The organism is Marivivens aquimaris (assembly GCF_015220045.1).
Classification (GTDB): Bacteria; Pseudomonadota; Alphaproteobacteria; order Rhodobacterales; family Rhodobacteraceae; genus Marivivens; species Marivivens aquimaris.
Genome location: NZ_JADBGB010000001.1, coordinates 1406276 through 1518564 on the forward strand (window position 1 = coordinate 1406276; position 112289 = coordinate 1518564).

Genomic DNA, 112289 nt, shown 5'->3' on the forward strand with positions numbered 1-112289 from the left:
ATTCTGTGCCGGACCTCATGGCACTCGTCGGCTGCGATGACATCAACGAGGCGGCATGGCCCGCTTACGACCTCACAACACTCAGGCAGGACCCACACGCGCTCACCCGCGCCTGCCTTGACGCGCTGGCGGAACGGATCGCCGCGCCTGAAACAACCGGACGCCTGATCCGGATCGGCGTGACGCCGGTCCGTCGCGGCTCCACCCGGAGAACATGATGAACGACCAAGACCTGACCGCCCGGATCGAGCTGGGCGGCGCTATTGTGCGTGACGCCGCTGTTATGGCGCTGGACTACTTCAACCGCCGCGACACGCTGACCATCGATACCAAAAAGAACGCGCAGGACCTCGTGAGCGAGGCCGACCGCAATGTCGAAACCCTGATCCGCGATGGTCTGGCCGAAGCCTTCCCTGATGACGGAATGCTGGGCGAGGAGCACGGGCTGCAAGCGGGCACGAGCAGCTGGCGCTGGATCATCGATCCCATCGACGGCACCGCGCCCTATCTGCACGGGCTGCGCAGTTGGTCGATTTCGGTGGCCGTCGTCTACGGCGATGACATCATGGCGGGTTGGATAGCGGAGCCTTGCGCGGGCCGCACGTATCACGCTGCCAAGGGGCGCGGTGCATGGCAAGATGACCGCAAACTCACCGCATCCACGGCCACCAGCATGACCGAAGGGCTGACTGCCATCGGCTCGGGCGACGCGGACAAGATCAGCCGCCTCGTGCATGGTATTTTGTCGTCGGGCGGCAATTTCCAGCGCAACGGCTCTGCTGCGCTGAGCCTCGCGCACACGGCGGCGGGCCATTACCTCGGCTTCGTGGAACCCGTCCTGTCCCCTTGGGATTGCGCGGCAGGTCTGCTGATGGTGGCGGAGGCGGGCGGCTATCACATCCCCCACCCGCTCGACCGTCCTGCGCCTGTGCTGGCCTGCGCAGCGGGCGTGGCGGATGCGCTCAAGGAGGTGATCGCGGCGGCGGAATAGTCAGGCCACCTGAGGAACGATCGGGAGCGCGAAACGTTGGTTCGTGCATTCCCCGCGGCTCGCGCCGCGCATACCCGTTTTTCCTCAGGAGTTTCCTATGGCCGACCGTAAACCGACCACTGGCAATGGTGGCGAGCTGCATCAATACGCAGCCAAAGGCACCGACACGCTGACCACCAACCACGGCGTTCCGATTTCCGACAACCAGAACAGCCTCAAAGCCGGTTCGCTCGGCCCGACCCTGCTCGAAGATTTCGTGCTCCGCGAAAAGATTTTCCACTTCGACCACGAACGTATTCCCGAACGCATCGTCCACGCCCGCGGCTCGGCCGCCCACGGCTATTTCGAGTGCACCGACCCGATCCCCGAACTGTCCAAAGCATCGCTCTTTGCCGAAAAGGGCAAGAAAACCGAACTTTTCGCACGTTTTTCGACCGTGGCAGGCGGCGCGGGCAGCGTTGACACCCCGCGCGATGTGCGCGGTTTTGCGGTGAAGTTCTACACCGACGAAGGTAACTGGGACCTCGTCGGCAACGACATCCCCGTGTTCTTCATTCAGGACGCGATCAAGTTCCCCGACCTCATCCACTCGGTCAAAATGGAGGCCGACCGCGGCTATCCGCAGGCCGCATCGGCGCACGACACCTTCTGGGATTTCGTTAGCCTGATGCCCGAAAGCCTGCACACTGTGATGTGGGCGATGTCCGACCGCGGCATCCCGCGTTCGCTGCGTATGATGGAAGGCTTCGGCGTTCACACGTTCCGCCTCGTCAATGCCGAGGGCAAATCGACCTTCGTCAAATTCCACTGGAAACCGAAGCTGGGCGTGCAGTCCTACGTGTGGGACGAAAGCCTCGCCGCGCAGGCTGCCGACAACGACATGCACCGCCGCGATCTGTTCGAAGCGATCATGAACGGCGACTATCCCGAATGGGATCTTGGCGTGCAGGTCATCTCTGACGAACTGGCCGAGGAACTGCCCTACTCCGTGCTCGACGCGACCAAGCTGGTGCCCGAGGAAATCGCCCCCGTCCGTATCGTCGGCCGCATGGTGCTGGACCGCAACCCCGACAACTATTTCGCCGAAACCGAGCAGTCGGCCTTCCTGCCGTCGAACGTGGTGCCGGGGATCGACTTTACCAACGACCCGCTGCTTCAGGGGCGCCTGTTCTCGTATCTCGACACGCAGAAGTCGCGTCTGGGCACGACGAACTTCCACCAGATCCCGATCAACGCGCCGCGCTGCCCGTTCCACAACATGCAGCGTGACGGCCTGATGCAGACCCACGTTCCCAAGGGCCGCGCCAACTACGAGCCGAACAGCCTCGATGAAGCGGGTGAGGACGCTGGCCCCCGCGCGACCGGCACCGAATACCACACCTATGAGGACAACGCGGAACTGGGCAACGACGCCTCGCAAAAGCTGCGCGTGCGGGACGAAAGCTTCGGCGATCACTACAGCCAGCCGCGCATGTTCTGGAACTCGCAGACCGACAACGAACGCGCCCACATCGCGACCGCGATTACCTTCGAGCTGTCCAAGGTCGAACTGCCGCACATCCGCGAACGTGTTCTGACCCACCTGCAACTGGTGTCCGAAGAACTGGCAAAGCGCGTGGCAGATGGCCTCGGCATGAAGCTCCCCAAAGCCGCCAAGCCGTTCAAGAAGCCCGTAGACCTCGATCCCTCGCCCGCGCTGTCGATCCAGAAGAACTGGAACGCCACGCTGGAGGGCCGCAAGGTCGGTATCCTGATCGCGGAAGGCTCGGACAAGGCCGAGGTCGAGAAGACCGTGAAAGCGGTCAAAGACGCAGGCGGCACCCCGATGATCGTCGCGCCGCAGGTCGCCAACGTCCCGCTGAAGGGCGGCAAGATGGACGCTGACGGTCAACTCGCCGGCACACCGTCGGTGATCTTCGACGCGATTGCGGTGATCCTGACCGAGGACAGCGCGAAGAAGCTGACCATGGACAGCGCCGCCGTAACCTACGTCATGCAGGCGTTTGCCCACCTCAAGGCCATCGGCCACACCGAAGGCGCGCAGCCGCTCTTGGACGCTGCCAACGTCGAAAAGGACGACGGCATCACGGGTCTCGATGGCTTCATAGAGGCCGCGAAGCTGCGTTATTGGGACCGCGAACCGAAGGTCCGCACCCTCGCATAATCGATCAGGGCCGCTCCGTTATCGGGGCGGCCTTACACCATGCTGAGCGCCAGCCCGCAGACTGCGCAGATCAGCAGCACCCTCCCGATCCCCCATTTCAGACCCAGCACCATGACGCCCGCGAGGACGCACAGTGCCGCCGCGTCCCATTGGATGCTGGATAGGTCAGGCACGGGCATTCCGGTGGATGTCACGCGGAAATTGGACCAGATGACATGGATCGCGAACCAGATCGCGATATTCATGATGACGCCGACGACGGCAGCGGTGACGGCCTTCAACGCGCCTTGGAGACGGCGGTTCGTGCGGAGCCGCTCCATGAACGGCGCGCCGAAGAATATCCAGACAAAACAGGGCGCGAATGTCACCCACGTGGTCAGCAGTGCGCCGATGATCGCGACCGATAGGCCCTCGCCGTACCCCGCCAGAAAGCCCACGAATTGCAGCACCATGATGAGCGGTCCGGGGGTGGTTTCCGCCAGCCCTAGCCCATCAACCATCTGCGACGCGGTCAGCCAGCCGTAGACTCCGACGCCGTCCTGCGCGACCCACGCGAGCGCCGCGTAGGCTCCGCCGAAGGTCAGCGTGGCGAGGGTGGAGAAGAACACCGCGATCTCTGACAGCACACTTTCGGGGGCTAGCAGCAGAACCGCCATCACCGGCAAGAGCCACGCCGCCAAAGCCGCCCAGCCCGCGCGGAACGCGGCGCTTTTGCGCTCTGCGGTGACGGCGACGTTGGCCAGCAGAGAGGTGTCGGCGTCAACCTCCGCCTCGGGCGCTCCGCCCCTCACCGTGATCCACCCGACCAGCGCCGCCGCCAAGATGATCAGCGGAAACGGCAGCCCGAAAACGAAAATCCCGACAAATGACGCCGCCGCCAGCCCGCGCATCAGCCACGTCTTCAGCGCACGCCCCGCAAGCCGGATGACCGCCTGCACAACGATCGCCAGCACCGCCGCCTTCAGTCCGAAGAACACCGCACTGACCCACGCGACATCGCCATAAAGGACGTAGACCACACTCAGTGCGAGGATCGACAGCATCCCCGGCAGAATGAACAGCAGCCCCGCGATCAGCCCGCCGCGCACCCCGTGCATCAGCCAGCCAACGTAGGTGACAAGCTGTTGCGCCTCCGGTCCCGGTAGCAACATGCAGAAGTTCAGCGCGTGCAGAAACCGCTGCTCCCCGAGCCAGCGCTTTTCCTCGACGAGAATGCGGTGCATAACCGCCATCTGGCCCGCCGGACCGCCAAAGCTGAGTGCTGCGATCTTGGCCCAGACGCGGGTAGCTTCGCCTAAGGTGGGGAATTTGTCGGACATGTACGGCCTTCGGAAAATCGGTTGTCGCACAATGGCCTAGCTCTGTGACCGTTTGAAGTCGTTTCAGTCCGAAAGTTTGCGCACGACGACCTTGCCCGTGGGGGGCACGTCGATCTCGAAATGGTCGGCTTGCGTCACGTTCTGCACATGCGTCGGGCGGTAGCACACCCAGTTGTCATGCCCCTTGCGCCGCGCGCTGTTGTAGCGGATGCCTGACGCCTGCTCGCCGAAACGGACTTCGTGGCCGAGCGCCTGCCCCTTGGCGTACGTCGCCTCGGACGGGTCGGAATAGCTCGGATCGCCACTGACATCGACATAATCGCCCGCCAGATCGGCGGTGTACTGGCGGTACTCCGAGGTCAGCCGCGCGACCCCGCTCACCGCGATTTCCTTGCGCATCCCGTTGGCGACCTCCAGCACGGCAGTCATCAATTCGGTCGAGCAATACCACGCCCCAAGGTCCGTTCCCGAAAACCGCATCCCCGTGCGCGAGCCGTGCATGAACGCAGCCATGACGACGCTGGCGTTGGGGCGGCCATAGACCCATTCGCTCTGGTCGAGCATGAACAATCGGTGCGCGGTCAGGCGGTCGTTGGTCCAGCCCTCAAGCTCCATCACCGTTTCCAGATCGTCCGCTGCAGCCACCCGTTCGAACGCCGACACAGGCGGAAATCGGGACGGGACAAGGCGCGAGGTGCCATCGGGCGCCGCGACCAGCGGAAAGCCGTGAGCCTCCATCAGACAAAGACCACGTCGTCTTCGCCCACGGGTTCGAAATCATCCGCGCCGTGGCCCATATCGCCGCCGCGCCATGCGTCGAGGTAGCGGCGCACGGTCAGGATGCCGTCCTGCCCGCCGTCGATCACGAAACTTAGCGGCGAAGCACCGTTGAACACCGTGCCCTGATGCGGGTTTTGCAGCCAGACGTGGCCCTGCGCGGGGTCGGAGAACAGGATCGCGAGCGATTTGTAGATGCCGAGCACGCCCGACAGCCGCAGCAACGTATCAAGCGGCAGCGACAGCGCAGCGCCCTCGCCCGCTTTCTTCATCCAGAGGTGATAGGTGGACCGCCCCGGCTCTCCGAGGATCGCGATACGGTCGCGCTCGCTCAGGCTCCATTCGTCCGCGATGTTCTTGAACGTGCGCAAAGACGGCCCGCTCACACGAGCGCGGTCGTCTTTCTGGATCGTCTGGAACGCATAAAGCGGACCCGAATGCGGGAATTGGACAAGCTGCATGGCGGCCTCCGTTGTTCAGGATTGAATATAATGTCCAATATTGGACAAATCAACCCTGACGGAGGCCGCCGTGCCGTTTTATATGGCGCCCAGACCAGCCATCACCTTGTCCGGCGTGGCGGGGAAGCTGCGCACGCGCACACCGCAGGCATTATAGATCGCGTTCAACACCGCAGCGCCAGCGCCGGAAATGCCCAGCTCGCCCACGCCCTTCGCCTGAATGGGGTTCGCGTAGTCGTCGCGTTCCTCCAGCAGAATGGTGTCGATCTGCTCGGGCACATCGGCGTGCGAAGCGACGTGATAGTTCGCCAGATCGCGGGTGATGATGTGACCCGTGCGCGGGTCGTGCGCGGCCTCTTCGGTCAGCGCCGCGCCGATGCCCCAGATCATCCCGCCGACAAGCTGCGACTTCGCGGTTTTCTCGTTCAGGATGCGGCCCGCTCCGAACACACCGAGCATACGGCGCACGCGGACCTCGCCGCTTACCTCGTTGACGGCGACCTCGGCGAAGTGAGCACCGAAGCCCGAGGACAGGTGATCCTCCGACGTCTGGCCCTTTTCGATCTCGCCCACGGCAGAGAGCGGCGCGTCAAGCAGGTCTGTCAGCGCGGTGGTCTTGCCACCCGCCGTGACTTGACCGTCCTTGAGGGTGAAATCATTCGCACCGCACTTCGCCGCGATCTCCTCGCGGATGGACTGGCACGCGAGGAACACGGCGGAACCCGTTGAACTTGCACCGAAAGAGCCGCCGGAGCCGGACGCTTCGGGATAGTCCGTATCGGCCAGTCGCACTTCGACGTTCTCGATCGGCAGGCCCAATGCCTCCGCCGTGATCTGCGCGAAAATCGTGTAGGAGCCGGTGCCGATGTCCGTCATGTCGGTCTCCACCACAGCCTTGTCTCCATCAAGCGTCACGCGGGCTTTGGCGGGCAGCAGCATGTTCTTGCGGGCCGCCGAGGCGACGCCCATGCCGATCAACCACTCGCCTTCGCGGCGGGCACCGTTGGCCTTGCGGTCCTTCCAGCCGAACTCCTGCGCGCCGCGTTTCAGCGCCTCGGTGAGCGAATGCGCGGTGAACGGCACGCCGCTATCAGGGTCGCGCTCGGGCACGTTTTGCAGGCGCAGTTTGACAGGACACATTCCCAGCCGCTCGGCCAGTTCATCCATCGCGACCTCAAGGCCGAGCATTCCGACCGCCTCGCCCGGCGCGCGGACAGAGCCCGACGGCGTGCGGTGATTGCGCGACACCGTTTGCTTCATCTTGCGGTTCGGCGCGGCGTAGAGGAACTGGCTCGCCTGCGACGTCGGCTCGGTAAAGCCCTCGCCTTTGAGGTTCGAGACCAGATCGTCGTGGCCGATGCTGGTGATCGTCCCATCGGAACGCGCACCGAGGCGCACGCGCTGTTCAGTCTCTGTCCGGCGCAGAACGGCGTCGAACACGGTCTGGCGGGGCATGATGACGCGCACGGGGCGGCCCAGTTCACGCGCGGCAATCGCGGCAGACACCGCATCCGCACCGATCCCCAGTTTAGAGCCGAACCCGCCGCCCACGTAAGGCGCAAGGATCCGGACGTTTTCGGGGTCGATCCCCACCGCGTCCGCGATTTCATTGCGGTTGAATTTCAGCATTTGCAGGCTGCTTTGCAGCAGCAACTTGCCGTCATTCCACTGTGCGACCGAGCCGTGCAGCTCCATCGCGGCAGAGACCTGCGCTTCGGTGGTGTAGATCTCGTCCACGGTCACATCCGCGCGGCCCATATCGGCTTCCAGATCGCCCGCGTCGGGACCGCCTTGATCCTCCTGAGGGGCGGCTTTCGGATCGACCAGCGCGCCCTCTTCGTCGTAGCTGACCTTGATCGCCAGCGCGGCGTCGCGGGCCGCTTCGAAGGTTTCGGCGACGACCAGACCGATGGGCTGGCTGTGATAGTGGACCTCGCAATCGGGCTGCACGGGGGCCTCATTGGCCATACCCTGCGCGTTGTTGCGGATGAATTTCGGGCCATGGAACAGACCAAGATAACCGTCGATCTGTTTGGCGACGCTTTCGTCAAAGCCCGTCACCTTGCCCTTGGTGATCCCCGCCCGCAGCAGAACGCCGTGCGCCATTCCGTCGGGGTGGTTATCGCCCGCATAAGTCGCGCTGCCGCTGACTTTCTTCGGGCCTTCGGTGCGGGAAATGCCCTTGCCGAGGATGCCCTGACGGGTCTCGTCCAGAACGCGCGGCTGCGGGGCGTCCATTTTCAGATGCTTGTTCATGCGATTTCTCCCACGCGGTCGGAGCCGACGGATGCTTCGCGCAGGCCCGTGACTTCGGACATGACGGCGATCAGCGCGCGGCGGGTCATTGTGGTTTTAAAAGCGTTGCCTTCGTCGGTGATCGCGGCAGTGAGCAGCAGGTCAGCCGCATCACCAAAGAGCTCCGCGCTGGGTTCTTTGCCATTGAGGAAGGCGTTCACGTCGAGGTCCGCCCAGGGCCGCGAGCCGATGCCGCCGAACGCGACGGATGCGTTCTGGATCAGCCCGTGTTCGACGGTGGCAACCGCCGCGACCGACACCAGTGCAAAGGCATAGGACGCGCGGTCGCGGATTTTGCGGTAGCTCTGCACGCCGACGACCGGCTTGGGCAGGATGACGGCGGTGATAATCTCGCCGTCCTTGAGGGTCGTTTCGATATCCGGACGGTCCCCCGGCAGTTGGTAGAAATCGTCCATCGCGAGGTGATAGATGTCGCCATTCTTGCGGCGGATCTCAATCATCGCGTTCAGCGCCCGCAGTGCCACAGCCATGTCCGATGGGTGCGCCGCGCGGCAGTCTTCGGACGTGCCGAGGATCGCCAGCATCCGCGACACGCCGCCTTTAGCCGAGCATCCCGCGCCCGGCTCGCGTTTGTTGCAGGCCATCTCGGGGTCATAGAAATAGGGACAGCGCGTGCGTTGCAGGAGGTTACCGCCCGTCGTTGCCTTGTTGCGGATCTGGCCCGACGCGCCTGCCAGCAGAGCGCGCGACAGCACCGGATAGCCCGTGCGAATGCGCGGATCGGCGGCCAGATCGGCGTTCTTCACCAGCGTTCCGATGCGCAGGCCCTCGCCCTCGGGTTCGATCTTGTCGAGGCCCGGAATGCGGGTGATGTCGACCACCTTGTCAGGGGCCATCACCTGAAGTTTCATCAAATCGAGAAGGTTGGTACCCCCCGCGATAATCTCGGACTTTTCATCGAGCGCACCGGCGGCGGAAATCAAATCGTTTGCGCGGACATAATCGAACGGCTTCATTCCGCGGCCTCCTTCTCGGCGACACTGCTGATTGCCTTGCGGATGAAGGGGTACGCCGAACAGCGGCAGAGGTTGCCGCTCATGCGCTCAGCGATTTCCGCGTCCGACAGGTCTGCTCCGCCGTTCAGGTCGGCGCTGACGTGGGAGGGCATCCCCTCGGCGGCCTCGTTCAGCATACCCGTCGCGGACATGATCTGACCGGGGGTGCAGTATCCGCACTGGAAGCCGTCGCACTCAACGAACGCGGCCTGAAGGTCGTTCAGATTGTCCTCCGCGCCCAGCCCTTCGATCGTGGTGATCTCGTCCCCGTCATGCATCGCAGCGAGCGTCAGGCAGGAGTTGATGCGGCGACCGTTGACCAGCACCGTGCAGGCGCCGCACTGGCCGTGATCGCAGCCTTTTTTGGTGCCTGTAAGGCGTAGATCATCGCGTAGCGCGTCGAGCAGAGACGTGCGGGGATCGAGGTCCAGAGACCGTTCCTCGCCGTTGACCGTCATTCGAATATCCATGGGAAACCTTCCGAGAGAGCTGGCGTTCATCGGCGCGCAAAATGAGCGCAGTCCGACATGCGTTCGGAAGAAAACCCGATCAATTCACGATTGTTCCCGAAGGATTATCCAAACCAGTCGACAGAGGTCCGCAGATCGGCGGAAAGCTGTCGCTCCGCCTCCGCCTGCCGCGCGGGGTCGGGGATGCGGAGCAGGTAGGACGGGTGGAGCGTAATCAGCACGTTCGTGCCGTCCGCCGCGCGTTCGATTTTGCCCCGCCGCGCCAGCAGCCCGTCGCCCGATCCCGTCAGCGCATAGGCGGCGGTCGCCCCCATCGCGACGATCAGGTCGGGCTTCACCTCCTGCCGTTCGAAATCGAGCCACCATTTGCAGTGGTCGATTTCCGAATTGTTGGGGCGGGAGTGGATTCGCCGCTTGCCGCGCGGCTGGAATTTGAAATGCTTCACCGCGTTGGTCACATAGGCATCCTTGCGGTCCAGCCCCGCGACCTGCGCACAGGCATCGAACTTCTGCCCCGCCGGCCCAACGAAGGGACGGCCCGCCAGATCCTCCTGATCGCCCGGTTGTTCGCCGACGATCATCAGCCGCGCACCCCGCCGCCCCTCGCCCGCGACGCCTTGGGTCGCATGGCAGCCGATGGGGCAGCGGCGGCAGGCGTCGAGCGCGGGCTTCAGCGTCTCCAGCGTCAGATCGCCCATGCCTTCGGGTTTGCGAAGGGTCTCGGTGATCTTGGCCGCGCGCTGCGGCGGGATGGTCGGCATCGCCTCCTGCATGGCGATGGCGCGGGCGGGCGCGGTGCGGATCAGTTCGGGAATCAGCCGCGCTTCGGGCAGGTTTTTCCAGTATTTCTTCGGCATCTCCGAAGTCATCGCGCTGACCATCAGGCGCGCGGGATTGAAGATGTTGGCGAAATACGCGCGCCAGAGGTCTTCGGTCGCGTCCTCGGGTGGCGGGGTCAGATCGCGGGTTTCCTCCAGCGACAGGTCGCCCTTTTCGAACCGCGCAGTGATGGTCGGCGTCTTGATGATCCAGTCCATATCGCCAAAGCGTTTGGCAAAGAACGGGACCGCTTTTTCCACGATGGGATGTTCCGGTTCAAACCACGCGGCAAAGGCGCGGCGGTTGGCACCTTCGGGCGTCACCTCGCGGAACCGGACGAAGGCGTGCATCTTGTGGACGTCGCGGCGCACGGCCTTTTCCTGATGCAGCACTTTGTTGAGCATCGCGTCAGAGCGGTCGCCCCAGCGCACCTCTCCCTTCGCCAGCCGCAGGATCAGCGCGTAGCCCCGCGCGAACCGCTCGGGGTCAGCGTGGTAGAGCGCCGTTTCAAGACAGGAAATCGCGTCCTTGTGCAGTCGCAGTTCAATCGGCTGGCCGACGGGGGCGGCGCCGGTCGAGCCGAACAGATCGCCTCCGCCTTCGCCCACGCGCCACAGAACATCCTCCGCCCTGACGCCTTGCAGCGCGAGCATCCGCGCCTCCTTGCGCCACGCGGCGACGGTGCCGATCCGTGGAAGCGACACCGTCCGCATCAGAAGAGGCTCAGCTGCTCGGGCGCAGGCGCGAATTTGGCCCGCAGGTTGTCCGCATCCAGCATTCGCGGCGTCCACCCCGGCAGCGTGATGAACGGCTGCGCATGTTTGAGAACACACCCGATAGCGAGGAGGTCTTCGTACCGCAGCGTGCGATGTTTGCGCGCCGCGACGATCCGCTGGACCGAGCGTGTTCCGAAGCCAGGCACGCGGAGCAACATCTCCTTCGTGGCGCGGTTCACATCAACAGGAAACTGTTCGCGGTGGCCCAGCGCCCACGCGAGTTTGGGATCGACCTCAAGGTCAAGCATCCCCGTTTTCGGCGCGATCTCCTTGGCGTCGAACCCGTAGAACCGCATCAGCCAATCCGCCTGATAGAGCCGGTGTTCACGCTGCAATGGCGGGCGGATCAGGGGCAGCATTTTGGACGCGTCTGGGATGGGCGAGAACGCCGAGTAATAGACCCGCCGCAGCCCGTAGCCCGAATAGAGCGTCGAGGCGTTCGTCAGGATCGACGCGTCATTGGCCCCGTCCGCGCCGACGATCATCTGGGTGGATTGTCCCGCAGGCGCAAAGCGTTTGGCCTTGCGGCCACGGAACGTCTTTTCCTTGGCCGCCTCGCCTTGGGTTTTCACGAAGGCCATCGCCTGCTTGATCTCGGAGGCGGACTTTTCGGGCGCGTAGTCGCTGAGCCCCTTCTCCGTCGGAAGCTCCACGTTGATCGACAGACGGTCCGCCCAGCGCCCTGCCTCGTCAATGAGTTCCGGCGAGGCGTCGGGGATGGTCTTAAGGTGGATGTATCCGCGAAAGTTCTCCTGCTCGCGCAGTGTCCGCGCGATCCGCACCATGTCGGCCATCGTGTCGTCGGGCGATTTAATGATGCCAGAGGACAGGAACAGCCCTTCGATATAGTTCCGGCGGTAGAACTCGATGGTCAGGTGGACGACTTCCTCGACCGTGAAGCGCGCCCGTTCCACCCGAGACGATACGCGGTTCACGCAGTAAGCGCAGTCGTAGATGCAGAAGTTCGTCATCAGGATCTTCAGCAGCGAGATACACCGCCCATCAGGCGCATAGGCGTGACAGATGCCCGCGCCGCCGGATGATCCGAGGCCCTTGCCGTCTTTCGAATTGCGTTTCTGCCCGCCCGATGATGCGCAGGACGCGTCGTATTTCGCCGCATCCGCGAGAATCTCGAGCTTTTCCAACAGTGATTTTCTTGCCATGTGTTCACTATATGTTCTCGCCGCATAACGCGCAAGATTTCCGCCATCCCAAGAGCGTGATGAAAACTTCACGGAACCGATGGCGCGGGCATCCGTTGGTCTACGAGTTTTTCCAGAACCAGAGCATTGCCATGACATCCCCGCTGAACGCCCCCCACCATTCCGCCACCGAGCAGGATGAGGATACCCCCTACGATCATGGCCCCGCTGGCGGGTGGGGGTCGCTCAAAGGCGTGTCGCGGATTTTCGCGGAGGAAAAGAGCTCCCCTGTCGCGGTGAAGGTACTTGCCGGTCTCAACAAGCCCAAGGGCGTCATGTGTTCCTCTTGCGCGTGGGCCAAGCCCAAGGACGCCGGCCCAGTGGAATTCTGCGAGAACGGCGCGAAGGCGACGCTTTGGGAGCTGGACAGTCACCGCGCGGGGCCGAAATTCTTTGCCGCCCACACGGTGAGCGATCTGCGGGACTGGCATGATCACGATCTGGAGAAAGCTGGGCGTCTTACTCATCCCCTCCGCTATGACGCGGGCTCCGACCGTTATGTGCCCGTGTCGTGGGATACCGCGTTCGAGGAGATCGGCGCGTCGCTAAATGCTCTGGACGACCCTTCGTCCGCCGTCTTCTATGCCTCGGGTCATGCGGGGCTTGAGGCGTCGTATCTCTATGCACTTTATGCCCGCGCTATGGGCCACCAGAACCTGCCGCAGTCGTCCAACATGTGTCACGAGACAACCTCGGTGAACCTCAAGAACGTCATCGGCACCCCTGTCGGCACCTGCACGCTTGAGGATTTCGACCACTGCGATGCGATCTTCTTCTTCGGGCAAAACACCGGCACCAATAGCCCCCGTTTCCTCCATGTGCTGAAGAAAGCCGTCAAGCGCGGCTGCAAGGTCGTCACCTTCAACCCCTTGCGCGAACGCGGTCTGATCGAGTTCACCGATCCCCAGAACCCCGTGCAGATGACCGTGGGCAAGCCGACGCAGATCTCCGACAAATATTACCAAGTCCGTCCGGGTGGCGACATTGCGGTGCTCACAGGTCTCATCAAATGCGTGCTGGATGCAGAAGCCGCCGATCCGGGCAAGGTGATCGACTATGACTTCGTGCGCGAACATACCCGCGGGTACGACGACACCATCGCTGCGGTCCAAAGCTATACGTGGGAGCAGATCGAACAGCAGTCCGGCCTCACCCGCGCGATGATCCAAGAGGCCGCCGATATCTACATCAGCGCCGAGAACGTCATCGGCATCTACGGCATGGGCCTGACGCAGCACGTCAACGGCTGGCTGAACCTCGGCATGTATGTGAACTTGCTGCTGATGCGCGGCAATATCGGCCGTCTGGGCGCTGGTATCTCTCCTGTGCGCGGTCACTCCAATGTGCAGGGGCAGCGCACTGTGGGCATCGGCGAGAAATCCGCCCATATGCCCGCCGACAAACTCAAGGCGCTGTTTGGCATCGACGCCCCCACCGAGAATGGCATGAATGCCGTCCACGCGTGCGAGGGCATCATCGAGGGCAAGGTCAAAGCGATGGTCTCCCTCGGCGGGAACCTTCTGCGCGCCCTGCCCGACCGTGAACGGATGGAGGCTTTGTGGCCCAAGCTGGACGTCACCGTCCACATCGCGACGAAGCCGAACCGTTCCCACCTCTTCCCCGGCAAGGTCAGCTATATCCTCCCCTGTCTGGGCCGCACCGATAAGGACATCCAGAACGGCGTCCCGCAGGCCATTTCGATGGAGGACACGTTCTCCCACATCTACGGCTCCATCGGTCAGGCAGAGCCGCCGAGCGATCAGCTTCTGTCTGAAACCGCGATTGTCGCCCGCATGGCCAAGGCGACCCTTCCCGCCAATCCGCATCTGCGCTGGGACGACTGGACCGCGAACTACGATCTGATCCGTGATCTGATCTCCAAGACGTTCCCTGATGATTTCGCCAACTTCAACGACCGCCTGCATGAACCGGGCGGGTTCTATCGCGGCAACCCCGCGCGCGACCGTCAGTGGAAGACCGAAAGCGGCAAGGCCGAGTTCACCGCGCCGACGACCCTCTCCGCTCTGGGACAGGAGCCCGACGGCGACAAAGTGATGACGCTTGTCACCCTCCGCTCCAACGACCAGTTCAACACCACGATCTACGGTTTCTCGGACCGCCTGCGTGGTCTCAAGGGCACCCGCATGGTCGTGCTCATCAACCGCGACGAGATGGAGCGCCTTGGGCTGGAGGAAGGCCAGAGCGTCACGCTGCGCTGCGCGGTGGAGGACGGCAACTATCGCGCGGTCAGCGGCCTCAAGGTGACAGGCTACGATCTGCCTGCCGGATGCGTGGCGGGGTATTACCCCGAACTCAATCCGCTCGTCCCCCTCGGCTATCACGAAAAGAACTCTCAGACCCCCGCCTACAAGGGCACCCCTGTCGAGATCGTCAGCTGAACCGCCTAGCGCCTACCGCAGCACGTTTGCGGTAGGCGCTTTTCGTCCCGCACGCGCATTGCGCGAATGTTGGACGGATTTCCCACTTGTACCCGTTCCCCCTCGCCCCATAACTAGTGACAAAGCCGCGCCTCGAATGCGCCGCGGAGGAGACTGGAGATCATCATGAAAACCCATAACAGCACGCCGCGCGCAGAGCGGCTGGTCGATGAACTGACGCTGGAAGAACAGATCAGCCTGATGTCGGGCGAGGATTTCTGGAACGTCGGAGCCATCGAACGCCTCGGCATCGGCGCCCTCCGCGTGACCGACGGCCCGAACGGCGCACGCGGTGGCGGCAGCCTCAACGGCGGCACCCACTCCGCGGCCTTCCCCGTAGGCATCGCCATCGGCGCAACATGGAACCCCGAACTGGTCGAAAAGATCGGCGCCGCCATTGCGCTGGAAACGCGCGAGAAAGGCGCATCCGTCCTCCTCGGGCCGACGATCAACATCCAACGCGGTCCGCTCAACGGTCGTAACTTCGAATGCTATTCCGAGGACCCGATCCTCACCGGCTACCTTGCCGCAGCCTACGTGACCGGCCTTCAGGCACAGGGCGTTGCCGCGACGCTCAAGCACTTCATCGCCAACGAAAGCGAAATCCGCCGCACGGTGAACTCCTCTGACGTGGACGAACGCACCCTGCGCGAGCTGTACCTCGTCCCGTTCGAGATGGCGATCAAGCAAGCGAACGCGTGGGCGGTGATGACCTCCTACAACCGCATCAACGGCACCTACGCCGCCGACAACAAGTGGCTGATCTCCGAAGTGCTGCGCAATGACTGGGGCTTTGACGGCCTCGTCATGTCCGACTGGTTCGGTCTGCGCTCCACCAAGGAGGGCGCGATTGCGGGCCTCGACCTCGAAATGCCCGGCCCTGCGCTGGTGCGCGGCAACAAGCTGCTCGAACTCGTCCAGAGCGGCGATGTCCCAGCCGACATGATCCGCGCCGCCGCGCTCAACGTGCTGCGTCTGCTGGAGCGTACCGGCGATCTGGACAATATGGACGAGCGGACCGAGATCGAGAACGAGCGCGACGAAACCCGTTCGCTGATCCGCGAGGCCGGCGTGCAGTCCGCCGTTCTGCTGAAGAACCTCGATGCCCTGCCGCTCGAAGGCGAGATGAAGATTGCCGTCGTCGGCCCCAACGCCAAAACCGCCCGCGTCATGGGTGGCGGCTCCGCGCAGCTCAACGCCTATCGCCGCGTCTCTCCGTGGGACGGTCTGGTCGATGCACTGGGCGAGGATACCCTCACTTTCGCCCAAGGCTGCCGCAACGACCGTTTCGAGCCGATCATCGAAGGCACCTTCACCCGCGCGTGGTTCACCAACGACGCGCTCGACGGCGAGCCGTTCAAGACCGAGGAGATCGCCGCCCTCGAACACTTCGGCAGCGCCCCCGTCGAAGGCGTCGATCCGCACAACCATTCCTCGCGCACCACCGGCACGTGGACCGCGCCGCGTGACGGCACCTTCCGCTTCGGCTTCCACTGCACCGGTAAGGGCCGCCTGTTCCTGAACGACAAGCTCATGGCCGAGGCATGGGATAGCTGGGAACGTGGCCGCACCCTGTTTGAGGAAGGCTGCGATCCCGTCACCGCCGACATCACCGTCAAAGAAGGCGAAACCGTCGACATCCGCTTCGAATTCGCGACCAAGCCGAACTTCGATCTGTTCTTCCATGCCCACCAAGTCGGCGTCGGCCGCGTGCTGGGCATGGATGACATCGAAGAAGCCGTCGAAGTCGCCGCTGCCGCCGATGTCGCCATCGTCTGCGTGGGCCGCACCGCAGAGTGGGACACCGAAGGCTGGGATCTGCCTGACATGACCCTCCCCGGTATTCAGAACGATCTCGTCTCTGCCGTCGCCGCCAAGGCGCATAAAACCATCGTCCTGCTGCAAACCGGTGGCCCTGTGGAAATGCCGTGGCTCGATCAGGTCGATGCGGTTCTGGAATGCTGGTACCCTGGTCAGGAAGCAGGCTACGCCATTGCCGACGTGATCCTCGGCAAGCGCAGCCCCAGTGGCAAACTGCCCCAGACCTTCCCCGTCAAACTGGACGATGCGCCCACCTTTAGCGGCACCCCGCAGCGCACCTATCCGGGCGAGGACGGCCACGTCGAATACGCGGAAAAGCTGGAGATCGGCTACCGCCACCACAGCGGCGACGGCCCCGCGCCGCTCTTCCCGTTCGGGTTCGGCCTCAGCTACACGACCTTCAGCCTCGGCGCGCCCGAAGCCGCGCTTGACGACACAGGCGCTGGCTCCGTCACACTGCCCGTCACCAACACGGGCGAGCGCAAGGGCTCCGAAGTCGTGCAGCTCTACATCGCGCCGCAAACCGCTTCGGTGGACCGCCCCGCGATGGAGCTCAAAGGCTTTGCCAAGCTCGCCCTCGCGGGCGGTATGACCGACATGGCCAAGATCACGCTCTCCCCGCGCGACTTCGCCTACTTCGACGCAGGCAGCCAATCGTGGAAAGTCGACGCTGGCGAATACACGCTGCGTATCGGCACCTCGGCCGCTGAAATCGCCCACGAGGTCACGGTGTCGGTCACAGCCCAGACCCTGCCGGTCTGACATCTGGCAGCACCGCCCGATCCATGCTACGGCAGCCTTCCAGAGCGGAGGGCTGCCCCTCCGGCCCGATCAGAGCGGAGAGTGCGATGACAAGCGAAGCCAAAGCCTGTTGCGGCGCCAAGCGCGCCTCCGTCATCGACCCCGCCGATCCCTACACCGCCGCCGCTCTCGCCGTCCCAAAGGCCAGCGCGGAAACGCAGGCCAAGCTCCGCGCAAACCTCAAGAAAATCCCCGGCGTCATTTTCGAAATGGGCGCGCGCAAATCCACCTATCCCGACGATCTGGACGCCCCGCGCCGCAAGGTGAACGTGGATGCCTTCCTGATGTCGCCGACGTCGGTCACCAACGCCGAATACGCGCTCTTTGTCGAACAAACGGGCTACCGGACCGTGGCCGAGGTTGAAGGGTGGAGCTTCGTCTTTCACCTCCTCCTCGCCGAGCCAGACAAGTTCCAGAACCACCCCGTCGGCCTCGACTGGTGGCGCCGCGTCGATGGTGCTTACTGGGCCGCACCCGAAGGCCCCGGAACCACGTGGCACGACCGCGCCGATCACCCTGCCACCCACCTCGCATGGTACGACGCGCTCGCCTACGCGACTTGGGCCGGACTGCGCCTCCCGTTTGAAGCAGAATGGGAACGCGCCGCCCGCGGCGGCCTCAAGAACATGAAATTCCCGTGGGGCAACCAACTAGTGCCCTCCAGCGGCTACGCCATGAACACGTGGCAGGGCGACTTCCCCCATACCAACACGGCAGAAGACGGCTACATCGGCACCTGCCCCGTGACCGAATACCAGCCCAACGGCTTTGGGATGTACAACATGACCGGCAATGTCTGGGAATGGGTGCAGGACTACTACGGCCCCCGCGCCGCCCCCGCCAAATTTCCCGAACGCAACCCGACAGGCCCCAGCGAAGGCCACCCCCGCATCCAGCGCGGCGGCTCCTTCCTCTGCCACGTCAGCTATTGCGACCGCTACCACGTCCACTCGCGCACACGGAACGACCCCGACAGCTCGACCTCGAACTGCGGTTTCAGGGTCGCCGCCGACCTCTAGGCCCGCGCGCCCTCACCTTTGTGCCTCAAATATCCCGGGGTGAATTGGCCGCAGGCCAAGAGGGGCAGCGCCCCTCCACACCTTACCGGCTGTACTTGATGAACGGCGTCAGCTGCCCGATCCGGTCATAAAGCTTGCGGGCGTTCTCGTTGAAATGCTGCGTCATCCAGTAGACCGTCGGCGTGCCATTGGCGTCCGCCGCCGCATAAACCGCCTCGATCAGCGCACGTCCCGCACCTGTACCGCGCACATCTGCGCTGACGTAGAGGTCTTGCAAGTAGCAGACATCCTCCACCTTCCAGTTATGGGCGTGATAGATGTAGTGCACGAGGCCGATCACCTCTCCATCCTGCTCTGCCACCAGAGCATTCTGCTGCGTGCGCGCGGGGTCAATGAGGCGCTGGAAGGTGGTCGCAAAAACCTCTTCGGTCACACCGCTTTCATAGAATACCAGATACTCGCTCCAGAGCTTGCGCCAGACAGATTCGTCTTCCGCGCGGAGCGGACGGATCACCAAGGACATCGCAATTTTCCCCAACTTACAATTTGATCAAAAGACGCTCTCACAAAAGCGCCGCGCAGAAAACCGGTCAATTGTATCGGTACGCAAATACCTCACTCAACCGGCCCGATGCCCGTTGAAATCCGGCCCCGAAAGGTCATCTTAGAACAAAAGGGCAGTGATATTGACACAAGCACAAATTCTACAAGAATTCATTACACTCTGGGTTGTGATCGACCCTATCGGCACCCTGCCGGTGTTCCTCGCCGTGACCGTGGGCCTCAGTGCTGCCGCGCGGCGCGAGGTGGCCTTGAAGGCCATCGCGACCGCATTTGGCGTACTCTTGTTCTTTATCCTCGTCGGCCAGATCGTGCTGGAGGCTCTGGGCCTCTCGCTCGGCGCGTTCCAGATCGCGGGCGGGCTCGTGCTGCTGCTGTTCTCGCTGCAAATGATCTTTGGTGAGGCAAAACCCGAGGCCGAGATCAACTCCATCACTTCCAACAGCCAGCGGGCGATCTTCCCCGTAGCGATTCCTTCCATCGCCTCACCCGGTGCGATGCTGGCCGTCGTCATCCTCACGGATAACGATCAGGTCGCTGTCGCCCATCAGGTGATGACCGCAGGCATTATGGCCGTGGTGCTGGGTTTCGCGCTCGTGATGATGCTGCTCGCCAACCCGATCTACAAAGTCATCGGGCTCGCAGGGGCGAGCATCATCAGCCGCGTGATGGGCATGATCCTCGCCGCCGTAGCGGTCGATGCGATGCTTTCGGGGCTGGATCGCCTCGGCGTGATCGGCGCGAACCTCTAGCGCAGGCGCGCCTCCAGCGCGTCCTTCACCGCAGCAGGCACAAAGCCCGACACGTCCCCGCCCAGACGGCAGATTTCCTTGACCAGCTTGGACGCAATCGCCTGATTTTTCGCGTCCGCCATGAGGAAAACGGTCTCTACGCTAGCGTCCAAAGCGCGGTTCATTCCGACCATCTGGAATTCGTATTCGAAGTCCGCAACGGCCCGCAGTCCACGCACAATGACCGTCGCCCCCACATCGCGGGCGCAGTCGATCAGCAGGTTTTCGAACGGATGCGCAACAATCTCGGTGCCGGTCGATGCCGCGATATCGGCGACCTCGGCGCGGATCATGTCCACGCGCTCTTCGAGATTGAACAAGGGGCCCTTGTCCCCATTGATCGCAACACCGATCACCAGACGGTCCACGAGCGTGCAAGCCCTGCGAATGATATCGATGTGTCCGTTCGTAATCGGGTCGAACGTTCCGGGGTATAGTCCGATGCGCATAGGGCCCTCCCTGCCAGCATTGCCCGCACGCAACAATATTGCGCACGGGAATGCAAGGGGTGTTAGTGACCCATCACCATACCTTCGAGCGCATCACGCTCCATCGCGATCTCTGCCAGACGGGCTTTGACTACGTCACCGATGGAAATGAGGCCGACGAGTTTGCCGTCCGCCATGACGGGCATGTGGCGGAAACGCTTGTCGGTCATGATCTGGAGCACTTCGTCAGCGGACTTGTCGCCAGTCGCCGTGATCGGATTCGCGGTCATGATCTCGCTGATCGGGCTTTCCAGCACGGACGGGCCGCGCTTGCCGATTTCACGGACGATATCGCGTTCGGATAGAATGCCGTCAGCGGTTTCGCCGCTGCTCGAGACGATGATTGTGCCGATACGGTTCTGGGACATCAGCTCGGCAGCCTTGGACACGGCCTCGTCCGCCGCGAGCCAGATGATGCCTGCTTTGTCTTTGGAATTCAGGATACTATTAACCAGCATGATGGTCCTCCTTCCACTTGCCTTCATCTAATCGTCGCGCTCTAGAAACGCTTCTGTCAAGCGGCGAGCGCTTCCAAACGTGCAACTTCCAACTTAAGTCCCGTTAAAAGTGCCTTTGCGAAGCGGTTCAGGCGGTCTGATGTGCGGTCCGATGAATGTCTGACCAGATAGAAACTGCGCTTGAGCGACACTTCATCCATGAGAATGCGTCTAAGCTCGGGCGCAAAAGGCAGCGCGAAATCATGGACAAAGCCGACGCCGCCGTGGCGTAGCATCTGCATCTGCACCGCCACGGAATTAGACGCCAGCTGCACCCCGTCCCCGCCCAGATCGCCCAGATAGTCGAGTTCCTTGTCGAAGATCATATCGGGGATGTAGCCGACCACAGGCAGCCCCTTCAGCCCGTCCATCCCGTCCGGCGCGTCCATGTCCGAGCGCATCGCGAGGTGCAGGCGGTAGTCCGTCACCCGCTGCACAGTGAGACGCCCCGCATCGGGCGGTGACACGGTAATCGCCATATCCGCCTCACGCTTGGACAGGTTCACTACGCGGGGCAGCGCAAGCACCTGCACCTCCAGCCCCGGATTGTCGCGCTGGATATCGGCGCAGACCTTGGGCAGCAGGAAGTTCGCGCAGCCATCGGGCGCACCGATACGGATCTGGCCCGAAAGCCCCTGATCGGCCTCCTGCCCTTCGTCCATCGCCAGCGACAACGCGGCCTCTGCCTGCACAGCATGATCCCGCATCCGAGCGCCAGCATCGGTCAGCGCGTAGCCCTGCGGTGATTTGACGAAAAGCGGTGAACCGACCGCCTCCTCCAGCCGCGCGATCCGCCGCGACACCGTGGCGGGGTCCATTTTCACCAGTGGCCCAGCGGCAGAAAGGCTCTCTGCCCGCGCAACCGCGAGGAAGACCCGCATGTCATCCCAGTTCATCGCCACCCCTTGCAAAAATGCAAAACCGTTTTGATGAACATTCTATTCCACCGAACAAAACGCAAGACTAATGTGCGGCCAAATCAGGTTTCAACGTCTGGGAGGATTACCATGACCGAACTTACCCACTGGATTAACGGCCAGCACGTCAAAGGCACTTCGGGCCGCTTTCAGGACGTCTACAACCCCGCCACCGGCGAAGTCATCGGCCAAGTGCCGCTCGCGTCGCTGGACGAACTGAACCAGGCTATCGCTGACGCCGAGAAGGCGCAGGAAGGCTGGGCCAAGACCAACCCGCAGCGCCGCGCCCGCGTCATGATGAAGTTCGGTGACCTCATCAACGAGCACATGGACGAACTGGCCGAGCTGGTGTCCAAAGAACACGGCAAGACCCTCCCCGATGGTCGCGGCGACGTTCAGCGCGGCCTCGAAGTCGTCGAAGTCTGCATGGGCGCCCCGGCGCTGATGAAGGGCGAGTTCATGGGCGACGCCGGTCCGGGCATCGACCTCTACTCCATGCGTCAGCCGCTCGGCGTTGTTGCCGGTATCACCCCGTTCAACTTCCCTGCGATGATCCCGCTGTGGAAAATGGCACCGGCACTCGTTTCGGGTAACGCCATGATCCTCAAGCCGTCCGAGCGTTGCCCGTCGACCTCGCTGCGCCTTGCCGAACTGCTGAAAGAAGCCGGTCTTCCGGACGGCGTTCTTCAGGTTGTGAACGGTGACAAGGAAGTCGTTGACGGCATCCTCGACAACGAAACCATCCAAGGCGTCGGCTTTGTCGGCTCGACCCCGATCGCCCAGTACATCTACGGCCGCGCCGCGACCAACGGTAAGCGCGCACAATGCTTCGGCGGTGCGAAGAACCACATGATCATCATGCCGGACGCTGACCTCGACAAAGCCGCCGACGCGCTGGTCGGTGCTGGCTTCGGCGCTGCTGGCGAACGCTGCATGGCGATCTCGGTGGCTGTTCCGGTCGGCAAGGAAACCGCTGATCGTCTGATCGAAAAGCTCGTCCCCCGCGTCGAAGCTCTGAAGGTCGGCCCGTACACCGGCGGCGACGATGTGGACTACGGTCCGGTCATCACCCCGCAGGCCAAGCAGCGCATCAACGGCCTCGTCACCTCGGGCGTCGAGCAAGGCGCTGACCTCGTGATCGACGGCCGCGAATTCTCGCTGCAAGGTTACGAGAACGGCTTCTTCGTCGGTCCGTCGCTCTTCGACAACGTCACCGAAGACATGGACATCTACAAAGAAGAGATCTTCGGCCCCGTCCTCTCGACCGTCCGCAAGGACACCTACGAGGAAGCGCTCGATCTCATCATGAAGAACCAGTACGGCAACGGCACCGCGATCTACACCGCCGACGGCGACACCGCTCGCGACTTCGCGGCCAAGGTCAACGTCGGCATGGTCGGCATCAACTTCCCGATCCCCGTTCCGCTGTCCTACTTCACTTTCGGCGGCTGGAAGAAGTCGGCCTTCGGTGACCTCAACCAGTACGGCCCCGACGCGCTGCGCTTCTACACGAAGACCAAGACCGTCACCGCACGTTGGTTCTCGGGCATCAAGGAAGGCGCTGCGCTCAACTTCAAAGCGCTCGACTAAGACCTTCGGAATACACGCGAAAGGCCGTCCCTCGGGGCGGCCTTTTTCGTTGGGTAAGAAGGATGAAATGTTAGCGAAATCATTTATTTAACCCCTTGCACTTCATCCCCGCAGCCACTCTACTAACCCTAGTGTTCATATGCGTTTGGGAGGAGGCAGCATGGACTTCGCATTGTCGGAGGAGCAGTCCGCGATTTTCGATATGGCCCACGCCTTCGGGCAGGAACATATCGCGCCGTTCGCGCAGGAATGGGAAGCCGCTGGCACCATCCCGCGTGAGCTCTGGACCACCATTGCCGAGCTGGGTTTCGGCGGCATCTACGTATCCGAAGAGTCCGGCGGCACGGGGCTTTCGCGCCTCGACGCGACGCTGGTTTTCGAAGCCCTGTCAATGGCTTGCCCGTCTGTCGCGGCCTTCCTGTCGATCCACAACATGTGCGCCCGCATGATCGACGCCTACGGGTCTGACGACCTCAAAGAGCGTTATCTCGACAAAGCCATCAGCATGGAGACCGTATTCTCCTACTGCCTCACCGAACCCGGTAGCGGATCGGACGCAGCAGCGCTGAAAACCCGCGCGGAGAACTTGAACGACGAGTGGCAACTGACTGGCAACAAAGCGTTTATCTCGGGCGGTGGCTATTCCGACGCCTACATCGTCATGGCCCGCACGGGCGATTTCGGCGCCAAGGGAATCTCGGCTATCGTGCTGGATGACGGCACCGAGGGGCTTTCCTTCGGCGGGCTTGAGGCCAAGATGGGCTGGAAGGCCCAACCCACCCGCCAAGTGCAGATGGACGCCGCCAAAGCCCCGCTCGGCAACCTCCTCGGCGAGGAAGGCAAAGGCTTCAAATACGCGATGGCGGGGCTGGATGGCGGGCGCCTGAACATCTCCGCCTGCTCGCTCGGCGGCGCTCAGGCCGCGCTGGATGCGACGGTGCAATACATGAGCGAACGCAAGGCGTTCGGCCAATCGCTCGACCAGTTCCAAGCGCTGCAATTCAAGCTCGCGGATATGGAGATCGAAATGCAGGCCGCCCGCACCTTCCTGCGTCAGGCCGCGTGGAAACTCGACCAAGGCGCACATGACGCGACCAAGTTCTGCGCCATGGCCAAAGCCTTCGTGACCGAGGTCTCCAGCCGCGTGGCGGACGAATGCCTGCAACTTCACGGCGGCTACGGCTACCTCGCCGACTACGGCATCGAAAAGATCGTCCGCGATCTGCGCGTGCACCGCATCCTCGAAGGAACCAACGAAATCATGCGCCTCATCACGGCGCGGAGCATGGTGGCGAAATGAGCGACGACGTCAAAACCCGCATTACCGGCCACGTCGGCCGCATCACCCTGACCCGCCCTAAAGCGCTGAACGCGCTGTCCCATCCGATGTGCCTGGAGATCGAAGCCGCGCTCGACGCGTGGCGCGACGATGACGCGGTAAAGATGGTGGTCATCGACGCCGAGGGCGAGCGTGCGTTCTGCGCGGGCGGTGATATCGCCTCGATCTACCACGATGGCATCAAGGGCATTTACGACCCCGCGCAAAAGTTCTGGCGCGACGAATACCGCATGAACGCCAAGCTGTTCGAGTTCCCCAAACCCGTCGCCGCCTTCATGCACGGCTTCGTCATGGGCGGCGGTGTCGGGGTCGGCTGCCACGGCTCGCACCGCGTTGTCGGCGATACCACGCAGATGTCCATGCCCGAATGCGGCATCGGCCTCATCCCCGACGTGGGTGGCACGCTACTGCTCGCGCAGGCTCCCGGACGGTTGGGCGAATTCCTCGGCCTCACGGGCGAGCGGATGGGTGCGGCGGACGCGATCTACGCGGGTTTTGCCGACTACTACATCCCCGAGGCCGACTGGCCCGCCGTCATTGCGGAACTGGAAAACACCGGCGATTGGGAGGCGATCGATCGCGCTGCCAAGCCCACTGGCGAGGCGCGCCTCAAGGGCTGGCAGGCCGATATCGACAGCGTTTTCGGCGGTGAGCGCATCGGCGACGTGTTCCGCGCGATCCCTAGCGATCCGCCCGAAGCCATCGCCCACGCGCAGAAGGCGCTCAACAGAAACTCTCCGCTTTCAATGGCTTGCACGCTGGAGCTCATTCACCGCGTGCGGATGCGCCCGACGATCCATAACGCGCTGGAGCAGGAATACCGCTTCACTTCGCGCGCGGCAGAGCACGGCGATTTCGTCGAAGGCGTCCGCGCTGCGATCATCGACAAAGACCGCAATCCGACGTGGAAACACGCCAGCTGGGAAGAGCTCCCCAGCGGCGAGGTCACACAGATGCTGCTGCCCGTGACGGGCGAAAACGTGCAATTCTAAAAGGGGAACCACAATGAAGATCGCATTTATCGGACTTGGCAATATGGGCGCCCCGATGGCGCGCAACCTGATGGACGCCGGCCACGAGGTCATCGGCTGCGACCCCGTCGCCACCCCCGACGGCATCACCATGGCCGCCACGAACGCCGAAGCCGTGGGCGGCGCGGATGCCGTGATCACCATGCTGCCGAACGGCAAGATCCTGTCGGCCGTGGCCGCTGAAATCCACCCCGCCATGCGCAAGGGCGCGGTGCATATCGACTGCTCCACCGTCGACGTGACCAGCGCGCGCGACGTGGCCTCCGCTGCCGAGGCGGCAGGTCTGGGCGCACTGGATGCGCCCGTGTCGGGCGGCATCGGCGGCGCCGCTGGCGGCACGCTCACTTTCATGGTCGGCGGCTCGGATGCGGCGTTCGAAACCGCCAAGCCGCTCTTCGACATCATGGGCCAGAAGGCGGTCCACTGCGGCCCTGCGGGCAACGGTCAGGCGGCGAAGATCTGTAACAACATGATCCTCGGCGTCACCATGATCGCAACCTGCGAAGCCTTCGCGCTCGCCGACAAGCTCGGCCTTGACCGTCAGGCGATGTTCGACGTGGTCAGCACCTCGTCGGGCTATTCGTGGACGATGAACGCCTACTGCCCCGCCCCCGGCGTTGGTCCGCAATCGCCCGCAGACAACGGCTACAAACCCGGCTTTGCGTCGGAGCTGATGCTCAAAGACCTCGGCCTGTCGCAGATGGCCGCCGAGGCCGTGGATGCGGACACCCCGATGGGCCAGCTTGCGAACCAGCTCTACAAGTCCTTCGTCGAGGACGAGGACGGCAAAGGCACCGACTTCAGCGCCATGCTGCCCCGCTTTGAAAAACGCGGGCGCGTTTGATCTGGATCACTACACTGACATGCATGGCGAGCTATCATATTCATAAACTTGGATAGGAGTTCGCCATGTTTTCCACAAACGAAGGTAAGACCGACCGCATGATCCGCGTGGTCGTAGGTCTCATACTCATCGGCCTGTTCTTTGCGGGCACCGTCGGCGCGTTCGGCTGGGTGTTGCTGATCGTCGGCATCGTGCTGCTCGTCACGGGCGCAACGGGTACCTGCCCCGCCTATAGCCTGCTGGGGATCAACACCTGCAAGGTGAAGTGATCACGCGCGGCCTGACGCCGATGTGAAAAATTAGTGGGACCGATTTCCCACGTTGCGCGTTGTCTCCCCAACCAAAGGAGGCACACAAATGCTGAAATCTGTTCTGACAATCGCTACTGTAGCGACTCTCGCAGCCGGTGGTGCGTTTGCCGGCAATGGTAACGGCAACGGCAATGGCAACGGTAACGGCCACGGAAACAATGGTAACCACGGCGCAAACGCCAGTGGCATTCACTGCCCGCCCGGCCTTGCGAACCGCGACCCCGCTTGCGTCCCCCCGGGTCAAGCCAAGAAGGGCGTGACCACCGAGGAGTGGACCGGCTACGAAGTTGGCGACCACATCGACCGTGATGACTTCACGTGGATCGACGTTGAAAACTACGATCTGCCCGAACTGGAACCGGGCGAGCGTTATGCCATCGTCGGTGATCAAGTGATCATTATTGACCCGACCACTTACACTGTCGTCGCGCTGCTTGATGTTCTCGCGAACCTTGAAGCCGCCAATTAACCAGTGACCCTGTTATGAAGAAGGCGCCCCTCGGGGCGCCTTTTTTCATTTGTGACCGATGGGGCCGAGGTGGGTTTGGTTGAACCCGCTCGGCTCTTTCAGTCCGTATCCGAACATCCGGTCGAACCCCGCATGGCCGAGGATCAACAGCCCCCAGACCAGCAGGCTTGGCGCGACCCACACACCGCTGATCGCGATGACCACCAAGATAACGCCGAAGGCATAGAGGTGGACGATGTTATAAAGCGCCGCGCCGACCTTCGGCCCCGCCAGATAGCCGATGAACGACAGGTCCGGCGAGAAGAACACCAGCAGCATCACCCACCACGGCGGCAGGCTTCCCAGCGTCCAGACGGAAAATAGCGCGAGCATCGAGGCGGCGAAAACCATGCCGCCTTCGATGCGTTGCCAGAGGATCGTGTTCACTCCGCAGCCTCGACCTTGTTGACCAACATGGGTCCAAGGTAGCGGCCAGTGTGCGATGCCTCAACGGTTGCGACGTGTTCGGGCGTTCCGGTTGCCACGACTTGACCGCCGCCATCGCCGCCCTCGGGCCCGATGTCGATAATCCAGTCGGCGGTCTTGATGACGTCGAGGTTATGCTCGATCACCACCACCGTGTTCCCCTGCTCCACCAGTTCGTGCAGCACTTCGAGGAGCTTTCGCACGTCTTCGAAGTGCAGACCCGTGGTCGGCTCGTCGAGGATATAGAGCGTCCGCCCCGTCGAGCGTTTCGACAGTTCCTTCGACAGCTTCACGCGCTGCGCCTCACCGCCCGAAAGCGTCGTCGCCTGCTGGCCAACCTTGATGTAGCCAAGGCCCACCCGCATCAGCGCGTCCATCTTCTCGCGGATCGACGGCACAGCCTTGAAGAACTCCTGCGCCTCTTCCACGGTCATATCCAGCACGTCGGCGATGGACTTGCCCTTGAAGCGGATTTCCAGTGTCTCGCGGTTGTAGCGCTTGCCCTTACAGGTTTCGCACTCGACATAGACGTCGGGAAGGAAGTGCATCTCGATCTTGATGACGCCGTCACCCTGACACGCCTCGCAGCGACCGCCCTTGACGTTGAAGCTGAAACGACCCGGCTTGTAGCCGCGCGCTTGCGCTTCGGGCAGGCCCGCGAACCATTCGCGGATCGGGGTGAACGCACCGGTGTAGGTCGCGGGGTTGGACCGCGGGGTCCGCCCGATAGGACGCTGGTCGATGTCGATGACCTTGTCGAGGTGCTCGAAGCCCTTGATGGTTTCACAATGCGCAGGGGTTTCGCGCGCACCGTTCAGCTTCATCGCGGCGTTCTTGTAGAGCGTTTCGATGGTCAGCGTGGACTTACCGCCGCCCGACACCCCCGCCACGCAGACGAATTTGCCCAGCGGGAAATCGACGGTCACGTCCTTGAGGTTGTTGCCGTCCGCTTTGACCACGGTCAGCTTCTTGCCGTTTCCTTCGCGGCGGATGGCAGGCACCTCGATGCGGCGCTTGCCCGACAGGTACTGACCCGTGATCGAGTCCTTGTGCTTGGCGATCTGCTGCGGCGTGCCGTGAGCAATCACCTGGCCGCCGTGGACACCCGCACCCGGACCGATGTCGAAGACATAGTCGGCTTCGCGGATCGCATCCTCGTCGTGTTCGACGACAATCACTGTATTGCCCTGATCGCGCAGGTTCTTGAGCGTGGTCAGCAGGCGGTCGTTATCGCGCTGGTGCAGACCGATCGACGGCTCGTCGAGCACGTAAAGAACGCCCGTCAGACCCGAACCGATCTGCGAGGCGAGACGGATACGCTGGCTCTCACCGCCCGACAGCGTGCCCGCGTTGCGGCTCATGGTCAGGTAGTCGAGGCCGACGTTATTGAGGAAGCTGAGGCGCTCGCTGATCTCTTTGACGATGGCGCGGGCGATCTCTTTCTTCTGGGTGGTGAGCGAGTCCATCACGCTGTTGATCCACGCGAGGGCTTCCTTGATCGACTTTTCGACCACTTGGCCCACGTGCAGACCAGCGATTTTCACAGCCAGCGCCTCTTCGCGCAGACGGTAGCCGCCACACGCGCCGCACGGACGGTTGTTCTGGTACTGCTCGAACTCTTCGCGGATCCAGTTGGAGTCAGTCTCGCGGTAGCGGCGCTCCATGTTCGGGATCACGCCTTCAAAGGCACGCTTCACCTGATAGATACGCCCGCCTTCGTCATAGCGGAACTGGATTTCCTCTTTGCCGGAGCCGTAGAGGAACACCTGCTGCACCTTCTCGGGAATGTCTTTCCACGGCGAGGATTTCTTGAAGCCGTAGTGTTTTGCCATCGCGTCGATGGTTTGCAGGAAATACGGGCTCTTGCCCTTCCGCCACGGCGCAATCGCACCGTCAGCCACCTTCAGCGTGACGTCAGGCACCACGAGGCGTTCATCGAAGAACAGCTCTTTACCGAGGCCGTCACAGGTCGGACAGGCACCGAAAGGCGCATTGAACGAAAACAGGCGCGGCTCGATCTCGGGGATCGTAAAGCCCGACACCGGACAGGCGAACCGCTCGGAGAACGTGAAACGCTCCGGTTCGCCCTCTTTCGGTGCGGTTTCCAGAATGGCGATGCCGTCAGCGAGGTCGAGCGCGGTGCGGAAGCTGTCCGCAAGGCGGGTCTCGATCCCTTCGCGCACGACGATACGGTCGACGACGACGTCGATGTCGTGGCGGAATTTCTTGTCGAGGGTCGGCGGCTCGTCCAGTTCATAGAAGGTGCCGTCGACCTTCACACGCTGGAAGCCCTGCTTGCGCAGTTCCAGCATTTCCTTGCGGTATTCGCCTTTGCGGTCACGCACGATCGGCGCAAGAAGGTAGCCGCGGGTGCCCTCCTCCATCGCGGCGACGCGGTCGACCATGTCCTGCACCTGCTGCGCCTCGATGGGCAGGCCCGTGGCGGGGCTGTAGGGTGTGCCCACGCGGGCGAACAGCAGACGCAGGTAGTCGTAAATCTCGGTCACGGTACCGACGGTCGAGCGCGGGTTCTTCGACGTGGTTTTCTGTTCGATGGAGATCGCAGGAGACAGGCCGCTGATGTGGTCCACATCCGGCTTTTCCATCATATCGAGGAACTGACGCGCATAGGCCGAGAGCGACTCCACATAGCGGCGCTGCCCTTCGGCGTAGATCGTATCGAACGCGAGCGAGGATTTGCCCGAACCGGACAGACCGGTGATTACCACCAGTTCGTCACGCGGGATATCGACGTCGATGTTCTTGAGGTTATGCTCACGGGCGCCACGCACCTCGATGTGCTTGAGTTCTGGCATTCTGCCCCCTTACGGAATTCTGCGCTGCAATAGATAGGCGCTGTTGGACGACTCTCCAACTCCCAATTGCGAACATTCATAGAACATTTGCCATTTGCGGTAAAATCCATATTACATATTTACATTATGTTTTTTGCATGTATATATCAGAGCAACCCAAGCTCGCCAGACAGGTGTCTTAAATGTTCCAAATGCTCCGTTCCGCAGTCACCCCCGCCGCCCCGGCAAACCGCATCACCGTTCAGGACGCGATCGCAAAATCGAAGACCGACGAGGTCGTTGTCATCGACGTGCGCGACATCAGCGAAATCAAAGCCTCCGGCATGGCCGAGGGCGCCGTACACGTCCCGCTCGCGACACTGCAGATGAAGGCCAACCCGTCGAGCCCCGAGTGTCTTGACGTGTTCAAATCGGGCAAGCCGGTCGCTGTCTACTGCGCCGCCGGTGGCCGCGCCGGTATGGCCGTGCAGGCACTTCAGGGCTTCGGCTATGACGCCCACAACATCGGTGGCTTTGTCCACTGGGCCGAGGCCGGCGGTCCGGTCCGCCACTAAGAGATACCCGCGCCACTCACGCGACCTGTTTTTAACAAGTGAAAAGCCCCGCCGATGGCGGGGCTTTGTTTGTTTGAGGCTATGGGGCGCTGCCCCCGTCCCTGCGGGACGTCCCCGAGGTATTTTTATCAGAATGAAGCGGCGGGCCCCTTAGAAGTGGAGCGCGCGACCATAGGCGTCGAGCACCGACTCGTGCATCATTTCCGACAGCGTCGGGTGCGGGAAGACGGTGTTCATCAGGTCTTCTTCGGTGGTTTCCAACGTGCGGCCCACGACGTAGCCCTGGATCAGTTCGGTGACTTCCGCGCCCACCATGTGTGCACCCAGGAGTTCGCCGGTTTTCGCGTCGAACACGGTTTTCACCAGACCTTCGGGCTCGCCCAGAGCGATCGCTTTGCCGTTGCCGATGAACGGGAAGCGGCCGACCTTGATGTCGTAGCCAGCGGCTTTGGCTTTTTCTTCGGTGAGGCCGACGGACGCAACCTGCGGGTGGCAGTAGGTGCAGCCCGCGATGGTGTTCGGCTTGATCGGGTGGGCGTGCTGGCCTGCGATCAGTTCGGCGACCATGACGCCTTCGTGCGAGGCTTTGTGCGCCAGCCACGGTGCGCCCGCGATATCGCCGATGGCATAGAGGCCATCAACGCCGGTGCGGCAGTATTCATCGGTGACAACGTGGGTGCGGTCGATCTTCACGCCAGCGTCTTCGAGGCCGAGGCCCTCGACGTTGCCGACGATACCGACAGCAGAGATCACGGTGTCGAACTCGTGCTTCTCGATTTTGCCGTTCACTTCGATATGGGCGACGACGCCCTTACCGGGGGTGCGGTCCAGCTGCTTGACGCCGGCCTTTTCCATGATGGTCAGGCCCTGCTTCACGAACTGCTTTTTCGCGAAGGCGGCGATTTCGGCGTCTTCCACCGGCAGAATGCGGTCCATGACTTCGACCACGGTCGTGTCGGCGCCGAGGGTGCTGTAGAAGCTGGCGAATTCGATGCCGATGGCGCCCGAACCGATGACGAGCAGTTTCTTGGGCATACGCACCGGCTGGAGCGCGTGCTTGTAGGTCCAGACCAGATCACCGTCAGCCTCGAGACCCGGCAGTTCGCGGGCACGGGCGCCGGTGGCGACGACGATGTTCTTGGCGGTGAGTTCTTCGGTGCCGTCCTTGGTGGTGACGGTGACTTTGCCTTTGCCCGAAAGCTTGGCCTCGCCCATGATCGAGGTGATCTTGTTCTTCTTGAACAGGTGGCCGATGCCGCCCGACAGCTGCTTGGCCACGCCGCGCGAGCGTTTGACCACAGCGTCGAGGTCGTAGCCGATGTTCTCTGCCTTGAGGCCGAATTCCTTGGCGCGGTGCATCAGGTGGAACACTTCCGACGAACGCAGCAGCGCCTTGGTCGGGATGCAGCCCCAGTTCAGACAAATACCGCCGAGGTGTTCACGCTCCACACAGGCGACCTTGAGGCCGAGCTGTGCGCCGCGGATCGCGGCAACATAACCGCCCGGTCCGGCACCGATGACGATCATGTCGAAATTCTTGGCAGCCATTGGAATCTCCTCCGAAATCAAATTAGTTTGACGTTAAACTATTTCCGGAGAGCAATCCACCCGCGCAAATTCATGGCTGCCTCCCACTCGGTGCAGGGCAGTTTTTCTTGGCGGTCGCACCCTCCGGTTCAGGCGCTCAGTTCTTTGACGACCGTGGCATATCCACCCGCATCGAGAAAAGCCTGTTCCTCGGGCGTGGTTTCGCGGCCCAAGGCATCGTTGCGATACGGGAAGCGGCCGAAGTCGCGGATGATCTTGCGGTGCGCTTTGGCGTGAACGACGTTGCCGTCCGTTTCCATGCGGGTCGAGAACAGGTCCACCGAGCGGTCCTGATCCACGATGTTCTCCGAATGCATCAGCGGCAAATAGAAGAACTGGCGGGCATCGCCCTCGATCTCCATGTCCCAGCCGCGATCCATCGCCATTTTTGCAGTCGAGCGGGCCACTGGGTCCATCTCGAACGACCGCGCATCGCCGCGGAACATATTGCGGGGAAACTGGTCGAGCAGGATGATATAGGCGAGCGCACCGCGCGCATCGGTGAGCCAGTGGCCGAGGGCGCCAGCGCGCGCTTCTTCCCAAGTGATCAGGTAGCGCGCGCGGATGGCATCGTCGATCTCCTCGCCGCCTGCGTACCAGCCCTTGGGGCCAAGCTCGTCAATCCAGTAGGCGAGGATATCGTCGGTCATGCTCATGTATTTTCGTCCTCTTCGGCCTGACCCCAGACCTCCTGCGCGACTTCGACAGCCACGGGCGTTGCGGTCTGCATCATGACCGGAGCCATGTTGCTCTGGTCTTCGGATTCGAGGTTCGGCGTGCTGCGCTGGGTCATACGCCAGATCGCGTAAACGCCGAGGCCGAACAGCAGGAACGAGATGTAAGCCCAGTAGCCGTTAGGACCGATGTTATCCATGACGTAACCCACGATCAGCGGGCCTACGATCGCTCCGACCCCGTTGATGAACAGAAGGCCGCCGGATGCGCCCGCCATGTCTTCGCGCGAGAGGTAGTCGTTACAGTAGGCGATCAGCAGCGCGTAGAGCGGGTTTGAGGTGCCGCCTGCGGCCACCGCTGCGATGACGACGAACCAGTAACTATCGGTCAGAACGCCGATGAAGGCACCTGCCCCGCCGATGAGCGACAGGATTGCGATCAGCCAGCGGCGGTCCATGCGGTCCGAGATCAGGCCGACGGGATACTGGAGCAGCAACGCCGCGATGTAGATCGTCGAGATCATGATCGAGATTTGCGGAACGGTCATGCCGACCTTCACGCCGTAGACCGCCGTCATACCGAACTGCGCCGCGAACACGCCGCCGAGTGCGAGCATCCCCATGCAGGCCAGCGGCGAAATCTTGATCAGCTCGCGCACGGTGAGCGGCTTGGCCACTTCGAATGCAGGCGCGGGACGGACCGACAGAAGGATCGGTGCGAAAGCCAGCGAAACGAGGACCGACGGAATGACGAAGAGCACAAAGCCCGACACATCGCCCAGCGCTACGACATACTGACCGGCGACGATGCCGCCCATCTGCATGATCATGTAGAGCGAAAGCGCCTTGCCGCGGGTTTCATTGGTCGCGCTGTCGTTCAGCCAGCTTTCAGCGGTGATATACACGCCGCAGAAGCAGAAACCGATGATTACGCGGCCGATCGACCATGCCCACGGGTCCGCAAGCGTCGGATAGAGGATCAGGATCGCGGAAATGGTCGAGCCCATGGCGGCGAACACACGCACGTGGCCCACGCGCTGGATCATGCGCGGCGCCATGCGGGACGCGAACAGGAAGCCGAGGAAGTATGCCGAGATGATGATCGACATCTCGGTGGTCGAGAAGCCCTCGACCTCGCCCCGCAGGCCCAGAAGCGTGCCTTGCAGACCGTTACCGATCATCAACATGAAAATCCCGAGCAGAAGCGCCCAGGATGCGTTCAGTACCTGAAACATACTGTCCCCTTATATTTATGCGAGGAGCATAGCGCACAAGTCTTGAGCGGCCAGTAGGTGTGCGACAGAAATCTCCGCAAACCGACCTTCACTCGTGCACAGACTCTGTCGTGGTTCAGCTCTTGGGAATCAAAAGCGACGCGTCACCGTAACTGAAGAAACGATAACCGTTTGTGACGGCATGATCGTAAACGGCGCGGATTTCCTCCACGCCCAGCAGGGCCGAGACCAGCATCATCAGCGTGGATTTCGGCAGGTGGAAATTGGTCATCAGCGCATCGGCCACGCGGAAGGTGAAACCGGGGGTGATGAAGATATCGGTCGGTCCTTCCCACGGCGCGATGCCGTCGTCGGTCGCCGCGCTCTCGATCAGGCGCAGCGCGGTAGTGCCCACAGGAATGACGCGCCCGCCAGCGGCTTTGGTCGCGTTGATCTGGGCGGCGGCCTCTGCGGTCACCTGCCCCCATTCCGAGTGCATCTTGTGTTCGGAGATGTCGTCGACCTTCACCGGCAGGAACGTCCCTGCCCCGACGTGCAGCGTCACATAGGTGAACTCCACGCCCTTGGCGCGCAATGCGGCCAGCAACTCGTCATCGAAATGCAGCGAGGCGGTCGGCGCAGCAACAGCGCCGGTGTTCTTGGCCCAGACGGTCTGGTAGTCCTCTTTGTCCTGCGCATCGGGCGCACGGAGGGCAGCGATATAAGGCGGCAGCGGCATCGCGCCCGCCTCATTCAGCGCAGCGTCGAAATCATCGCCCGTCAGGTTGAACCGGATGGACGCCTGTCCCTCGTCACGGCTGACAACGGTGGCGGTCAGACGGTCGGAGAATACGATGTCCTCCCCATCCTTCACCTTCTTCAGCGGCTTCAGGAGCGCACCCCAAGTGCCATCAGCCTTCGGCTCCAGCAGCGTGACCTCGATCTGTGCCTGCACGGGGCCTTGCGCACTGTCGCGGTGACGGGTGCCGGACAGACGCGCAGGGATCACCCGCGTGTCGTTCAGCACCAGACGGTCGCCCGCCTCCAGTACGTCCAGCAGGTCGGTGACGCGCTTGTCCTCGATCTCGGACCCTCTGGCGACAAGCAGACGCGCGGAACTGCGCGGCTTGGCCGGACGCGTGGCGATCAGCCCCTCGGGAAGGTCGAAATCGAAATCACTCAGTTTCACAGGCGCATCCTATTCGCTCAGATCAGGCGGAGGCCGTCGGAAAATCTCGCGGAACATGCCGGGGGTGAACATCGACAGCGGGTTCACCATAATCGTCATGTCGTCCTTGGTTCCGCCGAGGTTGTAGTTGAACCCGATCAACCCCTCGCCGCGCCGTGTCAGGAACGAGCCGAGGCCGTTGATCAGATAGATTGGCGAAACCACGCCCTGAAAATCCATGGCTCCGGTCGCGAGCGTGTAGACCCCGTCGAGCGAAATGCCAAGCCCCGGCCCGACGGCGCTCAGACTGCCCAGAATAAAGTTGTCGGGCGTCAGGCGGAATTCGCCATCGACGTTTGTAAACAAGAGCCCTTGGCCATCAAGCTGCGTCAGAAGACCGATGATGCTTGCCGCATCCAAGAGGGCCGCCAGCGCGGGCGCTTCCTGCACACGCAGGTCTGTAATTTCGAACGTGCCGTCATAGACGCCCTCGTCAGGCCCGCTTTCGAGCCAGAGGTTCATATTCCCGCCCGACGCGTTCCTCATCAGCCCCGCAGCGGAGAGCACCTCGCCGCCGTTCTGGGCGTTCATCTCAAGCGCGATGCCATTGGCGCTCGGGCGGATCTGGGCGACGATGGGCGCCTCTCCGTTCACGTCCCCTTCGAGCGTACCGCGCAGGCCGCCGTTGGTGTCGAACACACCCCGCAGGTTATCGACGCGGATGCTGTCCGAGATGACGAGCGTATCTAGAAACGCACTGATCGGCCCGCCGCCATCACCAGAGCCGCCGAACCGCGCGCTCCGCAGATCGAGCGATCCACCTTTGAGCGCGATGGCCGGCGCTTGCCCCGCCCCGCGCGGCGTGATGGTCACAGGCGCGTTCAGCCAGTTGCCGACACGCACGCGGGAGAACTCGGCCGATTGCAGACCGCCCGCGCCCAACGTGAGGAAACCCGACGCCTCCAGCCCCGGTGCGGTCATGTCGATGCTTTCGATCCGCGCAGGGTTGCTCAGGACACCGCTGATCGACAGGTTGCCAGTAGAGGATGCAGGTTTCACCCAGTCGATCCCCGCAATCGCGACCCGCGCGCCCTCCATGTTGGTCTCAAGCGTAAAGCGCGGCGCCTCGTTGTCGATCAGGTCGATCCCGAGCCGCCCCCGCGCCTCACCGCTCACCGCATCATCGGGCAGCGCGATGTTGAACTCGGCCAGCGACTCGCGGGTCAGCGTCACTTCCGCATCCAAGCGGCTGCGGCGCGGCGCATCGGGGCCAAGCTGGCGGCTCCACGTCACGCTCATCGGCGCATCACCCACACGGGCATCGCCCGACGCGCGCAGCACCGTGTTATCGACGTGCACATCCACCCGCCCCGCCGTCACAGTGTGATCGGGGACAAAGTGGGTCGAGCGCATGTTGGTAATCACCGCGTCCGTGGAATAGCGCACCAGTTCTGGCGGCACATTCGGCATCAGCGGCATATCGAGGATCGTCTTCACCCGCGCCCGCCCGTCCGCCATCGTCACGGGCTGGTTCGCTTTGGTCAGGAACTGCATCGGCGGCAGGTCGATGACGGACAGCGCGGCGGTCACGGTGCTTTCGGTGAAAAGCTCCATATGCGCGTTCGGGACACGTTCGCGCGTGTCGAGGATCGTGAACTCCGACCCCGCCACGTCCACATCACCCCCTTGAGGCGCGCGCATCGTGCCTTTGTCCAGCCGCAGGGTCATCGAGTGATCGTAAAGCGTCGAGAACCCCGTCGCGTCCTCGATCACCGGCAGGAACGGCATCGGCGTGAACACCGCATCCGAGAAACTGCCGCTCGTGCTGATCTCGGGCTTCTTTCCCGCATGGAACCGCATCGCCACGACCATATCGTGCAGGGTCGCTTGGCGGAGGTTCTCGGTAAACCAGCGTTTGTTGTTGGGTTTGAACGTCTCCGGCCAGTAGGACAGCAGCGGCATCGGGTCGACGTCGTCGCCCATGAGGTCCGCATCCACCTCCCAGCCGTCCGGCCCGGTCCGCACCTGCCCGCGCCCGTGGACGTTCTGCCCTTGGACAGTGAGCGCGTAGTTCCCAACGTCGATGCGGAACGGCTCCAGCGACAGGCGGAAGTCGGCAGAGGCACGCTCGAACGTCAACGGCTCGTCGTAGGTCTCACCGGGGTTGAAGCTGAGGTTGTTGACGGTGAACTGGCTTTCGAACACCTGCGGCCAGCCGTCGGCATCCGCGCCGCGCAAGTACGCCTGCCCGCTGGCGGTAAACGCCCCCCAGCCCGTCTCGGCCTCGACGCGGGTAAAGCGGACCGCTTGGCCCTTGGGATCGTATGTCAGATAGGTTTTTGCCGCGCCGATCGGGATCGGGTTCGTGTCGGGAGACGGCTGGATCGCGCCATTCTCGACCGAGATTGAAGCGAACAGCGGCCCCAGATTGCCGTCATCGTCGATGCTGCCCCTCAGCGACGCTGTGATCGGTGCGTCCAGCACCGACAGCCACCCCAGCGCGGGCGACTGGCTGGCAAGGTCCGCTGCCATGCCGTCAACCACGGTAAAGCCCATGGATGCCGCTCGCCCGCTCTTGGGGCTGTCGACATTGATATCCACGCGGGTCGCATAGGACCGCCCCGACAGCAAGAATGCGGAGGCACGCAGCGATGCCACCTCGCCCCGCATATCCAGCAGCGCCGAGCCCCCGTCGAGCGTCCAGCTCCGCCCGGCCCGTGCGTCGGCGTAGTTGACGATGACGCCCTCTGCGCGGACGGTTTCCAGCGCCTCCAGCAGCGGATGCGCCAGCAGCGCGTCGGCCTGATCCACCAGTTCGATAAACGATGCCGCCTCGCCCGCAGGCTCCGCACTCGCATCGAACGCCAGCGCGACCGAACCGTCAGACCGCCGCCGCAGCCCGATCTGGGTAGAGCGCAGAACGACCTCCTGCACCAGCACCTCGTGTTTCAGCACCAGCCCGCGCGGGGAAATCAGCACATCGGCCGAGGGGACACGGGCGATGACTGTCGATTGCGCATCGCGCAGCACCACGTTCCGCATCCGAACACGGGGGTGCAGATCGTCGCTGATCACCAGCTTGATCTGGCCGAATTTGAGGGTGCCGCCGCTCAGGATTTCTGCCGCCGTGCTCTCCAGCCGCGCTTGCAGCCATGACGGCGCGGTCACTTCGCGGCCCACGAGCGTGACACTGGCGACCAACGCGAAAACAATAGGAATAGCGAGGATGATCAGGAACGCACGGACGGCAAAGCGCAGCTTGCGGAACTTCGGACGCACAGGTTTGGACACAGCATCCGCCGCTGGCGCGATGTCATCGTCCACGTCTTTCCCCGTCATCCTGCCCCTTGGCCCCTTTATCTTTGCCGGACCTGTCCTAAACTGCACTTTGTCATGCAAGTGGCCGAATATCAAAAGCAATCGGAGGTTACCATGAGCCATCAACGCCCCGCCGAAGGCGATCAGGCACCCGAATTCACTCTGCCCCGTGACGGTGGCGGCTCGGTTAGCCTGTCGGATTACCAGGGCAAACCCGTCGTCCTCTATTTCTACCCCAAGGACGACACCCCCGGCTGCACCAAGGAAGCTATCGCCTTTACGGATATGGTCGACGATTTCGCCGCTGCGGGTGCCGTCATCCTCGGCGTGTCGAAAGACCCCGTGAAAAAGCACGACAAATTCATCGCCAAGCACGAGTTGAAGATCGCGCTGCTGTCCGACGAGGAAAGCGATATGTGCGAACGCTACGGCGTCTGGGTGGAAAAGAACATGTACGGCAAAACCTACATGGGCATCGAACGCGCCACGTTCCTTATTGGTGCGGACGGCAAGATCGCGAAGGTCTGGCCCAAGGTCAAAGTACCCGGACACGCCGAGGCGGTTCTGGACGCCGTCAAAGCCCTCTGACTTGACCTCTGGCGGATGACGCGGCACTCCCGCGTCGTCCGAATACCTTAGGGAGCCGCCCATGCCGACGTTGACCGAAATGGCCTGCGAAGTCCTCAGCACCGCCGATGGCCGCGCCAAGACCGCCCTTTCGCGCAAATACGCCGCCGAGTGGGCCGCCTCCCGCAATGGCGGCACGCCCATCGAGGTCGGCATCGGCAACCCGCCGCTCCGCCCCGCGCGGCCTGAAAAGCCCGAACTGATGGCCCCCCGTGACGTGCCCCGCCGCCGCACAGGGTCCGAGGCTGGCCGCATCGCACTCCTGCACGCTGTTGCCCACATCGAACTCAATGCCGTGGACCTGCACTGGGACATCATCGCCCGCTTCGGCCACATCAAGATGCCCATCGGATTTTACGACGACTGGGTGAAGTCCGCCGACGAAGAGTCCAAACATTTCAATCTGATATGCGACTGTCTTGAAGAGATGGGCAGCCACTACGGCGCGCTCCCCGCCCACGCTGGCATGTGGCGCTCCGCCGAGGATACCGCTGAGGACATCATGGGCCGCCTCGCTGTGGTGCCTATGGTGCTGGAGGCGCGCGGCCTCGACGTGACCCCCGGCATGATCGAGATTTTCCGCAAGGCCGAGGCGACAAACGCCGTCGAGGCGCTCGAAGTCATCTACTCCGAAGAGGTCCACCACGTCGCCTACGGATCGAAGTGGTTCCACTTCCTCTGCGGTCGCCACGATTTCGACCCCAAGGACGAATTCCACCGCCTTGTGCGCCACTACTTCCACGGCGTCCTCAAACCGCCCTTCAACGAAGAGAAACGCGCCGAGGCGGGTATCCCGCCGGACTTCTACTGGCCGCTCTCCGAAGACACGCCGGACCGCACCGCTTTGGGCAACAAAGCCTCGGCAGAAATTCGCGCAAAATAGCGGAATCCCGAGTCTTTTCCGCCACTTCTGCGCAAAACTGTTGCAGCGCCTCCACACCTTGTCCTAACAAGACCGCGCGGGACGACGGGACGCCCCGCGAGAATAAAGAACTGATGGGGACAGGCTCTTGCGATCTCGCATGATGGCCAAAGTGCACCACGCACTGGAACGGCACTTTCCCGAACGTCGACTTTTTCTGCGTTCGGACAACGAAACACGGTTTATCAGGCTCCGCTCCGAAACCCAGCTTCTGATCTGGGTGGCAGGAACGATGCTGGTCGCTTGGACGATCATCGCCACCGCGATCATCATGATGGACTCCATCGGCGCCGGTAACTTCCGCGCGCAGGCCCGCCGCGACCAGATCGAATACGAAAACCGCGTCAACGCGCTTTCCGATGAACGCGACCGCCGTGTGGCCGAAGCCGCCGCCGCGCAGGACCGTTTCTCGTCCGCCCTCGAACAGATTTCGATCATGCAGTCGCAGCTTCTGGCCTCCGAAGACGAGCGCCGCGAGCTGTCCACCGGCATCGACGTCATCCAGAGCAACCTGCGCCGCACGCTGGGCGAACGCCGCGAGCTTCAGCAGCGCGTGACCGCCATGTCCGCCGAAGGCTATGATCCCGCCGCCGCGCAATCGGGCGGCGCTGGCGACGAAACGCTGGACCTTCTGGCCGCAGCCCTCGCCGAAACCGCCGCAGAGCGTGACCAGATCGAAGAAGACGCCCAAGGCGCTCTCGACCGCGCGGCAGAGGCCGAACTGGAACTGCGCCTCATGCAGGACCAGAACGAAGCCATCTTCCGCCAGATCGAAGAAGCCCTGAAAATCTCCGTCGAGCCGCTGGACAACATGTTCCGCGCCGCTGGCCTCAACCCCGACAACCTGATTGATCAGGTCCGCCGCGGGTATTCGGGCCTCGGCGGTCCGCGCATTCCGGTCAATCCGCTGGATGACGAGAACTACAACCCCGACGCCGAACGCGCGAACGCCATCATGGACTCGCTCGAACGCATCGACCTCTACCGCATCGCCGCCGAACACGCGCCCTTCGCCATGCCCGTCAAATCCAGCTTCCGCTACAGCTCCGGCTTTGGCCGCCGCTGGGGCCGGATGCACGAGGGCACCGATATGGCCGGCCCGATCGGCACCCCGATCTACGCCACCGCTGACGGAGTTGTGACCTTCGCAGGCTGGTCGTCGGGCTATGGTCGCCTCATCAAGATCCGCCACGACTTCGGAATCGAAACCCGTTACGGTCACCTGAACGACATTAAGGTCAGTGTCGGTCAAAGAGTCTCGCTTGGAGACCGGATCGGTGATATGGGGAATTCCGGACGATCGACAGGACCGCACCTGCACTACGAGATCCGCGTGAACGGATCGCCACTAAACCCGATGACTTACATAAGAGCTGGACAAGATGTTTTCTAAAAGCAAGATCAACGAACCTGGCCCCAAGGCGACCGAAACCCCGACCCCGTCGCCCCTTTCGTCGAAGCCGTCCAGCCCTGCCCCGACCGACAGCAAGCTGACCTCGACCGCACCGAAAGCCAAGCCGCCCGCATCGATCCTTTCGTCGGATCTGCACGTCAAAGGCAACCTCAAGACCTCGGGTGATATCCAGGTCGAAGGCCAGGTCGACGGCGACATCCGCGCCCACCTGCTGACCATCGGCGAAAGCGCCACCATCAAGGGCGAAGTCGTTGCAGACGACGTCGTGATCAACGGCCGCATCATCGGCCGCGTCCGTGGCCTGAAGGTCCGCCTCACCTCGACCGCCCGCGTCGAAGGCGACATCATCCACAAGACCATCGCGATCGAATCCGGCGCCCACTTCGAAGGCTCGGTCCAGCGTCAGGACGACCCGCTCAGCACCACCGGCGGCGCCAAGCCGAAAATGCCGGCAGTCGCTTCGGACGAAGTGAACAGCTGATCCGCGGGATCATCGGAAAAATGAAAGGCGCCCGCTGCGGCGCCTTTTTTGTTGGTTTGAATAGCTCGACTTTACTCAGCGGCAGCCGTTTCGAATGAAATCCAATTTGGGATGATCGGAGTTTCGAAATTCAGCAGAGCTTTTAGAGCCCTGATAATCCGTCACTTCAAAAACGAAATCTTCTCCTGAAAAAATTCCGGTTTTAAAGTCATTATAGCTTTGCGGCAGAAATGCACCCTGACCGTTCGTGGAAATATTCCAAAGTTCGGACACAGGATCGTCTGATCCGAACCGAAAGCGCACCGGAACACGATCATTGCGATTTCCACCTATATACCCGTCCACTGTAACAAAGACTTCAAAAGCACCTTGCCCATCGCAGCGGATCCAGATCGCGTCTGGCGCATCGTTGTACCGCCCGCGTCCTGCTACTGAACTTAGGATTATGTAAGAAGTATCCTGATCACTGAAATCATCAGCGTTCTCAAAGAAGTGCCAATTGGACGAAGTTGAAATAGGTTTAGCGACTTCTGGTGCCGTTTCTTCTTCCGCCCTAGCCACATATCCGAATTGTCGATCATAGCAGCCAAGCCGCTCTTGATCATCGTTCAAAGCGAGGCATGTCTCTGCCGAAACGTCTTGCGAAGCTGCAACATCTGCAATTCCGAGCGAAAGACATAGTGCCGCAACGCTCGTTGAAATGATTTTTGAAACCATGGGTCTTTTCCAATTTGTAGTGTCGGAAAAGAAAGCCGATGCAGTAAGTGCGAGTCAACCTTCGGTATAACCAATTACAATATTTTCCACCTAAAATCACACCGGATCGTACAGCGCCCTTCGATACAAATGCCACGTCGCGTGCCCCAGCACGGGCAGCACCACCATCAGACCGAGGAACGCGGGCGCGAGGGCAATCAGAGACAGCACCGCGATGATCGCCGCCCAGATCAGCATGACCGCGAGGTTCGAGGCGACGACCTTGATCGACAGCAGCATGGCAGAGACGAAATCCACCTCTTTCTCCAGCAGCAGCGGCAGGCTCACCACGGTCATTGCGAACAGCAGGAACGCCAGCACCGCGCCGACGGCCAGCTCCACCGCGATCATCGTCAGGCCGGTGGAAGTAAAGAACATCTCGTAGCTGCTGGAGATGTTGCGGACCACCGACAGGCCCATCGTCAGCGCGAACAGCATGTGGGCGAGGAACGTCCAGAACAGGAAATAGATCACGATAATCGCGCCCATCCACGGGATCTGGCGGGTACGTTCCTGCCAGACGACGCCCAACACTTCGGACCACGCCAGCGGCTGGCCGTTCTCCAGCCTGCGGGACACCTCGTAGAGGCCGACTGCCGCAAACGGTGCCGCCAGCGGGAACCCCAGCGAAGTCGCAAGCACCCAGCTCACATGCCCCGCGCCGAGCATCACCATCGCGAACCCGATCAGCACGTAGACGGCGGAAAAGAACAGCCCGAATTGCGGCGCGCGACGGAAATCGTAGATCCCTGCCCTCAGCGACGCGAAAATGTCGTTCACCGTGACGGTGCCGACCAATGGCAACTGTGACGCCGGCGGCGTGTCGACCAACTGTGTCATAAGCGGCTCTCCCTCCCCCACAGGCTAAGCGGGAAAGGCAGCGGCGCAAAAATGTATTTGTAATATGTGTTTAGTTAGCGGGATGGCAGATGGGTGGGCGAGCGGTTCCGGCGTCCTCGCTCCAGCCCGCCGCGTCTTGCAGCAAAAAGATGTCCCACAGCGGGTAGCCGTTCGGCGTCTCGCCATTCAGCCCGTCATCCGCTCCCAGATCGAGGCTCCCCGCCTCGCCGCATGTCAATTGTTCAAAACCCGCCCGCGTGATGGTGCCGAAGTTCATCTGCACCCAGTTCTGATGCGCTTGCAGGTCCGCGATGTCGGGCGCCTCGCCGCAGCGGTCCGTCGCCGTCACCCGCGTCCACGGCGGAAACATGGGGTTGTCCGAATACCCACTCACCAACCGCCCCAGCGCGATCTCTCTGGCTTTGAAAGCAGTGATCAGTTCGAAGGCTGCATCAACGTCGATATCCCGCTCTTCGGCCAGTTCCAGCACGGTGAGTTCAATCTGGCTCTCAAGGTAACAGCCCTCGGGCCACGGGGCCTCGCCAGCCTCGTAGTAGCGGACCATGTGGAACGGCGGCAAGTTCTCGAGGCTGAACTCGGCGTCCACCACGGGCATGACAATCTTGCAGACCTCGGGGCCGAGCAGCACCCAGTCACCAGCGGCCTGAGCGACGCCCTCTTCCACGGCCTGCGAAGCCAGACGCTCGAAATAGGCAACGTCCAGCCCCTGCGCTGCGGCGCGCTCCAATACGGAGGGGCCGATAGCGCAGCCTTCGCGCTGCAAGAATGCATCAAATGCGTGGATGGTGCTTTCGGCGCGCGCACTGCCCGCCGCCAAAGCAAGGACCAGTGCCAGCGCAGCGCGCATCTTAGTCCTCGGCGTTGGCGTCGGCGCGGGACATACCCGCAACGCCCATCGACAGGGTCGCGCCCATCAGGCCGTCAAGGTCGCCGTCCAGCACGCCTTGGGTGTCCGAGGTTTCATAGCTGGTGCGCAGGTCTTTGACCATCTGGTACGGCTGAAGCACGTAGGAACGGATCTGGTTACCCCAACCCGCGTCGCCCTTGGCTTCGTGAGCGGCGTTGATGTCGGCGTTGCGGCGGTCGAGCTCCATCTGGTAGAGGCGCGACTTCAGGGCCTTCATCGCGATATCGCGGTTCTGGTGCTGCGACTTTTCCGACGAGGTCACAACGATGCCGGTCGGGATGTGCGTGATACGCACCGCCGAGTCGGTGGTGTTGACGTGCTGACCGCCTGCACCGGACGAACGGTAGGTGTCGATGCGGATGTCATTGGCCTGAACGTCGATCTCGATGTTGTCGTCGACGACGGGATAGACCCAGACCGAGCTGAACGAGGTGTGACGGCGCGCAGCCGAGTCGTAGGGCGAAATACGCACCAGACGGTGCACGCCCGATTCCGACTTCAGCCAGCCGTAAGCGTTCGGGCCGCTGATCTTATAGGTGACGGATTTGATGCCTGCTTCTTCACCCGGTGTTTCGGACTGCATCTCGACCTTGTAGCCCTTCTTTTCCGCCCAGCGGACGTACATGCGGGCAAGGATCGACGCCCAGTCACAGGACTCCGTACCGCCAGCGCCCGAGTGGACTTCGAGGAAGGTGTCGTTGCCGTCGGCCTCGCCGTCCAGAAGCGCTTCGAGCTCCTTCTGGGCAGCGGTTTCCTTCAGCGCCTTCAGCGCGTTTTCGGCGTCCTTGACCACTTCGGCGTCATCTTCCATCTCGCCCAGTTCGATGAGCTCGATGTTGTCGTCCATCTCCTGCTTGATGCCTTTGTAGTTATCCATGGCATCGACGAGCATCTGGCGCTCGCGCATGAGTTTCTGCGCCGCATCCGGATCGTCCCAGAGGGTCGGGTCTTCGACGCGGGCGTTGAATTCTTCAAGCCGGTAGGCCGCAGTTTCCCAGTCCATCCGCTGCGCCAGCAGGGCGAGCGACTTTTCGATGGCGTTCACGATGTTCTGCGTTTCGGCGCGCATTGTTCTACTCTTGTCAGTCTGGGAATGGGGGCCGTGCGGGACGGCCCCTTCAGGATCAACGCGTCTTAGCGTTCATTCGGCCTGCGGGCAAGGCGATCAGTACAGACCGCCCGACGACAGTGTGCCGAAGGAGGCGTTCGGACCCACGGTCGCGGTGCCGCCATCCGAGCTGCGGACCTGACGGGTGGCCTGGGGAACTTCGTCCACCAGCGGCAGGTCGGCCGACACGGCAAAGCCGCCGTCAAACTGGATACCGAACAGGGGCTCTTCGCCGCCGCGGAAACATTCGCGCACCACGTTCTCACCCGATGCGCCGTCCGACAGGCGGGCGCCGGTGAAGCGGTCGATGTTGATGAAGTTACACTCGTCCGGCACTTCGAACGGGCCGCCGCCGTAGGTCACGATGGCTTTTTCCATGAAGCGCTGGAATACAGGGCCACAGAAACCGCCGCCCGAGCCGCCGATCAGCGAACGCGGGGTGTCGTAACCGATGTAGCAGCCCGCGACGATGTTCGAGGTGAAGCCGACGAACCACACGTCCTTGGAGTCGTTGGTGGTACCGGTTTTACCAGCAGTCGGAACCGGCAGGTTAACGGTGCGCGACGCGGTACCGCGCTGCACAACGCCCTGCAGCATCGAGGTCAGCTGGTACGCGGTCACAGCGTTCATGATGCGGTCGCGGTTGGAGTCGATCTGCGGCGCGTCACCTGCGGGAAGTTGCGGGATGGTACAGTCGACACAGGTGCGGCTCTCGTGACGGTAGACGGTGTCGCCGTAGCGGTCCTGCACACGGTCAACGAGGGTCGGCTCCACACGCTCGCCGCCGTTGGCGAACATGGCGTAGGCACCGACCAGCTTGTAGAGCGTGGTTTCCTCCGCACCCAGCGATGCCGACAGGTACGGACCCATGTTGTCATAGACGCCGAAACGCTCGGCGTATTCCTTCACGACATCCATGCCGACTTCCTGCGCCAGACGGATGGTCATAAGGTTACGCGACTGTTCGATACCAGTGCGCAGCGGCGTCGGGCCGTAGTACTGGTTCGACGCGTTCTGCGGACGCCAGAGGCCCTGCGGCGTGTCGATCTCGATCGGAGCGTCGACGACGATGGTCGCAGGCGTATAGCCCGAATCCAGCGCGGCGGCGTAGACGAACGGCTTGAATGCCGAACCCGGCTGGCGCTCTGCCTGCGTGGCGCGGTTCAGTTCCGAAGACTGGTACGAGAAGCCGCCCTGCATCGCCAGAACACGGCCCGTATCGACGTCCATAGCCATGAACGCGCCTTCGACCTGCGGAACCTGTCGCAGTGTCCAGCGGATGAACGAGCCATCGCTGTCCGAGGTCATGCGGCGCACCAGCACCACGTCGCCTTCGGCAAAGTTCTCAAAGAAGTCGCCCGACATCCACTGGATGTCATCGCGCGGCACGACCTGCGGCTCTGCCTCGGTCTCCTGCACGTCCTCGACACCGATCACGAGCTGGTTTTCCTCGACGGCGCGCACGACGGCGGGATACCACTGGCCGCCCAAGGCGACGTCACGCGGCACATCAAGGCTTGCCAGCGCGGAGCGCCAATCGGCCTCGTTCGCCAGCGCTTCGGCGGCAATGGTCTTGCCGGTGCCGCGCCATTGGCCGCGCGCACGGTCGTATTCTTCCAGCGCCTGCTGGAGCGACAGTTCGGCTTCGTTTTGCAGTTCGGGATCAACGGTCGCACGGATCGACAGACCGCCCGAGAAGAATTCTTCCTCACCGAAGTTGCGCGACAGCTGACGGCGGATTTCATCGGTGAAGTAGCCGCGCGGCGGCAGGGTCGAACGGAAGCTGTCATAGTCGCCCGACTGCACGGTGCGCAGCGGCGCGTCACGCTCGGACTGCGAAACCTCTTGCGAGATATAGCCGTCGATGGCCATGCGGCGCAGAACGTAGTTCCGGCGATCAACCGCATCGTCGTACTGGCGGACGGGGTGCAGGTTACCGGGGCGCTGCGCGAGCGCGGCCAGATACGCAGCCTCGCCCGGCGTCAGATCGCTGAGCGGTTTGTTGAAATAGGATTGGGCGGCAGCGGCCACACCGTAGGAGTTCTGACCGAGGAAAATCTCGTTCAGATACAGCTCGATGATCTGCTCCTTGGTCATCACGCGTTCGATGCGGACCGACAGGATGAGTTCCTTGATCTTACGCTCGGCGGTACGATCTGAGGACAGCAGGAAGTTCTTCATCACCTGCTGGGTGATGGTCGACGCACCGCGGATGTCCGAGCCGCGCGATTGCACGGCCTCGACAGCCGCCGCGACGATGCCGCGAATGTCATAACCGGGGTGGGTGTAGAAATTCTGGTCTTCCGCCGAAACGAAGGCGTACTTCACAATGTCCGGAATTTCTTCAGCAGGCACGAACAGACGGCGCTCTGCGGCGAATTCGTCGATGATGCGGCCTTCGCCGTTATAAACGCGAGAGATCGTTTTCGGCGTGTACTGCGCGAGCGTCTGATAGCTCGGTAAGTCCCTGCCGTAGAACGTAAAAACTGCGCCGAGGCCCAGTGCGCACATGACAATTCCAAGCGTCGCCATAGTGAAAAAGGCGCCGAAGAATGACATAATAAAGCGAAGCACGTGTATAGACCCCCGTTGGCTCGTCGCCTGCTTATATGGTGCAAAAATCCGCTGGTCAAAACGCCTTCGGTCAATTTGTGGTAATTAACCGTCTTTCGCCTTGGGCGACTGTCGGGCTATCTGTTGCCCCGAACAACTATTGCCGCGGAAACGATGAGCACTCCTGAAACAACTCTCGCGGTCTACGACCGTATCGCAGGCGACTGGGATCGCTACCGTGACCGCCGCCTGACCGAACGCGCGTGGCTGGACCGAATGCTGGCCGCCGCCCCTCGGAACAAGGGCAAACGCACGGTTCTGGACCTCGGCTGCGGCTCGGGCCGTCCCATTGCGACCTATCTCGCGGACAGAGGCGCGCAGATCACCGGCGTCGACGGTGCCCCGCGGATGACCGAACTCTTCACGCACAATCTGCCCTCCGCCACCGTGCACACGGCGGACATGCGTGGCCTCGACCTTGGCCGCACGTTCAGCGCTATTCTGGCTTGGGACAGCTTCTTCCACCTCTCGCCCGCCGACCAGCGGCAGATGTTCGCCGTCTTCGCGCAGCACGCCGCCCCTGACACCATTCTGATGTTTACCAGCGGCCCCGATGAGGGCGTGGAGATGGGCGAAGTCGTCGGAGAGGCCGTCTATCACGCGTCCCTCTCGCCAGAGGCGTACCGCGATCTGCTGACACGCCACGGGTTCGAGGAACTGATGTTCAAACCCGAGGACCCCGACTGCGGGGGTCACTCGGTCTGGCTCGCCAAGTTTACTGGCGCATAAGGGGCGCGCGCGCCTCTTCGGCGTCCGCCCAGCGCTGGAGCCCCAGCACGATCCCCGCCACGATCCGCGCACGGCCCTCGGGCGTCTCCAACGTCGAGCGGTCGCCCGCGTTCGACAGGAACCCGACCTCGATCAGCACCGACGGGAAATCGGCAGCATTCAGCACCGCCAGATAGGCTTTGCGGTGCGGACGCGAGTTCACCGACGCCCCCGTATTGCCCAGCGACCGGATCAGCGTGTCGGCCAGCGCTTCGGTCTTCGGCGCGGTTTCGACCCGCGCCATATCCATCAGCACCGTCGCAATGGTGTCGTCATGACCGCTGAGGTCGAGGCCCGTGACCAGATCGCTCCGGTCATGACGCTCGGCCATGCGCTGCGAGGCTTCGCTCTCGGCATCATCAGACAGGGTGTAGATCGACGCGCCCGAAGTCACATCGTCCCCCTCCAGCGCATCCGCGTGGAGCGAGATGAACACATCCGCCCCCGCCGCCCGCGCGATGGTCATTCGCTCTTCCAGCGGCACGAACACATCCTCGTTGCGGGTCAGCACGGCCTTCATGCCTGCCTGACGGTTGATCGTCTCCGCGACCTCGCGGCCCAGACGCAGCATGACGTTGGCCTCTTGCAGCCCGCCCCGCTCCGCCCCCGGATCGATCCCGCCGTGACCGGGGTCGATGGCCACCGTCAGCAACCCGTCGTCGATGACCGGCATTTCGGCCTTCAGGTCCACACCCGCCATCATGTCCCAACCCGGATCGGGCGGCGCACCGGCGCTGGCCTTGAACTCCGCCTCGGTCGTCGGCGCCAGACGGATCGTCAGGTCCGCCGCATTCGTCACCGGATCAACGGCCATACCCGCAGTGTCGATCGCCAGAGGCTCCTTGAGGTCCACGATCATCCGCGACCACCCCGGACGGAGCGATCCGAACCGCAGGTCTGTCACACGAGTGGACTTCTGAAGGCCCTCTTGCGTGACGCCCCGCCAGTCGATCTCGCGGAAATCCACCACGAGCCGCATCGGATCATCGAGCGTGAACACGCGCCACGGCACGGGCTGCGATAGCTCCAGATCGACCTCGATCCCGAACCGCAGGTCCGTGACCGCGCTTTCATCCATATCCACACGCGCAAGGCCGGTGAAATCCTGCGCAGCCACCTGCCCTGCCAGAACGCAAGCCAGCGCGGCGCCCATAAAACGGCGGATCATCGGCGTGCCTCCATAAACGTCCCCAGACGGCGCAGACCTTCGGCGATATCCTCGGTCGAACGCGCATAGGACAGACGCAGCCAGTGCTTGCCCTCCACCGTGTCGAAATCGAGCCCCGGCGTCACCGCAACGCCCGCGTCCTCAAGGATCTGCCCCGCAAAGGCGAGGCTGTCATCGGTGTACTCGGACACGTCTATATAGAAATAGAACGCTCCTTCTGGCGGCGCGAACTTACCCAGCCCGATCTTCGGCAACCCGTCGATGAGCAGCTGACGGCTCGCGGCATAGGTGGCGATGTTGGCATCCAGTTCTTCGGTGCAATCCATCGCATGGAACGCCAGCCGCTGCGCGGCGTGGGACGGACAGATGAACTGGTTCTGCGCAATCCGCTCCACCACGCGCACGTGGTCTTCGGGCACGACCATCCAGCCCACACGCCAGCCCGTCATGCTGAAATACTTGGAGAACGAGTTGATGACGTAAGCCTCGTCAGTCACCGACGCCGCCGTCACCGCCTTCTGGCCATAATCCAGCCCGTGATAAATCTCGTCCGAGATGAACGCCGCATCCGCATCCTGACAGGCAGCCGCAAGCGCCGCCATCTCGTCCTTGCGAAGCATGGTCCCCGTCGGGTTCGCAGGGGACGCCACAATGAGACCTTGCAGATCATGCGCCGCCACGTCCCCAGGCACCGGCTGGAACCGCGCCTCTAGCGAGGTCGGAATATCAACGGGCGTGATATCGAAAGACTTCAGGATCTGCCGATAGGACGGATAGCACGGCGCACCAAGCCCTACGCGCTCGCCCGTATCAAAGAGCGCCGTGAACGCCAGCAGGAACGCCCCCGACGCACCCGCCGTGACAACGATCCGCTCGGGGTCCATGTCCACGTCGTACCACTCGCCGTAATGCTGCGCGATGCGGCGGCGCAATTCCGGCAGCCCCAGCGCCACGGTGTAGCCCAGCGGCCCGCCGTCCATGTCGCGCTGCAACTTTTCAACGGCTTCGCGCGGCGCACCGGTGCCAGGCTGGCCGACTTCCATATGGATGATATGCCGCCCCGAGACCTCCGCCTTGCGGGCGGCCTCCATGACGTCCATCACGATAAAGGGATCAACGGCGCCACGCCTTGAAGTCCGCATGTGCTGCCTCTTATGGTTCTTCTGCTCTGCCAACTGTTTGCCCTCGCCCTGCGTCTGCGTCAATCCGAGGGGGTGACATCACGGGCAACATATGCAGAACTTCGCCAGCACACAAACCGGAGACACTATGAAGCGCCTCGCCCTTTCCTTCGCCCTCGGCCTCGGTCTTGCCACCTCTGCCGCAGCGACCGATATCGACCAAATGACCGACGCCGAACGCGAGGCATTTGGCGCCGAAGTCCGCGCCTACCTGCTGGAAAACCCCGAGGTTCTGATCGAAGCCTATAACGTGCTCGAACAGCGTCAGGCACAGGCCGAAGCGGTCGCGGATCGCAACCTCGCCCAAGCCAACATGGACGCGCTCTATAATGACGGCCACTCGTGGGTCGGCGGCAATCCGGACGGCGACATCACCATCGTCGAGTTCATGGACTACCGCTGCGGCTACTGCAAACGCGCGTTCCCCGAGGTCGAGGAACTCATCGAATCCGACGGCAACATCCGCTTCATCGTGAAGGAATTCCCGATCCTCGGCGAAGCCTCCGTCCTCGCCAGCCGCTTCGCCATCGCCGCCCACCAGCTTTATGACGACGAGACCTACAAACTCGTGCACGACACGCTGATGGAATTCCGCGGCGACATCACGCCCGACAGCCTCGCGCAACTGGCTGACACCTTCGGCCTCGACAGCGCCACGATCCTCGAACAAGCCACTTCGAACGAGGTCACCGCCGTCCTGCAAGCGAACATGGAACTCGCCCAGATCCTGCAAATCTCCGGCACCCCGACCTTCGTCGTCGAGGACGAGATGGTCCGCGGTTACATGCCGCTGGCCGCCATGCAGCAAACGGTCGAAGAACAGCGCGCCGACTGACGCTTCATTCTGACACAAATACCTTGGGGTGAATGGCGCGCAGCGCCAGAGGGGCAAAGCCCCTGCCCCATAAACAAAAACGGGGCCCGCAAGGGCCCCGCTCTGTATTCCAAAGATGGAAAACTTATTCTTCGGTGACAGTGACGGTTTTCATCATGTCAGGCTGGCCGATGACCGCGCCGTTCGGGCCCATGCCGCGCTTGATCTGGTCAACGACCTCCATGCCTTCGGTCACGCCGCCGACGATGGTGTACTGACCGTTCAGGAACGGACCGGGTTCGAACATGATGAAGAACTGGCTGTTGGCCGAGTTCGGATCCTGCGAGCGGGCCATGCCCACCACGCCGCGATCAAAGCTCAGCTCGTCCGAGAACTCTGCGGCAAGGTCCGGATACTCCGAACCGCCCATGCCCGCACGGCGCATGTCGCCGCCCATCTTGCCGTATTCCACGTCGCCGGTCTGGGCCATGAAGCCCTCGATCACGCGGTGGAAGACGACGCCGTCATAGGCGCCCTCTTCGGCAAGGCGGGTGATGCGCTCGACGTGCTGCGGTGCCACATCCTCAAACAGGTCGATGTGGAACGTGCCATTCGCGCCCTCGCCCTCGACAGTGACGTCGAGGCCGGTCGCGAACGCCGGCGCTGCCAGCAGGGTAAAGGCTGCGGCGAGCTTAAGCATCGGCTGCAACCTTGACCGAGATCATCTTGTCGGGATCGACCGGCGGCTCGCCGCGAACGATCTTGTCGACGTGTTCCATGCCCTCGATGACGCGGCCATAGACGGTGTACTGGCCGTTGAGGAAATGGTTGTCCTTAAAGTTGATGAAGAACTGGCTGTTGGCCGAGTTCGGGTTCATCGAGCGTGCTGCACCAAGGGTACCGCGGTCGTGCGGCAGCTTGGAGAATTCAGCCGGAAGGTCGGGAAGGTCCGAACCGCCAGTGCCAGCGCGGCCGATGTTGAAGCTGTCGCTGTCCTTGTTGCCGTTTGCAACGTCACCGGTCTGGGCCATGAAGCCGTCGATCACGCGGTGGAAGACGACGCCGTCGTACTTGCCTGCGCGCGCCAGTTCCTTCATGCGCTCGGCGTGCTTGGGTGCGACGTCCGGCAGCAGTTCGATCACAACATTACCGTCTTTCAGTTCGACGATGACGGTGTTTTCGGGATCTTTGATTTCGGCCACGACGGCCCTCCTTTTTTGCTATTTGCGAAAACATAAGGCCCGTTCCCGCGAATGCCAAGTGATCGTCCTTGACCCCGAGACGAAAGACCTTATCCACGACGGTGCTGTGATTTTATGCAGGAGGCGATTATGGCTTGGAAAACTCTCGACGAAATGGAACTGGACGGTAAGCGCGTATTGGTCCGCGTTGACATTAATGTTCCCGTAGAAAACGGCAAAGTGACCGACACGACCCGCATCGACCGCATCGTGCCGACCATCAAGGACATCCTCGCCAAGGGCGGCACGCCGATCATGCTCGCCCACTTCGGCCGCCCCAAGGGTCAGGTCGTTCCCGAAATGTCGCTCAAGATCACCGTTCCCGCGCTCGAAAACGCTTTGGGCACCGACGTGACCTTCGTTGAGAAGCCCTCCCGCTCGGACATCGACGCCCTGCCGCAGGATGCCGTCGTTCTGGTCGAAAACACCCGCTTCGCCGCTGGCGAGGAAAAGAACGACCCCGAGATGGCGAAATTCCTTGCCTCGCTCGGTGATGTCTACGTCAACGACGCTTTCTCCGCCGCGCACCGCGCCCACGCCTCGACCGAAGGCGTCGCCAAGCTGCTGCCCTCCTGCGCTGGCCGCCTGATGCAGGAAGAGCTCGAAGCTCTGGACAAAGCGCTCGGCAACCCCGCCCGCCCCGTTGTCGCCATCGTCGGCGGCGCGAAGGTCTCGACCAAGCTGGACCTGCTGGGCAACCTCGTCGGCAAAGTCGACCACCTCGTCATCGGTGGCGGCATGGCCAACACCTTCCTCGCCGCCCAAGGCATCAACGTCGGCAAGTCGCTCTGCGAACATGACCTCGCCGACACCGCCCGCGACATCCTCAAGAAAGCCGACGAAGCGGGCTGCGAGATCGTCCTGCCGCGCGACGTCGTCGTCGCCAAGGAATTCAAAGCTGGCGCAGAGAACGACACCGTGGTTCCCGAAAGCGTGGCCGATGACGGCATGATCCTCGACGCAGGCCCCGCCACCGTCGAATACATCTCCGGCATCTTCGACAAGGCCAAGACCCTGATCTGGAACGGCCCGCTCGGCGCGTTCGAGATCGAGCCCTTCGACGCCGCCACCAACGCAGCCGCCAAGAAAGCTGCCGAAGCCACCAAGGCAGGCACCCTCGTGTCGGTCGCTGGCGGCGGTGACACCGTGGCCGCGCTGAACAAGGCAGGCGCGGCCGAGGACTTCACTTACATCTCAACCGCAGGCGGTGCGTTCCTCGAATGGATGGAGGGCAAGGAATTGCCCGGTGTCAAAGCTCTCAATCAGGAATGACACTTTAACGCTAACGGTTAGCGTAACCAGAATTGATAGCTTCACCCCGGTTACTTACAACCGGGGTGAAGGCCCCAAGGGCCCTCGGAAATGTATATTTCATGAGGTTTTACAAATGAATACGCAGATGGCCGACAAGGTCAGCAACGCCGGCGGCTTTATCGCAGCACTCGACCAGTCCGGCGGTTCCACGCCCAAGGCTCTGCGCGGATACGGTATTTCCGAAGACGCCTATTCCACCGAAGAAGAGATGTTCGACCTGATGCACGCCATGCGCGCACGCATCATCAAATCCCCCGCCTTCACCGGCGACAAGGTCCTCGGCGCAATCCTGTTCGAAATGACCATGGACCGCGACATCGACGGCACCCCGACCGCCGAATACCTCTGGAACGAAAAGCAGGTCGTTCCCTTCCTGAAAATCGACAAGGGCCTGATGGACGAAGAAAACGGCGTCCAGCTTCTCAAGCCCATGCCGGGCCTCGACGAGCTCCTCGCCCGCGCCGCCGCCAAAGGCATCTTCGGCACCAAGGAACGCTCGGTCATCAACGCCGCCAATCCTGTCGGTATCAAAGCGATCGTCGATCAGCAGTTCGAAGTCGCCAACCAGGTCCTCGCCGCTGGCCTAATGCCGATCCTCGAGCCCGAGATTACCATCACCATCTCCGACAAGGTCGAAGCCGAAGAGATGCTGAAGACCGAAATCCTCAAGCATCTGGATGCCATGCCCGCAGACAAGCAGGTGATGCTCAAACTCTCCCTGCCCTCCACCGACAATGTCTACGCAGAGCTGATCGCGCACCCGCGCGTCATGCGCGTCGTCGCGCTGTCAGGCGGTTATAGCCGCGATGAGGCCAACGATATCCTCACCCGCCAGAACGGCATGATCGCCAGCTTCTCGCGCGGTCTGGCCGAAGGCATCAGCGCCCAGCAGTCCGACGAGGACTTCGACGCCACCATCGCCACTGCGATCGACAGCATTTACGCCGCTTCGATCACCTAAGCAGACAAAGGCCCGCAAGACCTGAGTCCTGCGGGCCACATTTTCCATCACAGGCAAAAAAGTGAACGATCCTGCGCTTTTGGGGGATTCACAAAGCGATTCGCCTGTGCGAAACTGACCTCAACCGCCCGTCAGAGGCACCTTGAGGCAAACATGAATCGCAGCAAACGGCCCGGTTTCGGGGTCTTCATCTACTTCACCGGCGCGCTGATGCTCGCGCTCTACTTCGCCTTTGCCGCCGTGCAGGGTGAATACGGCGTATTCCGCCGCGCCGAAGTGGATGCCAAAGCCCGTGATCTGCGCACCGACCTTGATGCGATCAACATCGAGGTTGCCCGCATGGAAAACCTCACCCACCGCCTGTCGGACGAATTCCTCGACCTCGACCTTCTGGATGAACGCGCCCGTGACGTGCTCGGCATGATCCGCGCCGACGAAATCGTCGTCACCCGCTAAGCTCCCGCGCCCCTCACCTTTGTGCCCCAAATATCCCGGGGTGAATGGCGCGCAGCGCCAGAGGGGCAGCGCCCCTGACCTGTTTTCCGGCGAATATCCGCACGAAATAAGGGCAAATGCTTGCCTTGCGTGCAATGCAACCCACCTTCCCGCTTCAGACAAACATTGACTCTCGCCTCAAGCGGGATGATCCTGTATGGGATAGTTTAAAGTTAAACTACTTTGTATTTCGCCAGCAAAGGACGGAGGACCTATGGCCGCGAAGAAACCAGCCCCTCAGGCTAACGTGTCGAAGGAAGAGCTTCTTGGCTACTACCGCGACATGCTTCTCATCCGCCGCTTCGAAGAAAAGGCAGGCCAGCTCTACGGCATGGGTCTGATCGGCGGCTTCTGTCACCTTTATATCGGTCAGGAAGCGGTCGTCGTCGGCCTCGAAGCGACCGCCAAGGAAGGCGACAAGCGCATCACCTCGTACCGCGACCACGGCCACATGCTGGCTTGCGGCATGGAAGCCAACGGCGTCATGGCCGAGCTGACCGGCCGCGAAGGCGGCTACTCCAAGGGTAAAGGCGGCTCCATGCACATGTTCTCGAAAGAGAAGCATTTCTATGGTGGTCACGGCATCGTTGCAGCGCAGGTTCCGCTCGGCGCTGGCCTCGCATTCGCCGACAAATACAACGGCACCGACAACGTGACCTTCACCTACTTCGGTGACGGCGCTGCTAACCAGGGTCAGGTCTACGAGACCTACAACATGGCGCAGCTGTGGGATCTTCCGGTCGTCTTCGTGATCGAGAATAACCAGTACGCCATGGGCACTTCGGTCGCCCGCTCGACCAAGTCCCCGTCGCTCTTCGAGCGCGGCAAGGCTTACGGCATCGCTGGCGAAGAGGTTGACGGCATGTCGGTCCTCGCAGTGAAGGAAGCCGGCGAGCGCGCCGTCGCCCACTGCCGCGCAGGCAAAGGCCCCTACATCCTCGAAGTCAAAACCTACCGCTACCGCGGTCACTCCATGTCGGACCCGGCCAAATACCGGACCCGCGAGGAAGTGCAGAAGATGCGCGAAGAGCGTGACCCGATCGAGGGTATCCGTTCGATGCTCCTCACCGGCAACCACGCCACCGAGGAAGACCTCAAGGCCATCGACAAAGAAATCAAGGACGTCGTGAACGCTTCGGCTGAATTCGCGAAAGAAAGCCCCGAACCCGCGCTCGAAGAGCTGTGGACGGACATTTACGCGTAAGTCGAGGGAGGATTACACACCATGGCAACCGAAATTCTGATGCCCGCCCTCTCTCCGACGATGGAAGAAGGCACTCTGGCCAAGTGGCTGAAAAAAGAAGGTGACACCGTTTCCGCCGGTGACATCATCGCTGAAATCGAGACCGACAAGGCCACGATGGAATTCGAAGCGGTCGACGAAGGCATCATGGGCAAGATCCTGATCGCCGAAGGCACCGAAGGCGTGAAGGTCAACACCGCCATCGCCGTTCTGCTCGAAGAAGGCGAAGACGCCGACGCAGCCGTCGCATCCTCCTCCTCCGCTCCGGCGGAAAAGAAAGAAGAAGCGCCTGCTGAAACCCACGCCTCGGCTCCTGCTGCTGCCGCTCCTGCCAAGGACGTCCCGCAGCTCGACCTGACACCGGACTGGCCGGAAGGCACGTCCGTCAAAACCCAGACCGTCCGCGAAGCACTCCGCGACGCGATGGCCGAAGAAATGCGCAGCGACGACCGCGTGTTCCTGATGGGTGAAGAAGTCGCCGAATACCAAGGCGCCTACAAAATCTCCCAGGGTCTGCTGGATGAATTCGGCGCACGCCGCGTCATCGACACCCCGATCACCGAGCACGGCTTTGCAGGTATCGCCACTGGCGCCGCCTTTGCGGGTCTGCGTCCGATCGTGGAATTCATGACCTTCAACTTTGCCATGCAGGCCATCGACCACCTGATCAACTCGGCAGCCAAGACGCTTTATATGTCCGGCGGCCAGATGGGTGCTCCGATGGTGTTCCGTGGTCCGAACGGTGCAGCTGCCCGCGTTGGCGCCCAGCACTCCCAGGACTACGCCGCTTGGTACTCGATGATCCCCGGCCTCAAGGTCGTGATGCCCTACACCGCGTCGGACTACAAAGGTCTGATGAAGTCGGCCATCCGTGACCCGAACCCGGTCATCTTCCTCGAAAATGAGATCCTCTACGGTAAGTCCTTCGACGTGCCGGAGATCGAGGACTACACCGTTCCGCTCGGCAAGGCGCGCGTCGCCAAGCAGGGTAAGGACGTGTCCATCGTCTCGTTCGGTATCGGCATGACCTACGCCATGGAAGCTGCTGAAAAGCTGGCCGAAGAAGGCATCGACGCCGAAGTCATCGACCTGCGCACCCTGCGTCCGCTGGACTATGACACCGTGCTGGCTTCGGTCATGAAGACCAACCGCATGGTCACCGTCGAAGAAGGCTGGCCCGTCGGCTCCATCGGCAACCACCTGTCGGCCTACGTCATGACCCACGCGTTCGATTACCTCGACGCTCCGGTCCTGAACTGCACCGGCAAGGACGTTCCGATGCCCTATGCTGCGAACCTCGAAAAGCACGCGCTCGTCACCACCCAAGAGGTGATCGACGCTGTGAAACAAGTGACCTACCGCTAAGGAGACAGAGACATGGCAATCGAAATTCTCATGCCCGCCCTGTCCCCCACCATGGAGGAAGGCACGCTGGCAAAGTGGAACGTCAAAGAGGGTGACACCGTCTCCTCCGGCGACGTGATCGCAGAGATCGAAACCGACAAAGCGACGATGGAATTCGAAGCCGTTGACGAAGGCGTCGTCGGCAAGATCCTCATCGCAGAGGGCACCGAAGGCGTGAAGGTCAACACCCCGATCGCCGTCATGCTCGAAGAAGGCGAAAGCGCCGACGACATCAAGGTCAGCACCCCCGGCGGCGACGCTCCGGCAACCGACAAGGCCATCGCGGAGGCTGCCACGCCGGCAGTCGCCACCTCGGCTCCGGCCAAGGACGATGCCGCACCGGCTCCGGCTTCACCGAAGAAGGACGGGGAGCGTATCTTCGCATCGCCCCTCGCCCGCCGCATCGCCGCGCAGAAGGGTCTCGACCTGACCGCCATTTCGGGCTCGGGTCCGAAGGGCCGCATCGTTAAGGCCGACGTGGAGAACGCCACCGCCGCGCCGAAAGCCGACGCCCCCGCTGCCGCCAAGGCAGACGCACCGAAGGCCGCTCCGGCTGCCGCCGTTGCATCGGGTCCGTCGACCGAAGCTGTGCTCAAGATGTACGAAGGCACCGACTACGAAGAGGTCAAACTCGACGGTATGCGCAAGACCATCGCTGCCCGCCTCACCGAGGCCAAGCAGTCGGTCCCGCACTTCTACCTGCGCCGCGACATCGAACTGGACGAACTGCTGGCCTTCCGCTCGCAGCTCAATGCCAAGCTCGGCGACCGCGGTGTGAAGCTGTCGGTCAACGACTTCATCATCAAGGCCTGTGCCCTTGCGCTCCAGCAGGTTCCGGAAGCCAACGCCGTCTGGGCTGGCGACCGTACCCTGAAGTTCAAGAAGTCGGACGTTGCAGTTGCCGTCGCCATCGAAGGCGGTCTGTTCACGCCGGTCCTCAAGGACTCGGACAGCAAGTCGCTCTCGGCCCTCTCGGCAGAGATGAAGGACCTCGCCAAGCGTGCGCGTGATCGCAAGCTGGCACCGCACGAATATCAAGGCGGTTCCTTCGCGATCTCCAACCTCGGCATGTTCGGCATCGACAACTTCGACGCCATCATCAACCCGCCGCACTCCGCGATCCTCGCCGTTGGCGCGGGCGTGAAGAAGCCGGTCGTGGACGCCGAAGGCCAGATCAAAGCGGCGACGGTCATGTCCGTCACGCTCTCGGTCGACCACCGTGTGATCGACGGTGCGCTGGGTGCGAACCTGCTGAACGCCATCAAGGAAAACCTCGAGAACCCGATCGCCATGCTGGCGTAAACTTCCCGACATTCCACGCGAAAGCCCCGCTCCGGCGGGGCTTTTTCGTTTGTAGGTGGCCTTCGCTAATTTTCTGAAATTAATCCCGAAAATCGCGACGGAACCACGCCGCCCGCACGTATCAAGGGCGTCTCTTCGAAATGCAGTCGTTTAACGAGTGCTTCGGTACTGCGATGCCCCACCCAGCCGTTTCTGCATGGCGGTCAGGCAGGTCCATCGCAAAGAGGGGAAAGGGCCCCACACCCTGCTCTTTCCCCTTCATCCGACTGAGGATCGAGGAGGCGTGCATATGAGCCCCCCTGTTAGCCGCTGTGTCCCAATCTTTCAGCGGCGACCTAGCGCCTCCGGTTTCCTCGCCGGAGGCGCGTTTTTGTTTTACGGCGCGGGGCGGTCATCCAGCGTCAGTTGCATCAGCACCAGATCGAGCCAGCGGCCGAACTTCTTGCCGACCTGCGGCATCCGTCCGGTTTCGACAAAGCCCATGCGTTCGTGCAGGCGGATCGAGCCTTTGTTCTCTGCCGCGATGGCGCCGATCATCACGTGACGACCCGTTTCGCGGGCGTGGTCGATGACCTTTTGCATGAGGACGGGACCGATGCCCTGCCCTTGGAATTCGGGCAGCACATAGACCGAATGCTCAACGCTGAGGTCATAGCCGTCCTTGGGACGGAACGGGCCGTAGCTGGAATAGCCAGCGGGCTTGCCGTCCACCTCTGCGATGAACACCGGACAATTCAGCGCCGCGCGGTCTTTGAGGAACTGTTCGCGGTTCGCCACGTCGACCTTTTCGGTCGTCCACAGCGCAGTGCCGCCGTCGACTTCATCGTTCCAGATCTGGGCGAGCAGAGGCGCGTCACTCTGTACGGCATCACGAATGTCCATGGTCTTCCCCGTCATGGGCGCAGCGGCCCCGAAATATTTGAAAAGTTTGATTTAACGCAAAGGCGAGGCGACTCGCCGGTGGTACTCAGCAACCAACAGATATGAACGGAGACGAACATGGATTGGAAGCCCGAGCTGGCCAACACCGCCGCCCTCACCCGCGATTTTCGCAAAATGCATCCCGATGCGGGCAAAGCGTTCACGCAGATGCACCACGCCGCCCTGTCGGAAGGTGCGCTGGACGTCAAAACCAAGGAACTGATGGCGGTGCTCGTGGGGATCGTGACCCACTGCGGCGACTGCATAGGATTTCACATGCAGGGCGCAAAAAAAGCCGGCGCCACCAAGGAGGAAGTCGCAGAGATGGTCTCTGTCGCGATCCTTATGGGCGGTGGCCCCGGCTATATGTACGGGATGAAGGCGCTGGAGGCCTTCGACCAGCTTTAACCTTCGTACTTGGACTGCTGTCCGGCGCACTTGTTGAGCAATTGATCCATCGACACCGACGGCTGATCGCAGCCCGCTTCGCCCACGATCTTGGCCGGAACACCGGCCACGGTCTTGCAGCACGGCACTTCGTGCAGAACGACCGAACCGGCCGCGATGCGGCTGCGGTTGCCGATGCGGATGTTGCCCAGAACCTTGGCACCGGCACCGATCAGAACGCCGTCACCGATTTTCGGGTGACGGTCTTCTTCTTCCTTACCGGTTCCGCCGAGCGTCACCGAGTGCAGCATCGACACGTTGTCACCAACGACAGCGGTTTCGCCGATCACGATCGAATGCGCGTGGTCGATCATCAGGCCGCGGCCGATACGTGCGGCGGGGTGGATATCGACGCCAAAGGTTTCCGACACACGCATCTGGAGGAAATACGCCAGATCCTTGCGGCCCTGATTCCACAGCGAATGACCGAGGCGGTACGCCTGCACGGCCTGATAACCCTTGTGGTACAGAAGCGGCTGGAGAAGACGGTGCGTCGCGGCATCACGCTCGACCGTCGCCACGAGGTCCGCGCGGGCGGCAGAAACGATATCCGGATCGTTCTCGTAGACGTTGTCGGCGATCTCGCGCAGCAGCTGCTCCGACATCTCGGACGAGGCGAGCTTCATCGCGATGCGGTAGGCCAGCGCGTCCTGGAACGTGGGATGGTGCAGCACACCCTGATGCAGAAGGCTGCCCATGAGCGGCTCTTCGAGGATCGCATTTTCCGCCTCTTGGCAGATACGGTCCCAGACGGGATCGACATGAGCGAGGTTCAGGTTCGGTTTTGCCATAGCGCGGCTCCACGTTTATCTTCTGCGGCCTTTTACACCAGATAGCCCCCTCGGCGAAAGTTCAAACCCGTGATGGGCCTGTTCACCGAAAGTTATGGTCACGCCGTTCCAGAACGGCACTCACTACACATTGTACGGCGCTGAGGTAGGCCGGATCACCCGGACGCGGCAGATCGGCCCGCGTACGGGTTTGCACGGCATCGACAAGCGAGCCGTTTCCCCAATGTGGATGACGTTTTCCGGTGTTCTTGCGGTATTTATCAGCGATCCGCGCGGCCTCGATAATGGCCAGCGCGAGGGTCCGCCAATGCTCCTTCGGGGCGGCGAGCAGAACGCTCGCCACCGCCTCCAGATCCGCCAGAATGACGGGCCGCATTACGCGACCTTCAGGTATCGCGCCGCGCCCGCGCCGAAACGGGCGGACATTTGCGCCAGTTCGACGTCATATCCCTGCATGGCCGAGTCGGCCTGCATCAGGTGGGATTCGTAGTGCCAAGCGGGCGCGTTCGTGACCTCTTCGCGGGTCATCCGCCCGTCCACCCAGATGCGGAGGCGGTATTCCTCCTTCTCCTCTGACAGCGGCACATCGGTTCCCGCCCAATCGTCTCCGCCCAGACGCGTGCGCCTGATCCACGTGATCCGGTGCCCACCGCCGGGGTCAGCAGTCTGCCGCAAATGACAGGGCGCATAGGGTCGCAGGCCGCGGCCCTCGCAAGCGACCTCGACATGGCGGTAGGCGGGATCGTCGAGTGCACGGGTTGCGGGGCCAAAGCGGTAATGCCGCGCCACCCCGCGCAGGGTTTCGGGGTAATCGACAGGCTGCACGGCCTTGTCGATCAGCACGAAGAGACTGCCCGCCTCGTGACCGTGTAGCGCTATATCATCGGTGCCGAAGCGCCCTCTGAGCCGCGTTTCAATCGCGTAGGTGTCGGGGGCCACCAGCGTCGCCTTGCGGAACTGAAGCAGCTCCCAACCGCCCGTGGAGCCGTCGCCCACAGCGGCGAGGTTCTTCCCGCTCAGCAGCCCCGCCACCTTGCGCGAGGATAGACCGCCCTTCGCCAGTTTGATCCGCACCGCAGGCCCGCGATCCCACGTGGCGCTGCCCGCTGGCGGCAGGTCATCTAGCAACGTTCCCGCGATGGCGGATTTGTAGTGCGTCTGCGCGAGCGTGTAATCCTCGTCATCCTCCCCATGCCAGAGCGACACCGCCCCCGGCCACGGGACGCCTAATGCTGCGAAATGCGGGGTGTGCGGTGCCTCATCGTCCATGATCGGCAGGTCGAGGAACAGGCCCGTCACAGGCACAGGCGCCACGAAATCGCGCATCGTCACCACGTCGTCGGTCGCGGGCGACGGCGCGTAGATGTTGGGGGAAATCTGGACCGCTTCGACCTCGGCCAGCCCTGCGTGGGTAATGCGGTCGATGCGGTAGCTGATGCCGTTCAGGCTGACCGTATCCCCCGCGCCGAGGTGGCTTTGCGACGGGGGCAGCGCGAAACGAAGCACCTCGCGGGCGACGCGGGCCTCCGACAGCCAGCGGTCGGCGATCTGCCCAGCCTCGCCCGCCGTCAGGACGAGGGGCAGTTCGTTGCGGGACGCGGTGCGTGTGGTGTCGTCGGCGTGGATCGCCTCTGCGCTGCGGTCCTGATAGTCGCCGCCGCTTTCCACGTAGCCCAGACGGATGCGGCCTGCGACCTCGGCCTCGGACGAGCGGGAGCGCTCGACGGCGGTGGCGGCATCGTCGGGCAAGGCGAGGAGGTTTTCGTCGAGGGCTTCTCCGGTCGCCGTGGTGCGGGAGATGAACGTCAGCTTGCCGTCACGGTCCACCACGTCGAAGCCGAACGCCAGTTGCAGTGGTTGCAGCACTGCGCGTGCGGTCAGCGCGTCCGAGGCATAGCCCCGCACGATGCCGTAGAGGCGGCTGGTGTCCACGTCCGTCATGCCAGAGCGGGCGCAGACCTCGGTCACGACGGAGGCCAAGGTGCGCGACGCCGCGCGACCGTTCAGCCAGTGACCGCGCGCGTAGTTGTCACCGTCCGCCCAGACGGCAGCGTTCGCGGGGAAATGCGGGAACGGGCGACTGTCCCACGCCCAGACGTGGGCGCGGGTCATGTCGACCATGGGGCCGTCGTAAAGCGGCGAGACAGGGTTGTTCGCCGCCTGCCCGTAGTGGCCGTGCATGGCGCGCAGGTATTGCGTCTGGATCAGGTCATCGCGCCCGCCGTTCGAGTAATGCGGCAGCGAGCTTTCCGAGGATTTCGGGTCGAGGAATTTGTTCGGCTGGTTGGTCGCCTTGTCGATGGCGGCGCAGCCGAGCTCAGTGAAAACGATCGGTTTGCTCTGCGGCTCCCACGCTGTCGGGGTGTCCGAGCGGACACCGTCCACGCGGTCGTGGTGCGGGTTCAGCCACCAGTTCCGGATGTCCTTGGCGCGCCAGATCCACGGCTCGTTCAAGCCGTCGGTGATCGGGGTGCGTATCTGGGCGTCGCGGGCCTCGGGCGAGTGGTAGAACCAGTCGTACATCTCGCCGCCTTCGATGTTGGCGGCAAGGTAATTTACGTTGTGAATCGCGCCCCACGCGGCGTCGGCGTGGTCGTTCCCGTCGCGCCAATCGGAGAGCGGCATGTAGTTGTCGATGCCGATGAATTCGACGTTCTGATCGGCCCAGAGCGGGTCGAGGTGGAAGAGCTTGTCGGCGGTGCCTGCGGGCTGGTAGCCGTGATATTCCGACCAGTCGGCGGCGTAGCCGATCTGCGTATCGGGGAGGATTTCGCGGACATCGGCAGCGAGTTGGCGCAGATGCTCGACGGCAGGAAATCCTTTGTTATCGCGGATTTGCGTGAGACTCCTCATCTCGGAGCCGATGCAGAATGATGCCACGCCGCCTGCGATGGCACAGAGGTGCGCGTAGTGCAGAATGAAGCGGCGATAAGACCACTCAAGCGGGCCGGTATAGGTGACCCGATCGCCGCTCAGTGCGAAATCGGACACCTGCGCGTTTCCGAAGAAAGCGTCCACTTCGTCACGGGCGGTTCGCGTGCCATCAGGACTTCCAGGCTGGTCCGGCGCGAGGCTGGTGGTGATACGGCCACGCCACGGCAGCGCGGGCTGGGTGTCGCCGCCCCACGGGTCGGGGAGTGTGTTGTCCCCCATCTGCTCCATCAGGATGAAGGGGTAGAACATCGGGGCCATGCCGCGCGCTTTGATCGCGCGGATGGCTTCGATCACGGAGGCATCGCAGGGCGTGCCGCCGTAGACCGCGCGGCCTCCGTCAAAGGGGACCAGTCCAGCGGCGGTGCGGTCCGCGCCGGAGACGGTCCACGGCATCGCCTCGGGGTCTGCCTCGTCATTTTCGGCGCGCGGGCCGATGCGGCACTCCCCGCAGCGTAGGTCATTGCCGAACCACGACACGATTACCGACACGTTTTTCGCGTTCGGCAGCTCGCATTCGAGGGCGTCGAGCGAGGTCTCCAGATCGGACTTGCCCGAGGGGGAGTTGATGTTGAGCGAGCGGTAGGCGCCGAGGCCGGTTTCAGCGGTCACAGGCGTCGTGGCGAGGGCGTATTCGCCGGTACCGGGGATCAGGGCGACGCCGTTTACCATGTCCGCGACCTCGTCCGAGGCGGAGGGGCGGAAAACCTCGAACGACAGCTGGGGGACGCGGTTGCCGAAGCGGCCAAGGGGCATGTCCTCGATCACCACGTAGGCCGTGCCGCGATAGGCGGGAGCCGCGCCCTGCCCCTCGACCGCTTCGATGCGGGGATCGGGGCGCTGGGTTTCGGTGCCTTTGTAGGTGCGGATGGTGAGGTCGTCGCTGGCGATCTCGGCCCCGTCGGCCCAGATGCGGCCGATGCCCGAAATCTCGCCTTCGCAGAGCGCGATGGCGAGGCTGACGGTGTAGCTGTATTCGGTGACGGAGGGCGCGGTCTTGCCGCCGCCGGTGGTTGTCTGGTCCTCGAGAAAACGGGTCGCCCAGATGACTTGGCCCGCGACGCGGGTGCGGCCGTAGATTTGCGGGATGACGGAGCCTTCGTTGGCGGAGGTCAGGCGCAGACGGTCGATGCGGCCCGTCTCGACCGCTTGGGAGCCGCCGAGGAGCCGCTCGTCGATCATCTGACCCAATGCGGCCCCTGCCGCCTGACCGAGCGCGGCGGCCGAAAGGCCGAGCACCGTGCCGCCCACTGCGCCGCCGATTGCGGAGCCTGCCGCTGCAAGAACCAGAGTGGCCATCAGATGTCTCCTTTAGGGAATGCGAAACGGGCCGCGATACGGCGGGCCCAAGGGGGTGTCAGGCGGCTTTCGACAACGCCGTGACCGGAGCAGGAATGGATGAAGGCGGCGTCCTCGCCGGTGGCCGACTGGATCGCGGCGTGGCGGGCGGGCTGGCCGTCTTTCATGCGGAACAGGAGGATGTCGCCTGCGTCTGCCTGCGTTTTCGGGGTCAGGTGGCGGGCGAGCGCGGGCATGAGGTCATCCGCCCCCGTCCAGCCCGCAGCATAGGGCGGAATGTCCTGCGGGAGCGGGCCGATGAGCGCCTGCCAGACGCCGAGTATCAGGCCGAGGCAATCGCAGCCCGCGCCGAGGCAGCTTGCCTGATGGCGGTACGGGGTGCCGATCCAGCGGCGGGCCTCTGCCACGATCATCGCAGCGAGCCGCCGTTGTGATTACCTGCGCGCAGCGGGCTGGAGATCAGCCAGTCGTCACCGGGGATGTCCGGAAAACCGCGGTAATTCTTCAGGTTCGCGAATTTGTAGCGGCAGGTGGACATGCGCTTGTCGCAACCTGCGGTGAGGCGGACCTCGTGCAGGCCGAGAGTGCGGATCGGCTCCCACAGCTCCATCGTACGGCCAAGGCCGGTGAAGCGGTCGGCTTTGATAAGGCCTATGAGGCCCTTGGCGGGGCCATCCTGGACTGTGAGGCTGCCCTTTTCGAACCAGCGTGGGGCGTAGGTGTCGAGGCCGGTGAAGGTGAGCTCGGTGGTGGTGATCTGTGTCGGCGTGGCGGTGACGGTGAACGCCTCGTCGGTGGTGTCCACGCGGCACTGCGCATCGCCCAGAACGGCGCTGCAATCGCGTTGGTAGATGCGGCCTTGGGGAGTGTTCAGCGCCTCGGCGAGGCCGCGCAGTTCGGCTTGGAACTCGGGACCGGCGCGGCGGATCTCTCCGATCAGGCCGCGAAAGACGAGCTTGCGCTGCGCGGTGTCGGCCCAGTTGACGTGCCAGAAGGTGACGCCCGCGCCGTCGTAGCGTCCAGCGGCGATGTCGTCGTCGGTGATGGCGGCGTCCGAGAGGGTGCCGATCGCCTCGGAATTATCGACCGAAAGGCCCGTCGATTGTTCGAGCGCGCGGGCGGTGAGGCCAGCGCCTGCGCGGAAGGTGATGCCGTCGAACGCGAGGTCGCGGTCATGGTCGGTGAAGCCCAGAACGAGGCCGTCCTTGCGGGTGACGGCCCATGCGCGGGCGACGGTGGTGATGCCGGTTTTCAGATGCTCGGACAGGGTCATACGCGGACCTCCACCACGGGAACTGCGGGGACGTCTCCGGCGCGAAAACTGGCGACGGAGGTCTGGATGCGGTCGGTGTCAAAGCGCACGGGCACGTCGAATTCGAAGCCCGCGCGGATGTCCGCGCCGACATCGGGTGCGTGGGTAAACTGGATGAGGCCCGCCGTGTAATCGACTGTATAATCTATGCTTTCCGACTGCGAGATACCGTCGATGGTGACGAGCACGGTGCCCAGCACGGGCTTGGTCACGGGGCGGTCATAGGTGACGTGGCCGGAGGCGTAGCGCTTGACCAGTTGGAAGGTCGTGGTGACTTCGTCGCCCGTGCCGATGTGCTGGTCGAGGCCGCTTGGCTCCATCGACGGAAGGCAGGATTTGTAGTCGCTCCAGTCCTTCCAGCGAAAGCCGAATAGCTGGCCGCGGCGGGCTTCGAAAAACGCGATCAGTGCCTCAACGTCATCGAGCGAGCGCAGGCCCACACCCGCGTCATAACGGCGGCGCGAGTGCGCCCACGGGCTGTTGCGCTCCTCATAGCCGTTGGCGAGGGTCACGACCTCGGTCCGGCGTTCGGGACCGCCGACGGAGCCGAAGGAAAGCGATGCGGGAAAGCGCACGTCGTGGAACATGGCGGGGTCTCCTTAGCGGTTGCGCTGGCCGCGGCCCAAGGCGCGGGACATCTGGGCGACGATCTGGTCGCGGCTGCGGGCAAAGCCCTGCACGTCGGGCGTGGTGATGTTCATGGTCACGTTGACGGACCCGCCGCCCTGCGCACGCACGCCGAGACGACCATCGGCGCCGCGCGTGAGGGGCATGATGGCCTCTGGCCCGGCTTCTCCCATCAGGCCTGTGCCGCCGCGCATGGCGAAGGTGGTGGGGCTGCTGACCACGCCGCCCTTGGCAAAGGGCATAACGCGGCCTTGGGAGAACGGCGCGCCATTGGCAAAGGGCAGAATGCCGGACACCAGCGCGCCGACGCCGTCCGCCATGAGACCGCCGAAGTGGTCGGTGACGGGCTTCATCGCGCTGTTGTAGACGGTTTTGCCAAGCTGCTGGGCAAGGCCCGTGAGCGCGTCGCCGAGCTTTTGCCCGTCGAAGATCACGCCGTCGAAGGCTTTGCGCAGGCCGGTGGAGAGCCCGCGTTCGAGGCCCGCGAGGTCACGGGTTGTGTCGGACAGGGTGCTACGAAGCCCGCGCAGTTCGTCGCCGAACGCGCTGGTCATGGCGGAGGTGTCCGCAAGCTGGTCATCAAGGTCGTCGAAGTCAGGCATCTGGCCCTCCGTTCGGGGTGTCGGGATAGAGGCGCGACAGCTCTGACAGGCGGTCGCGGCCCATGGAGGGCGTGGCGGCTTCGGTGCCGAGCATGAGCATCAACTCGGCAGGCGTGAGCGCCCAGAACTCGGCCGGTTTGAGGCGCAGGAGGCGCAGACCGACCCTGAGGAGACCCGCCCAATCCATCAGGCGGGCGGCGTGAAAGCGCGGGCGAGCATCTGGGCTGCCGCGCGGGCCGCGCCGATGGGGCCGCCCGCGATGTCGGCGGTCAGAAGATCGGACGCCTGCCCCTGCCAGCCGCCGCCCCGCAGGCCGGCCACGACCAGCGCCATCACATCGGCGGAGGTGTAGTGACCGGCCTCGAACCGGGCGACCAGATCGAGGAGCGATCCGGCGCCCAAGGTCGCCTCCAGCTCGGCCAGAGCGCCGAGCGTGAGTTTGCAGGTGTGGGTCTGGCCGTCGATGGTGAGCGCGACCTCTCCGGCGTGGGGGTTCGCCATTAGGACGCCGCCGTGAAGGTCAGCGCGCCAGCGGAGGCGAGCGAGAGCTCGTAGGTGGCTTCGCCGTTGTGGCTGCCCGCGTATTCGATCGAGGTGATCAGGAACGCGCCCTGCACGGTGCCGAAATCGGGGATGATGACCTGAAATTCAGGCGTCACGCCGTCAAAGAAAATCTGGCGGGCGCGCTCGTCGGTGTCGGCGTCCTTGAACACGCCAGAGCCGGAGATGGACGCGGATTTGACGCCAGCACCGCCCAAGAGTTCGCGCCAGCCGCCCTGACTTTCGAGCGAGGTGACATCGACGGTTTCGGCGTTGAAGCTGATGCGCGTGGCACGCAGGCCAGCGGCGGTGACGAACTGGCCGTCGCCGGTCATGTCGATCTTGATCAGAAGGTCTTTGCCATTCTGCGCTACCATAGGAAATCTCCTTGTGTCAGAGGCTTACGGGCCTCAGTTAAGCTGGGTGCGCGCACGGAAGCGCAGGTCGATGCGGCGGGCATCCTCGCCCTGACGGGTGGCCACGGCGCGGGTGAACGCGAGCGAGACGAGGTGTCCGGCGGTGAGCGTCAGCGAGTTTTCGAGCGCGGTGCAGATCGCGGCTGCGGCCTCTTTCGCGGCGGTGAAACCGGCCTGCGTGGTGACGACGGACACGGTGAAATCATGCTGCGCGCCGTGGCCTGTGGCGTCGGATGCGTCCTTAACCGTCTCAGGCCCAAGCTGCGCGTAGAGCGCGGGCGCGGTGCCGAAGGGGAGCGCGTCGTAGATGTGGGAGCCGAGGTGACGGACAACCTCGGGATCGGTGTAGAGCTGCTGGAAAACCGCAGCTTGAAGGGCGGCGGAAAGCGCGTAGGTCATGTGTCCTCCTTCGCGAAACACAGCAGGAAACCGCGCTGCGCATCGGCCACCGCGTTGATGGTGTAAGTGCGCCCGCCGCTGAGGATGCGGTCGTGGAGCGCGGGGCGGACGTCATTGCGGGCCATGATGCGCAGCGAGGTGCCGGAGGCACTGGCGCGAGCATCGACGGCGGCCCAGACGGTCGCGACATCGCTCCAACCCTCGGCATAGCCGCCCGCGTCGTCGGGCGTGCGGGTGCGGGTTTGCAGCGTGAGCGGCGTGTTCAGGACGGGCGCTTTCACGGGCGGGCTCCTGCGGTCATGCGGATCGGCTGGAAGCGCGCGGTGATGGCGGCGACGGCGGGCGGGAACGTGGCGCGCTCGACCGCTTGGCCGTGGCGGAAATCGTAGTAGTGCGCAGCGAGCATCAGCACCGCCTGCGCCAGATCGGCGGGGATCGCGTCGAAGGTCTCACCATAGCCAGCGGTGAGTTCGACGCGGGCGTAACCGCCTGCGGGGATGTGCGGCAGCTCCAGCCCCAGCGCGATCAGGAACGGGCCGCGAAAACCGGGCGCGAGGGCAAAGCCGCTGGCGGTGGTCTGGCTGCCGGAGCGGTCAACGAGGCGGATGGCGGTCACGTCGGAAACAGGCTGCACGGGGAGCGTCTGTTCCGACGGGTTGCGCCACTGGCCGATGACCCATGTGAACGGGCGGGAAATCAGGATGCGGCCCGTGCGGGCTTCGATCGCGGCGATGGCGGCGCGCAGGCAGCTTTGCAGCGGGGCATCGCCGGAGCCGTCCTCGGGGAGATCGGCACCCAGACGCAGGTGGTCTTTGAATTGGGCCACCGGAAGGGCCGCGGCGGGCACCGGTGTCTGTTCTGTCAGCATCATGGAAGGTCTCCGAAGGCGGCGTGGAAAGGAGACCGGACGCAAGTCCCGACACTGCTCGGACGGAGGGAACAGCTGGACAATGCGGGCGCGTCCGGTCAGGCAGGCGGGGAGGATCGCCTGCCTATGGGGTGGCTCAGGCGGCGAACTTCAGCAGCTTGATCGCCTTGAAGTCGCTGACGGCACCGCCGACACGTTTGGTGGCGTAGAACAGGACGTGCGGCTTGGCCGAGAACGGATCGCGCAGCAGGCGCACGTCGGGACGCTCGGCGATGGTGTAGCCCTGCGCGAAGTCACCAAAGGCAATCGCGTTGGCACCTGCGGCGACGTCCGGCATGTCCTCTGCGATGAGGACAGGATAGCCCATGAGGCGCGCGGGCTCGCCCTGGCTGAGGCCGTCCGACCACAGGAAGCGGCCGTCCGCGTCCTTGAGCTTGCGCACGGTGCCTGCGGTTTTGGAGTTCATCACGAAGCTCGCGCCCGCGCGGTATTCGGCGCCGAGGGCATAGACCAGTTCGATGATCGGATCGCCGGTCTCGATGCCGCCCGATACGCCGGTGGAGACATAGCCGATCTTGCCCCACTCCCACGACGCGTTCGGGGTGACGGGATAAGTCAGGAAGCCCTTGGGTTTGTCGGCGCCATTACCCGCGACAAAGGCCGAGGCTTCGGAGCGGGCGAACTTGTCCGCGATGCGCGAGGCCAGCCAGTTTTCGATGTCGAACGCGCTGTCATCCAGAAGGCGCTGCGAGACCTTCGGCATGGCCGAGAGTTCGTTGAGCGGGATGGTGATGCGGTCGATCTGCGGGGCTGCGGTCTCGCCCGTGGCGGTGTCCTCGTTCGCCCAGCCCGCGCCCATGTCGGCGTGGTCGACCAGAAGGTCATAGGAGGTCGCCTCGACCGTCACGATGGAGGCGATGGCACGCAGCGAGGCGGTGGAGTTCAGCGCCGATTTGATGTGGTCCGAGGTCTGCGGGTCCACCAGATAGCCGCCGTCGGCAGCCACGGTCGAGGACATCGCCTTGCCTTCGAGCGGCAGGTCGCGCAGGCCCTCGTCATCGCCCGAACGCAGGTAGGCGGCGAACGCCTTCTGGTGCGGGACTTCGTCATGTGCGCCTGCCGAGAGTACGGGGCGTGCTGCGATCAGCGATTTACGGTCGAGTTTGGTCATCCGGTCTTCCTGCTGTTGAAACCTGGCATCAATGCCGTCGGAAAAGGTTTTGAATTCGCTCATGAAATCGCTCAGCGCAGATTTCATGTCCTCGGCCGGAGACACGTCTTCTCCGGCCCGGGATTTGATCTCGGGGTGTTCCATTCCTGTCCTTTCAAAAGCGGGCTCAGCCCTTGGCGAAAATCCGTGCGGCGCTGCGGAACGCATCGGCCACATCGCGAAGCGCGGCGTGTTCGGGGGTGTCACCCTTGGCGGCAACACGCGCCTCGGGCAGCATCGGGAACGTCACGAGGGACACCTCCCAGAGGTCGAGTTCGGTCAGCAGACGGCGGCCCTGCGCGTCCTTGGATGCCTTGAGCGTGCGGTACCCGATGGAGAGCCCGTCGATAGCGCCCGCCTCGATCAGCGCGGCAGCCTCGCGGCCCTTGGCGACGTCGGTCAGCAGACGGCCTTTGACGCGCAGTCCGCGGTCGTCTTCGGTGACTTCGTCCCAGATGCCGATGGGCTGCGCGGGGTCGTGCTGCCAGAGCATCTTGACCGCGCCGCCCTTGGCCGCGAGCCGTTTGAGCGAGGCCGCATAGGCCCCTCGTTCGACGATATCGCCGCCCTGATCGACAGCCCCGAATAGCGAGGCGTAGCCCGCGATGACATGCCCGTCGGTCAGGGCAACGTCCCCGCCGAGGGCCGTGAATTTGTGTTCAAGCATGGTCTCTCCTTATCCGGCGATCTGGCTAACAAGCGTCGCCAGCGTCAGCGCCAGCACGGCGCACATCACCAGCCAGACCTGACGGGCCAGCCGCGTGATGACGGTTTCGATACGGCCCAAGCGCAAATCGAGCTGGGCGAACCAGAAATCGGTGGCGGGCGGCTCCTCGCGGGGTTTGAGGTCGACGACATCACCCATGCGTCACCTCCAGCGCAGGCAGGCCCAGCAGCGCGCGTTTTTCCGCATCGGTAAGGAAACTCGCGTCGCTCACCCGCCGCCACGCCGCTTCGCGCTCGGCGGCCAGCGCAGGGATCTGGTCGGGGTCGGGACGCATATCGATGCGCTCGCCGGTGAAATCCGACAGCCAGTCCGCGATGACACCCGTGACCCGCGATGCCAGCGGCATGACGGTGAGGCGATAGAACGCGCGGTTGGCCTCCTGATAATTGGCGTAAGTCGCATCCCCTGGAATGCCGAGCATCATCGGCGGCACACCAAAGGCGGTGGCAATCTCGCGCGCGGCGGCTTCCTTGGTCTTCTGGAATTCCATGTCCGAAGGGCTGAACCCCATTGGTTTCCAGTCCAGCCCGCCTTCGAGCAGCATCGGGCGCCCCGCATTGCGCGCGCCTTGGTGCATGGTCTCCATCTCGTGGAGCAGGCGGTCGTACTGGTCCGAGGTCATGGTGCCCTGCCCGTCAGCGCCGTTGTAAACGATCGCGCCAGAGGGCCGCGCCGCATTGTCAAGCAGCGCCTTGGACCAGCGCGAGGCACTGTTGTGCACGTCCACGGCAGTCGCAGCGGCCTCCATCGGGGACAGGCCGTAATGGTCGTCCTGCGGGTGGAAACTGCGGATATGGCAGATGGGGCTGGGACCATCGCCCAGAGCGAACCGGTGCTTGCGCCCGCCCACCGCATAGTCATACGCAACAGGCCACCCGTCAGCGCTAGGCACGAGGCTCATCCGGTCGGAGCGCAGCACATGCAGCTCCAGCGGCAGATCCCCCGTGCCCACGGCCTCCAGATAGGCATTGCCGGTCAGTAATAGCTGCCCGTAGACCGCTTCCAGAAACGCAGCGCGGCCCTGCCCGCTGTTGGGGCGCTGCAAGAGGCCCGCCACGGGGTGCTCGTCATAACGGCGCTCGCGGTCCTGATAGACCAGCGGCAGCGCGGCGGCGGCCTCGGAAATCATCTTTACCGCACGAAACCCGACCGGATTGCCGGTAAAGCCCTGCTTGGTCAGTGACGCGGCATCACGCGGCGACCAGACGACGCGGCCCGCGCCCATGGCAACGACGCGCCCTGTGGCGGATGCCTTTGCCTCGGGCACCTCAGCCGCGCCGCGTTTCAGAAAGTCGAACATTGGCTTCTCCTTGCTCCCGCCCGATCCGATGAAACCGTTATCCGCTATTCCTCTTAAAATGCGGCGAAGGCACCGTACGGTGCCCCCGCCTCTTCATTCTGACAAAAATACCTCCGCCGGAGGCCGCAAGCCCGCAAGGGCGCAGCTACAGCCCCCGCATCCGAGGGGCGCGCCAAGTGGCAGCGGGACCGATCAAGAGCTCATGCAGCGCCCAGACCAGCGCATCGACGCGGTCGGGCGAACCCTGCCCGTCATAGCCCTGCATCGTCATGCGGCACATCTGGTCCTCCAGATCGCCGAGACCCCGCAGGTGCGCCACACGGCCCTGCTCGTAAAGCGCCGCGACAGGTTCGGCGCGGGCGCTTTTGCCTGTGGCGGCACGGACCGCGCGGTAGGAGACCAGCGGGTCGATCTGGCGCACGACCTCTTCGACCAGAGCGCCGCCTTGGTTGACCTCGGCCACCAGACGGTCCGCACCATGACGGTGGTAGGCATCCACGGCGGCCTTGGCCCAGACGTGGGGCAGCGCGCCTTGCACTGTGGCGTCCTCCAGCACGTAGGCTTTCCAGTCGCGGGGCGGGCCGGTCATCGTCACGCCCGCCACGATGATCCCGCAAGCGTCAGAGCGCTTGTGTCCCGTCACGGGCGGGTCCACAGCGACGACGATGCGGTCAAGGACGGGCGCGTGATCCACCCGCGCACCCTCCAGCCCCGCAGAAGTCCAGAGCCCGCCTTCCACGTCCGCCAACAGCACGCCGTCAAGCTCCTGCCGCCCGAGGCGGGTGCCTGCGTAGCGGCGCTCGACTTCCTCAAGGAAACCGGCGGCAAGGTTGGCGCGGTTGGCATGGGTCGGCGCGTGGGTGACGACGGTGCTGGAGCGCTCCAGCAGTTCCTTCAGCACGGACGCATTGCGCGGCGTGGTGGTGACGCAGGCCTTTGGATCGTCGCCCAGACGCAGGCCGAACTGGATCATGTCCCACGTCTCCTGCCCGCGTTTCCACTTGGCGATCTCGTCGGCCCAGACCGCGTCGACCTGCGGGCCGCGCAGGGCTTCGGGATCGAAGGCCGAAAACACCTGCGCCGTCGCGCCATTGGGCCAGACCAGCAGCCTGCGCCCCGCGATCCATTCGGGGCGGTTGTCCGGCGGGCAGCAGGCGATGATGCCGCTGTCGCCAAAAACCATGACCTCGCGGGCTTGGTCGTTGGTCTCGCCGACAATGGCGATGCGCTTGGCGCTGCCGTTTTCCACGACCGCGCGGACCCATTCGGCTCCTGCCCGCGTTTTGCCCGCGCCGCGACCGCCCAAGATGACCCATGTGCGCCAGTCGCCATCGGGAGGGAGTTGATGGTCGAGCGCCCAGAACTCGAACAGAAAAGGCAGAGCGGTCAGCTCTGCCTCCTTGAGTTCGTCCAGAAAGCGCTTCTGTTCAGCTACGCTCGCGGATGCGATCAAGCTTGCGCCCGATTTCATCCCTGATGCGCGCGATATCGGTGATGTCTGCATCTGCTTTCCCGAATTTTTCGTTGAAGTCGTCCTGTCCCTTGCGGATGCGGACGTAGAGATCGAAGAGTGTGGAGATCTGGGCCCCCAGTTTCTTGGGCACCTCTTCGTCTCCGGCATCGATCCTTGCGATCAACTGGCGCACGGACTGCACCGCGCACTCGTAGATCTCGATCATTTCATCCAGCCGCCGTTTGTCGGCGGTCCGGTGATCTTCAGCTTGCGTCATGTTGCCTGCCTCAATGGCTCCGCCAGTTAAGCGGAAACGAAAAAGCGGCCCCGAAGGACCGCTTTCGTTTGCGTCCAGCCTGTCAGTGACAATAGCCGGAGCTTGCATATTTGAGGTTAACGCCCCGTCCGATCAGTTCGCCGCCGCTTCGAGCGCGCGGAAGGCTGCGACGTTGTCGTTGTGGTCCGACAGGTTGGTCGAGAACACGTGGCCGTCGGCGGGGTTCAGCGTTTTGGCGACGAAGAAAATGTAATCCGTCTCGTCCGGCTTCACCGCTGCCATGATCGCATCCATGCCGGGGTTGGCGATGGGGGTCGGCGGCAGACCGTCGATCAGGTAGGTGTTATACGGGGTCTGGCGGTCCAGTTCGCTGCGGCGCAGACCGCGGCCCAGTACGCCTTCGCCGTTCGTCACGCCATAGATGACGGTCGGGTCGGTTTGCAGACGCATTCCCTGACGCAGACGGTTGATAAAGACGCTGGCGACCTGCGGGCGTTCCGAGGCGATGCCGGTTTCCTTTTCAACGATCGACGCCATGATCAGCGCCTCTTCGGGCGTGTCATAGGGCAGATCATCCGCGCGCTGTTCCCATGCGGCAGCGAGGTTGGCGACTTGCTTGTCTTCCATCTGCTGCACGAGGGCGGTCACGCTGTCACCAGGCTGGAACTCGTAGTATTGCGGGGCGAGCGAGCCTTCGGCGGGGATCTCGGTGATCTCGCCTTCCAGCGCGTCGATGCCGTTCAGCGCCTGCACGATGTTGTAGCTGGTGCCGCCTTCGACGACGTTCACAGCGTAACGGGTGTCCGCCTGTTCGCGCACGGCGGTGTATTCGGCAGGCACGTCAGCCGCGCCAATGTCGAACTCTGCCACAGCATCAAACTCGCGGGTTTCGGGGTCCAGCTCGTTCACGCGGACGAAGGCACGGTTCACACCGATCACGTAGACCACTTGGGTGCCACAGGTGCTCTGACCCGTGCCGGTGATCTCTGTGATGATCTGTTCCATCGACGCACCGGCAGGGATGAGAAAGCTACCGGCCTTGAGGTCGGCGTTCTTGTCACCCATGTCGGTGGCGATGTTGAAGATCATGCGCGATGTGATCGCGTCCATGTTCTCCAGCTCCGCCGCGACACGGCGGATACCGGAGTTCGGCGGCACTTCGAGGCACATCGCCTGCGCCAGCGGCCCCGGTTCCTGATAGGCACGCTGGCCCCAGAGAACGACGCCGCCGAGCAGAAACAGCACGACGATGAACAGCGTCAGCGCGTTGGACGCGAGGTTACGCCACATTTAGTCGACTTTCCCGAAGATGACCGAAGCGTTCGTGCCGCCAAAGCCGAAGGAATTCGACAGGGCGACGTCGATCTTGCGCTCGACCTTCTTGTTCGGTGCGAGGTCAACGACGGTTTCGACAGCGGGGTTGTCGAGGTTGATGGTCGGCGGAGCCACCTGATCGCGGATCGCAAGGATCGAGAAGATCGCTTCGATCGCACCGGCGGCGCCCAAAAGGTGACCGGTCATCGACTTGGTCGAGGACATGGTGACGTTCTTTGCGTGATCGCCGAGCATACGCTCTACCGCGCCAAGCTCGATGGTGTCGGCCATGGTCGAGGTGCCGTGGGCGTTGATGTAGTCGACCTTCGACGGCTCCAGACCTGCGTCCTTGAGAGCGGCAGCCATGCAGCGGCCAGCGCCTTCGCCGTCTTCGGACGGAGCGGTGATGTGGTAGGCGTCGCCCGACATGCCGTAGCCGAGGACTTCGGCATAGATCTTCGCACCGCGCGCCTTGGCGTGCTCGTAGTCCTCGAGAACCACGATGCCCGCGCCCTCGCCCATGACAAAGCCGTCGCGGTCCGCGTCATAAGGGCGGCTGGCCTTGGTCGGATCTTCCGCGCCTTTGGTCGAAAGCGCCTTACAAGCGTTGAAGCCCGCGATGCCGATCTTGCAGATCGCAGCTTCCGCGCCGCCGGCAACCATCACGTCAGCCGCGCCGTATTTGATCAGACGGGCCGCGTCGCCGATGGCGTGCGCGCCGGTCGAACAGGCAGTGACGACCGAGTGGTTCGGACCTTTGAACCCGTATTTGATCGACACCTGACCCGAGATCAGGTTGATCAGCGCGCCGGGGATGAAGAACGGCGACACGCGGCGCGGGCCTTTTTCTTCGATCATGACGGCGGTGTCGGCGATGGATTTCAGACCACCGATGCCCGAGCCGATCAGAACGCCGGTGCGTTCCTTGTCTTCGTCGGTTTCCGGCTTCCAACCCGAATCTTCGACAGCCTGCTGGGCTGCGGCGACGCCGAAGAGGATGAAGTCATCCACTTTGCGCTGCTCTTTGGGTTCCATGTACTTGTTGGCATCGAAGGTGCCATCGGTGCCGTCGCCCCGCTTGACTTCACAAGCGTAGGTCGTGGCAAGGCCCTCGGGATCGAACTGGGTAATCGGTCCGGCGCCCGACTGGCCATCAAGGATGCGCGTCCAGCTTTCTTCGACGCCATCGGCCAACGGGGTTACAAGGCCCAATCCGGTTACAACGACACGGCGCATATTATGCCCTCACCTCTGAATTCTGTTGGCTCCTGATAGCGCAATGCGAAGTCGCGGGGCAAGGGCGTGAGCAACATGGTCAAATCTCAAGGCGGCTTTACTCCGCCTTAACTGCTTTGTGGCAATCTAGGGGCGAACTACTGCGGGGACCAGATGAAAGGGCGTTTAATTCTCGCGATTATCCTGTGCATGATTCCCCTCTGGGGGCGTGCGATCGAGGCGTGCCGCACTTCGACCGATCTGCTGCGCCTGTTCGCGGCCCAATCAGCGCTGGCAACGGCGGAGGGTGACGCGTGGGAAGGGGCGCTGGCGACAACGCTCACACATTTGACGCGGTTCGATCCCGACGGGCTGCACGCAACGCTGGCGGGCACGGAACTGGAGGACGCGGCGGACAAACTGGCGCTCGCGCTTGCTGCCGTCGCCGCGACCGTGGCCGCCGATGGCCCCGATAGCATCAAATTGCGCGCCCAGAACCACGACGTGCGCGTGGCCGTGGCCCGTGCCATCGGTGCGCTGGCAATGCTCGACTGTCACGGGGTCGCAATAGATATCCCCGTGGGGCACGAACGGCATTTCATGCTTGAAGCGCTGCGTATCGCCGTCAGCCGCGAAAGCCTGACCGCGATGGGCGTGATTGCCGCGCTGATCGCCATCGCACTCTGGGTCAGGCATCTGATCCGCCGCGATGCGCTAAGCGACCGCTATTTCGTGAATCTGTCGGCCAAGGTGACGATCGGCAATGAAAGCTACGACATGCGGCTACACGACCTGAGCCGCGGGGGCGCGAAAATCGACCGGCCGCCCTGCTCCACCCAGAAACTGACGGGGCCGATGACGCTGGAGTTTGCGGGCATCAAGATCACCGGCCGCGCGGCATGGCAGAACGCTTACGCCTGCGGGCTGCGGTTCGACCGGCTTCTCACGCGGCGCGAGTTGATGAGTGTTCTGCCGCAAGGTGCCAGCAAACCCATCGTCAGGACCAAGGTCGCCACGACCTGACCCCACATTACTGACCCCACAAACAAAAACGGCACCCCGAAGGGTGCCGTTTCCGTATTCATGTAGAGGCCAGAATTACTTGGCTTCCGAGATGAACTTGACTGCGTCGCCGAAGGTCTGGATGGTTTCGGCTGCGTCGTCCGGGATCTCGATGCCGAACTCTTCTTCGAATGCCATTACCAGCTCAACGGTGTCGAGGCTGTCTGCGCCGAGATCGTCGATGAACGAAGCGTTCTCAGTCACTTTTTCTTCTTCAACACCCAGGTGCTCAACAACGATCTTGCGTACACGATCAGCGACGTCGCTCATGTCCTAGTCCTCTTAATTTGGGCTTTTGCCCGTTCTTTTAGCTTGCCCCGTCGGGGCGGTTCAAATGCCCGCGGGGGGGCGCCACCATTGCAGAGGGTGACCCCTCTGCGGCAAATCTCAGTGGGCTATAGCAGAGAATTCCCCAGAGGCAAACGCTTTCAAGCGTGCTCTACTTCTTCGATTTCCAGAGGGTTGCTCAGGATCATCCTGCAAGTCTTGCGGACATATAGTTCTGCTTGCGGCGGAATTGTACCGTGCGGCAGGTATTTTTCCGCGAGCGATGCCGGAAGCTGCAACACAGCCAGTTCGACAGTCTCTGCGATATGATTGATCCGATTAGCAAAATCGCTGATGGCGGATGTCAGAAGATCCCTCGCCTCGGCCACGCGATCCATGATCGACAGGTCAAGACCCGGACGCACGAGATAGCGCTCCGGCACGAGGAATAGCAGCGTTGCTGCGGCTTTGTTCGCGTTGACGAAATTCAACACTTCGAGCGCCGCGCGGGTAGCCGCACGTTCGCCATCTGCCTTCAGCAAAGGCACGATAAGGCGCGAAAAATGCTCCTGCGCCCAAATCCATGCTTCGGCCAGAAGGCCTTCCATGGAACCGTACCGATGGTAGAGCGAACCAACGGATACTCCGGTTCCTTTAGACACTTGTTGAACCGTTACTCCCGGAGCTTGTGCCAAATGCTCCGAAAGCCACACAAAGACCTGCTCGTCGGTAAATCCCGGCTTGCGTCCCATGAGGTCTCCGTAAAGGAAGAATGTTATTTACAGTCTTTCAATTTTTTTATGGAACGCTTGTACAAATAAGGGGCAGCGAAACGCCACCCCCTATTCATAAGAATATCTAACTTACCTAACGTAAGTTAGAGCATAGCCATTCCGCCATTCACGTGAACGGTCGATCCGGTGACGTATCCGGCCTCATTCGACGCCAGATAAAGCACGGCAGCGGCGATTTCTTCGGGCGTGCCCATGCGGGCTGCGGGGATCTGGTCGTTGATCTTGGCTTTCTGGTCGTCGTTCAGCTTGTCGGTCATCGCGGTTGCGATGAAGCCCGGCGCGACGCAGTTCACGGTGATCCCGCGGCTGGCGACCTCATAAGCGATGGACTTCGACATGCCGACCATGCCCGCCTTGGACGCGGCATAGTTTGCCTGACCGGGGTTGCCGGTGGCGCCGACGATCGACGAGATGTTCACGATGCGGCCCCAGCGGGACTTCATCATGCCGCGCACGACGCCTTTGCACAGGCGCATGGTGGAGGTCAGGTTGACCTCCAGAACGCTGGCCCACTCTTCGTCCGACATGCGCATGAAGAGGTTGTCCTTGGTGATGCCCGCGTTGTTCACGAGGATATCGACCGAACCCATGGCGTCAGCGGCGGCTTTGGGCAGCGCGTTGACGGCATCGGCATCCGAGAGGTTACAGGTCAGGACGTGAACGCGGTCGCCCAGTTCGGCAGCCAGCTCGTCCAGCGGGCCTTGACGGGTGCCCGAAATGGTGACGGTCGCGCCGGCGGCGTGCAGCGCCTTTGCGATGGCGCCGCCGATGCCGCCCGAAGCGCCTGTGATAAGGGCGTTTTTGCCGGTCAGATCAAACATGATGATGTCCTTTATATTAGGCGTTCAACGCGTCGCGCGCAGCGACGACGTCTTCCGGCGTGCCGACAGCACGGGTGGTGATTTCTTTGGAGATGCGCTTAATCATGCCCGACAGAGCCTTGCCCGCGCCGATTTCCCACGCTTCGGTGACGCCGTTGTCGGCCATCCACAGCACGCTTTCACGCCAGCGGACCGAGCCGGTGACCTGATCGACGAGAAGGTTGCGGATAAGCTGCGGGTCCGACACCGGAGCGGCGCGGACGTTGGCGATGACGGGAACGACAGGTTCGTTGATGTCCACGTCGTCCAGAGCCTCTGCCATCACGTGGGCGGCGGGCTTCATCAGGGCGCAGTGGAACGGTGCGGAAACCGGCAGCAGCAGCGCGCGCTTGGCGCCTTTGGCTTTGGCGATTTCCAGTGCGCGTTCGACGGCTTCCTTGTGGCCCGACACGACGACCTGCGAAGGGTCATTGTCGTTGGCGGCCTGACAGACCTGCCCTTGCGCGGCCTCTTCGGCAACTGCGCGGGCGTCGTCGAAACCGAGGCCCAGCAGAGCGGCCATAGCGCCGACGCCGACCGGAACGGCCTCTTGCATCGCGGTGCCGCGGATGCGCAGCAGGCGCGCGGTGTCGGCGATGCTCAGTGCACCGGCAGCGGCCAGCGCGGAATACTCGCCCAGCGAGTGGCCTGCGACGTAGTTCGAAGCGGCGATGGTCACGCCTTCGGCCTCGAGCGCTTTCATCGCGGCGAGCGAGGTCGCCATCAGCGCAGGCTGTGCGTTCTTGGTCAGGGTCAGCGTTTCGATGTCGCCTTCCCAGATGAGGCCCGACAGGCTTTCGCCCAGAGCCTCGTCTACTTCTTCGAAGACGGCGCGTGCGGCCGGATAGGCCTCGGCCAGTGCCTTGCCCATTCCAATGGCTTGGGCGCCCTGCCCCGGAAATACGAATGCCCGCATGAGTGCTTTCCTTTGGTCAACTTTCCACTGCCTTAGCGTGTCGGGAGAGTTACCTCAAGAAAGTCGCGCCCAAAAAAGGGGCGCGTCAGGGACGGTTCGACAGAAGATCGTGTCCGATCCGATCGCGCAGAGCTTCCATTTCCCAAAGGCTGCCGCTGGCGATTTCGGTCCCGATCGACGTCTTCTTATAGCGCAGAACGAGCGAAGCATCGCCGTTGGAGCGGCTGCGACGGATGAAAACGCCACCAATATCGGGGAACTGGTAACGCGAGACGACATGCGCCTTGCCCGAACAACGTGTGACGATTTCGCGGACTTCGCGTTTGAAGATGTCGATTTCGACGCTGGCATAGCCCGTGCGGCGCGAATAGCGGCGAAGGCCGACCGTACCGGCAACCATGGCCGTGGAAAGAGCGAGTTTGATGCCGACTGCAGCGCCGTTGAACATCACGCCGGGGATCATCCACGTCGCCAGTGCCGCGATCCCGAACGCGACAGAGAAGAACGTGGCAACGAGCGGCATGACATCGTTGGGCTGACTGTTTGCGCCACGGTGGAGAATATAGCCCCAGCGCATTTCGTCGACGCGGATCGATTGAATTTGATCCGAAAGAGCCGGCATGAAGGGCGGCTCGAAGAAAGCTTGTCTGTGTGTTAATGCATTCATGACATTACCTACGAGTGGATGCTGGTAGAATAACTCTTCCAATGTGGCGAAAACCTGTCACGAGTTGATTCATAGCATGACAATTCAAGGTTGTTTCTACGGCAGGTTGTGCAGGCCAAATCGGGCCGATAATTGCCTTGTAATCCTGAGCATCGCCTGTATAAGGCCGCATCCTTCCGCGCACGGTATGAACTGCGCAGTCTCTCGTGGATGGGAGCGGAAGGTTCGCCCGTCCTATGAAATGCGCCGAACAGAACAGGAGCATACATGCCGCTGTACGAGCATGTCTTCATTTCGCGTCAGGACCTGTCCAACGCGCAAGCCGAAGGTCTCATCGAACATTTTGGCACCGTCCTCTCGGACAACGGCGGTAAGGTCGTTGGTTCGGAGTACTGGGGCGTCAAGACGATGGCCTACAAGATCAACAAAAACCGCAAGGGCCACTATGCCTTCCTGCGCACCGATGCACCGTCGTCGGCCGTTCAGGAAATGGAACGCCTGATGCGCCTGCACGACGACGTTATGCGCGTTCTGACCATCAAGGTCGAAGAGCACGCTGAAGGCCCGTCGGTTCAGATGCAGAAGCGTGACGAACGTGACAACCGTCGCGAACGTCGTTGATCGAGAAAGGACCTAAGTAATGGCTACCAAACCGTTTTTCCGTCGCCGTAAGACCGATCCGTTCGAGGGCGAGAACGCTCCGAAGATCGACTACAAAGACACCCGTCTTCTGCAGCGCTACATCTCTGAGCGCGGCAAGATCGTTCCTGCACGCATCACCGCAGTTAGCGGCAAGAACCAGCGTAAACTGGCCCAGGCCATCAAGCGCGCACGTTTTCTGGCCCTCCTGCCCTACGCTGTGAAGTAAGGAGACAGAACTCATGGACGTTATCCTTCTCGAACGCGTTGCCAAGCTCGGCCAGATGGGCGACATCGTAGCTGTCAAAGACGGCTACGCTCGCAACTTCCTTCTGCCGCAAGGCAAGGCCCTGCGCGCTAACGACGCCAACAAAGCAAAGTTCGACGCCGACAAGGCTCAGCTTGAAGCACGCAACCTCGAAACCAAAAAAGAAGCAGAAGCTCTCGGCGAACGTCTGGACGGCCAGCAGTTCGTTGTGATTCGCTCCGCTTCGGACTCGGGCGCTCTGTACGGCTCCGTCACCACCCGTGACATCGCCGAAACTGCAACCGCAGAGGGTTTCTCGGTCGACAAGAAGCAGGTTGTGCTGAACGGCGCGGTCAAGGACCTCGGTCTGCACACCGTCACCGTCGTGCTGCACCCGGAAGTTTCGGTTTCGATCGAAATCAACGTTGCTCGCTCCAAAGAAGAAGCCGAACTTCAGGCTTCGGGCAAATCGATCCAGGAACTGGCTGCTGAAGAAGAAGCCGCTGCTGAGTCGGAAATCGCTGAGCTGTTCGACGAAGTCGGCGCAGCTGCTGGCGACGAAGACGAAGAGTAATCTTCTCTTCCTGCACAAGTTTGAGGCCGCGGCATTGTCCGCGGCCTTTTTCGTTGCGGCTCCCGTGACGTCAACTGACCGTTTGGTCAAAAAGTATCACCGCCCTGTCACACGATGGGCTTAGCATTCCCCCACCATTCAACTCCGAATGAATTGCAAACAGTGGGGCTCCCATGAAATTCAATCTCTCACGCCGTGGTTTCCTTGCCGGTACTGCCGGCATGATCGCGATGCACCCGTTTTCAGTAAAAGCTGCGACCAATCAGGCGCACCTGCGTATTCTCGAAACCACCGACGTGCACGTTCACGTCTTCCCCTACGACTATTATGCCGACAAACCGTCGGACACCGTCGGTCTGGCCCGCACCGCGTCGATCATCGAAAACATCCGCGCCGAAGCCAGCAACACGTTCCTCGTGGACAACGGCGACTTCCTTCAGGGTAACCCGCTGGGCGACTACATGGCCTATGAAAAGGGCATGAGCGAAGGCGACGTGCACCCCGTGATCGCCGCGATGAACACGCTGGGCTATGAAGCGTCGACGCTGGGCAACCACGAATTCAACTACGGCCTCGATTTCCTGATGAAGTCGGTCGAAACCGCGAACTTTCCCGTGCTGTGCGCGAACGTCGCCACCACCAAGGGCGCGACCCCGACCGAGGACGAGACGCTGGTTGCCCCCTACACCATCGTTGAAAAAGACCTCACCGACGGCGACGGTAACACCTTCCCGATCAAGATCGGCCTCATCGGTTTCGTGCCGCCGCAGATCATGACGTGGGACCGCAAGAACCTCGAAGGCAACGTCGAAGCGCGCGACATCGTGGAAACCGCCAAAGCCTACATCCCGCAGATGAAGGAAGAAGGCGCAGAGATCATCATCGCCCTCGCCCACACCGGCATCGGGTCTGCCGAATGGGAAGAAGGCATGGAAAACGCCGCCATCCCGCTCGCTGCCGTTGACGGTATCGACGCGATCATGACCGGCCACAGCCACCTTGTGTTCCCCGGCCCTGATTATGCCGAGTGGGAAGGCGTGGACGCCGAAAACGGTCTGATTTCGGGCAAGCCGGGCGTCATGGCCGGTTTCTGGGGCAGCCACATGGGTCTCGTCGACCTGCTGCTCGAACGTGACGGCGACAAGTGGGTTGTGGTCGATAGCGACGTCGAAGCCCGCCCGATCTACATGCGCGGCGAAGACCGTTCGATCACCCCGACCGTCGAGAGCGACGCCGAGGTCGAAGCGGCTGCGATGGAAGACCACGAAGCCACGCTGGAATACGTGCGCCGCGCCGTGGGCGAAACCGACGCCCCGCTCTACAGCTATTTCGCGCTGGTTGCCGATGATCCGTCGGTGCAGATCGTGTCGAACGCACAAACGTGGTACATCGAGCAGATGCTGCAAGGCACCGAGCACGCGGATCTGCCGCTGCTGTCCGCTGCTGCACCGTTCAAGGCTGGTGGTCGTGGTGGTCCGGAGTACTTTACCGACGTGCCGACCGGCCCGATCGCGATCAAGAACGTGGCCGACCTCTACCTCTATCCGAACACCATCCGCGCTGTCCGCATCACCGGCGAGCAGGTCAAACTTTGGCTGGAACGTTCGGCAGGCATGTTCAACCAGATCGAACCGGGCGCACAGGATCAGGTTCTGCTGAACCCCGATTTCCCGTCGTACAACTTCGATGTCATCGACGGCGTGACCTACCAGATCGACCTCAGCCAGCCGATGATGTTCGACCGTGACGGCAACGTTATCAACGAAGGCACGAACCGTATCGTGAACCTTCAGTACAACGGCGCACCGATTGATCCGGCTCAGGAATTCATCGTGGCGACCAACAACTATCGCGCTGGCGGCGGTGGTCACTTCCCGGGTGCCGACGGCTCTACGATCATTTTCGAGGGTCCGGATACCAACCGCGATATCATCGTCCGTTACATCGTCGATCAGGGCACCATCAGCCCGAGCGCCGATGCCAACTGGTCGTTCGCGCCGATGGAAGGCACCACGGTTCTGTTCGACACCGGTCCGGCGGCGAAGCAGTACATGGATGACGTCGAGGGCGTGACCATGGAAGAAGCAGGCGAAGGCCCCGAGGGCTTCGCGCGCTTCAAAATCGACCTGTAAAAAAGATCGGGGCGGCCAGATGGCCGCCCCTCTCCGCTAGAATGTCGGGTGCGCTTACTTGCGGAAGGTCTCCATATAGAGAGCCGCATCGCAGTATTCGCCGTCATAGGTGCCGATCCAGATGTCGATCTGGCCGTTCGCGGGACGGGTCAGGACGATCTTGGGATCAAGGTTCCCGTTGTCATCGTCGTCATAGTACCAGTTGCCCGAAGCGGTGTTGATGAGAAGCGCCGCGTCGCATTCCGAGATCACGCTGATCTCCAGCTTGTACGGGCCCATGTCGGACAGGAAGAAGCGGAAGTCGGGAGCTGAGGGGAAGTAGCCCGCGCCCTGATCAGTGCCCGGACGGATGTACTTGCAGTCCCAGATGTAATTGTCGCCACCCGCGATGACGTTGAAACGTCGCTGCTCGTAGAGCTGCCTTCCGCTTGCGTCATACGCTTCGCCAGCGCCAAGTTCGTAGTTCGGGCAAGCGGCGGCAGCGCCTGCAAGACCGGCCCATATGAGTGCGGCAGTCAGAATTTTCTTCATCGTCTGGTCCCTTCGATGTCGTTCGCCCCCAATCCGGCCAGAGCCGGCTTCAATAGGACAAGCTTACCCAAGGGAAATATTATGAGAACCCGTTATATAACGAAAATGGGTCTAGTTTTCCCGACTTTGAACGAAAAAAGGCGCCCGAAGGCGCCTTTTTCCTTAACGTGTTCAGACGATTATTCGTCTTCGAGAGCTTCAACAGCTCTCTGCAGTTCGTCCTTCGAGACTTCCTTTTCGTCGACTTTTGCGACGGTCAGGATGTGGTCGACGACCTTGTCTTCGAAGATCGGAGCCTGAAGCTGCTGGCGGAACTGGGCGTTCTGCTGGACGAATTCGAAGAACTGGCGTTCCTGACCCGGGTACTGACGTGCCTGGTTCATGACAGCTTGGGTCAGTTCGGCGTCGGTGACCTGGATCTCGGCTTTCTGGCCGACCTCAGCGAGCAGGAGGCCTAGCTTCACGCGGCGCTCTGCAAGCGACTTGTGCTCTTCGGTCGGCTCGATGGCGTCGTGGTTGTGACCTTCGACTTCCGGGTGCTCTTCGTGCCACAGCTGGTGTGCGATCTGGTTGGCTTCGGCGTCGACCAGCGACTGCGGCAGGTCGAACGACACAACGCCGTCCAGAGCGTCGAGCAGCGAGCGCTTGACGATGGCGCGCGATGCACCGGTGTATTCGTGCTCCAGACGCTCGGCGATCTGTGCTTTCAGACCAGCGAGGTCTTCTGCGCCGAACTTCTTGGCCAGCTCGTCGTCGACTTCGGCGTCAACCGGCTTCTTCACTTCCTTGACGGTGCAGGTGAAGACAGCGGCTTTACCAGCGAGGTTCTCGGCCTGGTAGTTTTCCGGGAAGGTGACTTCGACGTCGCGCTCTTCTTTGGCTTTTGCGCCGATCAGACCGTCTTCGAAGCCCGGGATGAACGAGCCGGAGCCCAGTACCAGCGGGTAGTCTTCTGCGGTGCCGCCTTCAAAGGCTTCGCCGTCTACTTTACCAACGAAGTCGATGATGACCTGATCGCCGTCGGCAGCTTTGCCGTTGCGCTTCGGTGCGAAGGACTTCGAGGTCGAAGCGAGGTTCTGGAGAGCTTCGTCAACCGAAGCGTCGTCTGCTTTGACGACCAGACGCTCGAGTTCAACTTTCGAGAAGTCGACGTCCGGAATGGTCGGCAGGGTTTCGTAGGAAACCTCTACGACGACGTCGTCGCCTTCTTTCCAGTCTTCGTTGGTCATCTTCATCTGCGGCTGTGCAGCGGGACGATCGCCGGACTGTTCGAGGTGCTCGTTCATGGCGCCGTCGATAGCTTCCTGCATCGACTCACCAAGAAGGCGCTGGCCGAACTGCTTCTTCAGCATAGCCATCGGCACTTTGCCCTTGCGGAAGCCCTTCATTTCGATTTCGGGCTGAGCCTCGGTCAGCTTTTCGTTTACCTTGGCTTCCAGCTCGTCGTTGGTGACGGTGATGGTGTAGCCGCGCTTGAGGCCTTCGTTGAGGGTCTCGGTGACCTGCATCGTTTGCGTCCTTTTACGTCTCGTTCAGGCCGCGCGAAGCGGCCACCTAAATCAGACGCCCTTCTATTGGGGGATACGCCACCATGCAAGGCGAAACACGCGTCATTTACCTGTCTGGGGGAAGGTGGTGCGGGTGGAGGGACTTGAACCCCCACGCCTTGCGGCGCCAGAACCTAAATCTGGTGCGTCTACCAATTTCGCCACACCCGCATCGACGGCGGAGATAGCAAACAGTTTCACCGGACGCCAGAGCGAATTTTGTGCATTCGTGTGCTGCTAAATGCCCGTTCTCATTACGAATGTGCAGAATTGGGCAGAATTCCCCACTTGGGCCGCATTGTTGCCACATTTAGCCCCAATCTGGGACGTGGGCAGACAAGAAGAGCGGAAACCGCCATGTTCAACCAACTTTTAGAGTGTCCGGTGGTCAAGACCGGGGGACAGAACGTGTCCGGAATGTTAACTGGTACTATCGTATTTACGCTCGACGGCGAACTGCCGGTCGAATCCCTTTCGCCTGGCGATCGCGTCATCACCCGCGACTCCGGCATGGCTGTCCTGCGCGAAGTGCGCCGGACCGAAGCCACGTTTTCCCCGATCCGTATCAAGGCAGGCAGCCTTGGCCACACGCGCCCCGAGCGCGACATGGTGCTGCCGAGCGATACGCTGATTCACATCCGCGACTGGCGGGCGGAGGCTCTTTACGGCTCGCCCACGGCGTTGGTGCCCGCGCACAAACTGCTGGACGGCGAGTTCGTGTCCCGCCTGCCCGACCGCACCGAGATGGCGTTCGAGTTGGTGTTCGACGAGCAGCACATCATCTATGCAGACGGCATCGAGCTGGCGACGGCGGATATCTGACGGCCGCGTCTTGCGGCGCGACATCGTTTGTTAAAGCCGCCTTCCGGGCGGCTTTGTTGCCTCCGGCGGAGGTATTTTTGTCAGAATGAAGATCTGGCGCCCAAGCTGCGCAGGACCTGCGGGATTTGATCCGGCAGGTCTTCGGCGATGAGGCCGGGACCGAATGTCAGGGCGGCTTCGGTGTGGAGCCATGCGCCTGTCTCGGCGGCTTGGTGAGGGTGCGCGCCGCGGGCGAGGCATCCTGTGATCAGGCCGGAGAGGACATCACCCGAGCCTGCAGTTGCAAGCCACGGCGCGGCGCGGTCGTATGCGGCGGCGTGGACGGAGGTTTGGCCGTCTGGCGATGCGATGACGGTATCGGCGCCTTTGAGGAGGACGGTGCAGTTTGCTCTGTGAGCGGCCTGTCGGGTGATGTCGATTTTGGAGGCGCCGTTTTTGAGGTCCTCGGCCAGATCGGGGAAGAGCCGAGCGAACTCGCCGCCGTGCGGGGTCAGGACGCATTTTGCGTGGAGCTTGTTCAAGAGGTCTTCGTTTTTTGCGATGAGGGTGAGTGCGTCTGCATCCAGAACGGTGGCGCGGTTTACGTCTAGGACTTTGGCGACGATGGCTTTTTCGCGGTCAGAGGTGCCGAGCGCGGGGCCGAGGCCGATGGCGTTCAGGCGGTCGTCTTTGAGGTAATCGGTGAGCGTGGCCGCGTCGTTGATCACCTCAAGCATGATGGCGTCGAGGTGGGCGGCGTTTTCGGCCAGTGCATCCCCGGGGCAGCCCAAAGTGACGAGCCCTGCCCCGATGCGCAGCGCGGCGCGGGCGGACATGCGGGAGGCGCCGCATTTACCTTTGTTGCCTGACAGGATCAGCGCGTGGCCGTAGCTAAATTTGTGGCCCGCTTTGTCGCTAGGGGCGAATTGGGGCGCTTTGGAGAGGTTGATCGTGGGGGCGTCGACCAGACGGGCTTCGGTTTCGTCGTCTTTCAGGCCGATATCCGCGACGACTGTCGTGCCGCAGTAGAACGGGCCGTCGGCCAGCACATGACCGGGCTTCATGGCGTGGAAGGTGACGGTAAGGTCGGCCCAGAGGACATCACCGCCTTCGGGCACGTGACCAGTGTCGGAATGAAGGCCGCTGGGGATGTCGATCGCGACGATTCTGGGCCGGTTCGGCGCGTCCCGCAGGTCCCATTCCGGCAGGCGGGCACTGAAGCCTTTGTCTTGGTCCAGCGGGCGGGTCAGGCCGATGCCGAAGAGCGCGTCGACGATCAATGTATATTGCCACGGATCGTTGCTGGGCTGATGGACCGGCTTTTGGTGTTCGTCCACAGGGTCGATGAGGAGACCGCCCGTCCAGCCGCTCCACGGGGTGATCGGGCCGCGCTCTGTCCAGCGACCCGCGTTGGTGCGGGCGTCGGGCGGGAGCTTGTCGATATCGCCGAACAAACGCACATCCACGTCCCAGCCGCGATCATGCAGCAGACGGGCGACGACAAAGCCGTCGCCGCCGTTATTTCCCGGACCGCAGAGGATCAAAGCGCGACCGGAAGTGCCTGCCATTTCAGGCCAGCGGCGCAGAATGGCATCCAGTGCGCCCTGCCCCGCGCGCTCCATCAATTCAATGCCTTGGACCGCACCTGATTTCATCGCTCGGGCCTCATTGGCGCGCATTTGGGCAGCGGTCAGCAGGAAAGACATCGGATTAATCAACTTTCGATTCAAAACTGCCCACTCGCGGGGCGTATTGCACATTTTTTAATCACCGCGTATGGATTCCGCGGGTCAGTTCGGGCTGCGTCAGACTACCGGATTGTGCCGACTTCGCAGAAATGATCTGACGCCTAACGAACACCAAGTGGAGGGAGTCGCGTCCATGAAAAAAATTGAGGCGATCATCAAGCCTTTCAAGCTCGACGAGGTCAAGGAAGCTCTTCAGGATGCCGGCATCCAGGGTCTTTCCGTGGTTGAGGTCAAGGGCTTCGGACGTCAGAAGGGCCACACCGAACTCTACCGTGGTGCAGAATACGTCGTCGATTTTCTCCCCAAGGTGAAAATCGAGATCGTCTTGTCGGATGATCAGGTCGATGCTGCTATCGACGCGATCATTGGAGCGGCAAAGACCGACAAGATCGGCGATGGCAAAATCTTTGTCTCCCCGATCGAACAGGCAATCCGTATCCGTACCGGCGAAGCTGGTGATGACGCTCTCTGAGCCCGTTACCGCGTAACCCTACCGAAAAGATTTCAATCCAAGAGGAACTAGGGATGAACAACCAGGAAGTTCTCGCACTTATCAAGGATGAAGGCGTCGAATACGTCGACATCCGTTTCACCGACCCGAAGGGCAAGCTGCAGCACGTCACCGTCGTTGCTGATCTTGTTGACGAAGACTTCCTGGAAGAAGGCTTCATGTTCGATGGTTCGTCCATTGCTGGCTGGAAGTCGATCGACCAGTCGGACATGAAACTGATGCCGGACGTTTCGTCGGTATATATCGACCCGTTCTATGCTGAAAAGACCATCGCAGTTCACTGTGACGTCGTCGAGCCGGACACCGAAGAAGCCTACGACCGCTGCCCGCGTCAGGTTGCCAAGAAAGCCGAAGCATTCCTGAAGTCCTCGGGCGTCGGCGATGCGGCCTATTTCGGTCCGGAAGCTGAATTCTTCCTCTTTGACAACGTTCGCTACTCGGTCACTCCGGCCAAAGTCGGCTACGAGATCGACGCTGAAGCTGCTGCATGGAACACCGATGCAGAAGTCGAAGGCGGCAACCTCGCACACCGCGCTGGCCACAAGGGCGGCTACTTCCCGGTCAACCCGATCGACGAAGCTCAGGACATCCGCGGCGAGATGCTCTCGACCATGAAGCGTATGGGCATCAAGGTTGACAAGCACCACCACGAAGTTGCGACCTGTCAGCACGAACTCGGCATGATCTTCGGTGGTCTGGTCGAGCAGGCCGACAACATCCAGAAGTACAAGTACGTCATCCACAACGTGGCTGCTGCTTACGGCAAGACCGCAACCTTCATGCCGAAGCCGATGGCTGGCGACAACGGTTCGGGCATGCACGTGAACATGTCGATCTGGAAAGAAGGCAAGCCGCTCTTCGCTGGCGACAAGTACGCTGACCTCTCGCAGGAAGCTCTGTACTTCATCGGCGGTATCCTGAAGCACGCCAAGGCTCTGAACGCGCTGACCAACCCGTCGACCAACTCCTACAAGCGTCTGATCCCGGGCTTCGAAGCTCCGGTTCTGCGTGCGTACTCGGCTCGTAACCGTTCGGGTTGTGTCCGTATTCCGTGGACCCAGTCGCCGAAAGCAAAGCGCGTCGAAGCCCGCTTCCCGGATCCGGCTGCAAACCCGTACCTCGCATTCGCTGCTCTGCTCATGGCTGGCATCGACGGCATCAAGAACAAGATCGATCCGGGCGCTGCTTCGGACAAGGACCTTTACGACCTGCCGGCAGAAGAACTGGCGCAGATCCCGACCGTTTGTGGTTCGCTGCGTGAAGCTCTGGAAGCTCTGGAAGCAGATCACGAGTTCCTGCTCGCAGGCGACGTGTTCACCAAGGACCAGCTCGACGGCTACATGGCCCTCAAGTGGGAAGAAGTGTACTCCTACGAGCACACCCCGCACCCGGTCGAGTACCAGATGTACTACTCGGTCTAATCCTCAAGGATTTGACTGGAAAGGGCGCCTTCGGGCGCCCTTTTTGCGTTGTGGATCAGGGTTTTGGTGCCATGCAGGTATGGATCGAAAACACCACGGCGCCGGTCTTAGGCAGCCGCACGAGGGTCTGGCGTTCGCTGCGTTCGAAGTTTGCCTCGTCCACGTAGGGGCGCGGGTCGTTTTCGGTCCGGCGGTGGTGCAGTTCGGGGTCCGCGTAGGTATGCAAGTTGGCCCGCCAGATCGCCCTGCCCGGCTGGATGCCGTCAAAAAGGCGCTGCACCCGCTTGGCGACATTGTCGTCGTAGGGCGGCACAGGGATGTGGATGCCAGTGAGCGGGCGGCCGATTTTCTCGGCCAACGTCCAAGCGGCGGGAAAGCCGAGTATGGCGGCGGTCAGCACGTGTTCGTCGCCGTGTTTTTCCATGAGGCAGAGGTCTTCCTGCACAAGCTGGGCGAGCGTCATGAACGGATCGCTGCGGTCGATCTGCACCACGCGGCCATCGGGGCACATCACGGTATCGGCCACAGTGAAGTCGGGACGGTCTGCGAGGTTGGCAAGGATCGTGTCCAGCAGTTCCTCCACTGCCGGTTCAGCGCCTTCCAGCGTGCGGCAGACGTGGTCGCGCGAGGTCTCCATCAGGTGGACCTTGTAGGCGATCTGCTCGGCGTAGGCGTCGTCCACGACCAGCCAGTTTGCCATGTCGACGGGACGCATCGCGGGGAGCCGCGCGGCGGCGGCTTCGCGTTGGTCGTCGGGGATGCGGGATTGGAGGATCTCTCTTGCCATGACGCGACATTGCGCGATGGCAAAGGCTTTGTCAGCGTCCGAAATGCACCAAAAGGCCGTTGTGATCGGAGCCCAGCGGTTCGCGGATCTGGGCAACGCCGTGCCAGCCTTCGGGGACCATGACGTGATCAATGGCGAGCGGGATGCGATCACCGAACCCGCGGAAAGTCTGCCAGTAGCCGCCCACACGAGTGGACTCGGCGGCTTCGGCCACGCGCTGCACCGATGCGCCCCACGCGACCATGTTGAAATCGCCGCCCAAGACGACCGGTCCGTCGAGCTGACGCAGGCCGTGTTCGATCTTGTTGATCTGGACGTTCTGCGAGAACGGATAGGGCCAGTTGAGGTGGACGGACGCGACCCAAAGCTGCGAGCCGTCTGCCAGCGTGGCTTGCGACACGATGAGCCCCGACCCTGCCGAACAGTCGAGGTCCGATGTCATCAGCGGGAAGCGCGACAAAATCATGATCCCGCCGTTGCCTTGGCTCGCGCAGCTGGCTTGGTACGGATATTTGCCGTTCAGCGCGGCGAGCGCATCGCGGTTGAGGCTGGACACTTCCTGAAGCGTGACGAAATCGGCGCCCGATGCGCGGATATCCCGTACGATCTCGCCCGGCGTCTCGCCGTTCCAGAGCATGTTTTTCTGGTAGAGCGTCAGCGGCCCCGGAATGGCGACGGCACCGCCGGAATTGTCGCGGTAAGTGATGATCGCGGACACGGCGACGGCCAGCAGAACCAGACCTGCCATCTTGCGCTGGCGCTGCATCAGAAGGGCGATGATGACCAGCAAACCAACGGCATAAAGCACGAGGCGGCCCACGGCGAGGCTATCGGCAAGCGGCCAGATACGGCCCAAGTGGGTTGCCCCCAGAACCACCAGACCGGCAACTGCGACCAGCAACGTGAAGATGCGCATAAATGTCTCGCCCCAAAGATGCGTAATATCTGTCACACACCTGCCATAGCGGCAATATGCGCCCGCTGAATTTTACGTGTTGAGAAGGCGGTAGCGGGACATCATCACATAGTCCTTGCGCGGGCCCTGAACAGTCCACTGCGCAGACCATTCCGGCCAATTGGTGAAGTCATATGACACGCGGTAAAGGTCAGCGCCGCACAGGTGGTCGGTGCCTTCGCCCTGCCCGCTTGCGGTGAAGAAATGGAACGGGCGGCCGTCGTCGAAAAGCACCTCGATCCGGTCCCCTGCGGTCTGCCAGATGTAGCGGCGCGTGGCCTCCATTGGCGGGGCGTCTCCGATGCGTAGCTGGCCGGTTTCGCTGTAGAGCAAGCGGTCGCCTTCCGGCGTGAACTCCGCCACGCCCGTCAGCGTCCCCATCCCGCCTGAATGGCGGTCGTCGATCTGGCGCGACAGGCTCCAGCGGCCAGCGAATTTCATCAGGTCGGGTGCGGTCATCTTCGGCCTTCCATTTCGCGCTTGGGTTACCATTCGCAATTCCGAAACGCCACAGGACGCAAGAATGCTGCTTATCTGCGCCTCTGCGGCGTTATTTTGCGGCACATAGCTTGTGACCTGACGTTACCAAGAGTAAGACGCGCGCGACGACGAAACGCTGGAAAAGGCCGCTGCCCATGATCCCTCGCTATTCCCGCCCCGAAATGGTTGCTCTTTGGGAGCCCGCCACCAAATTCAAAATCTGGTACGAGATCGAAGCCCACGCATGTGACGCGCAGGCCGACCTCGGCGTGATCCCGCGTGAAAACGCAGACGCGGTCTGGAAAGCCAAGGACGTCGAATTCGATGTTGCTCGCATCGACGAGATCGAAGCCGTCACCAAGCATGACGTCATCGCGTTCCTCACCCACCTTGCAGAGCACGTCGGTTCGGAAGAAGCCCGTTTCGTTCACCAGGGCATGACCTCCTCGGACGTTCTGGACACCTGCCTGAACGTTCAGCTGGTCCGCGCTTCGGACATCCTGATCAAGGACCTCGAAGGTCTGCTCGCTGCGCTTAAGAAGCGCGCGCTGGAGCACAAGAACACCGTCCGCGTGGGCCGCAGCCACGGCATCCACGCCGAGCCGACCACCATGGGCCTCACCTTCGCGCGTTTCTACGCCGAGATGGACCGCAACCTTGCCCGCCTGAAGCTCGCCCGCGAAGAAATCGCGACCGGCGCGATCTCGGGCGCTGTCGGCACCTTTGCGAACATCGACCCGCGCGTCGAAGAGCACGTCTGTGAAAAGCTGGGCCTCACGCCCGAGCCGATCAGCACGCAGGTGATCCCGCGTGACCGTCACGCCATGTTCTTCGCGACCCTCGGCGTGATCGCCTCGTCGATCGAGAACGTCGCCATCGAAATCCGCCACATGCAGCGCACCGAAGTGCTGGAAGGCGCGGAATTCTTCTCGATGGGCCAGAAGGGCTCGTCGGCGATGCCGCACAAGAAGAACCCCGTTCTGACCGAGAACCTGACCGGCCTCGCCCGCCTCGTTCGTATGTCGGTCATTCCGGCGATGGAAAACGTGGCCCTGTGGCACGAGCGCGATATCTCGCACTCCTCGGTCGAGCGTGCGATCGGCCCCGACGCGACCATCACCCTCGACTTCGCGATTGCCCGTCTGACCGGCGTGATCGACAAGATGCTCGTCTTCCCGCAGAACATGCTCGACAACATGAACAAGTTCCCGGGTCTGGTGATGTCGCAGCGCGTTCTGCTGGCTCTGACGCAGGCTGGCGTATCGCGTGAAGACGCTTACTCGATGGTTCAGCGTAACGCGTTGAAGGTCTGGGAAGAGCGTGTGGACTTCCGTGAGCAACTGCTCGCAGATGCAGACGTTGTCGCCGCTCTGGGCGAAGACGGCATCAACGAAAAGTTCGACATGGACTATCACACCAAGCACGTCGACACTATCTTCAAGCGTGTATTCGGCGAATAAGCTGACGGGCGCGCCTTCGGGCGCGTCATCCCATTTTCAGGAGGTATGAGTATGGCAAAGGTCTTTATCGACGGCGAAGCCGGCACCACCGGCCTTCAAATTCGCGAACGCCTGGAAACCCGTGACGACATCACGCTGGTTTCGGTCGATCACGAGCGCCGCAAGGACCCTGCTGCACGCGCCGAGGCATTTGCCGAAGCCGACGTTGCCATCCTCTGCCTGCCTGACGATGCCGCTATCGAGGCTGTGAAGCTCGCTGGCGACACCCGTATCATCGACGCATCGACTGCGCACCGCGTGGCCGAGGGCTGGATCTACGGCATGGCCGAGCTGCCCAACCAGCGCGCCGCGATCCAGCATGCCGACCGTGTGGCCAACGTGGGCTGCTATGCGACCGGCTCGATTGCCCTGCTGCGTCCGCTGCGTGACGCTGGCCTGCTGGCCTCTGACGCTTCGGTCGTGCTGACGGGCGTGTCCGGCTACACCGGCGGCGGCAAGGCTCTGATCGGTGAATTCGACAACGGCACTGCGGGTGATTTCTTCCTCTATGCCTCGAACCAGGGCCACAAACACGTGCCGGAAATCATGCGCTACGGTCGCCTCGACCGTCAGCCCGCATTCCAGCCGTCGGTGGGCAACTTCGCCCAAGGCATGATCGTGCAGCTTCATCTGCACACCGACCAGATCGCCAATGCGACCGTGGGTCAGATCAACGAGGCTATGGCCGCCTTCTATGAAGGTCAGAAGTTCATCAACGTCGTTCCGGCAGAGGCGCGCACCCAAGCGACCAAGCTGAACAACACCAACTACATGGACGTGTCGGTTCACGGCAATGACGAGGCGGGCATCATCACGCTGACCGCGACGCTCGATAACCTTGGGAAAGGTGCTTCGGGGGCTGCCGTCCAGAACCTCAATCTGATGATCGGCGCCGCCGAGGACGCTGGCCTCTAAGGCTTACAGAATTCCGTAAGTCGCGGCCTTGGCCGCTGCCTGCGCGCTCGTCTGGGCGCGCAGTTTTGTTTTGGCGTTCTTCAGACGCTGCTTCACCGCGCCTTCGGTCACGCCCAGTTCGTGCGCGATCTGCTTCAGGCGCATCCCGTCTTTAATCATGCGAAGTGCTTCAAGCTCTGCCGCCGTGAGGTTTTCGGGCGGCGCGCTCCAGTCGTGGAGGAGCGTGATGATCTCGTACATCCGCTCGACCTCGGTATCGGTGTGCTCGCGGTCGGTGCGGGCACCGTAGACGAACGATTTCGGCGCATCGTTCACCGCCGCAACGGTCCCGAATTTCAACCCGAATTCCGACGCGCGCTCAAAGATCGTACGATCGCCGGTATCGAGTTCTTTCCAGCGGATCGCGCCGTGATTGGTGTAGGCCCAACGCACCGCAGGATCGCGCAGCAGATAGCCATGAGAACTGTAGTGATCCACCCACGGTTCTGGCAGCGAATTCATTTCCTTCTGGGGAAATGCAAAACCCAAGCGAAGCGCGACGTAGTATCCCGCAGGAGCCAATTGCTCCAATTCGTCTACAAGGTCGTCGGTATTCATGGTGTTTTGCAGCACGAGAACCGCTTTCCGCCTTTGTTCTGTTTTGACGTTTGGATACGCACACTATAGTTGAATTAACAGCTTAATGCTTTTCTTAGCATCGACCGCAACTAATGGGCGAGTGAAAAATTAACTATGTCTCGCAAGCAGGCAATCAACAGCCGACTCCAAAGAGCCGCGGCAGTTGCCAACGCAGGGTTTTCGGTCGGCACGCAGATCACGCTGTCCACCGCCTATCTGTTCGTTTCATACCCCAAGGCCTGGGCTGACAAGTACAACACCGACAACTACGTCATGCGTGACCCGACGGTCATCTGGTCCTTCACCAACGAGGGTACGCTGCGATGGTCCGAGATCCCAGACGACGGAAATCACGCCATTTTTGAAGGCGCGGCGTCGCACGGTCTGAAATACGGCTGCGTGTGTTCGGTCGCCAATGGCCGTGCTCGCTCTATCGGTGGATACGCGCGCAGCGACCGCGAATTCACAGAAAGCGAGATGGCGGAACTGCTGGAAATCACGCAGGACCTGCACGATCTGACCTCCGTCGATCCCAAAGCGCATCCCGCCGAGGTCGCCGAGATCAAACAACTCATGGCAGAGTACCAAGGTCGCTGAATTCCGCCGACCGCTAACTCTTCGTTCAGGATTGAGCGCTATTCTGGCCCAAACCGGATGGAGTTTGTCATGCCTGACGGCAGTGGTGTTCCTTTTCAACGCGACCTGACCCGCAAACAGAAAGCGGCGCTGATCGTACAGCTTCTGATTACCGACGGGCAGCGGATGGCCCTGTCGCAATTGCCCGACGAGGTGCAGCTCGAACTGACGCGGCAGCTTGCGGGGCTGGGGATCGTCGACCGCGTGACGATGGACGCCGTGATCGACGAGTTTGTCACCGAGCTTGACGCTATGGGGCTGAGCGGCCCGCAAGGGATGGGCGCGGCGCTAACGACTTTGTCCAGCCACCTGAGCCCTAGCGCGGCCAGCCGGATCAAAGAAGAGCTTTCGGGCGGCGATCCGTGGCCCGTCATCGCTGCCCTGCCCGAACACGACCTTGCGCGGATCATGCAGCGCGAAGCGGTGGAAGTCGGCGCGATCACCCTATCGAAACTGCCGATCCCCAAAGCGGCAGAAGTGCTCGGCCTGATCCACGGATCGCTGGCGCGGCGGATCACCTATGCGATGTCGTTCACCGCTGGTGTGCAGGCGGACACGGTGAACGACATCGGGCGCGCGCTGCTGATGGACTACGGGGCGACGGAGGTTCCTGTGTTCAATGCCCCCGCCCCGACGCGGCTGGGCGAGATCCTCACCGCTTCGCGCAGCGGGACACGGGACGCGGTGCTGGAGGAGCTGCGGCAGGAAGACGACGCCTTCGCCAGCGAGGTGCGGCGCGCGATCTTCACCTTCAGCGATATTCCCGCCCGCATTGCGCCGCCCGACATGCCGAAACTGGCGAAGGCGATGGCGCAGCCCGATCTCGTCCGCGCTCTGGCCGCGACTGGGGATGCGCGGGAGGTCACCGACTACATCCTCGGCAACATGTCCAAACGCATGGCGGCGCAGCTGTCCGAGGAAATCGCCGAACTGCCCCCCATGACCGCGGCAGAGGCAGAGGACGCGCAGAACCTCATGATGACAGCCGTGCGGGAGCTGGTCGATAGCGGCGAGATTACACTCGTCCGCAAGATGGAGGAGGCATGACGCACCGCACTTCTTGAGAAACACGGGGCCACGGTTTATCTGGAGGGCAACACAGAAAGACCCGACATGAGCTCTGACACCACCGATAAAGGCGCGTTTTCCGACCGTTTGATCGACACCGTTCTGCGGACGTTGATCGGCGGGCTGATGAAGATGCCGTTCGAGCGGCGCACCGCCCTCATGGGATCGGTGGTGCGTAAAGTGATCGGGCCGCTCGCGGGTTACCGTAGACGCGCGATGAAAAACCTCGCGCTGATCTATCCCGACATGGCCGAGGCCGAGCGTCGCCGCATTGCGGACGGCGTGCTGGACAATATGGGCCGCACACTGATCGAGAATTATTCATGGCGCGAACTGGGCGAACGACTCCAAGGCGCTCCGGTGCATGGTGCGGGCCTGCCACATATCGCGGAGGCGAAAGCAGCGGGTCGTCCGGTGCTGTTCGTGACGGGTCACTTTTCGAACCACGAAGTGCCGCGTCAGGTGCTGACTGCGATGGGCTACGAGATCGGCGGCCTCTACCGTCCGATGAAGAACAAGCTGGTGAACGAGCACTACGCCAAGACGATGACCGAAATGTCCGGTCCGGTGTTTGCTCAAGGTCGCCGCGGGACTGCGGGTTTTGCCCGCCACCTCAAATCGGGTGGCATGGGTACGCTGCTGTTTGACGTCGCGGTCCCCGAAGGCGTGTTGGTCGATTTCCTTGGCCGCGAGGCGATGACGGCGACCTCTGCGGCGGACATCGCGCTACGGATGGATGCGCTGGTGGTGCCCTACTTTGCAGTGCGGACGGCGAACGGCTTTGAAGTGTTCATCGAAGAGCCCATCGCCCACACCGATCCGGCAACCATGATGACCGAAATGACCCGCCGCCTAGAGGCGCATGTGGCCGCGCATCCGGAGCAGTGGTTCTGGGTTCACAATCGCTGGAAGCCTCAGAAAGCGCGGGCTGCGGCAACGATCGCGCCCGGCCCCGGTTCCTGAACGATCACGACAGCGGGTTCGTCGCCGTCGACAGCCACTTCGAGATCGAGCGGCGATTGGGTATTCCATTCGCTGACCACGGCCCAATCGGTGACGATATTGGCGTAAGTCACGCGCTTGCCTGCATTTTCCCCGCGCTCGATAGCGACCTCGGCGTGCGGCATGAAGCGCACGACCTGCACGATCAGCGGCTGGGCAAAACTCTGCTGCGCGGTCGCATCGACCTCAATCATGCCGCCGTCGCGTTCCACATCAAGAGTCACGGTCACGGCGCTGCGGTCCTGACGGTGGATGCTTTCAACAAGCGGCATCGGCTCTGCACCGACGACCTGATCGCGGCCACCGATGATGAACTGCGGGGTGTAGATCGAACGCGCACCGGCCGCGCGAGCGTAGTTTTTCTGGCGCTCGGTGAACTCGGGTTTCGCAAAACTGTCGGCCCAGCCTATGTAGTCCCAGTAGTCGACGTGGAGCGACAGCGCGATGACATCGTCGTTCTGTGCGAGGCGTTCGAACAGCGCATCGGCGGGCGGACACGAGTTGCAACCCTGCGACGTGAAAAGCTCGACGACGACAGGTTGATCCTCGGCCACCGCGGGAAGCGGAGTAATGCTCAAAAGCCCGAGACAGAAAAGCAGGCTACGTGATGTCATGAAACAGTCCGTATACTTGGGTAGGTTCGGCATAACCCAGCCCCGCCAGACAGGCCAATCAATGAATTGCGAGGCTTGTGACACATTGTCATGCGTTGCAAATTCGCCCATTCGTGCCTCTTGAGAGTATTTGTGTGCAATGGTATACAAAACACCAAGATCTCCCTTGATCGGGTTTTATTCATAGGGCAAAAGCAGCCCAGAACAGCCAACGCCAAACATAAGGAAGTATCCTATGCCCATTCAGGTCGGCCAAGATACCGCCAAGACACGCCGCACGCTCAGCGTCGGCGACAAGTCGGTTTCCTACTATTCTATCCCTGCCGCTACCGAAGCAGGCCTCGGTGATTTCACCAAGCTGCCCGCATCGCTCAAAGTGGTTCTCGAAAACCTGCTGCGTTTCGAAGACGACGGCTTCTCGGTTTCCGTAGACGATATCAAGGCGTTTGCCGAATGGGCGACCCTCGGCGGGAAGAACCCGCGCGAGATCGCATACCGCCCTGCCCGCGTTCTGATGCAGGACTTCACCGGTGTTCCGGCTGTTGTCGACCTCGCCGCTATGCGCGACGGCATCAAGGCTCTGGGCGGCGACCCCAAGAAGATCAACCCGCTGGTCCCCGTCGACCTCGTCATCGACCACTCGGTCATGATCGACGAATTCGGTAACCCGCGCGCGTTCCAGAAGAACGTCGACCTGGAATACGAACGCAACATGGAGCGTTACCAGTTCCTCAAGTGGGGCCAGAACGCGTTCAACAACTTCCGCGTTGTTCCGCCGGGCACCGGCATCTGTCACCAGGTCAACGTCGAATACCTCGCGCAGACCGTCTGGACCGACACCGACCAGGACGGCAACGAAGTCGCATATCCTGACACCCTCGTCGGCACCGACTCGCACACCACCATGGTGAACGGCCTTGCTGTTCTGGGTTGGGGCGTTGGCGGCATCGAAGCCGAAGCTGCAATGCTCGGCCAGCCGATCTCCATGCTGATCCCCGAAGTCGTCGGCTTCAAGCTGACCGGCGAGATGACCGAAGGCACCACCGGCACCGACCTCGTTCTGAAGGTCGTCGAAATGCTGCGTAAGCACGGCGTTGTTGGCAAGTTCGTCGAATTCTACGGCGAAGGCCTCGACAACCTGCCGCTCGCACAGCGTGCGACCATCGCGAACATGGCTCCGGAATACGGTGCGACCTGTGGTTTCTTCCCGATCGACGGCGAAACCCTGCACTACCTCGAACAGACCGGCCGTGACAAAGACCGCATCGCTCTGGTCGAAGCCTACGCCAAGGAAAACGGCTTCTGGCGCGACGAGAACTACGATCCGATCTACTCGTCCACGCTCGAACTGGACATGAACACCATCGTTCCGGCGATCTCGGGTCCGAAGCGTCCGCAGGACTACGTTGCCCTCACTCAGGCTGCATCGTCGTTCATGAACGTCGTCAACGATTACCGCGGTATCGACACCTCGATGGCTGCAGAAGCCATGGAAGCCGAAGCACCGACCCCGACCCCGATCGAAGAAAAAGACCCGCGCAAGTCGCAGGCCGTCAAAGGCCAGGACTACGCCCTGCGTGACGGTTCGGTCGTGATCGCGTCGATCACCTCGTGCACCAACACCTCGAACCCCTACGTGCTGATCGGCGCTGGCCTCGTAGCCCGCAAAGCTCGCGAACTGGGTCTGGACCGCAAGCCGTGGGTCAAAACCTCGCTCGCACCGGGTTCGCAGGTCGTGACCGAGTACCTCAAGGCCGCCGGTCTTCAGGAAGACCTTGACGCGATTGGCTTCAACCTCGTCGGCTACGGCTGCACCACCTGTATCGGTAACTCGGGCCCGATCGCTCCGGAACTGTCCGAAGCCATCGCCGAGGGCGACCTGATCGCAACGTCGGTCCTGTCGGGCAACCGTAACTTCGAAGGCCGCATCTCGCCGGACGTTCGTGCCAACTACCTCGCGTCGCCGCCGCTCGTCGTCGCATACGCGCTGGCTGGTGACATGAACATCGACCTCACCACCGAGCCGCTCGGTCAGGGTAAAGACGGTCAGGATGTCTACCTGAAGGACATCTGGCCGACCAACGCCGAGATCGCCGAGCTGGTCGAAAAGACCGTCACCCGCGAAGCGTTCCTCAGCAAGTACGCTGACGTCTTCAAGGGCGACGAGAAGTGGCAGGGCGTCGAGACCACCGAGGGTGAAACCTACGACTGGCCGGCTTCGTCGACCTACATCCAGAACCCGCCGTACTTCCAAGGCATGTCCAAGGATAAAGGCTCGATCAACAACATCGAAAACGCCAAAGTCCTGCTCATCCTCGGCGACATGGTCACCACCGACCACATCTCGCCCGCAGGTTCGTTCAAGGACACCACGCCGGCTGGTAAGTACCTGCTGGAACGTCAGGTCGCTCCGAAGGACTTCAACAGCTACGGTTCGCGCCGTGGTAACCACGAAATCATGATGCGCGGCACTTTCGCCAACATCCGCATCAAGAACGAGATGCTCAACGGCGTCGAAGGTGGTTACACCAAGGGTCCGGATGGCGAGCAGACTTCGGTCTTCGACGCGTCGATGGCCTATCAGGAACAGGGCACCCCGCTCGTCGTCTTCGGCGGCGAACAGTACGGTGCAGGTTCGTCGCGTGACTGGGCTGCCAAGGGTACTGCCCTGCTCGGCGTGAAGGCTGTCATCGCGGAATCGTTCGAACGTATCCACCGCTCGAACCTCGTTGGCATGGGCGTCATCCCGTTCGAATTCACCGAAGGCGACACCCGTCTTTCGCTGAACCTGACCGGCGATGAAACCGTCACCATCGAAGGCCTGACCACGGTTCGTCCGCTGGAAGTCCTCAAGGCGGTCATCACCTACGCGAACGGCGAGTCCAAGACCATCGACGTCCGCTGCCGCATCGATACGGCTCCGGAAATCGAATACATCGAAAACGGCGGCGTGCTGCACTACGTGCTGCGTAACCTCGCCAAATCCTGATAAATTCTGGATAGAAATCAAAAGGCTCCGCTTCGGCGGGGCTTTTTTTGTTGGGACTTTTCGTTCTCCCATAGGATGTATGGAGAATGCGAATTATCGCTCTAATAAAGATTGACAGGACTCATCCCAAGCGTGAGAACAGTATCAAGCGCGCAATGCACCCGTGTTTTTCGGTTTCCCAGTGCTCGGTTAGCGGTGCAAAGTGCGCAAGAGCGCTGCGCGCGCTCGAAGCGACGGCCGCTGCCCGGTGGCCGTCGCTCTTCGTTTCAGCCCACAGTTTTTGCACCACTTATCCACAAGGTTTTCCTGCGTTCTGAGGGGTTATACCCAAAGTTATCCACAGGGCCTGAGAGTTATTTTCGGGGTGTCAGAGGTCGCCGAAATCGCCCGTTAACCGCCTCTTAAACATATCCACAGGCTTACCCCCCGCTGAGTCAGCTATGTCCACAGGATTCCCCCCGAGTCCGGTTTGCCGAATCCCTTTTATGGTGATGACTCAAGGGCATGGATAATATTCAACTGCACCACCTGCGCATCAAGGCCGACGGCCAGCTTCCGAAGCTTCCCATGGAGCGTCCCTACGCTCTGGTCCTGATCGCCCACGAAGAGACGTCGGATCGCTTCCGCCGCGCCGTGACCGAGATCATGGCAACGGGAAGCTGCGTGCAGGCGAATATCTGGGGTGAGGACGCCGAGGACTGGCAGGATTGCACGGAGGCCGCCAATGCCTTCGCGATCATGACCGAAGAGCGTTCCGAGACGATCCCCGACATCGTGGTCAGCTCGCAGTCGAACCGCGCGATCGACGACGTGTTCGCATTCGCATCGGCCCACATGAACGATCTGGAGATCGAAGGCGTGGACCTGATGATCACTCTGGAAATCGGCCGCCCCGCGTTCCGCTACGACCTGACGTCGATGGCGCACCGCGCCGCAGCGGATTACGGGATGCAGGCCGCGCTGGCCTGCTGAGGCTTACTCGGCCATCGCCTTTTCAAGCTCCGGCAGGAACCGGTTCTCGTAGTCGGCCCCCAGCAGCGGGCCGGCAAAGCGGAATAGCACTTTGCCGTCACCATCCACGATGAATGTCTCCGGCGGAGCGGTCACGCCCCAGTCGATGCTCACGCGCCCGCGCGGATCGAAGGCGGAGGCGAAGTACGGATTGCCCTCTTCGTCGAGGTATTCGAGCGCGGCGCCCTCCTCGTCACGGAAGTTCACGCCCGCAATGCGGATGCCGTCATTCGCCATCTCGGTCAGCACCGGATGCTCGGCGCGGCACGGCGGGCACCAGCTCGCCCAGAAGTTCACCAGCGTCAGCTCGCCGCTGCGCAGGTCATCGTCGCTGAGCACAGGCTCGCCCGTCAGGCCCTGATCAGGCAGCGCGGGGGCGTCTTTACCAATCAGCATCGACGGCAGGTCCTCGCCGTCGCCAAAGTACATCTGACCGAGGAACAGGCCCGCGATGGCCGCGAAGGCCACGGGCGGGATCAGCGCCAGAACAGGGATCTTAGCCATTCTTGGCCTCCACCTGCGCGAGGCGTAGCTTGGCCTTGCGGCTCTGCGTCAGCGACTGGATGACAAGGGCCGCAACGAACGTGACGGTGACGCCATAGCAGGCCCAGACGTGGAATGTGTGTTTGCCGAAGTCGATCATGCGGACCTCCGTTGGCGGGCCTCCAGCGCGTCAGCGCGGCGGAGGCGGATTTCGGTGTTGGTGCGGATCAGGACCAGCGCGAGGAACAACAGGCCAAAGCCCAGCATCGCGATGACAGACGGGTACCAGAAGGACGGGTCGATGTGGGTTTCCTTGTCAGCCGAGAAGGTCGAATCCTGATGGAGGCCATTGCTCCAGAAACGGACGGCGTAGCGCGACAGCAGCGCGAAGATCGACCCGACGAGGCAGAGGACACTGGTCAGGTCGGCTGCGGTGTCGTTGTCCTCGATCGCGGACCACAGCGCCATGTAGCCGAGGTAGAACAGGAACAGGATCAGGAACGACGTCAGGCGCGGCTCCCACTGCCACCATGTGCCCCAAGTGGGCTGGCCCCAGATCGCGCCGGTGATGAGAGCGATGAGCGTCATGGTCGCGCCGATGGGCGCTGCGGCCTTGGCGGCGAGCGCCGAGACGTGGTGACGGCGGATCAGCCAGATCAGCGAGGCGACGAACATCATGAACCACGCATTGATGGCCATGAGCGCGGTTGGGACGTGGACGAACAGGATCTTGACCGACGCGCCGAAATTCTCGGCGTCAGGCGTGAACAGAAGCCCCCAGACAAGGCCGACGACCATCGCGGCAAGCGCAATGCCCAGCACCCAAGGGATGATGGGCGTGGTGGTCGCCATGAACTTCTTCGGGTTTGCGTATTCCCAGATCGACATAGGTTCCTCTTATCCCCGTATTACGGTGGCGGCTCAATCCCCGATCACTTCAGATTGACGCGAAGTGCCGCGCCGCTCGCGAAGGGCAGCAGGGCGAACGCGCCAAAGGTGATACCGGCGAGCATGACGAATGGTGTGGTGGCGTCCATCGCTTCGGACCCGCGGCGCACGGCCTCTGCGCCGAAGACCAGCGTGGGCACGTAAAGCGGCAGGACGAGGAGCGAGAGCAGCAGTCCGCCGCGTTTCAGGCCGACGGTCAGCGCCGCGCCAAAGGTGCCGATGATCGACAGCGCGGGCGTGCCGAGGGCGAGCGACAGTGTGAGGTAGCCGTAAGCCTCGGTCTGCATGTGCAGCAGCACGCCAAGCGCAGGCGCGGCGAGCGTCAGCGGCAGGCCCGTGGTGAGCCAGTGGGCGACGGCTTTGGTGACGGAGGCCGCTTCGAGCGGCAAAGGCGACGTGGCGAGCAGCGCCAGCGAGCCGTCCTCAAAGTCCAGCGCGAAAATCCGGTCGAGTGACAGGAGGCACGACAGCAGCGCCGCGACCCAGAGGATGCCAGGGGCGATGGGCTCCAGCACGGTTTTGTCGGGGCCAACGCCGAAAGGCACCAGCACGATAACGATCAGGAAGAACGCGAGGCCGAGGCCGAAGCCCCCGCCTGCCCTCACAGCAAGCCGCAGGTCACGGAGCAGAAGTGCGATCACAGGAACGCCTCGTCACTGCCGCCAGCGGCGTCGGGGGCCGCGCGAAATGGCTCCAGGTCCATTTCCGGCGCGTCGAGGCCAAGGTCGATGTGGGTGGCGATGACGGCGATGCCGCCTTGGTCGAGGTGCTGATGCTGGAGGAAGTCCGCAAACAGCTTCACCGAAAAGCGGTCGAGCGACACGGTGGGCTCATCAAGGAACAGCACCTTGCGCCCGATCACACCGAGGCGCGACAGGCCAAGGCGGCGTTTCTGACCAGCCGAGAGCGTCCCCGCAGCGCGCTGGCGCAGGTCAACAAGGTCGAATTTTTCGTAAACGGTGTCCGGCACTTGGTTGCCGTAGACGTCGGCCCAGAAACGCAGGTTTTCTTCGACCGTCAGCTGGGATTTCACACCGTCCGCGTGGCTGGCGTAGGCGCTTTCATCCTCGGGGCAGTCGATCTGGCCGCTCTGTTCGGGCTGAAGGCCAGCCAGCGTGCGCAGAAGGGTCGTCTTGCCGATCCCGTTGGCACCGCGCAGCACGAGCGCCTGCCCAGCCGGAACCGTGAAAGACACGTTTTCCAGTACGGGAATACCGCCGCGCGCGACCGTCAGATCAGAGACTTTGAGTTCCATACCAACGCTCTAACCTATCCCGCGCGACGCGCAAAGCTCAGACAGGCAACAGCGCCAAAGCGACGCGGCGGCCTTCGGACAGAAGCACGTTGTAGGTGCGGCAGGCGGCGGGCGAAGACATGGGTTCGGCGCCGATTCCGGCCTCCTCCATCACCTCGCGGAATTCCTTGGGAAGGTGGGCGATTTCCTCGCCCGTGCCGACGAAGAACACGTCAACCTTGTCCTTGAGCGCCAGCAGCGCGGCGGTGTCGTCGTAGCCACCCCAGGACTGGATACCGGAAGGCGAAACGATAACCGGACCTTCGAAAACCTCACCGCCGATGCGGAAGAAACCGGGTCCGTAACCGTCCACGGGCTTGGCATCGTTGTATTCGATTTCGTTCAGTCGCATGTTGGCCTCTTTCGTTCTGCGGGCATTGTCGCAGAAAGCATCGGGGCCCGAAAGGGCCCCGACAAACTTATGCATCGATGTCCATGAACTGGTTTCCGGAAGGTTTCTTTTCCTTCGACCAGTCACGTTTGACGCCGAGCATCAGAACGATGTTTTTCGCGACATAGATCGACGAATACGTACCGACGATAATGCCCCATGTGATCGCCAGCACGAAGCCGCGGATCACGTCGCCGCCGAGAACGAGCAGCGCGATGAGCGCCAGCAACGTGGTGCCCGAGGTCATGACGGTACGGCTGAGCGTCTCGTTGGCCGAGAGGTTCAGAACGTCGATCAGCGGCATCTTCTTGTACTTGATCAGGTTCTCGCGGGCACGGTCAAAGACCACCACGGTATCGTTGATCGAGTAGCCGACGATTGTCAGCAGCGCCGCGATGGTCGCGAGGTCGAATTTCAGCTGGAAGATCGACCAGAGACCGATGGTCAGCAAAACGTCGTGGATCAAAGCCGCGACCGCACCGATCGCGAACTGCCATTCGAAGCGCGCCCAGATGTAGATCACGATCGCCACGATCGCAGCCAGAACAGCGTAGATCGCGGTGTTGATCAGTTCGCCCGACACCTTGGGACCGACGGATTCGACCGACGGGAAGGTGATGGACGGATCGACCTGCTGCAGTGCCTCTTCGACCTGCTGGACAATCTCTGCCGAGATGCTCTCCTGACCTTCTTGCGCTTGGATACGGATCATCGCGACGTGTTCGTCCGCCGCGAAGGTCGGATCGAAAACTTCGGTGATGACCACATCGCCCAGACCGAGCGGATCGATCGCGGCGCGGTAATCGGCAACCGATACCTCGCTGGTCGAGTCCGTACGGATGGTCGTGCCGCCGCGGAAGTCGATGCCGAAGTTCAGTCCCAGAACGAGGAACAGAATGATCGACGCGATGACCGCGACGACCGACGCGCCGAACGTGTAGCGGGCCGCTTTGAAGAAGTTGAAGTTGGTTTCTTGGGGAATCAGACGGAGCCGCATGTTACACCTCGATGGTTTTCGGGCGGCGGCGCTGGAACCACCAAACGATGAACAGACGGGTCACGAAGATCGCGGTAAAGACAGACGTCAGAATACCGATACCCAGTGTCGTCGCGAAGCCGCGAACCGGACCGGAGCCGACGAACCACAGGATGGCAGCCGTCATGATCGTGGTGATGTTGGCGTCCAGAATGGCCGACATCGCACGCTCGTAGCCCAACTCGATTGCACGGGCCGGACCTTTGGCGGTCTTCAGTTCTTCGCGAATACGTTCGTAGACCAGCACGTTGGCGTCCACGGCCATACCCATCGTCAGCACGATACCCGCGATCCCCGGCAGCGTGAGCGTCGCGCCCAGCAGCGAAAGGATACCGATGATCATCGCCATGTTGAGGATAAGCGCGATGTTGGCGATCCAGCCGAAGAGGCCATAGGACAGCCCCATGAAGATCATGACGGCGACAAAACCGACAACAGCCGCGATCTGGCCCGAGCGGATGCTGTCCGCACCAAGCTCCGGCCCCACGGTGCGCTCTTCGAGGAAGTCGAGGCCCGCAGGCAACGCGCCCGCCCGCAGCAGAACCGCGAGGTTGGTCGTCTCTTCCACGGTGAAGGAGCCGGTGATGATGCCCGAGCCGCCGGTGATGGCGCTCTGGATCGTCGGAGCCGAGATCACCTCGTCATCGAGCACGATCGCGAACGGACGGCCGATGTTGTTGGAGGTGTAGGCACCGAACGCACGCGCGCCGCCGGGGTTGAAGCGGAAGTCCACAGCTGGACGACCGTTCTGGTCGAAGGTCGGCTGCGAGTCCGTCAGCTGGTCGCCCGAGACAACAGCCGTGCGCGACAGGATGTAGTAGACGCCCTCACGCTCGACATCGGGCGCAAGGAAGTTCCCGACACCCGGCTCTGCGTTCTCGTCGCCAGTGGTGCTGATGACTTCGTGGAAACCGAGCTGCGCGGTGGTGCCGATCCAACCCTTGAGTTCCTGCGCCGACTTCGCGCCTGGAACCTCGATCAGGATCCGGCGGTCGCCGGTCCGCTGGATCGACGGCTCGCGTGTACCCGCCGCGTCGATACGGTTGCGGATGATCTCCAGCGCCTGACGCACGGTGAGCTCGTCGCTGACGGTCTTCTGGGCTTCGGACAGTTCGACCGTGACAAGGTTGCCATTGGCCGACACCGTGAGGCTCGACTGACCTGCGCCGGTGACAGAGGTCACAGGGCTCGCCAGACCGCGCACCAGCTCGACAGCGCGTGCAACGCCGTCCTCGTTGGCCACGCGGATCGCCAGCGTTCCAGGGGCCGATTCCTGTCGGCGGATCGCGCCGATGGTATCGCGTTCGGCCACCAGTACGTCACGCACCTGCGGCCACATGCCGTCCATGGTGGTCTCGTAGACGTCCTCGACACGCACCTCCGCCAGCAGCTGTGCGCCGCCCCGAAGGTCGAGACCGAGGTTCACAATGTCGGAGGGCAGCCAAGACGGCCACTGCGCCAGATCGGCTTCGAGTTCGGCATTGGTGATGCCGTTCTCGATATCCTTGGCCGCATCGTTGTGCATCTCGACCCGAGAGTAGAAAAAATTGGGCAGCGTGAAAATCACCCCGGCCAAACAGGCCAGAACGATGAGCACCTGCTTGAAGCGTGCAA

At 62.4% G+C, this 112289-nt stretch carries 113 protein-coding genes and 1 tRNA gene (2 of these 114 running past the window's edge); 42 read left to right on the plus strand and 72 right to left on the minus strand.

Going from position 1 to position 112289, the window contains the following annotated elements; all coding sequences use genetic code 11:
• The 3 genes from IF204_RS06980 to IF204_RS06990 form a co-directional block, all read left to right on the plus strand.
• Positions 1-218: the 3' end of a LacI family DNA-binding transcriptional regulator gene (locus tag IF204_RS06980; RefSeq protein WP_194095744.1), read on the plus strand. The gene continues 787 nt to the left of window position 1, outside the view; only the last 218 of its 1005 coding nucleotides appear in the window; its start codon lies off the left edge, out of view; its stop codon occupies positions 216-218.
• Complete coding sequence (locus IF204_RS06985; protein WP_194095746.1) at positions 218-991, plus strand: inositol monophosphatase family protein; 774 nt, start codon at positions 218-220, stop codon at positions 989-991. Before IF204_RS06980 ends, IF204_RS06985 begins: the two co-directional genes overlap by 1 nt.
• Positions 992-1088: 97 nt before the next feature.
• A complete protein-coding gene (locus IF204_RS06990; protein WP_194095748.1) occupies positions 1089-3155 on the plus strand; it encodes a catalase in 2067 nt (688 codons plus the stop codon).
• 32 nt (positions 3156-3187) lie between these two features.
• Here IF204_RS06990 and chrA read toward each other — a convergent pair whose 3' ends face one another.
• The 8 genes from chrA to IF204_RS07030 form a co-directional block, all read right to left on the minus strand.
• Positions 3188-4474, minus strand: coding sequence for a chromate efflux transporter (chrA, locus tag IF204_RS06995; protein ID WP_194095750.1), 1287 nt, complete (start codon positions 4472-4474; stop codon positions 3188-3190).
• Positions 4475-4537: 63 nt separating this feature from the next.
• Positions 4538-5212 (minus strand): RES family NAD+ phosphorylase, encoded by a 675-nt coding sequence (locus IF204_RS07000; RefSeq protein WP_194095752.1) that lies wholly within the window; start codon positions 5210-5212, stop codon positions 4538-4540.
• The gene (locus IF204_RS07005; protein WP_194095754.1) at positions 5212-5712 is read right to left on the minus strand and encodes an MbcA/ParS/Xre antitoxin family protein; all 501 of its coding nucleotides are present in this window, start codon (positions 5710-5712) and stop codon (positions 5212-5214) included. Before IF204_RS07005 ends, IF204_RS07000 begins: the two co-directional genes overlap by 1 nt.
• A 78-nt stretch (positions 5713-5790) precedes the next feature.
• Positions 5791-7968: a xanthine dehydrogenase family protein molybdopterin-binding subunit gene (locus IF204_RS07010; RefSeq protein ID WP_194095756.1), complete on the minus strand. Its 2178-nt coding sequence runs from the start codon at positions 7966-7968 to the stop codon at positions 5791-5793.
• Entirely contained in the window at positions 7965-8984 is a 1020-nt protein-coding gene (locus IF204_RS07015; RefSeq protein ID WP_194095758.1) for an FAD binding domain-containing protein, read from the minus strand. The genes IF204_RS07010 and IF204_RS07015 overlap by 4 nt, the downstream gene beginning before the upstream one ends.
• A complete protein-coding gene (locus IF204_RS07020) occupies positions 8981-9493 on the minus strand; it encodes a 2Fe-2S iron-sulfur cluster-binding protein (protein ID WP_194095760.1) in 513 nt (170 codons plus the stop codon). Before IF204_RS07020 ends, IF204_RS07015 begins: the two co-directional genes overlap by 4 nt.
• 104 nt (positions 9494-9597) lie before the next feature.
• Positions 9598-11025, minus strand: coding sequence for a UdgX family uracil-DNA binding protein (locus IF204_RS07025; protein ID WP_194095762.1), 1428 nt, complete (start codon positions 11023-11025; stop codon positions 9598-9600).
• Positions 11025-12251: a putative DNA modification/repair radical SAM protein gene (locus IF204_RS07030; RefSeq protein ID WP_194095764.1), complete on the minus strand. Its 1227-nt coding sequence runs from the start codon at positions 12249-12251 to the stop codon at positions 11025-11027. Before IF204_RS07030 ends, IF204_RS07025 begins: the two co-directional genes overlap by 1 nt.
• A 131-nt stretch (positions 12252-12382) precedes the next feature.
• Here IF204_RS07030 and IF204_RS07035 point away from each other — a divergent pair, with 131 nt between their 5' ends.
• From IF204_RS07035 to IF204_RS07045, 3 genes are all read left to right on the plus strand, one after another.
• Positions 12383-14689: an FdhF/YdeP family oxidoreductase gene (locus IF204_RS07035; RefSeq protein ID WP_194095765.1), complete on the plus strand. Its 2307-nt coding sequence runs from the start codon at positions 12383-12385 to the stop codon at positions 14687-14689.
• Positions 14690-14854: 165 nt separating this feature from the next.
• Positions 14855-17311: a beta-glucosidase gene (locus tag IF204_RS07040; protein ID WP_194095767.1), complete on the plus strand. Its 2457-nt coding sequence runs from the start codon at positions 14855-14857 to the stop codon at positions 17309-17311.
• Between the two features lie 86 nt (positions 17312-17397).
• Positions 17398-18369 carry a formylglycine-generating enzyme family protein gene (locus IF204_RS07045; protein WP_194095768.1) on the plus strand — a complete coding sequence of 324 codons (972 nt, stop codon included), beginning with the start codon at positions 17398-17400 and terminating at the stop codon, positions 18367-18369.
• An 82-nt stretch (positions 18370-18451) separates the two neighbouring features.
• Here IF204_RS07045 and IF204_RS07050 read toward each other — a convergent pair whose 3' ends face one another.
• Positions 18452-18892, minus strand: a complete 441-nt coding sequence (locus IF204_RS07050) for a GNAT family N-acetyltransferase (protein WP_194095770.1) — start codon at positions 18890-18892, stop codon at positions 18452-18454.
• Between the two features lie 160 nt (positions 18893-19052).
• Here IF204_RS07050 and IF204_RS07055 point away from each other — a divergent pair, with 160 nt between their 5' ends.
• Positions 19053-19682 carry a MarC family protein gene (locus IF204_RS07055; protein WP_194098165.1) on the plus strand — a complete coding sequence of 210 codons (630 nt, stop codon included), beginning with the start codon at positions 19053-19055 and terminating at the stop codon, positions 19680-19682.
• Here the strand turns inward: IF204_RS07055 and coaD are convergent.
• The 3 genes from coaD to IF204_RS07070 form a co-directional block, all read right to left on the minus strand.
• A complete protein-coding gene (coaD, locus tag IF204_RS07060) occupies positions 19679-20170 on the minus strand; it encodes a pantetheine-phosphate adenylyltransferase (protein ID WP_194095771.1) in 492 nt (163 codons plus the stop codon). The genes IF204_RS07055 and coaD overlap by 4 nt on opposite strands.
• A 62-nt stretch (positions 20171-20232) precedes the next feature.
• Entirely contained in the window at positions 20233-20667 is a 435-nt protein-coding gene (locus IF204_RS07065) for a CBS domain-containing protein (RefSeq protein ID WP_194095772.1), read from the minus strand.
• Between the two features lie 56 nt (positions 20668-20723).
• On the minus strand, positions 20724-21602 hold the full coding sequence (locus tag IF204_RS07070; RefSeq protein ID WP_194095773.1) for a LysR family transcriptional regulator: 879 nt from the start codon (positions 21600-21602) through the stop codon (positions 20724-20726).
• A gap of 111 nt (positions 21603-21713) precedes the next feature.
• Between IF204_RS07070 and IF204_RS07075 the strand changes: the two genes are divergently transcribed.
• The 6 genes from IF204_RS07075 (at position 21714) to IF204_RS20085 (ending at position 27207) form a co-directional block, all read left to right on the plus strand.
• A complete protein-coding gene (locus IF204_RS07075; RefSeq protein ID WP_194095774.1) occupies positions 21714-23213 on the plus strand; it encodes a CoA-acylating methylmalonate-semialdehyde dehydrogenase in 1500 nt (499 codons plus the stop codon).
• A 160-nt stretch (positions 23214-23373) separates the two neighbouring features.
• A complete protein-coding gene (locus tag IF204_RS07080; RefSeq protein ID WP_194095775.1) occupies positions 23374-24513 on the plus strand; it encodes an acyl-CoA dehydrogenase family protein in 1140 nt (379 codons plus the stop codon).
• Positions 24510-25544 carry an enoyl-CoA hydratase/isomerase family protein gene (locus IF204_RS07085; RefSeq protein ID WP_194095776.1) on the plus strand — a complete coding sequence of 345 codons (1035 nt, stop codon included), beginning with the start codon at positions 24510-24512 and terminating at the stop codon, positions 25542-25544. The genes IF204_RS07080 and IF204_RS07085 overlap by 4 nt, the downstream gene beginning before the upstream one ends.
• A 13-nt stretch (positions 25545-25557) precedes the next feature.
• Entirely contained in the window at positions 25558-26427 is an 870-nt protein-coding gene (gene mmsB / locus IF204_RS07090) for a 3-hydroxyisobutyrate dehydrogenase (RefSeq protein ID WP_194095777.1), read from the plus strand.
• 65 nt (positions 26428-26492) lie between these two features.
• Positions 26493-26696, plus strand: a complete 204-nt coding sequence (locus IF204_RS07095; RefSeq protein WP_194095778.1) for a YgaP family membrane protein — start codon at positions 26493-26495, stop codon at positions 26694-26696.
• An 88-nt stretch (positions 26697-26784) separates the two neighbouring features.
• A complete protein-coding gene (locus IF204_RS20085) occupies positions 26785-27207 on the plus strand; it encodes a DUF1236 domain-containing protein (protein ID WP_228069105.1) in 423 nt (140 codons plus the stop codon).
• Positions 27208-27252: 45 nt separating this feature from the next.
• On the opposite strand, the gene IF204_RS07105 is transcribed toward IF204_RS20085, so the two are convergent.
• Together IF204_RS07105 and uvrA are read right to left on the minus strand one after the other, a co-directional pair.
• A complete protein-coding gene (locus IF204_RS07105; protein ID WP_322743267.1) occupies positions 27253-27633 on the minus strand; it encodes a DUF4260 domain-containing protein in 381 nt (126 codons plus the stop codon).
• Positions 27630-30488, minus strand: a complete 2859-nt coding sequence (gene uvrA, locus IF204_RS07110; protein WP_194095779.1) for an excinuclease ABC subunit UvrA — start codon at positions 30486-30488, stop codon at positions 27630-27632. Before uvrA ends, IF204_RS07105 begins: the two co-directional genes overlap by 4 nt.
• A gap of 182 nt (positions 30489-30670) precedes the next feature.
• Here uvrA and IF204_RS07115 point away from each other — a divergent pair, with 182 nt between their 5' ends.
• Positions 30671-31042, plus strand: coding sequence for a rhodanese-like domain-containing protein (locus IF204_RS07115; RefSeq protein WP_194095781.1), 372 nt, complete (start codon positions 30671-30673; stop codon positions 31040-31042).
• Positions 31043-31192: 150 nt separating this feature from the next.
• On the opposite strand, the gene lpdA is transcribed toward IF204_RS07115, so the two are convergent.
• The 5 genes from lpdA to IF204_RS07140 all read right to left on the minus strand — a co-directional run bounded on the left by lpdA (position 31193) and on the right by IF204_RS07140 (position 39024).
• Positions 31193-32590 (minus strand): dihydrolipoyl dehydrogenase, encoded by a 1398-nt coding sequence (gene lpdA, locus IF204_RS07120; protein ID WP_194095783.1) that lies wholly within the window; start codon positions 32588-32590, stop codon positions 31193-31195.
• A 128-nt stretch (positions 32591-32718) separates the two neighbouring features.
• Positions 32719-33285 (minus strand): DUF924 family protein, encoded by a 567-nt coding sequence (locus IF204_RS07125; RefSeq protein WP_194095785.1) that lies wholly within the window; start codon positions 33283-33285, stop codon positions 32719-32721.
• Positions 33282-34538, minus strand: coding sequence for an MFS transporter (locus tag IF204_RS07130; protein WP_194095786.1), 1257 nt, complete (start codon positions 34536-34538; stop codon positions 33282-33284). The genes IF204_RS07125 and IF204_RS07130 overlap by 4 nt, the downstream gene beginning before the upstream one ends.
• A 115-nt stretch (positions 34539-34653) precedes the next feature.
• Entirely contained in the window at positions 34654-35706 is a 1053-nt protein-coding gene (queA, locus tag IF204_RS07135; protein WP_194095787.1) for a tRNA preQ1(34) S-adenosylmethionine ribosyltransferase-isomerase QueA, read from the minus strand.
• A gap of 9 nt (positions 35707-35715) precedes the next feature.
• A complete protein-coding gene (locus IF204_RS07140; protein ID WP_194095788.1) occupies positions 35716-39024 on the minus strand; it encodes a DUF3971 domain-containing protein in 3309 nt (1102 codons plus the stop codon).
• Between the two features lie 93 nt (positions 39025-39117).
• On the opposite strand from IF204_RS07140, the gene bcp reads away from it, so the two are divergent.
• The 4 genes from bcp to IF204_RS07160 all read left to right on the plus strand — a co-directional run bounded on the left by bcp (position 39118) and on the right by IF204_RS07160 (position 42447).
• A complete protein-coding gene (bcp, locus tag IF204_RS07145; RefSeq protein WP_194095789.1) occupies positions 39118-39591 on the plus strand; it encodes a thioredoxin-dependent thiol peroxidase in 474 nt (157 codons plus the stop codon).
• Positions 39592-39652: 61 nt separating this feature from the next.
• Positions 39653-40513, plus strand: a complete 861-nt coding sequence (locus tag IF204_RS07150; protein ID WP_194095790.1) for a ferritin-like domain-containing protein — start codon at positions 39653-39655, stop codon at positions 40511-40513.
• Positions 40514-40640: 127 nt separating this feature from the next.
• Positions 40641-41945: a M23 family metallopeptidase gene (locus IF204_RS07155; RefSeq protein ID WP_228069107.1), complete on the plus strand. Its 1305-nt coding sequence runs from the start codon at positions 40641-40643 to the stop codon at positions 41943-41945.
• Entirely contained in the window at positions 41935-42447 is a 513-nt protein-coding gene (locus IF204_RS07160; protein ID WP_194095791.1) for a bactofilin family protein, read from the plus strand. Before IF204_RS07155 ends, IF204_RS07160 begins: the two co-directional genes overlap by 11 nt.
• Before the next feature lie 75 nt (positions 42448-42522).
• Here IF204_RS07160 and IF204_RS07165 read toward each other — a convergent pair whose 3' ends face one another.
• The 5 genes from IF204_RS07165 to IF204_RS07185 form a co-directional block, all read right to left on the minus strand.
• Positions 42523-43164: a hypothetical protein gene (locus tag IF204_RS07165; RefSeq protein WP_194095792.1), complete on the minus strand. Its 642-nt coding sequence runs from the start codon at positions 43162-43164 to the stop codon at positions 42523-42525.
• Positions 43165-43260: 96 nt separating this feature from the next.
• Entirely contained in the window at positions 43261-44043 is a 783-nt protein-coding gene (locus IF204_RS07170) for a DUF2189 domain-containing protein (protein ID WP_194095794.1), read from the minus strand.
• Positions 44044-44113: 70 nt separating this feature from the next.
• Positions 44114-44911, minus strand: a complete 798-nt coding sequence (locus tag IF204_RS07175; protein WP_194095796.1) for a hypothetical protein — start codon at positions 44909-44911, stop codon at positions 44114-44116.
• Between the two features lies 1 nt (position 44912).
• A complete protein-coding gene (gene prfB, locus IF204_RS07180; protein WP_194095798.1) occupies positions 44913-46040 on the minus strand; it encodes a peptide chain release factor 2 in 1128 nt (375 codons plus the stop codon).
• Between the two features lie 96 nt (positions 46041-46136).
• Positions 46137-48611, minus strand: coding sequence for a penicillin-binding protein 1A (locus IF204_RS07185; protein ID WP_228069109.1), 2475 nt, complete (start codon positions 48609-48611; stop codon positions 46137-46139).
• A gap of 195 nt (positions 48612-48806) precedes the next feature.
• Between IF204_RS07185 and IF204_RS07190 the strand changes: the two genes are divergently transcribed.
• Positions 48807-49421 carry a class I SAM-dependent DNA methyltransferase gene (locus IF204_RS07190; protein ID WP_194095800.1) on the plus strand — a complete coding sequence of 205 codons (615 nt, stop codon included), beginning with the start codon at positions 48807-48809 and terminating at the stop codon, positions 49419-49421.
• Here the strand turns inward: IF204_RS07190 and IF204_RS07195 are convergent.
• Together IF204_RS07195 and IF204_RS07200 are read right to left on the minus strand one after the other, a co-directional pair.
• Complete coding sequence (locus IF204_RS07195; protein ID WP_228069111.1) at positions 49408-50628, minus strand: N-acetylmuramoyl-L-alanine amidase; 1221 nt, start codon at positions 50626-50628, stop codon at positions 49408-49410. The two genes, IF204_RS07190 and IF204_RS07195, sit on opposite strands and share 14 nt — an antisense overlap.
• Positions 50625-51770 carry a pyridoxal phosphate-dependent aminotransferase gene (locus tag IF204_RS07200; protein ID WP_194095802.1) on the minus strand — a complete coding sequence of 382 codons (1146 nt, stop codon included), beginning with the start codon at positions 51768-51770 and terminating at the stop codon, positions 50625-50627. Before IF204_RS07200 ends, IF204_RS07195 begins: the two co-directional genes overlap by 4 nt.
• A gap of 127 nt (positions 51771-51897) precedes the next feature.
• Between IF204_RS07200 and IF204_RS07205 the strand changes: the two genes are divergently transcribed.
• A complete protein-coding gene (locus IF204_RS07205; protein WP_194095804.1) occupies positions 51898-52644 on the plus strand; it encodes a DsbA family protein in 747 nt (248 codons plus the stop codon).
• 124 nt (positions 52645-52768) lie between these two features.
• Here the strand turns inward: IF204_RS07205 and IF204_RS07210 are convergent, their stop codons facing one another.
• Both IF204_RS07210 and IF204_RS07215 read right to left on the minus strand, forming a co-directional pair.
• Positions 52769-53323, minus strand: coding sequence for a peptidylprolyl isomerase (locus tag IF204_RS07210; protein WP_194095806.1), 555 nt, complete (start codon positions 53321-53323; stop codon positions 52769-52771).
• Positions 53316-53825, minus strand: coding sequence for a peptidylprolyl isomerase (locus tag IF204_RS07215; RefSeq protein ID WP_167638063.1), 510 nt, complete (start codon positions 53823-53825; stop codon positions 53316-53318). Before IF204_RS07215 ends, IF204_RS07210 begins: the two co-directional genes overlap by 8 nt.
• A gap of 129 nt (positions 53826-53954) precedes the next feature.
• Here IF204_RS07215 and IF204_RS07220 point away from each other — a divergent pair, with 129 nt between their 5' ends.
• The 6 genes from IF204_RS07220 (at position 53955) to IF204_RS07245 (ending at position 60583) form a co-directional block, all read left to right on the plus strand.
• Positions 53955-55136: a phosphoglycerate kinase gene (locus tag IF204_RS07220; RefSeq protein WP_194095808.1), complete on the plus strand. Its 1182-nt coding sequence runs from the start codon at positions 53955-53957 to the stop codon at positions 55134-55136.
• Positions 55137-55251: 115 nt separating this feature from the next.
• On the plus strand, positions 55252-56139 hold the full coding sequence (locus IF204_RS07225; protein WP_194095810.1) for a fructose bisphosphate aldolase: 888 nt from the start codon (positions 55252-55254) through the stop codon (positions 56137-56139).
• Positions 56140-56292: 153 nt separating this feature from the next.
• Positions 56293-56595, plus strand: coding sequence for an FtsB family cell division protein (locus IF204_RS07230; RefSeq protein WP_167638060.1), 303 nt, complete (start codon positions 56293-56295; stop codon positions 56593-56595).
• A 253-nt stretch (positions 56596-56848) separates the two neighbouring features.
• Positions 56849-57838, plus strand: a complete 990-nt coding sequence (pdhA, locus tag IF204_RS07235) for a pyruvate dehydrogenase (acetyl-transferring) E1 component subunit alpha (RefSeq protein WP_167638059.1) — start codon at positions 56849-56851, stop codon at positions 57836-57838.
• Positions 57839-57859: 21 nt separating this feature from the next.
• Positions 57860-59242 carry a pyruvate dehydrogenase complex E1 component subunit beta gene (locus IF204_RS07240; RefSeq protein ID WP_194095812.1) on the plus strand — a complete coding sequence of 461 codons (1383 nt, stop codon included), beginning with the start codon at positions 57860-57862 and terminating at the stop codon, positions 59240-59242.
• Positions 59243-59254: 12 nt separating this feature from the next.
• Positions 59255-60583: a pyruvate dehydrogenase complex dihydrolipoamide acetyltransferase gene (locus IF204_RS07245; RefSeq protein WP_194095813.1), complete on the plus strand. Its 1329-nt coding sequence runs from the start codon at positions 59255-59257 to the stop codon at positions 60581-60583.
• A gap of 375 nt (positions 60584-60958) precedes the next feature.
• On the opposite strand, the gene IF204_RS07250 is transcribed toward IF204_RS07245, so the two are convergent.
• A complete protein-coding gene (locus IF204_RS07250) occupies positions 60959-61465 on the minus strand; it encodes a GNAT family N-acetyltransferase (protein ID WP_194095815.1) in 507 nt (168 codons plus the stop codon).
• 117 nt (positions 61466-61582) lie between these two features.
• On the opposite strand from IF204_RS07250, the gene IF204_RS07255 reads away from it, so the two are divergent.
• The gene (locus tag IF204_RS07255) at positions 61583-61912 is read left to right on the plus strand and encodes a carboxymuconolactone decarboxylase family protein (protein ID WP_194095817.1); all 330 of its coding nucleotides are present in this window, start codon (positions 61583-61585) and stop codon (positions 61910-61912) included.
• Here IF204_RS07255 and cysE read toward each other — a convergent pair.
• From cysE to fabF, 21 genes are all read right to left on the minus strand, one after another.
• Entirely contained in the window at positions 61909-62742 is an 834-nt protein-coding gene (gene cysE, locus IF204_RS07260; RefSeq protein WP_194095819.1) for a serine O-acetyltransferase, read from the minus strand. The two genes, IF204_RS07255 and cysE, sit on opposite strands and share 4 nt — an antisense overlap.
• Before the next feature lie 82 nt (positions 62743-62824).
• Complete coding sequence (locus IF204_RS07265; RefSeq protein WP_194095821.1) at positions 62825-63118, minus strand: DUF7742 family protein; 294 nt, start codon at positions 63116-63118, stop codon at positions 62825-62827.
• Entirely contained in the window at positions 63118-66972 is a 3855-nt protein-coding gene (locus IF204_RS07270; protein ID WP_194095823.1) for a baseplate multidomain protein megatron, read from the minus strand. Before IF204_RS07270 ends, IF204_RS07265 begins: the two co-directional genes overlap by 1 nt.
• Entirely contained in the window at positions 66972-67385 is a 414-nt protein-coding gene (locus IF204_RS07275; protein WP_194095825.1) for an NlpC/P60 family protein, read from the minus strand. Before IF204_RS07275 ends, IF204_RS07270 begins: the two co-directional genes overlap by 1 nt.
• Positions 67382-68245 carry a DUF2163 domain-containing protein gene (locus tag IF204_RS07280; protein ID WP_194095827.1) on the minus strand — a complete coding sequence of 288 codons (864 nt, stop codon included), beginning with the start codon at positions 68243-68245 and terminating at the stop codon, positions 67382-67384. Before IF204_RS07280 ends, IF204_RS07275 begins: the two co-directional genes overlap by 4 nt.
• The gene (locus tag IF204_RS07285) at positions 68242-68871 is read right to left on the minus strand and encodes a DUF2460 domain-containing protein (protein ID WP_194095829.1); all 630 of its coding nucleotides are present in this window, start codon (positions 68869-68871) and stop codon (positions 68242-68244) included. Before IF204_RS07285 ends, IF204_RS07280 begins: the two co-directional genes overlap by 4 nt.
• A gap of 12 nt (positions 68872-68883) precedes the next feature.
• Entirely contained in the window at positions 68884-69513 is a 630-nt protein-coding gene (locus IF204_RS07290) for a phage tail tape measure protein (RefSeq protein ID WP_194095831.1), read from the minus strand.
• Complete coding sequence (locus IF204_RS07295) at positions 69506-69700, minus strand: rcc01693 family protein (RefSeq protein WP_194095832.1); 195 nt, start codon at positions 69698-69700, stop codon at positions 69506-69508. The genes IF204_RS07290 and IF204_RS07295 overlap by 8 nt, the downstream gene beginning before the upstream one ends.
• Entirely contained in the window at positions 69700-70014 is a 315-nt protein-coding gene (locus tag IF204_RS07300; protein WP_194095834.1) for a gene transfer agent family protein, read from the minus strand. Before IF204_RS07300 ends, IF204_RS07295 begins: the two co-directional genes overlap by 1 nt.
• Entirely contained in the window at positions 70014-70430 is a 417-nt protein-coding gene (locus tag IF204_RS07305) for a phage major tail protein, TP901-1 family (RefSeq protein ID WP_167638045.1), read from the minus strand. The genes IF204_RS07300 and IF204_RS07305 overlap by 1 nt, the downstream gene beginning before the upstream one ends.
• Before the next feature lie 33 nt (positions 70431-70463).
• Complete coding sequence (locus IF204_RS07310; RefSeq protein WP_194095836.1) at positions 70464-70868, minus strand: DUF3168 domain-containing protein; 405 nt, start codon at positions 70866-70868, stop codon at positions 70464-70466.
• Positions 70865-71149, minus strand: coding sequence for a head-tail adaptor protein (locus IF204_RS07315; protein ID WP_194095838.1), 285 nt, complete (start codon positions 71147-71149; stop codon positions 70865-70867). The genes IF204_RS07310 and IF204_RS07315 overlap by 4 nt, the downstream gene beginning before the upstream one ends.
• On the minus strand, positions 71146-71739 hold the full coding sequence (locus IF204_RS07320) for a head-tail connector protein (RefSeq protein WP_194095840.1): 594 nt from the start codon (positions 71737-71739) through the stop codon (positions 71146-71148). Before IF204_RS07320 ends, IF204_RS07315 begins: the two co-directional genes overlap by 4 nt.
• A 133-nt stretch (positions 71740-71872) precedes the next feature.
• A complete protein-coding gene (locus IF204_RS07325) occupies positions 71873-73051 on the minus strand; it encodes a phage major capsid protein (RefSeq protein ID WP_194095842.1) in 1179 nt (392 codons plus the stop codon).
• Positions 73052-73073: 22 nt separating this feature from the next.
• Positions 73074-73613: an HK97 family phage prohead protease gene (locus IF204_RS07330; RefSeq protein ID WP_194095844.1), complete on the minus strand. Its 540-nt coding sequence runs from the start codon at positions 73611-73613 to the stop codon at positions 73074-73076.
• A gap of 9 nt (positions 73614-73622) precedes the next feature.
• Positions 73623-73811, minus strand: a complete 189-nt coding sequence (locus IF204_RS07335; RefSeq protein ID WP_167638039.1) for a hypothetical protein — start codon at positions 73809-73811, stop codon at positions 73623-73625.
• Positions 73804-74973: a phage portal protein gene (locus IF204_RS07340; protein ID WP_194095846.1), complete on the minus strand. Its 1170-nt coding sequence runs from the start codon at positions 74971-74973 to the stop codon at positions 73804-73806. Before IF204_RS07340 ends, IF204_RS07335 begins: the two co-directional genes overlap by 8 nt.
• Positions 74974-75118: 145 nt before the next feature.
• Positions 75119-76444: a DNA-packaging protein gene (locus tag IF204_RS07345; RefSeq protein ID WP_194098170.1), complete on the minus strand. Its 1326-nt coding sequence runs from the start codon at positions 76442-76444 to the stop codon at positions 75119-75121.
• On the minus strand, positions 76401-76703 hold the full coding sequence (locus IF204_RS07350) for a hypothetical protein (protein WP_194095848.1): 303 nt from the start codon (positions 76701-76703) through the stop codon (positions 76401-76403). Before IF204_RS07350 ends, IF204_RS07345 begins: the two co-directional genes overlap by 44 nt.
• A 132-nt stretch (positions 76704-76835) precedes the next feature.
• Positions 76836-77993, minus strand: a complete 1158-nt coding sequence (gene mltG, locus IF204_RS07355) for an endolytic transglycosylase MltG (protein ID WP_194095849.1) — start codon at positions 77991-77993, stop codon at positions 76836-76838.
• Positions 77994-79253: a beta-ketoacyl-ACP synthase II gene (fabF, locus tag IF204_RS07360; RefSeq protein WP_194095851.1), complete on the minus strand. Its 1260-nt coding sequence runs from the start codon at positions 79251-79253 to the stop codon at positions 77994-77996. It abuts the gene before it with no gap.
• 153 nt (positions 79254-79406) lie between these two features.
• Between fabF and IF204_RS07365 the strand changes: the two genes are divergently transcribed.
• Positions 79407-80255, plus strand: a complete 849-nt coding sequence (locus tag IF204_RS07365; protein WP_194095854.1) for a PilZ domain-containing protein — start codon at positions 79407-79409, stop codon at positions 80253-80255.
• Positions 80256-80330: 75 nt separating this feature from the next.
• Here the strand turns inward: IF204_RS07365 and IF204_RS07370 are convergent, their stop codons facing one another.
• The 5 genes from IF204_RS07370 to IF204_RS07390 all read right to left on the minus strand — a co-directional run bounded on the left by IF204_RS07370 (position 80331) and on the right by IF204_RS07390 (position 83753).
• The gene (locus IF204_RS07370; RefSeq protein ID WP_167638032.1) at positions 80331-80564 is read right to left on the minus strand and encodes an acyl carrier protein; all 234 of its coding nucleotides are present in this window, start codon (positions 80562-80564) and stop codon (positions 80331-80333) included.
• 158 nt (positions 80565-80722) lie between these two features.
• Positions 80723-81313, minus strand: coding sequence for a TetR/AcrR family transcriptional regulator (locus IF204_RS07375; protein ID WP_194095856.1), 591 nt, complete (start codon positions 81311-81313; stop codon positions 80723-80725).
• Between the two features lie 125 nt (positions 81314-81438).
• On the minus strand, positions 81439-82176 hold the full coding sequence (fabG, locus tag IF204_RS07380; RefSeq protein ID WP_194095858.1) for a 3-oxoacyl-[acyl-carrier-protein] reductase: 738 nt from the start codon (positions 82174-82176) through the stop codon (positions 81439-81441).
• A gap of 16 nt (positions 82177-82192) precedes the next feature.
• Positions 82193-83131 (minus strand): ACP S-malonyltransferase, encoded by a 939-nt coding sequence (gene fabD, locus IF204_RS07385; RefSeq protein ID WP_194095860.1) that lies wholly within the window; start codon positions 83129-83131, stop codon positions 82193-82195.
• An 85-nt stretch (positions 83132-83216) separates the two neighbouring features.
• Complete coding sequence (locus tag IF204_RS07390; RefSeq protein WP_194095862.1) at positions 83217-83753, minus strand: hypothetical protein; 537 nt, start codon at positions 83751-83753, stop codon at positions 83217-83219.
• Between the two features lie 312 nt (positions 83754-84065).
• On the opposite strand from IF204_RS07390, the gene rpsF reads away from it, so the two are divergent.
• The 4 genes from rpsF (at position 84066) to IF204_RS07410 (ending at position 87390) form a co-directional block, all read left to right on the plus strand.
• Positions 84066-84419 carry a 30S ribosomal protein S6 gene (gene rpsF / locus IF204_RS07395; protein ID WP_194095864.1) on the plus strand — a complete coding sequence of 118 codons (354 nt, stop codon included), beginning with the start codon at positions 84066-84068 and terminating at the stop codon, positions 84417-84419.
• Positions 84420-84438: 19 nt separating this feature from the next.
• On the plus strand, positions 84439-84666 hold the full coding sequence (rpsR, locus tag IF204_RS07400) for a 30S ribosomal protein S18 (protein ID WP_167638026.1): 228 nt from the start codon (positions 84439-84441) through the stop codon (positions 84664-84666).
• Positions 84667-84679: 13 nt separating this feature from the next.
• Positions 84680-85258, plus strand: coding sequence for a 50S ribosomal protein L9 (rplI, locus tag IF204_RS07405; RefSeq protein WP_194095865.1), 579 nt, complete (start codon positions 84680-84682; stop codon positions 85256-85258).
• 173 nt (positions 85259-85431) lie between these two features.
• Positions 85432-87390, plus strand: coding sequence for a bifunctional 2',3'-cyclic-nucleotide 2'-phosphodiesterase/3'-nucleotidase (locus tag IF204_RS07410; protein WP_194095867.1), 1959 nt, complete (start codon positions 85432-85434; stop codon positions 87388-87390).
• A 54-nt stretch (positions 87391-87444) separates the two neighbouring features.
• Here the strand turns inward: IF204_RS07410 and IF204_RS07415 are convergent, their stop codons facing one another.
• The 3 genes from IF204_RS07415 to IF204_RS07425 all read right to left on the minus strand — a co-directional run bounded on the left by IF204_RS07415 (position 87445) and on the right by IF204_RS07425 (position 89639).
• Positions 87445-87921 carry a hypothetical protein gene (locus tag IF204_RS07415; protein WP_194095869.1) on the minus strand — a complete coding sequence of 159 codons (477 nt, stop codon included), beginning with the start codon at positions 87919-87921 and terminating at the stop codon, positions 87445-87447.
• Between the two features lie 179 nt (positions 87922-88100).
• Positions 88101-89429 (minus strand): trigger factor, encoded by a 1329-nt coding sequence (gene tig, locus IF204_RS07420; RefSeq protein WP_194095871.1) that lies wholly within the window; start codon positions 89427-89429, stop codon positions 88101-88103.
• Positions 89430-89554: 125 nt separating this feature from the next.
• Positions 89555-89639 (minus strand) — tRNA-Leu (locus tag IF204_RS07425).
• Positions 89640-89885: 246 nt separating this feature from the next.
• Here IF204_RS07425 and IF204_RS07430 point away from each other — a divergent pair.
• Entirely contained in the window at positions 89886-90290 is a 405-nt protein-coding gene (locus tag IF204_RS07430) for a Hint domain-containing protein (RefSeq protein ID WP_228069114.1), read from the plus strand.
• Between the two features lie 80 nt (positions 90291-90370).
• Here the strand turns inward: IF204_RS07430 and IF204_RS07435 are convergent, their stop codons facing one another.
• Complete coding sequence (locus IF204_RS07435; RefSeq protein WP_194095875.1) at positions 90371-91975, minus strand: NAD(P)H-hydrate dehydratase; 1605 nt, start codon at positions 91973-91975, stop codon at positions 90371-90373.
• Between the two features lie 175 nt (positions 91976-92150).
• Here IF204_RS07435 and IF204_RS07440 point away from each other — a divergent pair, with 175 nt between their 5' ends.
• Complete coding sequence (locus IF204_RS07440) at positions 92151-92489, plus strand: P-II family nitrogen regulator (protein ID WP_167638019.1); 339 nt, start codon at positions 92151-92153, stop codon at positions 92487-92489.
• 53 nt (positions 92490-92542) lie between these two features.
• Positions 92543-93949: a type I glutamate--ammonia ligase gene (gene glnA / locus IF204_RS07445; protein ID WP_194095877.1), complete on the plus strand. Its 1407-nt coding sequence runs from the start codon at positions 92543-92545 to the stop codon at positions 93947-93949.
• Positions 93950-94004: 55 nt separating this feature from the next.
• Here glnA and IF204_RS07450 read toward each other — a convergent pair whose 3' ends face one another.
• The 3 genes from IF204_RS07450 to IF204_RS07460 form a co-directional block, all read right to left on the minus strand.
• Positions 94005-94736, minus strand: coding sequence for a heme-dependent oxidative N-demethylase family protein (locus IF204_RS07450; protein ID WP_194095878.1), 732 nt, complete (start codon positions 94734-94736; stop codon positions 94005-94007).
• Between the two features lie 31 nt (positions 94737-94767).
• Positions 94768-95652 (minus strand): endonuclease/exonuclease/phosphatase family protein, encoded by an 885-nt coding sequence (locus IF204_RS07455; protein ID WP_194095880.1) that lies wholly within the window; start codon positions 95650-95652, stop codon positions 94768-94770.
• A gap of 72 nt (positions 95653-95724) precedes the next feature.
• The gene (locus tag IF204_RS07460) at positions 95725-96150 is read right to left on the minus strand and encodes a DUF6314 family protein (protein WP_194095881.1); all 426 of its coding nucleotides are present in this window, start codon (positions 96148-96150) and stop codon (positions 95725-95727) included.
• Between the two features lie 176 nt (positions 96151-96326).
• On the opposite strand from IF204_RS07460, the gene purB reads away from it, so the two are divergent.
• Together purB and argC are read left to right on the plus strand one after the other, a co-directional pair.
• Positions 96327-97631, plus strand: coding sequence for an adenylosuccinate lyase (gene purB, locus IF204_RS07465; protein ID WP_194095882.1), 1305 nt, complete (start codon positions 96327-96329; stop codon positions 97629-97631).
• Between the two features lie 51 nt (positions 97632-97682).
• Positions 97683-98585, plus strand: coding sequence for an N-acetyl-gamma-glutamyl-phosphate reductase (argC, locus tag IF204_RS07470; RefSeq protein ID WP_194095883.1), 903 nt, complete (start codon positions 97683-97685; stop codon positions 98583-98585).
• Between the two features lie 3 nt (positions 98586-98588).
• Here argC and IF204_RS07475 read toward each other — a convergent pair whose 3' ends face one another.
• Positions 98589-99182, minus strand: a complete 594-nt coding sequence (locus IF204_RS07475; protein WP_194095884.1) for a helix-turn-helix transcriptional regulator — start codon at positions 99180-99182, stop codon at positions 98589-98591.
• Between the two features lie 135 nt (positions 99183-99317).
• Between IF204_RS07475 and IF204_RS07480 the strand changes: the two genes are divergently transcribed.
• From IF204_RS07480 to IF204_RS07490, 3 genes are all read left to right on the plus strand, one after another.
• Positions 99318-99800 carry an autoinducer binding domain-containing protein gene (locus IF204_RS07480; RefSeq protein WP_194095885.1) on the plus strand — a complete coding sequence of 161 codons (483 nt, stop codon included), beginning with the start codon at positions 99318-99320 and terminating at the stop codon, positions 99798-99800.
• Between the two features lie 69 nt (positions 99801-99869).
• A complete protein-coding gene (locus IF204_RS07485; protein ID WP_194095886.1) occupies positions 99870-100886 on the plus strand; it encodes a FliG C-terminal domain-containing protein in 1017 nt (338 codons plus the stop codon).
• Between the two features lie 66 nt (positions 100887-100952).
• The gene (locus tag IF204_RS07490) at positions 100953-101870 is read left to right on the plus strand and encodes a lysophospholipid acyltransferase family protein (protein WP_194095887.1); all 918 of its coding nucleotides are present in this window, start codon (positions 100953-100955) and stop codon (positions 101868-101870) included.
• On the opposite strand, the gene IF204_RS07495 is transcribed toward IF204_RS07490, so the two are convergent.
• Positions 101822-102523, minus strand: coding sequence for a DUF1223 domain-containing protein (locus tag IF204_RS07495; RefSeq protein ID WP_194095888.1), 702 nt, complete (start codon positions 102521-102523; stop codon positions 101822-101824). The two genes, IF204_RS07490 and IF204_RS07495, sit on opposite strands and share 49 nt — an antisense overlap.
• A 235-nt stretch (positions 102524-102758) precedes the next feature.
• Between IF204_RS07495 and acnA the strand changes: the two genes are divergently transcribed.
• Both acnA and IF204_RS07505 read left to right on the plus strand, forming a co-directional pair.
• Positions 102759-105512 (plus strand): aconitate hydratase AcnA, encoded by a 2754-nt coding sequence (gene acnA / locus IF204_RS07500; RefSeq protein ID WP_194095889.1) that lies wholly within the window; start codon positions 102759-102761, stop codon positions 105510-105512.
• A 504-nt stretch (positions 105513-106016) separates the two neighbouring features.
• Positions 106017-106484: a DUF7684 family protein gene (locus IF204_RS07505; protein WP_167638007.1), complete on the plus strand. Its 468-nt coding sequence runs from the start codon at positions 106017-106019 to the stop codon at positions 106482-106484.
• A gap of 3 nt (positions 106485-106487) precedes the next feature.
• Here the strand turns inward: IF204_RS07505 and IF204_RS07510 are convergent, their stop codons facing one another.
• The 8 genes from IF204_RS07510 to secD form a co-directional block, all read right to left on the minus strand.
• Positions 106488-107027 (minus strand): DsbE family thiol:disulfide interchange protein, encoded by a 540-nt coding sequence (locus tag IF204_RS07510; protein ID WP_194095891.1) that lies wholly within the window; start codon positions 107025-107027, stop codon positions 106488-106490.
• Positions 107020-107166, minus strand: a complete 147-nt coding sequence (gene ccmD / locus IF204_RS07515; protein ID WP_194095892.1) for a heme exporter protein CcmD — start codon at positions 107164-107166, stop codon at positions 107020-107022. The genes IF204_RS07510 and ccmD overlap by 8 nt, the downstream gene beginning before the upstream one ends.
• The gene (ccmC, locus tag IF204_RS07520) at positions 107163-107894 is read right to left on the minus strand and encodes a heme ABC transporter permease CcmC (RefSeq protein ID WP_194095893.1); all 732 of its coding nucleotides are present in this window, start codon (positions 107892-107894) and stop codon (positions 107163-107165) included. Before ccmC ends, ccmD begins: the two co-directional genes overlap by 4 nt.
• 44 nt (positions 107895-107938) lie before the next feature.
• On the minus strand, positions 107939-108595 hold the full coding sequence (gene ccmB, locus IF204_RS07525) for a heme exporter protein CcmB (RefSeq protein ID WP_194095894.1): 657 nt from the start codon (positions 108593-108595) through the stop codon (positions 107939-107941).
• Entirely contained in the window at positions 108592-109209 is a 618-nt protein-coding gene (ccmA, locus tag IF204_RS07530; RefSeq protein WP_194095895.1) for a heme ABC exporter ATP-binding protein CcmA, read from the minus strand. Before ccmA ends, ccmB begins: the two co-directional genes overlap by 4 nt.
• A 37-nt stretch (positions 109210-109246) precedes the next feature.
• Complete coding sequence (locus tag IF204_RS07535; protein ID WP_194095896.1) at positions 109247-109600, minus strand: Mth938-like domain-containing protein; 354 nt, start codon at positions 109598-109600, stop codon at positions 109247-109249.
• Between the two features lie 67 nt (positions 109601-109667).
• Positions 109668-110636, minus strand: coding sequence for a protein translocase subunit SecF (gene secF / locus IF204_RS07540; protein ID WP_194095897.1), 969 nt, complete (start codon positions 110634-110636; stop codon positions 109668-109670).
• Between the two features lies 1 nt (position 110637).
• A protein-coding gene (gene secD / locus IF204_RS07545) for a protein translocase subunit SecD (RefSeq protein ID WP_194095899.1) crosses the window boundary here: on the minus strand, positions 110638-112289 show its 3' portion. Its footprint extends 10 nt past the window's final position; the window shows 1652 of its 1662 coding nt (coding positions 11-1662); its start codon lies beyond the right edge, outside the window; the stop codon is at positions 110638-110640.

Excerpts from the sequence above, each read along its gene's own strand:
- IF204_RS06985 (WP_194095746.1), top strand. The coding sequence starts at position 218 with ATGAACGACCAAGACCTGACCGCCCGGATCGAGCTGGGCGGCGCTATT.
- IF204_RS06990 (WP_194095748.1), top strand. The coding sequence starts at position 1,089 with ATGGCCGACCGTAAACCGACCACTGGCAATGGTGGCGAGCTGCATCAA.
- chrA (WP_194095750.1), bottom strand. The coding sequence starts at position 4,474 with ATGTCCGACAAATTCCCCACCTTAGGCGAAGCTACCCGCGTCTGGGCC.
- IF204_RS07000 (WP_194095752.1), bottom strand. The coding sequence starts at position 5,212 with ATGGAGGCTCACGGCTTTCCGCTGGTCGCGGCGCCCGATGGCACCTCG.
- IF204_RS07005 (WP_194095754.1), bottom strand. The coding sequence starts at position 5,712 with ATGCAGCTTGTCCAATTCCCGCATTCGGGTCCGCTTTATGCGTTCCAG.
- IF204_RS07010 (WP_194095756.1), bottom strand. The coding sequence starts at position 7,968 with ATGAACAAGCATCTGAAAATGGACGCCCCGCAGCCGCGCGTTCTGGAC.
- IF204_RS07015 (WP_194095758.1), bottom strand. The coding sequence starts at position 8,984 with ATGAAGCCGTTCGATTATGTCCGCGCAAACGATTTGATTTCCGCCGCC.
- IF204_RS07020 (WP_194095760.1), bottom strand. The coding sequence starts at position 9,493 with ATGGATATTCGAATGACGGTCAACGGCGAGGAACGGTCTCTGGACCTC.
- IF204_RS07025 (WP_194095762.1), bottom strand. The coding sequence starts at position 11,025 with ATGCGGACGGTGTCGCTTCCACGGATCGGCACCGTCGCCGCGTGGCGC.
- IF204_RS07030 (WP_194095764.1), bottom strand. The coding sequence starts at position 12,251 with ATGGCAAGAAAATCACTGTTGGAAAAGCTCGAGATTCTCGCGGATGCG.
- IF204_RS07035 (WP_194095765.1), top strand. The coding sequence starts at position 12,383 with ATGACATCCCCGCTGAACGCCCCCCACCATTCCGCCACCGAGCAGGAT.
- IF204_RS07040 (WP_194095767.1), top strand. The coding sequence starts at position 14,855 with ATGAAAACCCATAACAGCACGCCGCGCGCAGAGCGGCTGGTCGATGAA.
- IF204_RS07045 (WP_194095768.1), top strand. The coding sequence starts at position 17,398 with ATGACAAGCGAAGCCAAAGCCTGTTGCGGCGCCAAGCGCGCCTCCGTC.
- IF204_RS07050 (WP_194095770.1), bottom strand. The coding sequence starts at position 18,892 with ATGTCCTTGGTGATCCGTCCGCTCCGCGCGGAAGACGAATCTGTCTGG.
- coaD (WP_194095771.1), bottom strand. The coding sequence starts at position 20,170 with ATGCGCATCGGACTATACCCCGGAACGTTCGACCCGATTACGAACGGA.
- IF204_RS07065 (WP_194095772.1), bottom strand. The coding sequence starts at position 20,667 with ATGCTGGTTAATAGTATCCTGAATTCCAAAGACAAAGCAGGCATCATC.
- IF204_RS07070 (WP_194095773.1), bottom strand. The coding sequence starts at position 21,602 with ATGAACTGGGATGACATGCGGGTCTTCCTCGCGGTTGCGCGGGCAGAG.
- IF204_RS07075 (WP_194095774.1), top strand. The coding sequence starts at position 21,714 with ATGACCGAACTTACCCACTGGATTAACGGCCAGCACGTCAAAGGCACT.
- IF204_RS07080 (WP_194095775.1), top strand. The coding sequence starts at position 23,374 with ATGGACTTCGCATTGTCGGAGGAGCAGTCCGCGATTTTCGATATGGCC.
- IF204_RS07085 (WP_194095776.1), top strand. The coding sequence starts at position 24,510 with ATGAGCGACGACGTCAAAACCCGCATTACCGGCCACGTCGGCCGCATC.
- mmsB (WP_194095777.1), top strand. The coding sequence starts at position 25,558 with ATGAAGATCGCATTTATCGGACTTGGCAATATGGGCGCCCCGATGGCG.
- IF204_RS07095 (WP_194095778.1), top strand. The coding sequence starts at position 26,493 with ATGTTTTCCACAAACGAAGGTAAGACCGACCGCATGATCCGCGTGGTC.
- IF204_RS20085 (WP_228069105.1), top strand. The coding sequence starts at position 26,785 with ATGCTGAAATCTGTTCTGACAATCGCTACTGTAGCGACTCTCGCAGCC.
- uvrA (WP_194095779.1), bottom strand. The coding sequence starts at position 30,488 with ATGCCAGAACTCAAGCACATCGAGGTGCGTGGCGCCCGTGAGCATAAC.
- IF204_RS07115 (WP_194095781.1), top strand. The coding sequence starts at position 30,671 with ATGTTCCAAATGCTCCGTTCCGCAGTCACCCCCGCCGCCCCGGCAAAC.
- lpdA (WP_194095783.1), bottom strand. The coding sequence starts at position 32,590 with ATGGCTGCCAAGAATTTCGACATGATCGTCATCGGTGCCGGACCGGGC.
- IF204_RS07125 (WP_194095785.1), bottom strand. The coding sequence starts at position 33,285 with ATGAGCATGACCGACGATATCCTCGCCTACTGGATTGACGAGCTTGGC.
- IF204_RS07130 (WP_194095786.1), bottom strand. The coding sequence starts at position 34,538 with ATGTTTCAGGTACTGAACGCATCCTGGGCGCTTCTGCTCGGGATTTTC.
- IF204_RS07140 (WP_194095788.1), bottom strand. The coding sequence starts at position 39,024 with ATGACGGGGAAAGACGTGGACGATGACATCGCGCCAGCGGCGGATGCT.
- bcp (WP_194095789.1), top strand. The coding sequence starts at position 39,118 with ATGAGCCATCAACGCCCCGCCGAAGGCGATCAGGCACCCGAATTCACT.
- IF204_RS07150 (WP_194095790.1), top strand. The coding sequence starts at position 39,653 with ATGCCGACGTTGACCGAAATGGCCTGCGAAGTCCTCAGCACCGCCGAT.
- IF204_RS07160 (WP_194095791.1), top strand. The coding sequence starts at position 41,935 with ATGTTTTCTAAAAGCAAGATCAACGAACCTGGCCCCAAGGCGACCGAA.
- IF204_RS07165 (WP_194095792.1), bottom strand. The coding sequence starts at position 43,164 with ATGGTTTCAAAAATCATTTCAACGAGCGTTGCGGCACTATGTCTTTCG.
- IF204_RS07170 (WP_194095794.1), bottom strand. The coding sequence starts at position 44,043 with ATGACACAGTTGGTCGACACGCCGCCGGCGTCACAGTTGCCATTGGTC.
- IF204_RS07175 (WP_194095796.1), bottom strand. The coding sequence starts at position 44,911 with ATGCGCGCTGCGCTGGCACTGGTCCTTGCTTTGGCGGCGGGCAGTGCG.
- prfB (WP_194095798.1), bottom strand. The coding sequence starts at position 46,040 with ATGCGCGCCGAAACGCAGAACATCGTGAACGCCATCGAAAAGTCGCTC.
- IF204_RS07185 (WP_228069109.1), bottom strand. The coding sequence starts at position 48,611 with ATGGCGACGCTTGGAATTGTCATGTGCGCACTGGGCCTCGGCGCAGTT.
- IF204_RS07190 (WP_194095800.1), top strand. The coding sequence starts at position 48,807 with ATGAGCACTCCTGAAACAACTCTCGCGGTCTACGACCGTATCGCAGGC.
- IF204_RS07195 (WP_228069111.1), bottom strand. The coding sequence starts at position 50,628 with ATGATCCGCCGTTTTATGGGCGCCGCGCTGGCTTGCGTTCTGGCAGGG.
- IF204_RS07200 (WP_194095802.1), bottom strand. The coding sequence starts at position 51,770 with ATGCGGACTTCAAGGCGTGGCGCCGTTGATCCCTTTATCGTGATGGAC.
- IF204_RS07205 (WP_194095804.1), top strand. The coding sequence starts at position 51,898 with ATGAAGCGCCTCGCCCTTTCCTTCGCCCTCGGCCTCGGTCTTGCCACC.
- IF204_RS07210 (WP_194095806.1), bottom strand. The coding sequence starts at position 53,323 with ATGCTTAAGCTCGCCGCAGCCTTTACCCTGCTGGCAGCGCCGGCGTTC.
- IF204_RS07220 (WP_194095808.1), top strand. The coding sequence starts at position 53,955 with ATGGCTTGGAAAACTCTCGACGAAATGGAACTGGACGGTAAGCGCGTA.
- IF204_RS07225 (WP_194095810.1), top strand. The coding sequence starts at position 55,252 with ATGAATACGCAGATGGCCGACAAGGTCAGCAACGCCGGCGGCTTTATC.
- IF204_RS07230 (WP_167638060.1), top strand. The coding sequence starts at position 56,293 with ATGAATCGCAGCAAACGGCCCGGTTTCGGGGTCTTCATCTACTTCACC.
- pdhA (WP_167638059.1), top strand. The coding sequence starts at position 56,849 with ATGGCCGCGAAGAAACCAGCCCCTCAGGCTAACGTGTCGAAGGAAGAG.
- IF204_RS07240 (WP_194095812.1), top strand. The coding sequence starts at position 57,860 with ATGGCAACCGAAATTCTGATGCCCGCCCTCTCTCCGACGATGGAAGAA.
- IF204_RS07245 (WP_194095813.1), top strand. The coding sequence starts at position 59,255 with ATGGCAATCGAAATTCTCATGCCCGCCCTGTCCCCCACCATGGAGGAA.
- IF204_RS07250 (WP_194095815.1), bottom strand. The coding sequence starts at position 61,465 with ATGGACATTCGTGATGCCGTACAGAGTGACGCGCCTCTGCTCGCCCAG.
- IF204_RS07255 (WP_194095817.1), top strand. The coding sequence starts at position 61,583 with ATGGATTGGAAGCCCGAGCTGGCCAACACCGCCGCCCTCACCCGCGAT.
- cysE (WP_194095819.1), bottom strand. The coding sequence starts at position 62,742 with ATGGCAAAACCGAACCTGAACCTCGCTCATGTCGATCCCGTCTGGGAC.
- IF204_RS07265 (WP_194095821.1), bottom strand. The coding sequence starts at position 63,118 with ATGCGGCCCGTCATTCTGGCGGATCTGGAGGCGGTGGCGAGCGTTCTG.
- IF204_RS07270 (WP_194095823.1), bottom strand. The coding sequence starts at position 66,972 with ATGGCCACTCTGGTTCTTGCAGCGGCAGGCTCCGCAATCGGCGGCGCA.
- IF204_RS07275 (WP_194095825.1), bottom strand. The coding sequence starts at position 67,385 with ATGATCGTGGCAGAGGCCCGCCGCTGGATCGGCACCCCGTACCGCCAT.
- IF204_RS07280 (WP_194095827.1), bottom strand. The coding sequence starts at position 68,245 with ATGACCCTGTCCGAGCATCTGAAAACCGGCATCACCACCGTCGCCCGC.
- IF204_RS07285 (WP_194095829.1), bottom strand. The coding sequence starts at position 68,871 with ATGTTCCACGACGTGCGCTTTCCCGCATCGCTTTCCTTCGGCTCCGTC.
- IF204_RS07290 (WP_194095831.1), bottom strand. The coding sequence starts at position 69,513 with ATGCCTGACTTCGACGACCTTGATGACCAGCTTGCGGACACCTCCGCC.
- IF204_RS07295 (WP_194095832.1), bottom strand. The coding sequence starts at position 69,700 with ATGGATTGGGCGGGTCTCCTCAGGGTCGGTCTGCGCCTCCTGCGCCTC.
- IF204_RS07300 (WP_194095834.1), bottom strand. The coding sequence starts at position 70,014 with ATGGCGAACCCCCACGCCGGAGAGGTCGCGCTCACCATCGACGGCCAG.
- IF204_RS07305 (WP_167638045.1), bottom strand. The coding sequence starts at position 70,430 with ATGGTAGCGCAGAATGGCAAAGACCTTCTGATCAAGATCGACATGACC.
- IF204_RS07310 (WP_194095836.1), bottom strand. The coding sequence starts at position 70,868 with ATGACCTACGCGCTTTCCGCCGCCCTTCAAGCTGCGGTTTTCCAGCAG.
- IF204_RS07320 (WP_194095840.1), bottom strand. The coding sequence starts at position 71,739 with ATGATGCTGACAGAACAGACACCGGTGCCCGCCGCGGCCCTTCCGGTG.
- IF204_RS07325 (WP_194095842.1), bottom strand. The coding sequence starts at position 73,051 with ATGGAACACCCCGAGATCAAATCCCGGGCCGGAGAAGACGTGTCTCCG.
- IF204_RS07330 (WP_194095844.1), bottom strand. The coding sequence starts at position 73,613 with ATGCTTGAACACAAATTCACGGCCCTCGGCGGGGACGTTGCCCTGACC.
- IF204_RS07335 (WP_167638039.1), bottom strand. The coding sequence starts at position 73,811 with ATGGGTGATGTCGTCGACCTCAAACCCCGCGAGGAGCCGCCCGCCACC.
- IF204_RS07340 (WP_194095846.1), bottom strand. The coding sequence starts at position 74,973 with ATGTTCGACTTTCTGAAACGCGGCGCGGCTGAGGTGCCCGAGGCAAAG.
- IF204_RS07345 (WP_194098170.1), bottom strand. The coding sequence starts at position 76,444 with ATGAAATCGGGCGCAAGCTTGATCGCATCCGCGAGCGTAGCTGAACAG.
- IF204_RS07350 (WP_194095848.1), bottom strand. The coding sequence starts at position 76,703 with ATGACGCAAGCTGAAGATCACCGGACCGCCGACAAACGGCGGCTGGAT.
- mltG (WP_194095849.1), bottom strand. The coding sequence starts at position 77,993 with ATGTGGCGTAACCTCGCGTCCAACGCGCTGACGCTGTTCATCGTCGTG.
- fabF (WP_194095851.1), bottom strand. The coding sequence starts at position 79,253 with ATGCGCCGTGTCGTTGTAACCGGATTGGGCCTTGTAACCCCGTTGGCC.
- IF204_RS07365 (WP_194095854.1), top strand. The coding sequence starts at position 79,407 with ATGAAAGGGCGTTTAATTCTCGCGATTATCCTGTGCATGATTCCCCTC.
- IF204_RS07370 (WP_167638032.1), bottom strand. The coding sequence starts at position 80,564 with ATGAGCGACGTCGCTGATCGTGTACGCAAGATCGTTGTTGAGCACCTG.
- IF204_RS07375 (WP_194095856.1), bottom strand. The coding sequence starts at position 81,313 with ATGGGACGCAAGCCGGGATTTACCGACGAGCAGGTCTTTGTGTGGCTT.
- fabG (WP_194095858.1), bottom strand. The coding sequence starts at position 82,176 with ATGTTTGATCTGACCGGCAAAAACGCCCTTATCACAGGCGCTTCGGGC.
- fabD (WP_194095860.1), bottom strand. The coding sequence starts at position 83,131 with ATGCGGGCATTCGTATTTCCGGGGCAGGGCGCCCAAGCCATTGGAATG.
- IF204_RS07390 (WP_194095862.1), bottom strand. The coding sequence starts at position 83,753 with ATGCCGGCTCTTTCGGATCAAATTCAATCGATCCGCGTCGACGAAATG.
- rpsF (WP_194095864.1), top strand. The coding sequence starts at position 84,066 with ATGCCGCTGTACGAGCATGTCTTCATTTCGCGTCAGGACCTGTCCAAC.
- rpsR (WP_167638026.1), top strand. The coding sequence starts at position 84,439 with ATGGCTACCAAACCGTTTTTCCGTCGCCGTAAGACCGATCCGTTCGAG.
- rplI (WP_194095865.1), top strand. The coding sequence starts at position 84,680 with ATGGACGTTATCCTTCTCGAACGCGTTGCCAAGCTCGGCCAGATGGGC.
- IF204_RS07410 (WP_194095867.1), top strand. The coding sequence starts at position 85,432 with ATGAAATTCAATCTCTCACGCCGTGGTTTCCTTGCCGGTACTGCCGGC.
- IF204_RS07415 (WP_194095869.1), bottom strand. The coding sequence starts at position 87,921 with ATGAAGAAAATTCTGACTGCCGCACTCATATGGGCCGGTCTTGCAGGC.
- tig (WP_194095871.1), bottom strand. The coding sequence starts at position 89,429 with ATGCAGGTCACCGAGACCCTCAACGAAGGCCTCAAGCGCGGCTACACC.
- IF204_RS07430 (WP_228069114.1), top strand. The coding sequence starts at position 89,886 with ATGTTAACTGGTACTATCGTATTTACGCTCGACGGCGAACTGCCGGTC.
- IF204_RS07435 (WP_194095875.1), bottom strand. The coding sequence starts at position 91,975 with ATGTCTTTCCTGCTGACCGCTGCCCAAATGCGCGCCAATGAGGCCCGA.
- IF204_RS07440 (WP_167638019.1), top strand. The coding sequence starts at position 92,151 with ATGAAAAAAATTGAGGCGATCATCAAGCCTTTCAAGCTCGACGAGGTC.
- glnA (WP_194095877.1), top strand. The coding sequence starts at position 92,543 with ATGAACAACCAGGAAGTTCTCGCACTTATCAAGGATGAAGGCGTCGAA.
- IF204_RS07450 (WP_194095878.1), bottom strand. The coding sequence starts at position 94,736 with ATGGCAAGAGAGATCCTCCAATCCCGCATCCCCGACGACCAACGCGAA.
- IF204_RS07455 (WP_194095880.1), bottom strand. The coding sequence starts at position 95,652 with ATGCGCATCTTCACGTTGCTGGTCGCAGTTGCCGGTCTGGTGGTTCTG.
- IF204_RS07460 (WP_194095881.1), bottom strand. The coding sequence starts at position 96,150 with ATGACCGCACCCGACCTGATGAAATTCGCTGGCCGCTGGAGCCTGTCG.
- purB (WP_194095882.1), top strand. The coding sequence starts at position 96,327 with ATGATCCCTCGCTATTCCCGCCCCGAAATGGTTGCTCTTTGGGAGCCC.
- argC (WP_194095883.1), top strand. The coding sequence starts at position 97,683 with ATGGCAAAGGTCTTTATCGACGGCGAAGCCGGCACCACCGGCCTTCAA.
- IF204_RS07475 (WP_194095884.1), bottom strand. The coding sequence starts at position 99,182 with ATGAATACCGACGACCTTGTAGACGAATTGGAGCAATTGGCTCCTGCG.
- IF204_RS07480 (WP_194095885.1), top strand. The coding sequence starts at position 99,318 with ATGTCTCGCAAGCAGGCAATCAACAGCCGACTCCAAAGAGCCGCGGCA.
- IF204_RS07485 (WP_194095886.1), top strand. The coding sequence starts at position 99,870 with ATGCCTGACGGCAGTGGTGTTCCTTTTCAACGCGACCTGACCCGCAAA.
- IF204_RS07490 (WP_194095887.1), top strand. The coding sequence starts at position 100,953 with ATGAGCTCTGACACCACCGATAAAGGCGCGTTTTCCGACCGTTTGATC.
- IF204_RS07495 (WP_194095888.1), bottom strand. The coding sequence starts at position 102,523 with ATGACATCACGTAGCCTGCTTTTCTGTCTCGGGCTTTTGAGCATTACT.
- acnA (WP_194095889.1), top strand. The coding sequence starts at position 102,759 with ATGCCCATTCAGGTCGGCCAAGATACCGCCAAGACACGCCGCACGCTC.
- IF204_RS07505 (WP_167638007.1), top strand. The coding sequence starts at position 106,017 with ATGGATAATATTCAACTGCACCACCTGCGCATCAAGGCCGACGGCCAG.
- IF204_RS07510 (WP_194095891.1), bottom strand. The coding sequence starts at position 107,027 with ATGGCTAAGATCCCTGTTCTGGCGCTGATCCCGCCCGTGGCCTTCGCG.
- ccmD (WP_194095892.1), bottom strand. The coding sequence starts at position 107,166 with ATGATCGACTTCGGCAAACACACATTCCACGTCTGGGCCTGCTATGGC.
- ccmC (WP_194095893.1), bottom strand. The coding sequence starts at position 107,894 with ATGTCGATCTGGGAATACGCAAACCCGAAGAAGTTCATGGCGACCACC.
- ccmA (WP_194095895.1), bottom strand. The coding sequence starts at position 109,209 with ATGGAACTCAAAGTCTCTGATCTGACGGTCGCGCGCGGCGGTATTCCC.
- IF204_RS07535 (WP_194095896.1), bottom strand. The coding sequence starts at position 109,600 with ATGCGACTGAACGAAATCGAATACAACGATGCCAAGCCCGTGGACGGT.
- secF (WP_194095897.1), bottom strand. The coding sequence starts at position 110,636 with ATGCGGCTCCGTCTGATTCCCCAAGAAACCAACTTCAACTTCTTCAAA.